The 94241-nt window shown below is 72.5% G+C and carries 81 protein-coding genes, 5 tRNA genes and 1 pseudogene (1 of these 87 running past the window's edge); 40 read left to right on the forward strand and 47 right to left on the reverse strand.

The window, feature by feature from the left end:
* From ACIGZJ_RS26510 to ACIGZJ_RS26570, 13 genes are all read right to left on the reverse strand, one after another.
* Positions 1–1067 carry the 5' portion of a pyruvate dehydrogenase gene (locus ACIGZJ_RS26510; protein ID WP_396459641.1) on the reverse strand. The gene continues 646 nt to the left of window position 1, outside the view, so 1067 of the gene's 1713 nt are visible here — the first part of the coding sequence; its start codon is at positions 1065–1067; the stop codon falls past the left edge of the window.
* A gap of 140 nt (positions 1068–1207) precedes the next feature.
* Complete coding sequence (locus ACIGZJ_RS26515; RefSeq protein WP_396459564.1) at positions 1208–3616, reverse strand: glycoside hydrolase family 65 protein; 2409 nt, start codon at positions 3614–3616, stop codon at positions 1208–1210.
* Positions 3613–4365: an HAD family hydrolase gene (locus tag ACIGZJ_RS26520; RefSeq protein ID WP_396459565.1), complete on the reverse strand. Its 753-nt coding sequence runs from the start codon at positions 4363–4365 to the stop codon at positions 3613–3615. Before ACIGZJ_RS26520 ends, ACIGZJ_RS26515 begins: the two co-directional genes overlap by 4 nt.
* 102 nt (positions 4366–4467) lie before the next feature.
* The gene (locus ACIGZJ_RS26525) at positions 4468–5253 is read right to left on the reverse strand and encodes a VOC family protein (protein ID WP_396459566.1); all 786 of its coding nucleotides are present in this window, start codon (positions 5251–5253) and stop codon (positions 4468–4470) included.
* A 260-nt stretch (positions 5254–5513) separates the two neighbouring features.
* The gene (locus tag ACIGZJ_RS26530) at positions 5514–7280 is read right to left on the reverse strand and encodes an LCP family protein (RefSeq protein ID WP_396459567.1); all 1767 of its coding nucleotides are present in this window, start codon (positions 7278–7280) and stop codon (positions 5514–5516) included.
* Positions 7281–7553: 273 nt separating this feature from the next.
* A complete protein-coding gene (locus ACIGZJ_RS26535; protein ID WP_396459568.1) occupies positions 7554–8870 on the reverse strand; it encodes a PLP-dependent aminotransferase family protein in 1317 nt (438 codons plus the stop codon).
* Positions 8864–9991: an alpha-hydroxy acid oxidase gene (locus ACIGZJ_RS26540; RefSeq protein ID WP_396459569.1), complete on the reverse strand. Its 1128-nt coding sequence runs from the start codon at positions 9989–9991 to the stop codon at positions 8864–8866. The genes ACIGZJ_RS26535 and ACIGZJ_RS26540 overlap by 7 nt, the downstream gene beginning before the upstream one ends.
* The gene (gene hppD, locus ACIGZJ_RS26545; RefSeq protein WP_396459570.1) at positions 9988–11100 is read right to left on the reverse strand and encodes a 4-hydroxyphenylpyruvate dioxygenase; all 1113 of its coding nucleotides are present in this window, start codon (positions 11098–11100) and stop codon (positions 9988–9990) included. Before hppD ends, ACIGZJ_RS26540 begins: the two co-directional genes overlap by 4 nt.
* 44 nt (positions 11101–11144) lie before the next feature.
* Positions 11145–14303 (reverse strand): amino acid adenylation domain-containing protein, encoded by a 3159-nt coding sequence (locus ACIGZJ_RS26550; RefSeq protein WP_396459571.1) that lies wholly within the window; start codon positions 14301–14303, stop codon positions 11145–11147.
* 107 nt (positions 14304–14410) lie between these two features.
* Positions 14411–15667 carry a cytochrome P450 gene (locus tag ACIGZJ_RS26555; RefSeq protein ID WP_396459572.1) on the reverse strand — a complete coding sequence of 419 codons (1257 nt, stop codon included), beginning with the start codon at positions 15665–15667 and terminating at the stop codon, positions 14411–14413.
* Entirely contained in the window at positions 15664–17520 is a 1857-nt protein-coding gene (locus ACIGZJ_RS26560; protein WP_396459573.1) for an amino acid adenylation domain-containing protein, read from the reverse strand. Before ACIGZJ_RS26560 ends, ACIGZJ_RS26555 begins: the two co-directional genes overlap by 4 nt.
* Before the next feature lie 46 nt (positions 17521–17566).
* The gene (locus ACIGZJ_RS26565; protein ID WP_396459574.1) at positions 17567–17716 is read right to left on the reverse strand and encodes a hypothetical protein; all 150 of its coding nucleotides are present in this window, start codon (positions 17714–17716) and stop codon (positions 17567–17569) included.
* A gap of 212 nt (positions 17717–17928) precedes the next feature.
* On the reverse strand, positions 17929–18213 hold the full coding sequence (locus ACIGZJ_RS26570) for a hypothetical protein (RefSeq protein WP_396459575.1): 285 nt from the start codon (positions 18211–18213) through the stop codon (positions 17929–17931).
* 255 nt (positions 18214–18468) lie between these two features.
* On the opposite strand from ACIGZJ_RS26570, the gene ACIGZJ_RS26575 reads away from it, so the two are divergent.
* On the forward strand, positions 18469–19452 hold the full coding sequence (locus tag ACIGZJ_RS26575; protein WP_396459576.1) for a LuxR C-terminal-related transcriptional regulator: 984 nt from the start codon (positions 18469–18471) through the stop codon (positions 19450–19452).
* A gap of 40 nt (positions 19453–19492) precedes the next feature.
* Here the strand turns inward: ACIGZJ_RS26575 and ACIGZJ_RS26580 are convergent, their stop codons facing one another.
* Both ACIGZJ_RS26580 and ACIGZJ_RS26585 read right to left on the reverse strand, forming a co-directional pair.
* Positions 19493–20878 (reverse strand): tryptophan 7-halogenase, encoded by a 1386-nt coding sequence (locus ACIGZJ_RS26580; RefSeq protein WP_396459577.1) that lies wholly within the window; start codon positions 20876–20878, stop codon positions 19493–19495.
* A gap of 60 nt (positions 20879–20938) precedes the next feature.
* Entirely contained in the window at positions 20939–22291 is a 1353-nt protein-coding gene (locus ACIGZJ_RS26585) for a cation:proton antiporter (RefSeq protein ID WP_396459578.1), read from the reverse strand.
* A gap of 634 nt (positions 22292–22925) precedes the next feature.
* Between ACIGZJ_RS26585 and ACIGZJ_RS26590 the strand changes: the two genes are divergently transcribed.
* The 7 genes from ACIGZJ_RS26590 (at position 22926) to aspS (ending at position 32522) form a co-directional block, all read left to right on the forward strand.
* On the forward strand, positions 22926–23939 hold the full coding sequence (locus ACIGZJ_RS26590) for an amino acid--tRNA ligase-related protein (RefSeq protein WP_396459579.1): 1014 nt from the start codon (positions 22926–22928) through the stop codon (positions 23937–23939).
* Positions 23940–24039: 100 nt separating this feature from the next.
* Positions 24040–26133: a hypothetical protein gene (locus tag ACIGZJ_RS26595; protein WP_396459580.1), complete on the forward strand. Its 2094-nt coding sequence runs from the start codon at positions 24040–24042 to the stop codon at positions 26131–26133.
* Between the two features lie 61 nt (positions 26134–26194).
* A complete protein-coding gene (locus ACIGZJ_RS26600; RefSeq protein WP_396459581.1) occupies positions 26195–27457 on the forward strand; it encodes an MFS transporter in 1263 nt (420 codons plus the stop codon).
* A 45-nt stretch (positions 27458–27502) separates the two neighbouring features.
* Positions 27503–28570, forward strand: a complete 1068-nt coding sequence (locus tag ACIGZJ_RS26605; protein ID WP_396459582.1) for an LD-carboxypeptidase — start codon at positions 27503–27505, stop codon at positions 28568–28570.
* Positions 28571–28641: 71 nt separating this feature from the next.
* Positions 28642–29490 (forward strand): class I SAM-dependent methyltransferase, encoded by an 849-nt coding sequence (locus ACIGZJ_RS26610; RefSeq protein WP_396459583.1) that lies wholly within the window; start codon positions 28642–28644, stop codon positions 29488–29490.
* Positions 29491–29682: 192 nt separating this feature from the next.
* The gene (locus ACIGZJ_RS26615) at positions 29683–30891 is read left to right on the forward strand and encodes an amino acid--tRNA ligase-related protein (protein WP_396459584.1); all 1209 of its coding nucleotides are present in this window, start codon (positions 29683–29685) and stop codon (positions 30889–30891) included.
* 314 nt (positions 30892–31205) lie between these two features.
* Positions 31206–32522: an aspartate--tRNA(Asn) ligase gene (aspS, locus tag ACIGZJ_RS26620; protein ID WP_396459585.1), complete on the forward strand. Its 1317-nt coding sequence runs from the start codon at positions 31206–31208 to the stop codon at positions 32520–32522.
* A gap of 46 nt (positions 32523–32568) precedes the next feature.
* On the opposite strand, the gene ACIGZJ_RS26625 is transcribed toward aspS, so the two are convergent.
* Together ACIGZJ_RS26625 and ACIGZJ_RS26630 are read right to left on the reverse strand one after the other, a co-directional pair.
* Positions 32569–32641: transfer RNA gene (locus tag ACIGZJ_RS26625), tRNA-Lys, on the reverse strand.
* A gap of 88 nt (positions 32642–32729) precedes the next feature.
* The gene (locus ACIGZJ_RS26630) at positions 32730–33461 is read right to left on the reverse strand and encodes a DNA polymerase beta superfamily protein (RefSeq protein ID WP_396459586.1); all 732 of its coding nucleotides are present in this window, start codon (positions 33459–33461) and stop codon (positions 32730–32732) included.
* A 214-nt stretch (positions 33462–33675) separates the two neighbouring features.
* Here ACIGZJ_RS26630 and ACIGZJ_RS26635 point away from each other — a divergent pair, with 214 nt between their 5' ends.
* Positions 33676–34401 carry a tyrosine-protein phosphatase gene (locus ACIGZJ_RS26635; protein ID WP_396459587.1) on the forward strand — a complete coding sequence of 242 codons (726 nt, stop codon included), beginning with the start codon at positions 33676–33678 and terminating at the stop codon, positions 34399–34401.
* 34 nt (positions 34402–34435) lie between these two features.
* Here ACIGZJ_RS26635 and ACIGZJ_RS26640 read toward each other — a convergent pair whose 3' ends face one another.
* On the reverse strand, positions 34436–34894 hold the full coding sequence (locus ACIGZJ_RS26640; protein WP_396459588.1) for an RICIN domain-containing protein: 459 nt from the start codon (positions 34892–34894) through the stop codon (positions 34436–34438).
* Positions 34895–35033: 139 nt separating this feature from the next.
* Here ACIGZJ_RS26640 and ACIGZJ_RS26645 point away from each other — a divergent pair, with 139 nt between their 5' ends.
* Positions 35034–36176: a hypothetical protein gene (locus ACIGZJ_RS26645; RefSeq protein ID WP_396459589.1), complete on the forward strand. Its 1143-nt coding sequence runs from the start codon at positions 35034–35036 to the stop codon at positions 36174–36176.
* A gap of 84 nt (positions 36177–36260) precedes the next feature.
* Here the strand turns inward: ACIGZJ_RS26645 and ACIGZJ_RS26650 are convergent, their stop codons facing one another.
* The 7 genes from ACIGZJ_RS26650 to crcB (ACIGZJ_RS26680) form a co-directional block, all read right to left on the reverse strand.
* Positions 36261–37109, reverse strand: coding sequence for a TIGR02452 family protein (locus ACIGZJ_RS26650; RefSeq protein WP_396459590.1), 849 nt, complete (start codon positions 37107–37109; stop codon positions 36261–36263).
* Positions 37110–37299: 190 nt separating this feature from the next.
* Complete coding sequence (locus ACIGZJ_RS26655; protein ID WP_396459591.1) at positions 37300–41349, reverse strand: hypothetical protein; 4050 nt, start codon at positions 41347–41349, stop codon at positions 37300–37302.
* A 306-nt stretch (positions 41350–41655) separates the two neighbouring features.
* Complete coding sequence (locus ACIGZJ_RS26660; RefSeq protein ID WP_396459592.1) at positions 41656–43956, reverse strand: DEAD/DEAH box helicase; 2301 nt, start codon at positions 43954–43956, stop codon at positions 41656–41658.
* Between the two features lie 195 nt (positions 43957–44151).
* On the reverse strand, positions 44152–44904 hold the full coding sequence (locus tag ACIGZJ_RS26665) for a hypothetical protein (RefSeq protein WP_396459593.1): 753 nt from the start codon (positions 44902–44904) through the stop codon (positions 44152–44154).
* A 378-nt stretch (positions 44905–45282) separates the two neighbouring features.
* Positions 45283–45657, reverse strand: coding sequence for a fluoride efflux transporter CrcB (gene crcB, locus ACIGZJ_RS26670; protein ID WP_396459594.1), 375 nt, complete (start codon positions 45655–45657; stop codon positions 45283–45285).
* The gene (locus ACIGZJ_RS26675; RefSeq protein ID WP_396459595.1) at positions 45654–46028 is read right to left on the reverse strand and encodes a DUF190 domain-containing protein; all 375 of its coding nucleotides are present in this window, start codon (positions 46026–46028) and stop codon (positions 45654–45656) included. Before ACIGZJ_RS26675 ends, crcB (ACIGZJ_RS26670) begins: the two co-directional genes overlap by 4 nt.
* Positions 46025–46516 carry a fluoride efflux transporter CrcB gene (gene crcB / locus ACIGZJ_RS26680; RefSeq protein ID WP_396459596.1) on the reverse strand — a complete coding sequence of 164 codons (492 nt, stop codon included), beginning with the start codon at positions 46514–46516 and terminating at the stop codon, positions 46025–46027. The genes ACIGZJ_RS26675 and crcB (ACIGZJ_RS26680) overlap by 4 nt, the downstream gene beginning before the upstream one ends.
* 70 nt (positions 46517–46586) lie before the next feature.
* Between crcB (ACIGZJ_RS26680) and ACIGZJ_RS26685 the strand changes: the two genes are divergently transcribed.
* From ACIGZJ_RS26685 to ACIGZJ_RS26710, 6 genes are all read left to right on the forward strand, one after another.
* Positions 46587–46928 (forward strand): metallopeptidase family protein, encoded by a 342-nt coding sequence (locus tag ACIGZJ_RS26685; RefSeq protein WP_396459597.1) that lies wholly within the window; start codon positions 46587–46589, stop codon positions 46926–46928.
* Positions 46929–47043: 115 nt separating this feature from the next.
* A tRNA-Glu gene (locus tag ACIGZJ_RS26690) sits at positions 47044–47116 on the forward strand.
* 54 nt (positions 47117–47170) lie between these two features.
* A tRNA-Asp gene (locus ACIGZJ_RS26695) sits at positions 47171–47244 on the forward strand.
* Positions 47245–47277: 33 nt separating this feature from the next.
* Positions 47278–47354, forward strand: a tRNA-Phe gene (locus ACIGZJ_RS26700).
* 213 nt (positions 47355–47567) lie between these two features.
* Positions 47568–48755: an NADAR family protein gene (locus ACIGZJ_RS26705; protein WP_396459598.1), complete on the forward strand. Its 1188-nt coding sequence runs from the start codon at positions 47568–47570 to the stop codon at positions 48753–48755.
* A gap of 65 nt (positions 48756–48820) precedes the next feature.
* Positions 48821–49681 (forward strand): hypothetical protein, encoded by an 861-nt coding sequence (locus tag ACIGZJ_RS26710; RefSeq protein WP_396459599.1) that lies wholly within the window; start codon positions 48821–48823, stop codon positions 49679–49681.
* Positions 49682–50714: 1033 nt separating this feature from the next.
* Here ACIGZJ_RS26710 and ACIGZJ_RS26715 read toward each other — a convergent pair.
* Positions 50715–50933, reverse strand: coding sequence for a hypothetical protein (locus ACIGZJ_RS26715; RefSeq protein WP_396459600.1), 219 nt, complete (start codon positions 50931–50933; stop codon positions 50715–50717).
* Between the two features lie 186 nt (positions 50934–51119).
* Between ACIGZJ_RS26715 and ACIGZJ_RS26720 the strand changes: the two genes are divergently transcribed.
* The 3 genes from ACIGZJ_RS26720 to ACIGZJ_RS26730 are packed head-to-tail and all read left to right on the forward strand — an operon-like array spanning position 51120 to position 53673.
* Positions 51120–51536 carry a hypothetical protein gene (locus tag ACIGZJ_RS26720; RefSeq protein WP_396459601.1) on the forward strand — a complete coding sequence of 139 codons (417 nt, stop codon included), beginning with the start codon at positions 51120–51122 and terminating at the stop codon, positions 51534–51536.
* Between the two features lie 2 nt (positions 51537–51538).
* Positions 51539–53167 carry an alpha/beta hydrolase gene (locus ACIGZJ_RS26725; RefSeq protein ID WP_396459602.1) on the forward strand — a complete coding sequence of 543 codons (1629 nt, stop codon included), beginning with the start codon at positions 51539–51541 and terminating at the stop codon, positions 53165–53167.
* Positions 53164–53673: a hypothetical protein gene (locus ACIGZJ_RS26730; RefSeq protein WP_396459603.1), complete on the forward strand. Its 510-nt coding sequence runs from the start codon at positions 53164–53166 to the stop codon at positions 53671–53673. The genes ACIGZJ_RS26725 and ACIGZJ_RS26730 overlap by 4 nt, the downstream gene beginning before the upstream one ends.
* Positions 53674–53676: 3 nt before the next feature.
* On the opposite strand, the gene ACIGZJ_RS26735 is transcribed toward ACIGZJ_RS26730, so the two are convergent.
* Both ACIGZJ_RS26735 and ACIGZJ_RS26740 read right to left on the reverse strand, forming a co-directional pair.
* Entirely contained in the window at positions 53677–54810 is a 1134-nt protein-coding gene (locus tag ACIGZJ_RS26735; RefSeq protein WP_396459604.1) for an alpha/beta hydrolase family protein, read from the reverse strand.
* Positions 54811–54891: 81 nt separating this feature from the next.
* Positions 54892–55908: a zinc-binding dehydrogenase gene (locus tag ACIGZJ_RS26740; protein WP_396459605.1), complete on the reverse strand. Its 1017-nt coding sequence runs from the start codon at positions 55906–55908 to the stop codon at positions 54892–54894.
* A gap of 136 nt (positions 55909–56044) precedes the next feature.
* Here ACIGZJ_RS26740 and ACIGZJ_RS26745 point away from each other — a divergent pair, with 136 nt between their 5' ends.
* From ACIGZJ_RS26745 to ACIGZJ_RS26755, 3 genes are all read left to right on the forward strand, one after another.
* A complete protein-coding gene (locus ACIGZJ_RS26745) occupies positions 56045–57070 on the forward strand; it encodes a LysR family transcriptional regulator (protein ID WP_396459606.1) in 1026 nt (341 codons plus the stop codon).
* A gap of 103 nt (positions 57071–57173) precedes the next feature.
* On the forward strand, positions 57174–57947 hold the full coding sequence (locus tag ACIGZJ_RS26750) for a copper homeostasis protein CutC (protein ID WP_396459607.1): 774 nt from the start codon (positions 57174–57176) through the stop codon (positions 57945–57947).
* 50 nt (positions 57948–57997) lie between these two features.
* Positions 57998–58675: a response regulator transcription factor gene (locus ACIGZJ_RS26755; RefSeq protein ID WP_396459608.1), complete on the forward strand. Its 678-nt coding sequence runs from the start codon at positions 57998–58000 to the stop codon at positions 58673–58675.
* Here the strand turns inward: ACIGZJ_RS26755 and ACIGZJ_RS26760 are convergent.
* The 5 genes from ACIGZJ_RS26760 to ACIGZJ_RS26780 all read right to left on the reverse strand — a co-directional run bounded on the left by ACIGZJ_RS26760 (position 58627) and on the right by ACIGZJ_RS26780 (position 64977).
* Positions 58627–59529, reverse strand: a complete 903-nt coding sequence (locus ACIGZJ_RS26760; protein ID WP_396459609.1) for an NAD-dependent epimerase/dehydratase family protein — start codon at positions 59527–59529, stop codon at positions 58627–58629. The genes ACIGZJ_RS26755 and ACIGZJ_RS26760 overlap by 49 nt on opposite strands.
* Entirely contained in the window at positions 59530–60924 is a 1395-nt protein-coding gene (locus ACIGZJ_RS26765) for a UDP-glucose dehydrogenase family protein (RefSeq protein ID WP_396459610.1), read from the reverse strand. It abuts the gene before it with no gap.
* Positions 60925–61055: 131 nt separating this feature from the next.
* Positions 61056–62174 (reverse strand): Gfo/Idh/MocA family protein, encoded by a 1119-nt coding sequence (locus ACIGZJ_RS26770; protein WP_396459642.1) that lies wholly within the window; start codon positions 62172–62174, stop codon positions 61056–61058.
* Positions 62175–62179: 5 nt separating this feature from the next.
* On the reverse strand, positions 62180–62965 hold the full coding sequence (locus ACIGZJ_RS26775) for a protein phosphatase 2C domain-containing protein (RefSeq protein ID WP_396459611.1): 786 nt from the start codon (positions 62963–62965) through the stop codon (positions 62180–62182).
* Positions 62962–64977, reverse strand: coding sequence for an NAD-dependent epimerase/dehydratase family protein (locus ACIGZJ_RS26780; RefSeq protein WP_396459612.1), 2016 nt, complete (start codon positions 64975–64977; stop codon positions 62962–62964). The genes ACIGZJ_RS26775 and ACIGZJ_RS26780 overlap by 4 nt, the downstream gene beginning before the upstream one ends.
* Positions 64978–65139: 162 nt before the next feature.
* On the opposite strand from ACIGZJ_RS26780, the gene ACIGZJ_RS26785 reads away from it, so the two are divergent.
* Together ACIGZJ_RS26785 and ACIGZJ_RS26790 are read left to right on the forward strand one after the other, a co-directional pair.
* Positions 65140–66432, forward strand: coding sequence for an MFS transporter (locus ACIGZJ_RS26785; RefSeq protein ID WP_396459613.1), 1293 nt, complete (start codon positions 65140–65142; stop codon positions 66430–66432).
* A complete protein-coding gene (locus tag ACIGZJ_RS26790; RefSeq protein WP_396459614.1) occupies positions 66429–66965 on the forward strand; it encodes a VOC family protein in 537 nt (178 codons plus the stop codon). The genes ACIGZJ_RS26785 and ACIGZJ_RS26790 overlap by 4 nt, the downstream gene beginning before the upstream one ends.
* A gap of 75 nt (positions 66966–67040) precedes the next feature.
* Here ACIGZJ_RS26790 and ACIGZJ_RS26795 read toward each other — a convergent pair whose 3' ends face one another.
* Both ACIGZJ_RS26795 and ACIGZJ_RS26800 read right to left on the reverse strand, forming a co-directional pair.
* Complete coding sequence (locus tag ACIGZJ_RS26795) at positions 67041–67961, reverse strand: hypothetical protein (protein WP_396459615.1); 921 nt, start codon at positions 67959–67961, stop codon at positions 67041–67043.
* A complete protein-coding gene (locus ACIGZJ_RS26800; RefSeq protein ID WP_396459616.1) occupies positions 67958–68506 on the reverse strand; it encodes a SigE family RNA polymerase sigma factor in 549 nt (182 codons plus the stop codon). The genes ACIGZJ_RS26795 and ACIGZJ_RS26800 overlap by 4 nt, the downstream gene beginning before the upstream one ends.
* 164 nt (positions 68507–68670) lie before the next feature.
* Here ACIGZJ_RS26800 and hrpA point away from each other — a divergent pair, with 164 nt between their 5' ends.
* Together hrpA and ACIGZJ_RS26810 are read left to right on the forward strand one after the other, a co-directional pair.
* Positions 68671–72666 carry an ATP-dependent RNA helicase HrpA gene (hrpA, locus tag ACIGZJ_RS26805; protein WP_396459617.1) on the forward strand — a complete coding sequence of 1332 codons (3996 nt, stop codon included), beginning with the start codon at positions 68671–68673 and terminating at the stop codon, positions 72664–72666.
* Positions 72667–72780: 114 nt separating this feature from the next.
* A tRNA-Asp gene (locus ACIGZJ_RS26810) sits at positions 72781–72854 on the forward strand.
* Between the two features lie 378 nt (positions 72855–73232).
* Here the strand turns inward: ACIGZJ_RS26810 and bldC are convergent.
* Both bldC and ACIGZJ_RS26820 read right to left on the reverse strand, forming a co-directional pair.
* A complete protein-coding gene (gene bldC, locus ACIGZJ_RS26815; protein ID WP_014137253.1) occupies positions 73233–73439 on the reverse strand; it encodes a developmental transcriptional regulator BldC in 207 nt (68 codons plus the stop codon).
* A 608-nt stretch (positions 73440–74047) separates the two neighbouring features.
* Complete coding sequence (locus ACIGZJ_RS26820) at positions 74048–74944, reverse strand: hypothetical protein (protein ID WP_396459618.1); 897 nt, start codon at positions 74942–74944, stop codon at positions 74048–74050.
* A 210-nt stretch (positions 74945–75154) separates the two neighbouring features.
* Here ACIGZJ_RS26820 and ACIGZJ_RS26825 point away from each other — a divergent pair, with 210 nt between their 5' ends.
* Both ACIGZJ_RS26825 and ACIGZJ_RS26830 read left to right on the forward strand, forming a co-directional pair.
* The gene (locus ACIGZJ_RS26825; RefSeq protein ID WP_396459619.1) at positions 75155–76315 is read left to right on the forward strand and encodes a Glu/Leu/Phe/Val dehydrogenase dimerization domain-containing protein; all 1161 of its coding nucleotides are present in this window, start codon (positions 75155–75157) and stop codon (positions 76313–76315) included.
* A 404-nt stretch (positions 76316–76719) separates the two neighbouring features.
* Positions 76720–76977, forward strand: a complete 258-nt coding sequence (locus ACIGZJ_RS26830; RefSeq protein ID WP_387940959.1) for a DUF3073 domain-containing protein — start codon at positions 76720–76722, stop codon at positions 76975–76977.
* 176 nt (positions 76978–77153) lie between these two features.
* Here ACIGZJ_RS26830 and purM read toward each other — a convergent pair whose 3' ends face one another.
* The 3 genes from purM to ACIGZJ_RS26845 form a co-directional block, all read right to left on the reverse strand.
* Positions 77154–78239, reverse strand: a complete 1086-nt coding sequence (gene purM / locus ACIGZJ_RS26835) for a phosphoribosylformylglycinamidine cyclo-ligase (RefSeq protein ID WP_396459620.1) — start codon at positions 78237–78239, stop codon at positions 77154–77156.
* A 76-nt stretch (positions 78240–78315) separates the two neighbouring features.
* Complete coding sequence (purF, locus tag ACIGZJ_RS26840) at positions 78316–79896, reverse strand: amidophosphoribosyltransferase (protein WP_392929934.1); 1581 nt, start codon at positions 79894–79896, stop codon at positions 78316–78318.
* Between the two features lie 307 nt (positions 79897–80203).
* Complete coding sequence (locus ACIGZJ_RS26845) at positions 80204–81076, reverse strand: diacylglycerol kinase (RefSeq protein ID WP_396459621.1); 873 nt, start codon at positions 81074–81076, stop codon at positions 80204–80206.
* A 126-nt stretch (positions 81077–81202) separates the two neighbouring features.
* Here ACIGZJ_RS26845 and ACIGZJ_RS26850 point away from each other — a divergent pair, with 126 nt between their 5' ends.
* Entirely contained in the window at positions 81203–82486 is a 1284-nt protein-coding gene (locus ACIGZJ_RS26850; RefSeq protein ID WP_387940967.1) for an adenylosuccinate synthase, read from the forward strand.
* Positions 82487–82630: 144 nt separating this feature from the next.
* Positions 82631–83233, forward strand: coding sequence for a GNAT family N-acetyltransferase (locus tag ACIGZJ_RS26855; RefSeq protein WP_396459622.1), 603 nt, complete (start codon positions 82631–82633; stop codon positions 83231–83233).
* Between the two features lie 76 nt (positions 83234–83309).
* On the opposite strand, the gene ACIGZJ_RS26860 is transcribed toward ACIGZJ_RS26855, so the two are convergent.
* Complete coding sequence (locus ACIGZJ_RS26860; protein WP_396459623.1) at positions 83310–83726, reverse strand: ATP-binding protein; 417 nt, start codon at positions 83724–83726, stop codon at positions 83310–83312.
* A 282-nt stretch (positions 83727–84008) separates the two neighbouring features.
* Here ACIGZJ_RS26860 and ACIGZJ_RS26865 point away from each other — a divergent pair, with 282 nt between their 5' ends.
* Entirely contained in the window at positions 84009–84863 is an 855-nt protein-coding gene (locus ACIGZJ_RS26865; protein ID WP_396459624.1) for a helix-turn-helix domain-containing protein, read from the forward strand.
* Positions 84864–84869: 6 nt separating this feature from the next.
* The gene (locus ACIGZJ_RS26870; protein ID WP_396459625.1) at positions 84870–85061 is read left to right on the forward strand and encodes a DUF397 domain-containing protein; all 192 of its coding nucleotides are present in this window, start codon (positions 84870–84872) and stop codon (positions 85059–85061) included.
* A 59-nt stretch (positions 85062–85120) separates the two neighbouring features.
* Here ACIGZJ_RS26870 and ACIGZJ_RS26875 read toward each other — a convergent pair whose 3' ends face one another.
* The 3 genes and pseudogenes from ACIGZJ_RS26875 to ACIGZJ_RS26885 form a co-directional block, all read right to left on the reverse strand.
* Entirely contained in the window at positions 85121–85477 is a 357-nt protein-coding gene (locus tag ACIGZJ_RS26875; RefSeq protein WP_396459626.1) for a hypothetical protein, read from the reverse strand.
* A gap of 16 nt (positions 85478–85493) precedes the next feature.
* A complete protein-coding gene (locus ACIGZJ_RS26880) occupies positions 85494–86477 on the reverse strand; it encodes a transcriptional regulator (protein WP_396459643.1) in 984 nt (327 codons plus the stop codon).
* 87 nt (positions 86478–86564) lie between these two features.
* Positions 86565–86747, reverse strand: a pseudogene (locus tag ACIGZJ_RS26885) (multiprotein-bridging factor 1 family protein); the annotation flags it as partial.
* Between the two features lie 227 nt (positions 86748–86974).
* Between ACIGZJ_RS26885 and ACIGZJ_RS26890 the strand changes: the two are divergent.
* The 4 genes from ACIGZJ_RS26890 to ACIGZJ_RS26905 all read left to right on the forward strand — a co-directional run bounded on the left by ACIGZJ_RS26890 (position 86975) and on the right by ACIGZJ_RS26905 (position 89302).
* Complete coding sequence (locus ACIGZJ_RS26890; RefSeq protein WP_396459627.1) at positions 86975–87388, forward strand: hypothetical protein; 414 nt, start codon at positions 86975–86977, stop codon at positions 87386–87388.
* 89 nt (positions 87389–87477) lie between these two features.
* Positions 87478–88041: a hypothetical protein gene (locus ACIGZJ_RS26895; RefSeq protein WP_396459628.1), complete on the forward strand. Its 564-nt coding sequence runs from the start codon at positions 87478–87480 to the stop codon at positions 88039–88041.
* Positions 88005–88847: a hypothetical protein gene (locus ACIGZJ_RS26900; RefSeq protein WP_396459629.1), complete on the forward strand. Its 843-nt coding sequence runs from the start codon at positions 88005–88007 to the stop codon at positions 88845–88847. Before ACIGZJ_RS26895 ends, ACIGZJ_RS26900 begins: the two co-directional genes overlap by 37 nt.
* Positions 88844–89302, forward strand: coding sequence for a GNAT family N-acetyltransferase (locus ACIGZJ_RS26905; protein WP_396459630.1), 459 nt, complete (start codon positions 88844–88846; stop codon positions 89300–89302). The genes ACIGZJ_RS26900 and ACIGZJ_RS26905 overlap by 4 nt, the downstream gene beginning before the upstream one ends.
* 80 nt (positions 89303–89382) lie before the next feature.
* On the opposite strand, the gene ACIGZJ_RS26910 is transcribed toward ACIGZJ_RS26905, so the two are convergent.
* A complete protein-coding gene (locus ACIGZJ_RS26910) occupies positions 89383–89535 on the reverse strand; it encodes a hypothetical protein (RefSeq protein WP_396459631.1) in 153 nt (50 codons plus the stop codon).
* Between ACIGZJ_RS26910 and ACIGZJ_RS26915 the strand changes: the two genes are divergently transcribed.
* Positions 89534–89998: a MarR family transcriptional regulator gene (locus tag ACIGZJ_RS26915; RefSeq protein WP_396459644.1), complete on the forward strand. Its 465-nt coding sequence runs from the start codon at positions 89534–89536 to the stop codon at positions 89996–89998. The genes ACIGZJ_RS26910 and ACIGZJ_RS26915 overlap by 2 nt on opposite strands.
* 108 nt (positions 89999–90106) lie before the next feature.
* On the opposite strand, the gene metG is transcribed toward ACIGZJ_RS26915, so the two are convergent.
* Together metG and ACIGZJ_RS26925 are read right to left on the reverse strand one after the other, a co-directional pair.
* Positions 90107–91822: a methionine--tRNA ligase gene (metG, locus tag ACIGZJ_RS26920; RefSeq protein ID WP_396459632.1), complete on the reverse strand. Its 1716-nt coding sequence runs from the start codon at positions 91820–91822 to the stop codon at positions 90107–90109.
* 292 nt (positions 91823–92114) lie between these two features.
* Entirely contained in the window at positions 92115–92606 is a 492-nt protein-coding gene (locus tag ACIGZJ_RS26925; protein WP_396459633.1) for a MarR family winged helix-turn-helix transcriptional regulator, read from the reverse strand.
* Between the two features lie 117 nt (positions 92607–92723).
* Here ACIGZJ_RS26925 and ACIGZJ_RS26930 point away from each other — a divergent pair, with 117 nt between their 5' ends.
* The 3 genes from ACIGZJ_RS26930 (at position 92724) to ACIGZJ_RS26940 (ending at position 94150) form a co-directional block, all read left to right on the forward strand.
* On the forward strand, positions 92724–93068 hold the full coding sequence (locus ACIGZJ_RS26930; RefSeq protein WP_396459634.1) for a DMT family transporter: 345 nt from the start codon (positions 92724–92726) through the stop codon (positions 93066–93068).
* A gap of 84 nt (positions 93069–93152) precedes the next feature.
* Positions 93153–93473, forward strand: a complete 321-nt coding sequence (locus tag ACIGZJ_RS26935) for a DMT family transporter (RefSeq protein ID WP_396459635.1) — start codon at positions 93153–93155, stop codon at positions 93471–93473.
* Positions 93474–93838: 365 nt separating this feature from the next.
* Complete coding sequence (locus ACIGZJ_RS26940) at positions 93839–94150, forward strand: DUF6087 family protein (protein ID WP_396459636.1); 312 nt, start codon at positions 93839–93841, stop codon at positions 94148–94150.
* Positions 94151–94241: the final 91 nt, after the last annotated feature.

Genomic DNA, 94241 nt, shown 5'->3' on the forward strand with positions numbered 1-94241 from the left:
ACGTACTCGGGGTGGATCGGCAGGTGCCGCTCGATGTCCCGGGTGTACGCGCCGACCACGTCCTCCAGCGCGCGGACGTGCCGGTCCAGCATCCCGTCCAGGAAGCGGCGGTCGTCCTTGGCCTCCAGGAGGGGCAGCACGGCCCGCAGGGTGGCCGAGACATCGCCGTGGACGGCGAGTTCCAGCGGCGTGCGGCGGCCGAGCCGGGTGGCGTCGTGGTCCACCTGGACGGTGCGGGCCTGCGGGAGGAAGGAGTCGTAGGGGAAGTCGGTACCGAGCAGCAGCACCAGGTCGGCGGAGTGCAACGCCTCGTGGCAGGCGCCGTAGCCGAGCAGACCGCTCATCCCGACGTCGTACGGATTGTCGTACTGGATCCACTCCTTGCCGCGCAGGGAGTGCCCGACCGGCGCGTTCAGGGCCTGCGCGACCGCCATCACCTCGGCGTGCGCCCCGCGCACCCCCGCGCCGCAGAACAGGGCCACCGTACCGGCGGAGTTGAGCGCCCGGGCGAGGGCCTGCACCTGGGACCAGGGCGGGGCGGCCACCGCCTGCTCGGTCAGGAAGCGGCTCGACCCGGTCGGCCCGGCGGCGGGCTCGGCCGCGACGTCCCCGGGGAAGGAGAGCACCGAGACGCCGGGGGAGCCGAGCGCGTGCTGCACCGCGATCCGCAGCAGCCGGGGCAGTTGGGCGGGCGTGGAGACCAGCTCGCACCAGCTGCTGCAGTCGGTGAACACCCGGTCGGGGTGGGTCTCCTGGAAGAAGCCGGTGCCGATCTGGCCGGACGGGATGTGCGAGGCGAGCGCCAGCACCGGCAGGCCGCTGCGCTGGGCGTCGTAGAGGCCCTGGATCAGATGGGTGTTGCCGGGCCCGCAGGAGCCGGCGCAGACCGCGAGCCGGCCGCTCAGCTCGGCCTCGGCGGCGGCTGCGAAGGCCCCGGCCTCCTCGTTGCGCACGTGCACCCAGCGGATGCCCTCGGCACGGCGGATGGCGTCCACCACGGGGTTGAGGCTGTCACCGACCACGCCGTACACCCGCTCGACCCCGGCCTGCCGGAGCACCTCCACCATCTGCTCGGCCACACTCACCACGAGGGCTCTCCTTCACCGGCCGCCGGTTGCCACAGGTCACCAGCACCCTCCGGCGTCCGGCACCCCCGCGCAGCCGGACAGCGGCCGAACGGGTGAACCGGCCCGGCCCGCGCGGGCCCCTACTCGGCCGCCAGGTGGTCCGGCCCCGGGCCGACCATGCCGGTGACCACGCCGGCCTGCGGCTGGCGGCGGGCCGGCTCCCGGCCGGGGGGCTGGGTGCAGCGCTCCTGGGCGGGCGGTACGGCGGTCGGCCGGGTGACCGGGGAGCCGGCCTTCACCTGCACCTGCTCGCCGTCGTGCCGCAGGTGGATCACCTCGCCGCGCCGCAGCGTGTACGTCGTCCCCTCGTGGGTGATCCGCACCCCGAGCAGGCGTCCGCGCACCATCAGCGAGAAGCTCAGCCGCATCAGCCCGGCCGGCAGCCGGGGGCGGAAGGAGAGCGCCTCGCCGTGGTCCCGCAGCCCGCCGAAGCCCGCCACCAGGGCGATGCAGGCCCCGGCCAGCGAGGCCATGTGCAGGCCGTCCCGGGTGTTGCCGCCGAGGTCGTGCAGGTCCATCAGGGCGGCCTCGGCGGTGTAGTCGTACGCGAGGTCCAGCTGGCCCACCTCGGCGGCGATCACCGCCTGGGTGCAGGCCGAGAGCGAGGAGTCCCGCACGGTCAGCCGCTCGTAGTAGGCGAAGTTGCGGGCCTTCTGCTCCTCGGTGAAGGCGTCCCCGCGGACCTGCATGGCGAGTACCAGGTCGGCCTGCTTGACCACCTGCTTGCGGTACAGGTCGAAGTACGGGTAGTGCAGCAGCAGCGGGTAGTTCTCCGGCGGGGTGCGCTCGAAGTCCCAGACCTGGTGGTCGGTGAAGCCGTCGGCCTGCGGGTGCACGCCGAGGTTCTCGTCGTACGGGATGAACATCGCGGCGGCGGCGTCCCGCCAGGCGGCGGTCTCCTCGGTGTCCACGCCGAGCACGGCGGCCTCCCGCGGGTGCCGCCCGGCGGCCTCGGCGGCGGCGCGCAGGTTGGACTGCGCCATCAGGTTGGTGAAGACGTTGTTGTCGGCGACGGCGCTGTACTCGTCCGGGCCGGTGACGCCCTCGATCCGGAACCGGCCGGCGGCGTCGTGGTGGCCGAGCGAGCGCCACATCCGGGCCGTCTCCACCAGCAGTTCGAGCCCGTACTCGCGCTCGAACCCGGTGTCCGCGGTGGCCCGGACGTACCGGGCGACGGCGGCCGCGATGTCCGCGCCGATGTGGAACGCCGCCGTGCCGGCCGGCCAGTAGCCCGAGCACTCCTCGCCGCGGATCGTGCGCCAGGGGAACACCGCACCGGACAGGCCCAGTTGGGCCGCCCGCTCGCGGGCCAGCGGCAGCGTGGTGTGCCGCCAGCGCAGGGCCTGGTTGACGGCGCTCGGCAGACAGTAGGTGAGCACCGGCAGGACGAAGGTCTCGGTGTCCCAGAAGCTGTGCCCGTCGTAGCCCGGGCCGGTCAACCCCTTGGCGGGGATGGCCCGTTCCTCGCTGCGCGCACCCGCCTGCAGCACGTGGAACACCGCGAACCGGACGGCCTGCTGGAGCTCGACGTCGCCCTCGATCTCGACGTCGCTGGTCTCCCAGAACTCCTCCAGGTACTGCTTCTGCTCGCCCACCAGCCCCTCCCAGCCGGTGTACCGGGCGGCGGTCAGCGCCGCCTCCACCTGGTCCCGGACGGCCGGCAGCGAACGGGTCGCCGACCAGCCGTAGGACATGAACTTGACCAGCCGCAGCCGCTGCCCGGGCGCCAGCACCGTGGTGACGCTGATCCGGCCGTGGTCCGCCTCGCTCTCGGCGACGGTGTCCAGCCGCTCCGGGCCCTCGATCACGTGGTCCATCCCGGCCGCGACCCGGATGCCGCTGTAGCGGGTCCGGTGCACCAGGACGGCCTTGGTGGCGCTCGCGTGGTTCACCTCGGGGAGCAGCGGCGCCTCCAGCACGGCGGCCGCGCGCGGGTCGCCCTCGGCGCCGCCCGGCAGCTGCTCGTTGGCCACCAGTTCGGACTGCAGAACGATCCGCACCGGGCCGTCCACCGCCTCCACCGTGTACTCCACGGCGGCGATGGCCCGCTGGGTGAGCGAGACCAGCCGGGTGGACTTGACCCGGATGGTCCGCCCGGCCGGGGAGGTCCACTCCGCCTCGCGGTGCAGCATCCCCTCGCGGAAGTCCAACCAGCGGCGGTGGCTTCGCAGTTCGCCGTAGCGGAGATCGAAGGGCTCGTCGTCCACCAGCAGTCGGATGATCTTGCCGTTGGTCACGTTGATGACGCTCTGGCTGGACTCCGGGTAGCCGTAGCCGCCCTCGCCGTACGGCAGCGGGCGCAGTTCGAAGACGCCGTTCAGATAGGTGCCGGGCAGGCCGTGCGGCTCGCCCTCGTCCAGGTTGGCGCGCAGGCCGATATGGCCGTTGGAGAGCGCGAAGACCGACTCGGCCCGGGCCATCGAGGCCAGGTCCAGGCCCGGTTCGACGATCTGCCAGGGGTCGACGACGAAGGGCTGCTCGGCGCTCATGCGCCCTCCTCCCCGGGGATCAGCTCGGCGAGGTCCGTGACGACCACGGTGGCACCGTCGCGGCGCAGTTCGTCGGCCTGGCCGGTGCGGTCCACCCCGACCACGGCGCCGAAGCCGCCGGCCCGGCCGGAGGCGACGCCGGCCAGGGCGTCCTCGAAGACGGCGGCGTGCGCGGGCTCGACGCCCAGCGCCCGGGCGGCGGCCAGGTAGGTGTCGGGGGCCGGCTTGCCCGGCAGGCCCTCGCGCTTGGCCACGATGCCGTCGACGACCACGTCGAACAGCTCCTCGATCCCGGCGGCGCGCAGCACGTCACGGCAGTTGGCGCTGGAGGAGACCACCGCGGCGGGCAGCCCCAGTGCGCGCAGCCGCCGCACGTAGGCCACCGAGCCGTCGTACGGCAGGACGCCCTGCTCGCGGATCATCGCCAGCACCGTGTCGTTCTTGGCGCTGCTGATCCCGTGCACGGTACGGGCGCCGGGCGGGTCGGCGTCGGTGCCCTCGGGCAGGTCGAAGCCCCTGCTTCGCAGGAACGCCCGGGTGCCGTCCAGGCGCGGGCGGCCGTCGACGTGGGTGTCGTAGTCGACGACCGGGTCGAAGGGCACGAACTGCCCTCCGGTGCGGTCGGATTCGGACCGCAGGAAGGCGTCGAAGGCGCTCTTCCAGGCCGCGGCGTGCACCTTGGCGGTCTGGGTGAGCACCCCGTCGAGGTCGAAGAGGAAAGCGCGGATGTCGTCCGAGAGCCCCAGCATGGGTGCAGTCTTACGCGCCGACGCGCCGGATGCCGCCCATTCCCGGCGGCGCGTCGCGGGAACGGGCGGCGTCCGGCGGCCTCGCGGTCGGCGGCGCGGCGGCTACGGGGAGTCGGGCGAGGCGATCACGGCGAAGACGGCGCCCTGCGGGTCCTGGACGACGGCCATCCGGCCGGACTGCATGTCGAACGGCGGCTGGATCACCGAGCCGCCCGCCTTCACCAGGGCGTCCACCGTGGAGTCGGTGTCGTCCACCGAGAAGTACGTCATCCAGTGCGGGGGCGTGCCGGGCGCCAGGTACGAGGCGGTCGGCTGCATGCCGCCCACCGTGCGGTCGCCGACGTTGAGGGAGTAGTAGCCCTCCATGCCCTGGATGGTGGCCGGGCGCAGGCCGACGGCCTGGTGGTAGAAGCGGCCGGCCGCGTCGGTGTCCGTGGTGTTGAGTTCGTTCCAGACCAGCGCGCCGGGCTCGTTGACGATGCCGGCGCCGATGAAGTCGACCTTCTGCCAGACGCCGAACACCGCGCCGGTCGGGTCGGCGGCGACCAGCATCCGGCCGACCGTCCCGACGTCCATCACCGGGTACAGGATCGTGCCGCCGCTGTCGGCGATGGACCGGGCGGCGGCGTCGGCGTCGTCGGCGGCCAGGTAGGTGGTCCAGGAGACCGGCGGGACGGGCTGGCCCTCGGGGGCCGTCTGCGCCATGATCCCGGCGACCGGCTTGCCGTTCAGCGAGCACACGGCGTAGCCGCCGAACTCGGGCGGGCCGACCTCGCCCTGCCAGCCGAACAGGTCGCGGTAGAAGTCGATTGCGGCCTGCTGGTCGCTCGCCATCAGGTCGACCCAGCACGGGGTGCCGGGCTTGTACGGGGACGTGACTACGGGCATTGCGGTGCCTCCAAGCGGTGGTCCTCCGCCGCGGTCGGCGGGCGCCGGGTGGTCGGGGCGCCGGGATCGGTCGCCCGGGCCGTGGCCGTCGCACGGCCGGATGGCGGGTACACCGCCCACGATCGCCGGGCCGCCGCGATCCCGCCACCGGACGGCGCCCCGGAGGGGTACCCCGGCACCCGCCCGGGCCGCACGGGCGGCCCCTGGACGCGCCCGTGCCGGGCCCTGCTCCGGCCGCTCCGCCTGCCGGCGGACCAGCCTTAGGAGACGTCCTCGCAGACGTCCTCGTCCGCCGAGCGGGTCGCACCGGTGACGCTGGACGGCAGCGGCTCGGGCACGGCCGGCGCGGCGGCGCCCGGGGTGGTCGCGCCGGCCGCGGACGCGGCCGCGCCGCCGTTGGCGGCCGCGAAGTCCTTGCCCACGATCACGAGGATGCCGGCGGAGGAGCCGGCCTTGACGCTCGCCCCGGGGAACAGCGCGGCGACCTTCTCCGCGTTGGCCTTCTGACCGGAGCCGTACTCGATCATCGTGGTGGCGTACTTGGTGCTGGCCGCCGGGCCCATCTTGGTGGCGTTGAACTTCGCCGCCTTCAGCGCCTCGGTCGCCTTGCCGTCCAGCGCGGAGGTGGTGGTGCCGTTGTAGACGCCGACCTTGATGGCCGCGTTGCCCGTGTCGGAGGCCGCGGCGGGGGTGGTGGTCGTGGGCGCGGCGGGGGCCGGAGCCTCCGGCGAGGCGGGCGCGGCCGACTGCTCCCCGGTGGCGTTCTGGCCGTCGATGGTCCGGTCCGCCTTGAGGGTGTCCCAGAGCTTGTTGGCGTCCGGCTGGACGATGTCGATGTTCATGTCCTGGGTGCGGAAACGCCAGGGCAGGGTGACGAACTTGAGGTCGTGCATGTCGATGCTCTTCAGCGACAGGGCGAACGACATCAGCTTCTCGACCGAGTCGAGTCCGGGGTCGACGGTCATCGACTTGGTGGCGGCGTCGGCGAGCGGCAGCAGGGTGGTCGGGTTCAGGCCCTGGCTCTTGATCTTCGTCGCGAGCGAGCCGAGGAACGCCTGCTGGCGCTTCATCCGGCCGATGTCGGAGTTGTCGCCGATGCCGTGGCGCAGGCGCACGAAGTTGAGCGCCTGCTGGCCCTCGACCTTCTGCTTGCCCTGCGGCAGGACGACGTTGCCCTTCTTGGGCAGCTTGGGGTTGATGTCCCCCTCGTAGATCGGCTTCGGCAGGCAGACGTCCACCCCGTTGACGGCCTTGGTCATCGCGGAGAACCCCTGGAAGTCGACCACGATGGTGTGGTCGACCCGGATGCCGGTGAGCTTCTCGACGGTGTTCTGGGTGCAGGCCGGGTTGCCGTCGTCCGTCTCGCCCTTCGAGAACGCCGCGTTGAACAGGTCGCTGGTGACCGCCTTGGACCACTTGCCGTTCGGCAGCTTGCAGGACGGGATCGCCACCATGGCGTTGCGCGGGATGGAGATGCCGACGGCGTGCTTGTGGTCGGCGTAGACGTGCAGCAGGATCGTGGTGTCCGAACGGGCGCCGCCGTCCTCGCCGCCGCCGAGGTCGGAGTTGTTCTTGCCGCGGCTGTCCGAGCCGATCAGCAGCACGTTGACCGGCTTGTTGCCGTCCGCGTCGGCCTGCGCCTCCGGCGGGCGGTCGGTGGCGATGGCGTCCGCGTCGAAGGACTTGATGTTGCCGTTGAGCTTCAGGTAGATCGCGCCGCCGGCGCCGGCTATCAGGACCAGGACGCCCGCCGCGGACCAGGCGACGATCTTCTTGACGTTCTTCTTGGGCTTGCGGCTGTTGCGCGCCGCCGCCCGGCCGCCGGCCGCGCCCGCGGTGCCCGTGGCCGGCTCCCCGCCGTCCGGTCCGCCCCGGCCCGCTCCGCCCCTGCCCTGCGCCGCCCGCCGTGCCTCGGCCCGGCCGCCGGCCCGTGGCTGCGGCACGCCGGCCCCGCCGGTGCCCTCGGTCGTGAGCGCACCGGGCGCGTCCTCGCCACGACCCGGGCCCTCGCCCCACTGACCTGACATCCGTGTGTACCTTTCACCGGCTGACGCGGCGCCCTCAGGAGTGGGCGCACTGCACACAGAGAGACGGGTGAAACCGCCCCCGGGTTGCACATACGAACGTCGTAATGACCGACGAGCACACCCCCACGGCTGTCCCCAGCCCCCCTGTCGGGCCTCTGCGGTCGCAGCAGGCCCTCTCGGAGCATACAAGCCGGTCATATTTTTACTGGGGCCCCATCAGGTCGCCCCGGTGGATGGACACCTGGCGCGACCTGCCGCGCGGCGGGGGGCGGTTCAGCGGCCGCGCTCCTCGACCAGTGCCGCCAACCGGTCCAGGCCGGCGTTGATCTCCTCCGGTCGGAGCCCGCTGAACGAGAGCCTGATCTGGCGGCGGCCGCCGGCGCCGCCGTAGAAGTAGGACATCGGGGTCCAGAGCAGTCCGTACGCGCGGGCCGAGTGCTCCAGGAGGGCGTCGTCCACGTCGAAGGGCACCGTGAGGGCCAGGAAGAAACCGCCGGCCGGGCTGTTCCAGGCGAGGTCGGACCGGTCGGCGAAGCGGTCCGACAGACCCTGCAGCAGCAGCCGCCGGTTCCGCTCGTAGAGCGCGATCTCGCGGTGGTTGCCCGCCCGCAGGCTCAGCCCGTGGGCGAGCAGGCCGCCGCCCACGACGGCCTGGGCCAGCGGCGAGGTGTTCACGCTGAGCATGCTCTTCAGCACGGAGATCCGGTCGGCCAGCAGACCGGCCGAGCCGTCGGCCCCGGCCACCGTCTGGTCCGCCACCAGGTACCCGATCCGGGCGCCCGGGACGGAGGTCTTCGCGAAGGACCCGAGGTGGACGACCCTGCGGCCGGTGTCGAGGGCCTTGAGCGACGGGGGCCGCCCGGCACCGGCGAACACCCCGTACGGGTTGTCCTCCAGCAGCAGCAGGCCCTCCTCGGCGGCCGCCGCGAGCAGCGCCCGCCTGGTCTCCAGGTCCATGCTCACCCCGGTCGGGTTCGCCACGTCCGGGATGACGTAGAGCGCCCGCGGGCGCAGGCCCTCGGCCCGCGCCTCGGCCAGCCGCCGGGCCAGGTCGTCGAGGTCCACGCCCCTCGGCCCGCCGTGCACCGGGCGGACGGGCAGGTCGCAGAGCCGGGCGGCGCCGGCGAACCCCACGTAGGTGGGCGAGACGGCCAGCACGACGTCCCGCGGGCCGCGCCCGAGCGCGCGCAGGACCAGGTACATCGCCTCCTGGCAGCCGTTGGTCACCACGACGGACTCCGGATCCGCCGTGATGCCCTCGTCCACCCCGAGGTGGGCGGCGATCAGCTCGTGGATGATCCCCTTCGTCCGGCCGTACTGCATCAGCGTCCGCCGGACCTCCGCCTCGGACAGCCCGCGCTCGGTGCGCAGGTACCCGGTGAACCGGCGCAGGTGGCGGTGGACGTCCTCCAGGTCGAAGAAGTCCTCGGTCGGCCGCCCGGCCGCGAACGAGACGGCCTGCGGGTACCGGGCGGAGATCTCGTTCAGGAAGTTCATCGCGTTCATCGCCGGATCCGCCAGCGAGCCGTGCAGCTCCCCCAGCTGCAGGTCCGCGGGGGGCCGCGCGGTCGGGGGCGGGCCGCTCACCATGGCCGGCCCCCGCAGGAGCAGGCGTCGGCGGCGGTCCGCAGCCCGGCGACGGCCGCCAGGTCGGGGCAGCCCGCGAGGGCCATCGCATGCCGGAACTCCTCGCCGAGCAGGCGCAGGACGTCGGCGCAGCCGGCCTCCCCGTCGGCGGCCAGCCCCCAGACCAGCGGCCGGCCGAGGAGCACCCCGGAGGCGCCCAGGGCGAGCATGGCCAGGACGTCCGACCCGCTGCGGACCCCGCTGTCGGCGAACACCTGGCAGTGCTCCGACCCCGCCGCGCGCAGCCGCCGGACCACCGCGGGGAGTGCGGCAGCGCTCGGCACGGCCCCGTCCAGCTGGCGGCCGCCGTGGTTGGAGACCACGACCGCGGCCGCCCCCGCCTCGGCGGCCCGGACGGCGTCGCCCGGGTCCAGCACCCCCTTGACCACTAGGGGCAGGTCGGTGACCCGCCGCAGCCGGGCGAGGTCCGACCAGCCGACCGAGGCGGAGAACACCTCGGCCGTGTGCGCGGCCACCGCCGAGGCGTGCGCCGTCCGGCGGTGCGCCGCGCCCGCGCCGGGGTCGTCGAGCAGCGCGGCCCGCACGCCCTGCGGCAGGGCGAAGCCGTGCCGGACGTCCCGCAGCCGGCGGCCCATGAACGGCACGTCGACGGTGAGGACGAGGGCCTTGCAGCCGGCCTCCTCGGCCCCCCGGACCAGCCGCAGCAGCAGGGCCTCGTCCTTCGGCCAGTAGAGCTGGAACCAGAGCTCGGCCCCCGTCGCCGCGAGCTCGGCCAGCGGCGTACTGGTCAGCGTGCTGACCACGAACGGGATGCCCGCTGCCGCCGCCGCCCGGGCGGCGGCCGACTCCCCGTCGGGGTGGAACAGCCGCTGGTAGGCGACCGGGGCGACCGCAACGGGCAGCCGGGCCGGGCGGCCGAGCAGCAGTGCGCCGCTGTCGCAGGACGCCACGTCGGCCAGCACCCGGGGCACCACCGAGACCCGGTCCAGGGCGGCGCGGTTCGCCGCCAACGTGCGCTCCTGCCCTGCCCCGCCCTCCAGCCAGTCCCACGCCTCGCGCCCGAGCACGGCGCGGGCGCGGTCCGCGTAGTCGGTGACGGACAGCGCCGCGGGCCGCGCGCTCACCGCCCGACCCCCGTGGCGGACCGCTGCAGTTCGACGGCCTCGTACAGCGCCCGGATGTTGTTGCTGCCGAAGCCGCGCGCCCGGATCCGCTCGATCACCTCGAAGAACAGCGTCCGCCGGGGGTGCTCGGAGCGGGTGAAGATCTGGAACAGCTGGCCGTGGTGGTCCTCGTCCACCAGGATGTCGCCCTCCCTGAGCCGGTCCGCGCCGTGCCGGCGGGGCGTCAGCCGCTCGCCCAGCAGGTCGTAGTACGCGGACGGCGCCCGCAGGAACGGGGTGCCGAGCCGGCGCATCGTCGCGACGGTGGCGACGATGTCCTCGGAGGAGAAGGCGACGTGCTGGACGCCGGCGCCGCCGTGGTCGGCGAGGAACGACTCGATCTGGCCCGCCTCGGCCTGGGAGGCCGGCTCGATCAGGGTCAGGGTGACCTCGCCCGCGTCGTTCTGGACCACGGTGGAGTTCATGCCCAGCGGGCCGACCGCGATGTTCTCCTCGAAGATCACCCGCATCCCGAACACCTCGGTGTAGAAGCGCACGGCGGGCTCCAGTCCACCGGTCGGCAGGCAGACCGCGAAGTGGTCCACCGCGCGCAGGCCGACCGCACCGGAGCCGGGCCGCCGCGCGTCGGGCGCCTCCGCCCCGCGCTGGACGAGGTGGTGGACGACGTCGCCGAAGGCAGCCACGGTGGCCCGGGCCCGGCCGTCCCGCACCGTCGGCGGCTCCACGGTGACCGCGCCGCGGGCCACCAGCCGGGCGTGCACCGCGACCGGGTCGGCCACCCCGAGGGCGATCCCGGCGACGCCGTCCCCGTGCCGCTCGACGAACGCCCGGGCCGGGTGGTCCGCGTCGAGGGCCTGGACCACGAGCAGCCGGATCCGGCCCTGGCCCAGCAGCACCGAGAGGTGCTCGCCGCCCCGGTCGTCGCGGGTGACCGGGGTGAGCGGCTCGAAGCCGTAGGAGGTGGTCAGCCGGGCCGTGGTGGCGGCCAGGTCGGCCACCTGGAGCTCGACGTGGTCGATCACCGCGTCGGCGACCGGGGACCGGTCCGGGACGGCGGGCGGGTCGGTGCACGGGTCGGCGGACCGGTCGGGCGAGGGGGTTGTCAGCACGGGGGACTCACTTGCTCGTCGGAGGGGTGGGAGCGTCGGCCGGGTTACCGCCGCCGGACCGGCGGGCCGTCGCGCAGGGCCGTCAGCATCAGGTCGCGGAACAGCGGGGCGAACCCGGGCGCGACCAGGTCGGCCCGGTAGGTGACGTCGACCAGCAGCGTGCCGTCGGCGCGCGGCCAGACCTCCGTCACCACCTCGCAGACGCCCTCCGCCGCGGGCAGCCGCACCGGGACGGCCACGGCCGGGCCGAGGTCGAGCGGCGTCGGCGGGGCGTCCTGGTAGACGAAGAGGAACTGGTAGAGCGGGTCCCGGTCGGTCCGGGCCGGGCGCACCAGGCGGACCACCTCGGCGAAGGAGACGTCCTGGTTCGACAGGGCCGCCGTCACCGCCCGCCGGGTGCCGTCGACCAGCTCGGCCCAGCCCTCCCGGCCGCCGTCCAGCCGGACGCAGACGGTGTCCACCAGGCAGCCGACGGCGGCGGCGAGCAGCGGGGAGGCCCGGCGCGAGACCGGCACCCCGATCGCGAGGTCGCGCTGCCCGGTGACGGCCGCCAGCACGGCCGAGGCGGTGGCGAGCAGCACCGTGAACGCGGTCGTCCCGTGCTCGGCGGCGAGCCGCTCGACGGTCGCCGCCTCCGGGCGCTCCAGGACGAAGCCCAGCACTCCGGCGGACCGGTCCGCCGGGGCCCGCTCCCCGGGCGTCGGCAGCGGCAGGCGCAGCTCCGGGGTGCCCTGCAGCGCGTCGCGCCAGAACGACCGCTGGGCCTTGAGGTCGACCAGCCCGGCGAGTGCGGCCGTCTCCCGCTCCACCTGGCGCAGGCCCGGGGCCGGCCCGGCGAAGACCGGGCGCTCCCCGCGGGCCCGCGCCGTGTAGGCGAGGGACAGCTCGGCGGTGAACACCGGCTCGGAGTGCCCGTCGAAGGCGATGTGGTGGAACACCAGGCCGAACAGGGTCTGCGCACCGTCCTCCAGCGGGAGCAGGACGGCCCGCCAGACCAGGCCGGCCTCCGGGTCCAGCGGCCGGGCCAGCGCGCGCTGCACGGCGGCGACCGCGGTCGGCAGGCCGTCCGCGGGCGGCAGCCGGCGCAGCAGGGCTCGGCCGGCACCGGCGGGAGCCGGGCGCGGGACGGCCACCGGGACGGGGTCGTAGGCGTCCTCGTCCAGCGTGTAGACGGAGCGGAGCGCCTCGTGGCGGTCGGCCAGGTCGCCCAGCGCCGCCTCCAGCGCGTCGGCGTCCACCGGTCCCTGGAGGCGCCAGAGCAGCGGGCAGAGGCCGGAGAGGTCCTCGGGATCGGCGGCCTGGCGGGCCCAGAAGACGCTCTGGGCGTCGCGCAGCGGCACCGCGGGGCCGGGCCGGTCCGGCAGCGGGTCCCCAGACGGGCCGGGCTCGGACGGCTCGGGCTCGGACGGGCCCCGCTCGGCGGTGCGCAGGCCGATCCACGCGGCGAGCTCCCGTACGTTCGGGCGCCTGACCACCTCCGAGACCGGCAGCGGGAGGCCGAGCGAGGCGGTGAGCCGGGTGCAGACGACGCCCAGCCCCAGGGAGGTGCCGCCGAGGTCGAAGAAGCCCGCGTCGACGGGCACCCGGTCGACGCCCAGCACCGAGGCGAAGACCGCCGCCACGGTGCGCTCCAGCTCGTCGGCCGGCCCGTCGCCGGGCAGGCCGTCCAGCCGCTGCTCCTCGACCAGGCGCAGCAGCCCGGCCGCATCGGCCTTCCCGTTCGGGTTGAGCGGCAGGGCGTCCAGCCGGAGCACCGTGTGCGGCACCAGGTAGGCGGGCAGCCGGGCGGCCAGCCGGGCCGTCAGTTCGGCCTCGGTCGGGTGCTGCGCCCGGCCGGTGGTGAAGGCCAGCGCGAGGCCGCGGCAGCCGCCGGCGCCGTCGGGCAGCGGGACCACCGCGCACTGGTGGACGCCCGGGAGCGCGAGGGCGGCCCGCTCCACCTCGTCCGGCTCGACCCGGTGCCCGCGGATCTTGACCTGCCGGTCGGCCCGGCCGTCGAAGTGCAGCCGGCCGTCCGCCGTCCGGTGCACCAGGTCGCCGGTGCGGTAGACCCGGGTGGCGACCCCGTCGATCTCCACCGTGGGGAAGGCCCGTGCGGTCCGCTCCGGGGCGCCCAGGTAGCCGGTCGCGAGGCCGTCGCCGGAGATCAGCAGCTCGCCGGTCTCGCCGGGGCCGCAGAACCGTTCGCCGTCGTGGACGTACAGGCCGGTCCGCGGGACGGCCGTGCCGAGCGGCACCCCCTCGGGCAGCGCGCAGTCCCCGGGGCGGACCGGGTGCACGGTGGCGAACAGGGTGGTCTCGACCGGTCCGTAGCAGTGCAGCAGGCGCAGACCGGGGAAGCGCTCCAGCAGGGCGGCCAGATGGCGGGGGGAGACCTTCTCCCCGCCGACGAAGACCTGGTCGACGCCGGCGAACGCCTCAAGGTCCTCGTCCACGAAGACGTTGAACAGCGTCGAGGTGAGCGAGAGGCAGTTGACCCCGTGGTCGGCGACCAGCCCCCGCAGTGCGGCCGGGAGCAGGTAGGGCTCGTCCACCACCACCGAGCAGCCCCCGTTCAGCAGCACGCTCCAGAGTTCGAGCGTCAGGGCGTCCCAGGGGACGGCCGAGGTGAGCGGCATGACGGTCCGCGGGCCCAGCTCGGCGAAGGGGCAGTCCTCGAACAGCCGGACCGTCCCAGCGTGCGGGGACAGCGCGCCCTTGGGCTCGCCGGTGCTGCCCGAGGTGAAGAAGACCGCGGCCGGGCTGTCCGGGCCGATCTCCACCACCGGTACCGGGCGGCCGGGGGTTTGGCGGCCCGGCGCGACGGCCCGGGTGCCGGCGGGCGGCGGGCCGTCGGTGACCGTCAGACCCGCGCCCATCAGCCGGACCAGCCGGTCCACCCGCCCGCCCGGCCAGCGGGGGTCGAGCGCGGCGTACGCGGCCCCGCACTTGAGGATCCCCAGGAAGGCCACCACCAGCCGGATCGACCGGGGCATCAGCACCGGGACGAGGTCGCCCGGGGCGACGCCGGCCGCGGCCAGGTCGGCGGCGAACGCATCTGAGGCATCGGCCAGTTGACGGTAGGTCAGCACCGTGGCGCCCTGGACCAGGGCGCGGGCGTCCGGGGTCTCCTCCGCGCGCCGGGTGAAGAGCGTGTGGATCAGGCCGCCGTGCCGGTCCGGCTCGCGGTGCGTGGCGCCGGCCGCGGAGGGTGTCGGGATCATCGGTGCTTGCTCCTTGTGCTGCTCCCGGTCCGGGGAGGCCGTGCGGGTCTGCGGTGCGCCGGGCGCTGGTCCTTTACGGGCGCTGGTCCTTTACGGCGGGACTGGCCCTAAGCGATGTCGAGCGGGAGGCGGGTGATGCCGAGGATGAAGTTGGACCGCAGCCGCCGGGGCTCGCCGGCGGGCCTGAACCGCAGGCCGGAGGCGGTGATCCGCTCGAAGAGCAGCGACAGCTCGGACTGGGCGATCGGCGCACCGATACAGCGGTGGATGCCCGCGCCGTAGGTCAGGTGCCGGTTGGGCCGGCGCTCGATGTCGAACCTGTCGGCGTTCTCGAACTGCGCCTCGTCGCGGTTGGCCGAGACGTTCCACAGGGTGACGGAGTCGCCCTCCCTGATCTCCACACCGCCGCGCTCGACGTCGCGCTTGGCGACCCGCTGGACGTACGCGTTGGTCGAGCTCCAGCGGAGGATCTCCTCCACCGCGCCGCCGAGCAGTCCGGGGTGCTCGACCAGCCGCCGGTACTGCTCGGGGTGGTCCATCAGGGCCATCAGGCCGGTGCAGGCGGTGTACGAGGAGGTCTCGTTGCCGCCGACCGCCACGTTCATGCAGTTGTAGAAGATCTCCTCCTCGGTGAACGGGCGCCCGTTGATCTCGGCCCGCAGCAGCAGGCTGACCAGGTCGTCGCCCGGCGACCGGCGCCGCCGCGCGACCAGGTCCGCGAAGAACTCGAAGATCTCCGCCTGGACCCAGGCCAGCCGCAGCCGCTCGTCGCCCCCGGTGTCGACGAACACCTCGTCGCGGAACCCGATCATCCGGCGGGTGAGGCCGATCAGCTCGTGCGCCTCCCGGTGGCCGATGCCCATCACCACCATGAGCGCGCCGGCGGGCAGTTCGGTCGCCACCTCCTCCGCGAAGTCGCAGCCCCCGGCGCTGCGGGCGCGCTCCAGCGCCCGGTCGACCAGCAGCCGGACCTGGACCGCGACCCGGTCGACGACCGCGCTGGACATCGCCGGGTGGATCCGCTGCTTCAGCATCCGGTGGCGGGGCAGGTCGGCGGCCACCAGCATCCGGCCGCCGGCCGAGTCCTCCTCGCTGCGGAACGACCCGCCGAGCACGGCGCCGCGGGCGGAGCCGAAGGCGGCGTGGTTGCCGTAGGCCCAGAGCACGTCGTCGTAGCCGGTGAGGGCCCAGAAGCGGTTGCCGTCGGCGCCCTCGTTCCAGTGGATCGGCCGGTTCCGGCGCAGCCGGGAGAACACCTCGTGGTGCTCGCCGCGCAGGAAGAGGTCGACGTCGGTCAGGTCGACACCGGCCAGTTCGGCGGCCGTCGTGGCGTTCGTGGTGGCGGTGGTCGCCGGCCCGGTCACTGGTCGCCGTCCTGGGTCGCGGAGTCGATCGCGGAGTCGATCGCGGAGTCGATCGCGGAGTCGATCGCGGCGGCGAGGTCCCTGAGGACCGGGCTCCGCATGATCGTGAAGAAGTCCAGCCGGACACCGCGGTCCCGGCGGATCCGGGTCTGCATGCGGAACGCGAGGATCGAGTGGCCGCCCAGCGCGAAGAAGTCGTCGTCGCGGCCGATGTCCTCCACGGCGAGCAGCCCGCCCCACAGCTCGGCCAGGTAGCGCTCGGTCTCCGAGTCGGGGGCCAGGTAGGACTCCTGGCGCCGGTGGTGCTGGTCGAGCAGCTCGTGCAGCGCCTCCAGATCCCGCTTGCCGTGCTCGTTCGCCGGGATCTCGGCCAGCGCGACGAAGCCGCTGGGGACCATGAAGTCCGGCAGCTCGGCCTCGGCGTAGGCGCGCAGCGACCGGAGCGCGCGGGGGTCGTCGAGGACGACGAAGGCGACCAGCCGGCGGTCGTCGCCCTGCCCGGCGGGCAGCACCACGACCTCGTGCACCCCCTCGTGCCGCCGCAGACCGCGCTCCACCTCGCCGGGCTCGACCCGGTAGCCGCGGATCTTGACCTGGTTGTCGGCGCGGCCCACGAACTCCAGCACGCCGTCCTCACGCGGCCGCGCGAGGTCGCCGGTGCGGTAGAGCCGCTCCGGCCCCTCCGGAGTGGGGTTGGCGACGAACCGCTCGGCGGTGAGGTCGGGGCGCTCCAGGTAGCCGCGGGCGAGGCCCGGGCCGCCGACGTACAGCTCGCCGGTCTCCCCCGGCGCCACCGGGGTGCCGTCGGCGCCGAGCACCAGCACGGTGACCCCGGCAAGCGGGCGGCCGATGGGCACGGAGTCCGCCTCGGCGTCCGCCGCGGTGACCCGGTGCGCGGTGCAGGCGGTGGTGATCTCGGCCGGTCCGTAGAGGTTGTGGAGCTCGCCGCGGAACCGGCCGGCGAGGAGGTCCCGGCAGGCGGAGGGCAGCAGCACGTCGCCGCCGGCCTGCAGGATGCGCAGCGACGCGAAGGCGTCCCGGTCCTCCCGCACCACGTGGTTGACGACCATCGTCGGCACCAGCATCGCGGAGATCCGGCGCCGCTTCATCTCCCGCTGGAAGTCGGCCGCGAGCAGGTCCGGTACGGGCGGCAGCACCACGATCTCGGCACCGGACGCGAGCGTGCTCCACATCTCGAAGTGGAAGGCGTCGAAGGAGAGGCTGGAGATCTGGCCGACCCGGTCCTCGGGCACCAGTGCGGGCAGGCTCGGGTTGCAGGCGAAGGAGACGATGTTCCGGTGCTCCAGGACGATCGCCTTCGGCGTGCCGGAGGACCCGGAGGTGAAGAGCACGCTCGCGGCGTCCGAGGCGCCGACCGTCGCCGGCCGCACGGCCCCCTCGGACCCCTCCGGGCCCGGTACGTCGACACCGGGCGCGTCCGCACCGAGCGCGTCCACGTCGAGCACGTCGACGCCGAGGTGCGCGAGCCGCTGCGCCAGCGCGCCGTGGCTGAGGACCACCTTGGCGCCGGAGGCGGTGAGCATCAGGTCGCGCCGGGCGTCCGGGTAGCGGGTGTCCACGGCGACGTAGGCCGCGCCGGCCTTGAGGATGCCGAGGATGGCGGCGACGACGTCCACCCCGCGGGCGAGGTACAGGCCGACGCGGTCGTCGGTGCCCACCCCGCGCTCGCGCAGCACGGCCGCGATCGCGTCCGACCGCCCGGCGAGCCCGGCGTAGCTGAGCGACGCGGTGTCGTCGCTGACCGCGGGGCGGTCGGCGAACTGCTCGGCGCTGTGCTCGAAGAGCTGGACCAGCGTGGCCGCAGCCCGCTTCGAGTCTGACCTCGTGGCCAATTTAATCTCCACTCAGGAAACGGGTATCCGAGTACTGCCCGGGTTTTCAGCCCCAGTAGAGGCTGTCCAGGACGACGACGGTGTTGGCGGTGTCGGTCGCCGCGGCCTCGGCCGGGGCGGCGTTCGCGGTGGCGGCCGTGCCGGCCAGCGAAAGGGCGGCGACGGCGAGGGCGACAATACGGACGAGCTTGGACATGGGAGTGCTCCTGAAGATTCTCTGAAACGGCCCGAAAGGCTTCGGAATGCGCACGCCGAAGGCGCTTCGCATTTCGTTCGGTGATGCGCTCCGGACTTGAATCCGCCGGGCGTCTGGAGAAATCATGCAGGCTGTCGGAGTTCCTGTCAGCCATCCGACCTGGCAGTTTGCAGCACTGGCACCTTGGTGCCCGACCGGCCGTACGACGGGGGTCAGGCGGGCGCGGCGGCCGCTCCGGACGGGTGCCGGACGGTGGCGCCGGGGAGGGCGGCGACCAGCCCGTGCACCTCACTCAGCGCATGGAACTCGGCCTGCGCCCGGGAGTCGGCCCTGATGAACAGGGCCAGGTCGACGCCGGCCGGGGCGGCCCGGGCCCGGACGTGCTGAAGCGGATCCGCCGCCGTCCGGCCCGCCATCAGTACGGCCGCGATCGAGTCCGCGTTCAGGGCCGTCGGCCCGGCGGCGGAAGATCCGATCCCCACAATGATCACGTACACAAAGGAACCTTCCTCGGCTGAATGTCACTGCGCGTGACGATAAGGGGGGGCGAACCGGGTTCGGGTAGCATGGCTCGGCAGGTCGTCGAACCAGCGGTGCCCCAATCACCGCGAGGTCGTCGCCCGAATTCGACTGAGCGCCTCCCGACCGACCGACCCGCCCGATGATCGGCTCACCATGATTCACCCGTCGAACCGTGCCGCGGAATGCATTTCGCCGTTATCCGCGCCATTTCCTGGAATGCCTGAGTAGTCATGCTGGAATGTCTGGGCCTGAGCTCCCACGCCGAGTCGGTCTATCGCACGATGCTCCTCCACCCCCGCTGGGGGGTTCAGGAGCTGGCCGTCCATCTCGCACACGACGAACAGCGGGTGCGGAAGAGCCTGGACGAGCTGGCCGACCTGGCCCTGGTCCGCCCGTCCCGGCTGAACTCCGAATCGGTGTTCGCGGTCAGCCCCCGGGTCGGGCTGTCGGCCCTGCTCTCCGAGCGGGAGTCGCAACTGCTCGAACAGCAGCGGGCCGTCACCCAGGGGCGCTCGGCCGCCGCCCGGCTGATCGACGAGTTCTCCGAGCACCGCAGCGCGATGAACTCGGTGAGCATCGAGCGCCTCACCGACCTGGTGGAGGTGCGGGAGCGGATCGAGGAGCTCTCGCACAACATCCAGCGCGAGGTGCTCAGCATCATCCCGTTCACCCCGCTCGACCCGGCCGGCCTGGAGGCCAGCCGCGAGCTGGACAGCGACCTGCTGGACCGCGGCATCAAGATGCAGACCGTCTACCTGGACAGCATCCGCAACGACCCGACGACCCGCCGGTACGCGGCCTGGCTGACCAGCATCGGCGGCGCGGTCCGCACCGCGCCCACCCTGCCGCTGCACATGATCGTCATCGACCGGGCCTTCGGCGTCCTCCCGATCGATCCGGAGAACAGTGCCGCGGGCGCCCTGGTGGTGCAGGAGAAGAGCATCCTCACCGGCTTGACCGGCCTCTTCGAGAGCCTCTGGGAGGCGGCGACCCCGTTCGGGGTGCCCGAGGAGCGCGACGACCGCAGCCTCACCCCGCAGGAGCAGGCCCTGCTCAACCTGCTCGCCACCGGCATCACCGACGAGGCCGCGAGCAAGCGGCTCGGGCTGTCGCTGCGCAGCGTCCGGCGCCTGATGTCCGACCTGATGAGCCGGCTCGGTGCGAGCAGCCGGTTCGAGGCCGGGCTGCGCGCGGCGGAGAAGGGCTGGCTGTGACCGCCGCCCGCCCCGCCGCCCGCTGGTGCACGGCACCGGCTCAGCCGGCCGGGTGGGCCCAGCCCAGGCCGTCGGGCGAGGGGACCAGCCCGCCCGGGCGGATCGGCTCGTCGTCGATGCTCTCCCCGATGGCCGCCTGGACCTGAAGCCTGGCCCCCTCCTCCAGCACCGACTGGATGACGGAGGAGTCCAGCAGCGCCCGCTCGTCCCAGGCGCCGCCGCCGACCAGTTCGACGAAGGCCTCCAGTTCGGGGCCGCTGCCGGCGGTGATCTCCCGGGCCGACCAGAAGTACGAGTCCTCGTCCCGGTGCATGTCGTAGAAGGACAGCACGAAGTCGTGGAAGTGCCCGAACTCCTTGCGGTAGCGCGCCTCGTACTCCTCGAAGCAGCGGGTCTCGTCGACCTCTCCCCGCAGCACCGTGTTGATGGACCGGGCCGCCAACAGGGCGCTGTACGTGGCGAGGTGCACCCCCGAGGAGAACACCGGGTCGATGAAGCAGGCGGCGTCGCCCACCAGCACCAGGCCCGGGCGCCAGAACCGCTCGTGGCTGTACGAGTAGTCCTTGCGGACCCGGATCTCCCCGTAGGGACCGCTCTCCACCCGGTGGGCGTCGGCCAGGTGCTCCGCGATGAGCGGGCACTCGGCGATCAGGGAGGCCAGCGCCTGCTCCCGGTCGCCCTGCACCCTGTCCAGCGCCTCCCGCCGCAACACGGCGCCCACGCTGGTCAGTTGGTCGGTCAGCGGGATGTACCAGAACCACCCGGAGTCGAAGGCCACGCTCAGGATGTTCCCGCTGTTCGGCGCGGGGAGCCGCTTGCCGCCCTCGAAGTAGCCGAAGAGGGCGATGTTCTTGAAGTGCTCCGAGTAGACCCGTCGGCCGCCGACCCTGGAGTGGATCCGGCTGCGGTTGCCCGAGGCGTCCACCACGAAGCGGGCGCCGGCCTCCCGCCGCACCCCGTCGGCGTCGTCGAAGCGCACCCCGCAGACCCGGCCGTCCCGCTCCAGGACGTCGACCACCGAGCACCGCTCGCGGACCTCGACCCCCTTGCTCCGGGCGTTGTCCAGCAGGATCTGGTCGAACTTCATCCGCTCGACCTGGTAGGCCTTCGAGGTCGGCCCGGGGAACTTCGAGGAGACCCCGAAGGAGAACGACCACGGCTCGGGGTTGCTGCCCCAGCGGAAGGTGCCGCCGCGCTTGGGCATGAACGAGGCCTTCTCCAACTCCTCGGACACGCCCAGCAGTCGGCAGATGCCGTGGACCGTCGAGGGCAGCAGCGACTCGCCGATCTGGTAGCGCGGGAACTCCTCCTTCTCCAGCAGCAGGACCCGGTTGCCCTGCATGGCGACCAGGGTGGCCACCGTGGACCCGCCGGGCCCACCGCCGACCACGATGACGTCGAACTCTTCTTCCATGGTGATGCTCATGTTCGTGCTCCGGGAGACGGCGGACGGCAGCGGGCCGTCCGAGCGGAAAAGCGGGGGGGGTCAGCCGCCTGGCGCGGCGGCGGGTGAGGCGGGTACGGCGGGCGCGGAGGGCGCGGCCGTCTGCCGGGCGTACCGGGCGGCCTCCTCCGCGGTCTCCGGCAGCCGGGCCATCGCCCGGCGCAGCAGCGGCGGAGCCATCACCGAGGTGGCCACCGCGACCAGCAGGATCACGGTGTACATCGGGGTGCTCAGGATGCCCAGCCGCAGGCCGACCATCGCGATGACCACCTCGACGACGCCGCGCGCGTTCATCCCGGCCCCCAGCGCGATCCCCTCCCAGGGCGCCAGCCCGCTGCTCCGCGCACCGATGTAGGCGCCCGCGAACTTGCCGAGGACGGCGACGCCCAGGACGGCCAGCGCACCGGCGAGGACCAGTGGACCGCCGAGCGCCATGAGGTCCATCCGCAGGCCCGCGGTGGCGAAGAAGAGCGGAGCGAGCACGGAGGTCGTCACGCTGCGCAGCGGTGCCAGCCGGGCCGGGTCCGGCCTGCCGTAGGCGTTGACCAGCACCCCGCAGACGAAGGCCCCGAACACCGCCTCCAGGTGCAGCGCCTGGGAGCCGGCCGCGCCCAGCAGGACGAGGGTCACGAAGGCGCCCGTGGTGGCCTTCCGGTCGCCGGAGCGGTCGAGCCGGCGGAACAGCGGCCGGATCAGCACCCGGCCGAGCAGCAGCGCGCCGGCCACCAGGACGGCGAGCGAGAGGACCGCGCCCGTGACGGCCGCGCCGGTGAGCCCGGCACCCGCCATCGCCGAGATCAGCGAGAGCATCGTCCAGCCGAAGACGTCGTCGACCAGGCCCGCCATGAGCGTCAGCTGGCCGACGTCGCGGTGCAGCAGGTCCATGTCGATGAGCGTCTTGGCGATCACCGGGATGGCCGTGACGCACATGGCCACACCGAGGAACAGGGCGAACACCGTCGGCTGCGCGTCGCTCCGGGTCAGCGCCGCGGGGAGCCGGAACGCCGTCACGACGCCGAGGGCGAACGGGACGAGCAGCCCCCACGCGCTGACCCTGGCCGCGGTCCGCCCCTTGCGGCGGGCCAGGCCCAGATCGAGCTCCAGACCGGTGAGGCCGACCAGCAGCAGTACGCCGAGCTGGCCGACCGCGTCCAGCAGGTGCAACTGCTCCGCCCGGTGCGGGAAGAGCCACTGCGACACCGCCGGAAGCACCTGCTGGAGCAGGGACGGCCCGAGCAGGACGCCCGCGCACAGCTCGCCCACGAGCGAGGGCAGGGCGCACCTGACCGCCAGCCGTCCGAGCAGGTGCGCGGACCCGAGGAGGACGCCGGCCTGCAGCAGGAGGACCAGCAGCTCCGAGGATCCGAGCGGGGGTAGGGGTGCCGACGCCAGCAAGGCGGCAGCCTCCTTCCGAGCGGGGGGGTTAAAGGGGGGGTTAGAAACATCTGACATCCTCCCCGGAGCACACTGAACGACGGCCCGGGGGAAGACGGGAAAGGAATACGGGCCGTCCGACCTGAATCGTCCGGGGCCAATGGCCGGGAATCAGCGCGGAGCGCCCGATCGGTTATCCAGGAAGGGCTCTGAATGCCCGGGGCGGCAGCCTACCCCGCCGGTGTCCCGATGAGGCAAGACCCTACCGCCGGAAAAGCACGACACTCCTGCGGCAACGGCCCGCCGGGCGCCCCGACGCCGGGCCGCACCGGGCCGGAAGGTGCAAACGCCCAGCTCAGAGCGGTCTTTCCGACAGTCAGAGCCACCCCCGGCGGCCCCCGGGCGTGAAGCTGCCCATGCACCTTGGTGCCAGCGGAATCCGGTGACACGCCCCCGGCCGCGTGCAAATATCGGTCCAGGCAGTCGGACCGCCGAACGAAAGGGCGTCGCAGCCCGGAATTCCCCTCCGACCCCTTTCCGGAAGTCTCTCGACCGCGCCGGCGGTTGCCCCCGTTCGCGTCGAACGCGACCCGGGCCATGCACAGAGCTACCGAATCCTCGGACGACCTCGGACGACCAGAAAGTCACCAAGACCATGAAGACCGATTTCTCGCACGGCGGCTGGCGCCCCTCCCCGGACCGGTTCCTCGACATCCTCGACGACCCGATGTACCGCACCCTGGTGGACCTCCAGGACCTGGTCACCACCGCCACCAGCGGCTTCTGGGCCGAACGCGGCGTCAAGTCGCTCCACCTGCCGATCACCACCGGCACCATCTCCAGCCCGATGGGCCGCGGCAGCGACTCGCTGCCGGTCCTGATCGACCTGTTCGGCCAGCCCACCTACCTCGCCGACTCGATGCAGTTCATGCTGGAGTACGGCTGCCGGCTCAGCCCCTCGGGCGCCTGGTACCTGATGCCCAGCTTCCGCGGCGAGGACTGCGACGAGACGCACCTCAACCAGTTCTTCCACAGCGAGGCGGAGCTCCCCGGAGACCTCGACGCGTGCATGGAGGTCGTCGAGGCCTACATGCGCCACCTGGCCGCCGGCGTCCTCGACCGGCACCGCGACGCGGTCCTCTCGGTGGCCGGCAGCGTCGCGCACATCGAGCAGATGCTCGCCCTGGACGCCTTCCCCCGGATGACCTTCGACGAGGCGGTGGCCCACCTGGGCGACGACCCGTACTCGGTCACCGACCACGGCGACTGGCGCACGCTCACCCGGCGCGGCGAGCAGCGGCTGCTCGAAGAGGTCAGCCCGGTGCTCTGGGTCACGCACTACGACCACCTGTCGGTGCCCTTCTACCAGGCGTACGGCGACGAGGGCCGGCGCACCGCCCGCAACGCGGACCTGCTCTTCGGGCTCGGCGAGATCGTCGGCTGCGGCGAGCGCCACCTGGACGGCGCCGGGACCCGGGCCGCGCTGGCGCACCACGAGGTCGAGGAGGCCGACTACGAGTGGTACGTGCGGATGAAGCAGGAACGGCCGCTGCACACCTCCGGCTTCGGCCTCGGGGTGGAGCGCTGGCTGATGTGGGTGCTCGGGCACAAGGACATCCGCGACCTCCAGCTCGCCCCCCGCCTGAACGGCGTCACCACGGCCCCGTAACGGCCTCCGGCCGCCGCCCGCACGGCGGCCCACCCAACCCCCACCCGGCCCCGACGACCGCCGGCAGCGCGGGACCTCACGGCAGATAGAGAAAGCGATCATGGCACTCAGCACCCCGGACCGACTCTCCCTCGCGGGCCGGACCGTCGTAGCGGTGGCCGACGCCGCCCAGTACGCCGAGTACGCCTCGGGAGTCGAGGGCCCGTCCTCACCGCTCCCCGTCCTCGCCGACGCCTGGGAGCGCTTCACCGCCTCGTGCGGCTCGCTCCCCACCGCGGCCGCGGACGCCCCCGGCCCGGCCGGGCCCTCCTGGCAGGGCGCGGTGTTCGTCTGCGACCCGCAGTACGCGGCGGTCGGCCGGGTGCTCGCCGGGGCCACCGGCCGGCCGCTGCTCGACGGCGCCTTCGCCGAGGCGGTGGAGCTCGCCCGCAGCACCCCGGTCACCGTCGTCGCGGGGCCGTCCGTCATCGGCCCGGAGGAGCTCGCGGCCGTCCCGGTCGACGCGCAGCTCGGCTTCTTCACGGCCCGCAGCGCGGGCGCCGCGAGCGCCCTCGCCGTCCGCACCCTGCTCAACGGCCCGGCGGCGGCCGCGCTGGGCGACGTGTTCGTCGACGCGCTCTCCCCGCAGGAGTCCGCGCCCGGGCGGCTGTTCGGCCCGGACGCCTCGCCGCGCCGGCTGCGCAGCGTCATCGGCGAGGGGGTCGCCGTCCTGGCCGGCCGCGGGCACGCCCGGGACTGCGTGATGCATCTCAACGGCGGTGGCATCTGCGGCCGTTCCGAGGAGCAGCCGCTGCTGGCCGTGCTCCCGCGGATCGGTGCCGAATGGTCGGAGCACGTGACGGCCTGTCAGCAGGGCGAGGGCTGCTGGCGCGCGGACGTCCCGATGGAGAAGCACCTGCGGGCGTCCCAGGTCCGGGCCGCCTTCGTGGTGCTGGACAGCTGCCGGACGGCCGTGGCGGGCCGGGGGTCCGTCCGCACCGACGTTTCGGTGCCGCTGAACATGCTGGAGGGGTCCGCCCTCGCGGTGGCGGTCGCGGCCGGCACCCGGGGCGGGGCCGAGTACGCGGCGCCGCTCTTCCAGGCCCTGGTCCGCAGCGGGTCGACGCTCGGCGCGGCGCTGCGCGAGACCAACGGCGCGATCGACGCGGACCCTGAGGGGGTCGGCAAGCTCGTCCTGTTCGGCGACGCCGGACTGGTCCCCGCCCCGGTCGCCCCGGGCCCGGCCGCCCGGGAGCCGCTCCCGCTGGTGGACGGGGCGCTTGACGTCGCCGAGGGCCCGGGCGCCCTGCTGGTGGCCGCGCCGGACCTGCTCGCGGACGACGAGGACGGCCCGCTCGCGGTGACCCGGCCCGACGGCGCCTCCAGCTGGGTGCTCACCTCGGCGGCCGGCCGCGGTGCCGGGCGCCTGCACACCGCCCCGCCCCGGCTCGACGCCGCCTGGACGCAGCGCGCCCTGCCCTGGCTGGACCGGCTCTGCGCGCTGGACGGCATGGGCCTCAAGCCCAACCGCGCGCAGCTCGACAACCTCCGGCACCAGGCCGCCACCGCCGTGCGCAACCGCGCCGAGGCGGTCGGGGTGCGGGCCGCCCGGGAGGCGGTCGGCGCGTTCGCCGAGGTGCTGGAGGGGCTGTCCCGGCTCCAGGAGCGGCTGCTGGCGGACGAGACCCGGTGGGTCGCCACCTCCTTCTACTCCGCCACCGACGGCTGGCCCCGGCCGTGGCTGGCCCGGACCAGGCCCGGTCTCGGCAACTGCCCGCAGTGCGGCGCCGAGGCCCTCGTCCGACACGACATCAGGACCGGGGCGGGCGTCGGCCTGCCGCTGCACAGCCTGGTGTGCGTGCGCTGCGGCGAGGTCGAGGCCGGCGCGGCGCGGTTCGCGGCGCAGGTCGCGGTGCAGAGCCCGCCGGAGGCCCGCCGGGGCGAGCCGTTCGCCGTCCGGGTCACCGTCACCGCCCCGGCGGACCGCCCGGTGGCGGTGGCGCTCGGTGCGGCCGTCGTCAACGAGCAGCTCCTGCACTGCACGCTCGCCCGGACCACGTCCGTCGAGCTCGCCCCGGGGGAGTCCCGGACGGTCGAGTTCGCCGGGAGCAGCGACGGTGCACGGGCCAAGACCGACCTGCAGCCGGTGAAGATCCTGGTCGCCGCCGACGGCGCGGTGCGCTGCCTCACCCGGAACGTGTGGCTGCGGGTCTGAGCCCGCAGGGCCCGTCTTCAAACCCCCGAGCGACGCCCCACGACAGGAGAGAGCGGCCCGCATGCTGCTGATCAAGGACATTCAGGCCCTGCCCGCGCGCAGCAGACGGCTGCTGCTGCTCACCATGGTCAACAACCTCGGTGCGGGCCTCGTCACACCGTTCCTGGTGGTCTACGTGCACCAGGTGAACGGGCTGCCGCTCACGGTGGCGACCGCCGCGATGGCCACCGTCTCGGTGGGCGTCATGCTCGGCAGCCTGCTGGCCGGGCGGCTGACCGACCGGCACGGCGCCGAGTTCGTCGTCACGCTGTACATGGCGGTCCAGGCGCTCGGGCTGGCCGGGTACGCGGCCGCGGGCCAGGGGTGGCACTTCATCACCGCCGCGGCGGTGGTCGGACTGGGCCTCGGCGGCTCGGCCGCCTGGAACACCATGCTCGCCGGGTCGGCGCCCAGCGCGCAGCACCCCACGGTGTTCAGCCTGAGCTTCACCGGCGCCAACGTCTCGCTCGGGGTAGGCGGCCTGCTGGGCGCCGCCGTGGCGGCCGGTTCGAGCCACCTCGCCTTCCGGGGGCTCTATCTGGCGGACGCGCTCAGCTGCCTGCTCGTGGGGGCGGCCTTCCTCCGTCCGGCCCTGCTGCGCGCGGCCGGTCCGGCGGGCGGGCGCCCCGCGGCGAAGGCCGACGGGACGTCCTACGCGGTGGTCCTGCGGCAGCCGAGGTTCCTGCTGCTGCTGGTGCTGGGCGGGCTGCTGTTCTGCGTCAGCTACGCGCAGCTGGAGTCCGGGCTCCCGGCCCGGCTCACCTCGGGCCTCGGGATCGGCCCCGCCGCCCTGGCCGTGCTGTTCGCGGTGAACACCGGCGGCGTGCTGCTCGGGCAGGTCTTCCTGCACCGACAGCTGAGCGCGGTGCGCCCCGCCCGGCTGGTCGCGGCCGCGGCCGCGCTCTGGGCGGTCAGCTGGGCCGCGATCCAGGCGGCCGGATCGGTGGCCGGCGGCACCGCCAGGTTCGCCGTCCTGCTCGCCGCCCTCGCCGTCTTCGCCGTGGGCGAGACCTGCTTCGCGGCCGGGATGCCGACCCTGGTCAACGCGCTCGCCCCGGCCGAGGCCCGCGGCCGCTTCAACGCCGCCTACAGCATGGCGATCTCGGCCGGGTTCATCCTCGGCCCGCTGACCGCGGGCGCCGTGATCGGCAGTGGCGGCGGCAGCGGGTTCATCGCCGGGCTCAGTGCGACCTGCCTCGCCCTCGCCCTCGTCGTGCGGTCCGCCGAGCGGTACCTCACCGCCCCGGAGCAAGCCCTTCCGACGCCGGTCGGATCCCCCGCCTGACCAGGCCACCCCTCCCCAAGTCCCCTACCCCCACCAGGAGTCGACGTGCCAGAATCCCCGGCAACCGTCCGGCCGCCGGCCCTGCGGCCCGGCGACACCATCGCGGTGGTCTCACCGGCCTGCCCCGCCACCGCCTTCCTGGTGGAGGAGGTGCGGCGCGGCACCGAGGCCCTGGAGCGGATGGGCTTCACCGTCCGGATGATGCCCCACGCGAAGGGGGTGCGCGGCTGGACCTCCGGCACGGTGCAGGAGCGGCTGGACGACCTGCACCAGGCGTTCGCCGACCCGACCGTGCACGCGGTGCTCTACAGCATCGGCGGGCTGCACTCCGCGCAGCTGCTCTCCGGCCTCGACATGGCACTGATCGCGGCCAACCCCAAGGTCTTCTGCGGCTACTCGGACGCCACCTCGCTGCTGAGTGCCGTGCACACCGCGACGGGGCTGGTCACCTTCTACGGCCCGGCGCTCATCCCGCAGTTCGGGGAGCTGGCGGAGCCGTACCCGGAGACCGCCGAGCACTTCCTGCGGGTCGTGGGCGAGCCGGCGCCGGCCGGTCCGCTCCCCCGGATCCCGTACCAGGTCGTCGACCTGGACTACGCCCGGCGGGAGCGCGAGCAGCGGCCGCGCGACCGGACGCCGGCCCCGGCCCGCGGGCTGCTGCACCCGGGCGCGGGCTCCGACTCCGGCTCCGGCCCTGGCCCTGGCTCCGGCTCCGGCTCCGCGCGCGGTCCCGTCCTGGCGGTCTGCCTGCCGTCCGTCCGCGACCTGATCGGCACCCCGTGGCAGCCGGACACCGCGGGCCGGGTCCTCTTCATCGAGACCCCCGAACCGCCCTACTCCCCGGCGACCGCCGACGCCGACCTGTGGCACCTGCGCAACGCGGGCCTGCTGGACGACGTGGCGGCGGTCGTCCTCGGCCGCCCGCTCGGCTGGGACGCCACCGAGGTCGAGGCGTTCACCGAGGCGGTGGCGGAGTGCCTGGCCGACCTGGCCGTCCCGGTGCTGACCGACGTCGAGTTCGGCCACACCAACCCGATCCTCACCCTGCCCAACGGCGTGCACGTCGCCGTCGACGGCACCGAACTCACCCTGCTGGACCCGGCGGTCCGCTGAGTCCTGCCTCATCTCAGCACCCGCCCAACATTCCTGACCCTTCATCAGAACACCCACGTCGAGGAGACGCCATGACCCAGAACTACCAGGCCGAGGTCACCCAGTACTTCCGGAAGAAGGCCGACGGGTACGACCGCACCGACGAGCAGGTCTACTGGCGGCTCTCCGACGAGCTGCTCTGGGAGGCCCTGGAGCGCTACGTCCTGCCGTCCGTCCCCGAGGGCGCCAAGCTGCTCGACGCCGGCGGCGGCACCGGGCGGTGGAGCGACCGGCTGCTGCGCCACCGCAAGGACATGTCGGGCGTGCTGTTCGACCTCTCCCCGGACATGACCCGGCACGCCGTCGCCAAGTCCGTCGAGCACGGCTACGCGGACCGCTTCCAGGTGCTGCAGGGCGACCTCGGCGAGCTGGGCGGACAGGTCGAGGACGAGCAGTTCGACCTCGCGATCAGCTTCCACAACGTGCTGGGCTTCGTCGACGACGTCCCCTCGGTGCTGCGCCAGATCACGGCCGCGCTGAAGCCGGGCGGCCAGGCCGTCCTGGTCGTCCCCAACCGCTACCACGCGGTCTTCTTCAACATCTTCACCGGCAACCTGGACGAGGCCGAGAGCGCGGCGTTCGAGCGCCGCGGCCGGTTCACCCCGGACATGCCGGCCATGCACCTGTTCACGCCCACCGAGCTCACCGGCACGCTCAACGAGATCGGCCTGCCGGTGTCCCTCGTCACCGGCTACCCGGTCGCCGTGTACCCCGGCTTCCAGGAGACCCAGCTCGACGGCACCAGCGCGACCGTGCAGCAGACGCTGTCCGACGAGGCCGCGTACGACCGGATCAAGGGCATCGAGCTGCGGCTGCTCGGCGAGCCCGGCCTGGCCGAGCGCGGCAACAACCTCTTCGTCGTCGCGCGCAAGCCGAAGTAACCCCGGCTCCCTGAGCCCTGAGCACTGGTCCCTGCGGCGCGGGGCCCGGTCCCGTCACCCCGGTGACCGGCCCCGCGCGCCGCAGGACCAGCGGTCCTCCGGCAGCCCAGCAGCCCGCCTGCCCGCGCCCGCCCGTGCCCGTCCATGCCCGCCCGCGCCCGCCCGTCAGCCCGATTCCAAGGGGGCCCCACCATGTCCCAGATCGTCCTCACCGGACGGATCTTCTCCATCCGGCCGATGGGCAAGCGGCTGGCCTTCGCCACGCTGCGCTGCCCCGACCGGGAGTACCTCTGCGTCTTCCCCGGCCGCCCGGCCATCGCCGAGGAGAGCGTCGTCCGCGTCGTCGGCACCGCGAAGCTGAGCGAGAAGTCCCGGAAGTTCTCCGAAGAGGTCCACGTCGAATCCTTCGAGGTGGTCGCGGAGAACCGGTCGATCGCCTCGTCCCGCCTCCGGCAGATGCCCTACGGCAAGGAGATCCTCCCCGACCAGCACGTCTACATGCGCCTCCCGGAGGTCCGGGACCGGCTGCTGAAGAAGTGGACGGCGATCAAGGCGATCCGCGACCTGATGGCGGCCGAGCAGTACGTCGAGGTGCAGTCCCCGCGGCTGGTCGGGCGGATGACCGACGGCCCGACCATGAAGTTCAAGGTCGACTTCTTCGGCCAGGAGGCCTACCTCTCGCTCAGCAACCTGCTGTTCCACACCGCCTTCGCCGCGGGCGACTTCGCCTCGGTCTTCGAGATCTCGCCGCTGTTCCGGGCGGACATCAACCACAGTTCGCAGCACCTGAGCGAGTTCCTCATCCTGGAGGCGACCTCCGCCTACCGGAACCGGGCCGACATGATGGACCTGTCCAACCGGATCGTGCGCTCGGTCTGCGCCCACACCGAGGCCCGGCTCCCGGAGAGCCACCTGGCCGACATCCCCGTCGTCACCTACGACGAGATCTGCGCCATCACCGCCAAAAGCGATTGCGCGCCCCTGGTGCGCGGCGGAAAGATCAAGCGCTACCACGCGAACGCCGTCGCCCGGCACCTGGACCGGACGCTGTTCTGGGCGGTCGACCTGCCCGCCGAGCACAAGGCGTTCTTCTCGTCGACCCGCTACGAACCGGCGGTCGGCGCACAGGTGGCGAACGACTTCCGGCTCTACTGGAACGAGGTGGACATCGTCGACGGAGGAGAGCGCGTCATCGAGCCCGCCCGCCTGCGGGAGCGCATGTCGGAGCAGAACCTCGACCCCGAGCACTTCTCCTACTACCTCAACGTCCTGGAGGGCGGGGTCCCCCCGCTCACCGGGTTCGGGCTGGGCATCGAACGGCTCCTGACGAAGTGTCTGGATCTCGGGAACATCCGCCAGGTCGTCCCGTTCCCCCGGTTCGTCGGACACCTCGAACCGTAACCAGTCCTGATCAGCCGCGACCAGCGCTGATCACACCTCAGCAAAGCGTTGACGGAGACAAGTAGGCACGGACCGCACGAGCCGAGAGAGCCGCCGGAAGCTGGGAAGGCGGCCTCGTGTCCGCTGCCCAAGACCCTCCCGAGCGCGGGGAGGAACGGCCCCTCCCGGGCCCAATGCCCCGCCGGCCGCCCCCGTCACGGGCGTCAATGAGACTGCCCCGCCCCGGCGGCGGCAGTGAAGCGTGGTGGCACCGCGAGTACCCTTCTCGCCCACGCTCCCAAGGGATCATGACGATGTCCGTGTGGAGGACAACAATGATCCAGTCGAACGAACGAGTCCTCGTCGGCGACCTGGCCCGGCACATCGGCCGGACGGTATCGGTCTCCGGCTGGGTGAACACCCTGCGCCTGCAGCGCACCATGCAGTTCGTCCTGGTCCGCGACCACACCGGTACCGCACAGGTGACCCACCGGCGCGACCAGAGCGCGCTGGAGGCCGGGTTGGAGGAGCTGACCACCGAGTCCGCCGTCCGGATCACCGGCCGGGTGGTCGAGAACCCCGTGGTGAAGCTCGGCGGGGTCGAGATCATCCCCGAGTCGGTCGAGCTGCTGAACCGCGCCGAGGCCCTGCTGCCGATCGACGAGAAGACCGGCGTCGAACAGCGCCTGGACTGGCGTTTCCTGGACGTGCGCAGGCGCCCGGCCGCACAGCTGCTGTTCGCCGTGCAGACCACCCTCGAAGCGGGCCTGCGCGAGTACGCCTACACGCAGGGCTGCACCGAGATGCACACGCCCAAACTGATGGGCGCCGCCTCGGAGTCGGGGGCCGAGGTGTTCAAGCTCGGCTACTTCGACCGCAGCGCCTACCTGGCCCAGTCGCCGCAGTTCTTCAAGCAGATGGCGATCGCGGCCGGCATCGACCGGGTCTTCGAGATCGGCCCGGTCTTCCGCGCCGAGCGGTCCTACACCTCCCGCCACGCCACCGAGTTCACCGGCGTCGACGTGGAACTGGCCTGGATCGACGACGTCGAGGACGTGATGGCCTTCGAGGAGCGGATGCTCGCGCACGCCCTCGCCAAGGTGGCCGAGGTGCACGGCGAGGAGATCCGGGAGCAGTTCGCCACCGAGGTGACCGTCCCCGCCACCCCCTTCCCCCGGGTCACCATGGCCGAGGCCCAGGCGATCCTGCGCGCCAAGGGCTGGGACCCGCAGGGCGAGAAGGAGGACCTCGACCCGGAGGGCGAGCGGGCCCTCGCCGCGCACTTCAAGGAGCTGACCGGGCACGAGTTCGTGTTCGTGACCCACTACCCCAGCAGCATCCGGCCGTTCTACCACAAGCGCCCGGCCGACCGCCCCGACCTCACCCTCAGCTTCGACCTGCTGTGGAAGGGCCTGGAGATCACCACCGGCGCCCAGCGCGAGCACCGCTACGACGTCCTGCTCGACCAGGCCGCCGACAAGGGCATGAACACCGACCCGATGCAGGACTACCTCAACTGCTTCCGCTTCGGCTGCCCGCCGCACGGCGGCCTCGGCATGGGCCTCGGCCGGGTCCTGATGGTGCTGCTCGGCCTCGACTCGATCCGGGAGGCGACCTTCCTCTTCCGCGGACCGAACCGCCTCACCCCCTGACAGCACGGAAGCCAGGTCGGATGCCCTCCGACCTGGCTTCTCCACGTGGGCCGCCAGGGGCTCGAACCCTGAACCTACGGATTAAAAGTCCGCAGCTCTGCCAATTGAGCTAGCGGCCCGTGACCCGTCCCCGTGCGGGGCGGGCCACGGTGATCCTACCCGGTAGGGCCCAGGGCTCCGCCAGTGGATTGCAGGGGCGCGCCGGGGTCACCGGGCGGACGGGGCGGGCGGGGTGCAGTGGGCGGGCGGGGTGTAGTGGGCGGCGCGGACCCGGCGGAGCCAGGCCTCGGCGGGGCGCGGGTCGGCGGAGGACGGGAGGACGCCGGGGCCGGTGAGGCGCTCGTCGGCGTCGGCGAGCAGGCGTTCGGCGGTGGCGGGGCGGTCGGCGATGCGTTCGCCGAGGTCGCGGACGCGCTCGGGGTCGGACAGCCGGACCACGTTCTCACCGGTCGCGTGGAGCCGGACGCCCTGCTCGACCAGCCGGACCAGGTGCCGGGCGTGCTTGGCCGCCCGGCGGCGGGTGGCCGGGTCGGCGGTGTCGCGGGCCAGCAGCTTGCGGAACTGCTGGTCCGCGTAGCCGAGATAGGAGCTCCGCACCGCGCGGGCGCTCAGGAAGGTGTCGCGGATCGCGATCAACTCCTCGCCGAGCGGGGTCCGCACCTCGTACAGGTCGTCCGGCAGCCAGACGAGTTCGGAGGCGGTCGGGTTGCAGGTCAGCGCGAGGCGGCACCACTTGGCCGCCTCGTGCAGCGTGAGGTCGGGCCCGGTGGTGACGTGCGACTCGGCCGGACGGTGCAGGCCGTGGAACTCCTCGGTCGGGGCGGCGAACAGGCCGAGGCGGTCGATGTCCGAACCGGCGTGCGCGAAGCCGTACGCGGTCGAGCCGACGACGCCCGAGAGCAGGACGGTGCCGGAGAACAGGACGGTGCCGGTGGCCATGGGTCGCCTTCCTCGGGCCTGGTGGTGGTCACGCGCGGTGGTCAGTGGAGTCTGCCCGCCGGGGACCTCGGCGGGCCAGCGAATTCCGGCGGCGGCCCGGCGGCGGCCGGGGCGGTACGCGCCTGCGGCGTGGTCAACGGCCCGCCCCCGACCGGTCGGACCACCCCGCCCGATTCCTTCCCCCGGCCCTCCCCGCCCCCGTACGGTGGAGGCCATGACCGACCTGCCGGGCCGTGAACCCGACCTGCCGTCCGCCTTCCTCGACATTCCCGGCGTGCGCAACCTCCGCGACGCCGGCGGCGTGGGCTCCCTGCGCCGGGGTGTGCTCTACCGTTCCGGGTCCTTCCACACCCTCACCCCGGAGGGCGCCCAGCGCCTCAAGACGCTGGGCCTGCGCACCGTCATCGACCTGCGCAGCACGGCCGAGCTCGAACTCTGGCCAGACCTGCGGCACGGACTGGACCACGAGACGCTCCACCTACCGACCCTCCCCGCGGACCGGGAGAGCATCGACCGCCCCTGGCCCGAGGACCAGGTCTCGCTCTACCCCTTCATGGCCGAGACCGCCGGGCCCTCGCTGGCCGCCGTCGTCCGCCGCCTCGCCGACCCGGGGGCGCTGCCGGCGCTCGTCCACTGCGCCGTCGGCAAGGACCGCACCGGTCTGACCATCGCCGTCCTGCAGTCCCTGCTCGGCGCCTCCCAGACCGAGATCGTCGAGGACTTCCTGCTCTCCAACGCCGGACTCGGCCTCCTCGACGGCCCCACCCCCTACCTCGACGAGACCGGGACCGAGCGCATCTCCCGGCCGATCTCCGCCGAGCTGCTGGCCTCCTCGCTCGCCTGGATCGACACCCACCACGGCTCCATCCCCGCCTACCTGGCCGCGCACGGCACCGCCGAGGACGAGCTCACCGCCCTGCGCGCCAAGCTGTCGGCCTGACGGGCCTGGAACGGCCCGGCGGTACCGGACGGAGCTACGGGCGGCGCTCCAACCGCCACCACTGGGACGGGGAGTCGGTGTCCTCCCACTGGTGGACGGGGGCGCCCGGGGTGGTGGCCGCATCGGCGACGGTCAGCGGCTTGCCGCTGATGAAGCTGGTCAGCGTGTAGGTGCCGGGGTCGTCGGGGTGGTGTTCGAGCAGCCACTCCTGGGCGCCGAAGGCGTTGGCGGACCACTGCTGGATGAGCACGCCGTCGTCCGGGGAGGCCCCGGTGACGTCGAGGCGCTTGCCGCTGCCCGCGTTCTCGACGTGGTACAGCGCGCCGCCCCGGTGGACGGCGGTGAGCCGCCAGAGCTGGGCGTCGGAGCCGTCCTCCGCGCCCTGGCGGACCTTGGCGCCGCTGCGGCGGCTGCCGTCGGCGACCTCCAGCAGCAGCCCGCTGCCCACGTTGCGGATCCGGTAGAGGCCGTCGGTGATGCGGTGGTCGGTCACGGGGGGAGTCTCTCACCGGGGACCGACACCGCCCGGCGGCCGCGGCGGGCACGGGCGCGGGCCCACGCCCCAGCGCCGGGAGCGGTACAGCGGGCACCCGGCGCCGGGGCGGTCCGGCCGGGCGCCTATGCTGCGGCGAATGGTGTCCGACCTTAACTCCACGCCCGACCCGCGGAGCGCCTACGCGTACCCGTCGGTCCGTCAGGAACCCACCCTCGCCAGCCCGCTGGCCGATGCGCTGGCCGACCTGGAGGCGGCTCTCGAAGCCGCGGACGGCGAGCGCCTCAGCACCGCGCTCCAACAGTTCGGCAGCCGGCTCGGGCCCGCCGGACCGCAGGAGTCGGCGGCCGTCGGCCCGGCACTGGCCGCCCTGCTGCCCGCCGTCCCGCCGTTCCCGCGCGCGCACCTGGCGATGATGGTGGGCGCCTGCGTCGAGCGCGGCGCCGACCCGGTGGCCTGCTCGGGCCCCGTCCTGGCGGGCCTGCGCGAGGCGCTCACCGGCGCCCTGCGGCTGCTCGACCGGTGGAAGGAGACCGGCGGAGGCCGGCTGCCCGACCCCGACGAGGAGAGTCCGGCCCAGGCCCACCAGCGGATCGAGGACCCGGAGCAGCTCGACGAGTGGAACGCCCACCGGGCCGTGGCCGGCTGGTGGACGCTGCACCTGTGGCAGATGGCCTCGTTCGCGGTGTACTCGCACGCGGCCGTCCGCACCTCGGCCCGGGCGTCCGGGGTGACCGACGTCCTGCTGGAGCTGGTCGGCCGGTACCGCGCGGAGCAGCACGACCTGAAGGGCCTGGCCTACCTGGCCCAGACCCTCGACGACGAGCCGCTGCTGGTGCTGGACCGCCCGACCGGCACCGGCTACCGGCTGCGGATGGACGGCCTGGCGGACAACTTCCAGCTGCACACCCTGCTCGCCGACCTGCTGATCGGCGGCGGCCACCTGCCGGGCACCGCACCCGACCCGGAGGTCGTCGCGCTCAGCCGCACCGAACAGGTGGACGGGCACCGCCGACTGATCGCCCAGGGTTCGTTCAACCTGGTCGCGCCGGACGGCTCCTGGATCTGGAACGAGGGCACCCCCGGCGACATCCCCGTGGTGGACGGGATCCGCACCCTGGTGCTCGACCCGCAGCCGTACGAGCGGAGCTGGTCGGCCGGGCGGTTCATCCAGGAGATCCCCGGCGACCTGCGCCTGGAGCGGGTGCTCACCCCGGCCGAGGCCGCGACGGCGCTGGCCGGGGTCGCGGCGGCCCAGCCGTCCGAACAGGCCTTCCGCTAGGTCCTGCTCCGGGCCTGGCCGATCGATCGGCCGGGCCCGGGCTCTGGATCTGACTCTGGATCTGGCTCAGGCTCAGGCTCAGGCTCAGGCGGCCCCGGTGAACCGGGCCTCGAAGGCGGCCCGGTTCGCCGAGACCGGCGTGCGGTCCCAGACCGCGAACACCACCCGCTCGAAGGCCGCGCCGTACTGCGCCAGCGCACCCTCGAAGGCCTCCGCGACCTGGGCCGGGTCGTTGCCGAACACCCCGCAGCCCCACGCCCCCAGCACCAGCGCCCGGACTTCGTGCTCGGCCGCCGCCGCGAGCACCCGTACCGCCCGCTCGGCGAGCACGCCCCGGACGTCGACCTGCTCCGAGCGCCGCCTCAGCTGGCCGGCGTTCGGCGCGGGCGAGGTCAGGAACGTCACCGGGAAGGGCTGAGCCAGCAACTCGCCCTTCCCGCCGCGGATCACCGGCACCTCGGGCGAGACGATCACCCGGTGGCTGTACGTCAGGTCATCCGACGCCCGGTGCGCCTCGTAGTAGTCCGGCGCCTCCCGCAGGCAGGTGTACAGCAGGGCGCTGCGGCACAGGTCCTCCTCCTGGGCCCGGGCGCCGCGCAGGTAGCCGCCGCCCGGGTTCCGCGCGGAGGCGAAGTTGAGCACCCCGACCCGGCCGGCCCCGGCCTCGACCAGCCGCCGCGCGGCCTGCACGCTGCCCTCGGCCGTCACCTCGACGGCCCCCGCCGCCGAACCCGCCGCCGAACCCGCCAGCGGCCCGGGGCCCCCGCCCCGCAGCAGGCCGTCCAGCGCCTCGGGCGGGTACGAGACCGTCCCGGCCCGGGCCGCCGCCAGCCGCTCCCCCAGCTCCACGAGCTCGCCCCCGGCCGCCCGGTAGCTCCCCCGCTCCGCGATCTCCTCGTTCACCGCTGCCACGTGATGCAGTCTGCTGCTCATGTCCGAGACCGTAGGGGACGCCCCCTCCCCCGCGCCACAGGTTATTCTCACCAGCAGAACAACACCGTGTCGCCAGGCGCCCGGAACGCCGACGGGCCCGCCCCACCGAAGTGGAGCGGGCCCGCCGTGTCAGCAGTCTGACGTCACGTCCGGTACCGGATCCGGCACCGAACCAGGGTCAGGGTCAGGGTCAGGAGTAGTACCCGAACACGTCCGCGATCACATGGGCCGAGTCCCAGGCGCCGTTGAACAGGTTGACCCTGCCGTCCGCACCCACCGGGACCACCACCAGGTTCGGAGTCGTCTGACCCGCCACCCAGTTCAGGTTCGAAGAGTCCGGCCGCACCGCACCCGAGGCCCACGCCGTCAGGTGCCCCGCACCCGCGGGGTCGGTCACCGTCACGTTCAGCACGACCGCCTTCACCCCGGACGCCAGCACCCCGGCCAGACCGGCCACCTGCACCGGAACCGTGCCCTGCGCCGCCACCGGCAGCACACCGGAACGACCGATGCCCTGCCGGGTGTCCAGCAGGCGCTGCGGCGCCACCGCGGAGAACGTCGAACCCGAGGCCGCGTCCGAGTAGTACCCGAACACGTCCGCGATCACATGGGCCGGATCCCAGGCGCCGTTGAACAGGTTGACCCTGCCGTCCGCACCCACCGGGACCACCACCAGGTTCGGAGTCGTCTGACCCGCCACCCAGTTCAGGTTCGAGGACTCCGGCCGCACCGCACCCGAAGCCCACGCCGTCAGATGCCCCGCACTCGCCGGATCGGTCACCGTCACGTTCAGCACGACCGCCTTCACCCCGGCGGGAACGCCCGCCCGGCCGGCCACCGCCAGGGACACCGTGTCCCTGGCCGCCACCTTGGCGGTCCCGGGGCGGCCGACGCCCTGCCGGGTGTCCAGCAGGCGCTCCGGCGCCACCGCGGAGAACGTCGAACCCGAGGCCGCGTCCGAGTAGTACCCGAACACGTCCGCGATCACATGGGTCGAGTCCCAGGCGCCGTTGAACAGGTTGACCCTGCCGTCCGCACCCACCGGGACCACCACCAGGTTCGGAGTCGTCTGACCCGCCACCCAGTTCAGGTTCGAGGACTCCGGCCGCACCGCACCCGAAGCCCACGCCGTCAGATGCCCCGCACCCGCGGGGTCGGTCACCGTCACGTTCAGCACGACCGCCTTCACCCCGGACGCCGGCACCCCGGCCAGACCGGCCACCCGCACCGCAACCGTGCCCTGCGCCGCCACCGGCAGCACACCGGAACGACCGATGCCCTGCCGGGTGTCCAGCACCCGGACCGGGCCGGCGGCGGTGAAGCGCCCCTGCCCCGGCGAGACCGGATCGACCACGGAGTAGGACTGCCGCAGCGTCAGGGAGGTGCTCCGCTGGTAGACGTCCGGCGAGACACTGATGCCCGCCAGGTTCGGCGCGACCCCGGTGAGGTCGATCTCGGCGGTGAGGGAGGACCCGTCCGCGGCCGCGCTCTTGACGGTCGCCGACCGCGACGACGCGTTGTAGAACTGCACCGAGACGAAGTCCTTGGCCGTCAGCCCGGTGCCCTTGAGGGTGAAGGTCGCCGGTCCGCCGGTGAACCCGGCCGAGGGCGAGACCGACTCCAGTGAGGCCTTGGCCCCGCCGCAGTTGCGGGAGTCACAGGTGGCCTGGACGTTGTAGTCGATCGCGGCCGAGCCGGGCTGCAGCGTCAGCAGCATCACGGCCTTGGCCTCGGGCGACTGGAAGCCGATCCGGCAGGCCGCCTTGGTCTCGCCCCAGTTGGTCGAGCAGTAGTCGGACTGGTAGGTCCCCTGGGAGTGGGGGTCGGGTGCCATCAGGCTCACCCGGGGGTAACCGGGGGTGGCGGTGGAGCCCACACCGGTCACCGTGAACTGGTCGTTGGCCTTGACCGGCACGGTGGCGCAGACCGCCCGGTGGTCCGGGGTCAGCCGGCCGGCGAGCGGGCCGAAGGCGACCCGGGAGTCGACCGTCGGGCACTCCGCGGGGAAGCCGGAGTCGGTCGCGAAGCGCCAGACGTCCAGCCGGGAGTCGATCGGGGTGCCGTCGTAGTTGGCCGCCTCGACGATCATCCGGTACTCGATCGAGCCGGTCACATCGCAGTAGTTGGTGAACCGGCCGGCCGTGCAGACCTGCTTGCCCTCGGCATCCAGCACGGTGACGATCGTCTTGCGACCGTCCGCCTCGGTCGAGATCCGCAGCTGGTCGGCCGGGGCCGCCGCGACGCGGGTGCAGCGGGCGTCCAGGTCCGAGGCGATCCGCCCCGGGGTCGGCGCGCCGCCCACCGTGCTGGAGACGGCGTTCTGGCAGTCGCCGCTGCGGGAGACGTCCCGCCGCAGCAGCCGGAAGTCGTTCGGCGTACCGTCGCCGACCAGCAGGGCGGCGTAGTCCTTGGCCGGGTCCAGCGTGCAGAACGCCTCGCTGGAGCCGTAGTTGTACGTCCGGCAGGCCTGCGCACCGGACGGGTCCAGCAGGAAGAGCTCGCCGGCCAGGGAGGCCGGCGGCGTCCCGTTGAGCGAGCTGTAGGAGAAGGCGAACATCTCGCTCGCCGCGTGCCCGCCGGCCGGCACCTGGAAGCAGGTCACCCGGTGGTCGGCGTCCAGCGCGGCGGTGGCGCCCGGCGCCCCCGGGAACCCGCTCTGCGTGAACGGCGCGCAGCCGCTCAGGCCGGCGGTCCGGAACACCGTCACCTCGTACCCGCCGGGGCTGCCCGCGGCCACCAGCAGCCGGTACGGCGCGGTGCCCTTGAGCTCGCAGAACTGCAGGCCCGCACCGCTGCACTGGGTCGCGTTGGTGGCATCGACCACGGTGACGTCGGGGTTGGCGACGAAGCCGTCCCGGTGGCCCGGCAGTACGGCGATCCGGGTGCCGGTGGCGCTGGGCAGCAGGTGGCAGTTGACCTGCGAGGGGTCCGTTAGGCTGCCCGTGAGCGGCCCGGAGACGAGACCGGTGTCGTTGCCGGCCACGCAGCCCGCGGTCTCGCCGGGCTGCCGGAAGACCAGCGAGGCGGGCCGCTGCCGGAGCAGCGCCGTGTACGTTCCCGCGGCGGGGAAGGGGCAGGGGTTGCCCCCGAGGCCGCAGAGGCTGGTGCCGTCCGGCCGGAACAGCGTGAGGATCGCGCCGTAGGCCGGCGACTGGACGACGTAGCCGCCGGCCTTCGGCGCCTGCAGCGTGAAGCACGCGGTCGGCGAGGCGGCGGCCGGGAGCCCGTACGCCTGCGGGGAGAGCGGCGTGCAGCCGACCGGGTTGGAGATCCGGTTGATCGGGAACGAGTACGGGCCGGGCTCGCCGCTGCCCAGGTGGAACAGCACCCGGTACGGGCCGCTGCCGGGCAGCACACAGCCCGGGTTCTCGAAGTCCTGGACGCACAGCTCGGCACCGCTGGCGTCGGTGAGCCAGCGGCCCCCGGCGTCGGCGCCGAGGATCCGCTCACCGGGCTTGGCGTCGATCGAGCGGCAGTCGAGCTGGACGGGCGAGACGGTGCTGCCGGTGATCTCCGGCCGGTCGAAGCCGGTGCCGAGCGGGGTGCCGCAGCCGGCCGTGGCACCCAGCGGGTAGACCGCGACCTGGTGGTCGGTCGGGCCCCACACCCCGGACGGGACGACCACCAGGGAGTAGGTGCCGGCGGTCTTGACGTCGCAGCCGGCCATCGGCGCGTACAGCCACGGGCCGCAGACCGCGGTGCCGGCCGCGTCGTACACGGTGGCCGCGGTGGTGGTCATCCGGATGCCGAGCCGGCCGGGGCCCGCGACGGTGACGGCGTAACAGGCGGAGCCGTCCACCGGGAGGTTGCCGCGGCCGACCGCGGTGCCCGGGTCGCCGAAAGCGGCGAGCGGGAGCGGGGTGCAGTCCTGCTGGCGCACCGGGGGCGCGGCCTGGGTCTTCGGCGGGACGGGCTGGGCGGCGGCCTGCTGCTCCGGCGCACCGGAGGCGGGGGCCGCGCCGGGAGCGGCCTTGGCCGGCCCCTGCGCCGGGCCGGCGGCGGGCGCCGGAGTGGTGGGCGTGGGCAAGGCGGTGGCGGGCGACGCGGGCGCGGGCGAGGCGGTGGCGGCGGGCCCCGGGGTGGTGGTGATGCCCACCGCGCCGGAACCGCCCGTCGACAGCAGCACCGAGGCCGTGGTGGCCAGGGCGACCACCGCACCGGCCAGGGCCCTGCGCAGCTGTGCCGGTCTCGCCGTCCCTCCTCTCCCGGTGTCGGGTACGACGGTTCTGCGACTTGGCACGAGACCCCCCTGGTCCGCGGGCGACTGCACCGGCCCGGGCCGGGCCGGTGACACGGGCAGCGGCGCTCGACACGACGGCGGCCGGCCCGGTCACCTGCGGGGGCGGGAGTGGGGCCGGACAACGGGCGGCGCTCGCTGCGACGACCTTCAGCAATTGTGAAGATCACTCAAATGCGCGCGGATCCTACCACCGGCCGTCCGAGCCCGGAAGGGCCGACGGGACCGGCCTCCGTCGGCGCCCGGAAAGGCCGAAGGGCCCGGCCACCGAAGTGGTCCGGGCCCCAGGGCCTTCACTGTCCCGAAGGGTCAGTTCTTCCAGCGCGGCTTGCGGTCGTCGCGGTTGAAGCCACCGGAGTTGAAGCCACCGGAGCGGCCACCGCGGTCGTCGCCGCGGTCACGGTTGAAGCCACCGGAGGCCTGCGGGCGGCCACCGGAGCGGTGGTCGTCACGACGGGAGAACGGACGGCTCGCGCTGCTGCCGGCGCCACGCTCGTCGCGGTCGCGGCCGAAGGACGGGCGGTCGCCGAAGGTGCGGGCCGGACGGTCGCCGAAGGAGCGGCCGCCGCGGTCGTCACGGTCACGGTTGAAGCCGCCACCGCGGTTGTCACGGTCACCGAAGGAACGGCTGCCGCGGTCGTCGCGGTTGAAGCCGCCGCGCTCGCCACCGCGGTCGTCACGGTTGAAGCCACCGGTACGGCCGCCACGGTCGTCACGGTTGAAGCCACCGGTACGGCCACCGCGGTCATCGCGGTTGAAGCCACCGGTACGGCCGCCGCGGTCGTCACGGTCACGGTTGAAGCCGCCACCGCGGTTGTCACGGTCGCCGAAGGAACGGCTGCCGCGGTCGTCGCGGTTGAAGCCACCGGAGCGGCCGCCGCGGTCGTCACGGTCACGGCTGCCACGGTCGTCACGGTTGAAGCCACCGGAGCGGCCGCCGCGGTCGTCACGGTCACGGCTGCCACGGTCGTAGGCCGGACGCTCGGTGCGCGCCTCGCGGTAGGAGGGGGTGCGCTCCTCCGCCGCCGGGGCGGCGGGATCGGTGGCCGCGGCCTCCGGGGTCTCGGCGGTCGCATCGCCCTCGGCGGCCGGCTCCTCGTCCACGATGCCCAGGTCGGCACGCTCGCGCGCCGCACGGGCGGCGAGGCGGTCGGCCTCCTCGCGCAGCTCGTTGGCGCGGCGCTGCGCGCGCTCCAGCTGGCGGGTCATGTCGGCGAGCTCACGCTCGGCGGCACCGGCGATGCCGGCCGCGCTCTCGGCCTGGACCTCGATCAGCGAGCGGGCGCCGGTGATCTTGGCGACCTCGGCGTCGAAGGCGTGGTCGAGGATGTGGCGCGAGGCGTCGACGCCCGCGTCCTCCATCAGGCGGAAGACGCCGCGGCGCTGGTGCGGCAGCACCAGGGTGACGACGGCGCCGGAGCGGCCGGCGCGGGCGGTGCGGCCCGAGCGGTGCAGGTAGTCCTTGTGGTCGCCGGCCGGGTCCACGTTCAGGACGAGGTCGATGCCGTCGACGTGGATGCCGCGGGCGGCGACGTCGGTCGCGACGACGACGTTGACGTAGCCGTCCTTGAAGTCGCCGAGGACGCGGGTACGGGCGCCCTGGGTCATCCCGCCGTGCAGCGCGTCGGCCTTCACGCCGGCCTCGATGAGCTGCTCGGCGACGCGGTCGGCGCCCATCTGGGTGCGGACGAAGATGATCGTGCGGCCCTTGCGGGCGGCGATCGCGTTGGTGATCGGCGCCTTGTCCTTGGGCTTCACCACGAGGATGTGGTGGGTCATGGTGGTGACCGCGCCGGCCGACGGGTCGACCTCGTGGGTGACCGGGTTCTTCAGGTAGCGCTTGACCAGGGTGTCGATCTCGTTCTCCAGGGTGGCGGAGAACAGCAGGCGCTGGCCGCCGGCCGGGACCTGGTCGAGGATCTCGGTGACCTCGGGCAGGAAGCCCATGTCGGCCATCTGGTCGGCCTCGTCGAGCACGACGGTGCGGACGTCGCCGAGCTTGGCGCTGCCGCGGTTCAGCAGGTCGCGCAGACGGCCGGGGGTGGCGACGAGGACGTCGACGCCGCGCTCCAGCGCGTAGATCTGGTTCGACATCGAGGTGCCGCCGCAGACGACCTTGAGCTTGAGGCCGAGCACCGAGCCGAACGGCTCCAGGGCGTCGGCCACCTGCATGGCCAGCTCGCGGGTCGGGACGAGGATCAGGCCGCGCGGGTGCTTGGGCTTGGTGCGCTCGCCGTCGGCGAGGCGGGTCAGCAGCGGGAGGCCGAAGCTGAGGGTCTTGCCGGAGCCGGTGCGGCCGCGGCCCAGCACGTCCTTGCCGGCCAGGGCGTCCGGGATGGTCGCGGCCTGGATCGGGAACGGGGTGGTGACGCCGCGCTTGGCGAGGGCGCGCACGACGTCGTCGTGCAGGCCCAGGTCGCCGAAGGTGATGGTCGGCTCGGCGGGCTCGGTGGCCTCGTCGGCCTCGACCTCGTCGGCGTCCAGGTCGGCGTTTCGGTCGATGTCCTGCTCGATGTCGACCAGGTCGACCTCGGGGGCATCGGTGGTGGTGACATCGGCGGCGGACTCGCTCGCGGGCATGGCGAAGCGGGCGTCGTCAACGAGAGACATGCAAAACCTTCCGGAAGTGGCACGCGCCAAAGTCCGGGTTCTGTTTCACAACCGCCTCTATGCGGTCAGCCACGGATCGCCGGAACGCGCCAAGGGCGCCAGATGGGAATTAGGGCGCCAATCAAATGAATCAAACGAACGATCTACCACCATAGGCGAACTTGGGGATCAGAGGCAAATGCGCTGGCCAGGGCACTAATGTCCGCCCGCGGCCGGGCTCGGCGCCGACGATCCGGAGTTGCCGCCGGAACCACCGCCGGAGTTGCCGCCCGGGCCGGTGGCGGAGGGCTCCGGGAGCGACGGGACGGTCGGAGCGGCCGAGGTGTGCTCGGGCTCGGGGGAGGCCGGGGGCCGGGTGGTGGGGCCGCCGGCCGGGGTGCTGGCCGAACCGCCGCCGGTGCCGCCCGCCGCGCCGCCCGCAGGCCCGCCCGCCGACCCGCCCGGGCCGCCGGTCGCCCCGCCGGAGGAGGTACCGGTGGCCGGATGGGGTGCGGGGCTGGCACTCACGCCCCCGGCCCCGCCGTTCGCGCCCGGCGCGGTCTCCTCGGGGGGAGCGCCCGGCACGGGCACCGCGCCCGCGACCGCGGCGTTCACCCCGGGGCTCGCCTCACCCGGTACCGGGGTCGCGCCCGCCGCGGGCGCGTTCTCGGCCTGCACGCCCCCGGGCCGCTCCGAGCGCCCGGCACCGACCTGGTGGGCGCCCGGCGAGGCGGAGGCCCCGCCGACGGCCTTGGCCGGGGTCCCGGCCTGTCCGACCGGGACCACGCCGTGCTTCTCGTCCGCCGCCGGCCCCACCGACATGCACCCGGTGAGCCCGAGCCCGGCCACCGCCAGCACCGCCGCCGCCCGCACCACGCCCGTCCGCACCGCCGCGGCGCGCGGATCCGGCACCCGGACGGGCACCTCGCGCACGGGCACCTCGCGGACCGGCACCTCTCGGACCGGCACCTCTCGGACCGGCACCTCTCGGACGGGCGCCTCTCGGACGGGCGCCTCGTGGACCCCTGCCCTCCGCCGATCAGCCGCGCCGTCGCGGTCACCCGCCATCCGGTCACCCACAACCCGAGCACCCGCATCCCGAACCGCACGCATCGCACGCACCGCCGCCACCGAGCTCCCTCTCGTACCGCCCCACCCGGGCCGCCCGCCGTGCGCGGCCACTTTCGGTGCCCAACGCGCGCCCGCCCGAAGGGGACACGGGCAGCGCCGCAGGAAGGCGCCGACCGCCATCCAGCCGGCCCAACCGCCGCGGTTCAAACCTCCCCGGACCGGGCGGCCCCGTCGGGACGGGCCGGCGCCTCGGCCCCGTCGGGACGGGCCGGCGCCTCAGCCCCAGAGCGCCGAGGCGAGCCCCGCCCCCGCGTACACGGCCGCCAGGCCCACCGCCAGGCTCCCCGCCACGTTGGCCAGCGCATAGCGCCCGGCGCCGCTCTCGGCCAGCCGCAGTGTCTCGTACGAGAAGGTCGAGTACGTGGTCAGCGCCCCGCAGAAGCCCGTCCCGACCAGCAGCCGGACCTGCGAGGACGCGGCGCCGGCCGCCACCGCACCGGTCAGCAGGCCGAGCACCAGGCAGCCGACCGCGTTCACCGCGAAGGTGCCCCACGGGAACACCGAATCGTGCCGCGCCTGCACCGCCCGGTCGCTCAGGTACCGCAGCGGCGCGCCCACCATCGCCCCGGCGACCACCAACAGCCAGTTCACTCCCCCGCCCCCTCCCGCGGCTGCGCCGCCGTCCCGCCCCGGCCGACGTACCGCACGACCTCGCACGGGTCGAGCACCACCAGCCCCTCCGCCACCAGGCCGTCCAGCTGCGGCAGGAAGCCCCGCACCCGCTCCTCGGTGTCCACGATCACCACCGCCACCGGCAGGTCCTCGCTCAGCGACAGCAGCCGCGCCGTGTGCACCAGCGACGAGGCCCCGAACCCCTCGATCCCCCGGAACACGCTCGCCCCGGCCAGCCCGGCGGCCCGCGCCCGGTGCACGATCTCGCTGTACAGCGGGCGGTGGTGCCAGCGGTCGTTCTCGCCGACCAGCACGGTCAGCCGCAGCGCCGGCCCGGACAACCCGGTCATCGCGAACCCCCGGCCCCGCGCCGGACCAGACGGCGCGTCAGCGCGACCGCCGCCCACACCGCCCCCAGCGCCGCCAGCAGCGTCAGCCCCAGGTACGCCAGGCCCGCGCCGGGCCGGCCCTCCTCCAGCAGCTGCCGGGCGTCCACCGCGTACGTGGAGAAGGTGGTGAACCCGCCGAGCACCCCCGTCCCGAAGAACGGCCGCAGCAGCGGGTGCGCGGGCCGCCCCTCCGTGATCACCACCAGGAAGACCCCGATCACCGCACAGCCCGCCACGTTCACCAGCAGCGTCGTCCACGGGAACCCGGCCGGCCCGGTCGGCCAGAGCAGCCCGGCCCCGTACCGGGCCGACGCCCCGATCGCCCCGCCCAGCGCCACGACCGCCACCGCCGGCCCCTGCCCGCGCAGCACCGAAGGCCGCCGCGGGGCCGCGCCCGGGCCGGCCCCCGTCCGCACCGCGCCGCCCACCGCACCGTCCGAGGTCGCCATACGCCCATGAAACACCTGCCCCGACCGCCTGGCACACCGTCACCCCAGACCCGACAATGATCCGGTGGAGATGACCCGGGAAGAGTTCGAGACGCTGGTCGGCGACGCCCTCGACCAGATTCCCCCGCAGCTCGCGGCCATGATGGACAACGTCGCGGTGTTCGTCGAGGACGAACCCGACGCCACCGACCCGGAACTCCTCGGCCTCTACGAGGGCACCCCCCTCACCGAGCGCGGCGAGTGGTACGCCGGCGTCCTGCCCGACCGCATCATCGTCTACCGCGGTCCGACCCTGCGGCAGTGCGAGACCCGCGAGCAGGTGGTCGAGGAGGTCCGCACCACGGTGATCCACGAGGTCGCCCACCACTTCGGCTTCGACGACCACGAGCTCGACGAACTCGGCTGGTCCTGACCCCGCCCCCGACGGCCCCGCCCCCACCCGGCCGAAACCCGTTTTGGCGTTCCGCCCGAGATCCCATATGCTTCTCGACGTCCCCGAACGCTGGAAACAGCGGGACAGGCCGCAAGCCCTCATCGTCTAGTGGCCCAGGACGCCGCCCTTTCAAGGCGGTAGCACGGGTTCGAATCCCGTTGGGGGCACGCAGTACCGTAGTAAAGTCAGTGCCGCAAGACCTAGTGGTTCACGCCACACAAGGTCCCGTGGAGCAGTTGGTTAGCTCGCCACCCTGTCAAGGTGGAGGTCGCGGGTTCAAGTCCCGTCGGGATCGCTCGTCTCGCAGGAGACGGTGCAAATGCAGTACGGCCAGGTAGCTCAGTTGGTACGAGCGTCCGCCTGAAAAGCGGAAGGTCGCCGGTTCGACCCCGGCCCTGGCCACCAGTCTTGACCAGGCACGATGCCCTCGAAGCAGATCGCTTCGGGGGCATTTTCGTGTCGGTTGACGCCAACGCTGAGGCCAACGGGTCCGAATCGCGGCGAACCCGGGCAGCCGCGGCGGTCACTCCGGCAATGGGCACCATACGACGTCGATCACATGGGATCGGCGCCTGTCCACTCCGTCTCCTCCCGAGGCCGAGCGAATAACGCGCACCGGTGCGCCACCAACGCAGTAGCGTGCACCCCATGACATGGCGGGGACCGACGTATCGGATGGTGGACGGAGAGAGGGTCGACGGGGTCTGGTGCCACGTCTGGCAGCAGAGCCGATGGGATGGGGAGTACTTCCTCGACGATCTGGTCGTCTTCGCGGACGGCGCGGTCAGGTGTCAGGAACGGACCGACCTGCCCGGCCTGGAGAAGCTCCTGACCTCGGGCCGAATCGCCGTGACACGTCCCGGGGCTCCCGATCTTCCTGACGAACCCTCGAAGTGGCGCTCCCGCCGCGGTGAACCGTTGACCCCGGAAGGGTTCCTGAGCGAGGTCGCCGACAAAATCGAGGAGCTCAACGGCCGACCGACCGCCGGACAGCGCTGCTGGGAGGCGATCCAGCGCTACCAGCAGGAACCCGGCGAGCCGTACCGCGGGCTGCTGCGGGAAGCCTACCGGGCCGTCCCGCCGCACCGCCGGATCTACGTCCTCGGCGACATGGACCGCCAGGATCGCCCCCTGCGGATCCTGCTCACCGATGTGGGTGAGGCCGTGGACGGCGACGGTCCGGTGGTGACGGCGGACATGCACCGGGAGGTGCTGAACTACTTCCACCGCGTTTACGACGGTGTCGCCCGCGAACAGGAGCGGCGCGCTGTCCAGTACGCCGATGATCCGACCGGGCCCGGCCGAGCGGCCGTGATCTCCCACCAGACGGTCTACCCGCAGGGCTGGCCCGAGGTGCTGGACCTGTTCGTGCTGCGCAACGACTACCCAGTACAGATCGTCTTCGTCGGCGAGACCTACCCCTCTGTACTCCACGGCTACTGGGCCCTGTCGGCAGCCGACGACGCCGATCGCCTGCGGATCCGGGAGGCGCCGTCCGGTCGGGAAGCACACGATCTAGGTGGCCGGGCGGCCCAGCGGGCAGATTGGCCCACCCTGCGGCTCGCGGTCATGGCCGGGCTGCTGCGCGCGAAGTTCACCCAGCACCCCGAGCTCGCCGACATCCTTCGCTCCACCGGAGACGCGAGGATCAGCTACACCGGCTTCTCGGACTCCCCCTTCTGGCGGGACGCCCCCGACAGCCGCGGGCGGAACTGGATGGGGCGCCTGCTCGAACTGGTCCGATCCGAACTCGTCGCCGGGCAATCGCTCAGCGGCCACCGTGATCCCGAGCTGTCACAACAATGATCAGAAAGCCCACAAGCTCACCCGCAACCGGGCGTACCCGTTCAGGGGAGGTCGACGACCGAGACTTGGCCGCGCACCTGGCCATCCAGGCATTCATCGAGATCCGGTCCCTGGCCGGCCGCGCTCAGCGGCCCCCGGAAGAGGTCTCGTCCGCCGAGACCCTCGACCGCATCAGACTCCTGGCCGACCTGGGCCACAACCTGCCCGTGGGCGACGCGCCGCGCGCTCGGCGTCCCACCCGCGGGAAGCCCGACAGTAGGCGAGAGCGGGCGATGAGGGAACGGCCGATGAGCTGGCTCTGGAACACAGCCAGCCCGGAGAAACGAACCTGGGTCCTTTCGCACGTCGTGGAGATCGGGCTCCAGTGGACTCCCCCGCCTCCGCTCCCGACCCCGCGCAAGGGAGTCCCCCCGCTCAGCACCCGCCAGCGCATAGGTTTGCTGGCAGGCTGGCCGGTGAAGACCCCCTCCGGTCGTCAGCCGCTCCCCCGCGAGGCGCGAGTCCTGAAGGCTCTGGACAGCGACGCGATCTTCGCCCTCCACGAGGAAGCCGGACGCCTGCGGCTGGGCCTGGGCGGGAGCAGTCCCTGGCTGCAAGCTCACCTCGACCCCAGCGGTCCCCACTACCTTCTTCCTGATCCGGCGGAGTACTACTGGCCGAACCCCGAGGCGGGACGACCTTGGTGGCAGTGCCGCGTGCTCCTGACGATGATCGACGGCGAACAGGTCAGCAGCATGCTGGCCGTACTTCCCGAGACCTTCGCCGCCCTGCCCTCGACCGTGCCGCGCTTCAGACAGCACCGTCTCGCCAACGTCGCCCGCGCCACCGAACGTGACACCGGTCTCTGGGGCCGTGATCACAAGCCACACTGCGGCCCGAAGCAGTGCGGATACATCCGCGCCGACGGGGAGACCACCTCGACCTGACCGCTCCGCCCGACCGGTCACGGTCAGCGGAGGAACATGTCGGTTGGGTTGGGCCCCTGTAGCGGGGTCCAGCTCCGCCTTCCGGTTGGTCACCGTCCCGGGAAGGGGTTGCAAAGTGACGACTTCACTGGTGTCGGTGCCATCGCCGTACCGGGCCCTGAAGGCCATGTAGTCGCTGAGGAGACGGGTGCTCCTGAGGGCCTCGGCCCTGATCCAGTCGACCTGGGACGACGACGTGGCGGGCAGCGGTCGGCGAGCCAGCCGCCCACCCCCCCCCCTGGCGCAATCGGCGCCAAGCGGCTGGGCGGCGTCAAGAACATGACCGCCGGCCTCCGCCGCAACGCACACAACGCCTGCCGACCCCTTGCGTTCCTCGGCCCCTGATCACAAACCGGACGTCATCCAGTCTTTGCCGAAGCCCTGGGTCCGACGGCTGAGGTTCATCTACTCTGTCGTCATGGCATGCAGGGTATGTGGACTCGGTGGGCACAACAGTCGCACATGTCCGGGTGAACACCCCACGTGTCCGAACTGTGGTAAGCCGACAGCCAACATGAGTGACTACTCCGAGCGACACGACAGCGATTACTGCTCTCCGTTTACGTCCTCCGACTGCTGGGGTGACGCGCGGTGACATCGCTTGTCTGTACAGGGTGTGATGATCCCGTCGAGAACGATACTGACTGGGACGACGAGTCTCAGATGTGCAACGCTTGTTATGAAGTCAGCGGCGGCCCCGCGTACTGCTGCGGCGTTTTGTACGACGATGGCGAAGACACCTGTAGGAGTTGCGGCGACCCGCTTTAAGTGGCTGTTGTGCTCCAACGTTTGGATCGCGGGCCTGCGACGCAACGCCCGCGATCCCCGATGACCCCTCGCACTCCTCGGCCTGGAATGATCACAAACCGGCTCTCGTCCTCGCTGCACAGGTCCAGAACGAGGTGAGTCCTGGTCGTCCATGCCTCGACGCACTCGTCGAAGCAGTACGGCTCCAGCGCCCGCAGCGGGAGCTGCCCCTTGGGCAAGCGCAGGGTCACCTGATGGGTGCCCAGTTGGTCAGGTAGAGGTGGGCGTCGTAGTACCGCTCCACCATCAGCCGAGGGTCGCCGCGGAAGCCGCCCCACTGATATTCGTTGGTGAAGCTGGTCGCGGTGATCCGGGCTCGGGTGGACAGCCACCTCAGCTGCTCCTGCTCGTCGCTGGTGAGCGGCCGATCGATCGCCAGGAACTCGTAGTACCGGTACTCACTCATCGCTGCGACCCTAGCGGGAATGCCGGTGCTCCAGCCGTTAGGGCGGCGGGGGCCACCGGCGCTCGGTCTCGGCCGCGCGCCGTAGGGGGCTTGTTTCCCCGCAATAACACCATGCGCACACGCACGACCGTCTAAGGTGAGGCCCAAGCGGGCGATGGGCCCGTCTGGACGCGCCCGGGGGGACGCATGCCAAATCCTGATCTGGCCTCACAGTTCACGGTGAATCCGGCCGCGCTGGAGGGCTGCGGGCAGAGTGCCCAGCACATCGCGCAGCAGGTACCCGGCGAGACCACGAAGATCGTCGGCCCGAGCGACCAGGCGTCAGCGGCGCTGAAGGGCTGGCGTACCGCCGGAGCCCTGCACGACTGCTCCGCGAACTGGAAGACCCTGCTCGACAAGCTCTCCGTCGAGATGGCCGGCTGCGGGACGAGGCTGGTCCAGACCGCCGCCGGCTACCGGCAGGGCGAGCAGAGCGTCTACGCGCACCTGCAGGGCGGCAATCCGACCGCAGGCTCGGGGTCGAAGGCCGCAGCCGTACCGGACCCCTGGGGGACGGTGGTTGCGGGCGAGGCGCATTCCACCGCCGAGCGAAAGGCCCGGTAGCCGTGGACATCGCCACCCTGCAGAACGCCAACATCAACAACCTCACCAGCGCCAAGACCGCCTACGACTCCCTGTCCACCGCCTTCGGCCGGCACATCGAGGACTGGCAGCGCGAGGTCACCGACCGCCTGGGCGGCTCGCACTGGACCGGGGCCACGTCCGACAAGGCCCAGACGGAGATCAAGGCCCTGGGCGCCAAGCTCCAGGCCGCCCGCCAGGAGCTCGCCTTCGTCGGCCGCGCCCTCGCCGACGCCGCCGAGGGCTTCGCGGCAGCCCAGGCCCACCTGATCAGCGCCCTCGACGACGCCAAGGCGAAGAGGTTCGCCGTGGCCCCCGACGGCCGCATCAGCTGGGACAACGAACCCTCCTCCGCCGGCTACGCCGGAACCGACGCCGAGGCGAACGCCCGCGAGATCGGCAAGCGGATCACCGCCGCCCTGAACGAGGCCGCCCACGCCGACCAGGAGATCGAACAGCGACTCAGCCACCTCTCCTACAACGCGAGCAGCGGCACCGGTCTGGACAGCGCCACCGTGCAGGCGGACCAGGCCGCCGTGGCGGCCCGCGACCAGGTCCCCGCGACCGGCACGAACCCCGACGACGTCAAGCGCTGGTGGGACGGCCTCACCGAGGCGCAGCAGCAGCGCTTCGTCCTCAACCACCCCGACCAGGTCGGCAACCTCGACGGCATCCCGGCCGTCGCCCGGGACCAGGCCAACCGCATCGCCCTGAAGCACAGCCAGGAGGACCTCAAGCTCCAGCTCCTCCAGCTGGGCCCCCAGCCGCCCGAGAAGATCGCGGGGGTGAACGGCGCCGTCACCAACCCCGACTTCATGGCGTGGGACGCCAAGAACCACGACCTGCGGGAGAAGCTCAAGTCGCTCGACGCCATCGAGAGCCGGCTGACCGGGGACAAGCTGAAACTCCGTGACGGTGCCCCGGCCTTCCTGCTCGGCCTGGACACCAAGGGCCGTGGGCGGGCGATCGTGTCGGTCAACAACCCCGACACCGCGGACAACGTGCTCACCTTCGTCCCCGGCACCTCGGCCCGGCTCGCCACGGCCCCCGGGGACGTGGACAAGGCCGACGAGATGGTGAAGGCCGCGAAGCTGGCGGACGGCTCCAAGACCACGGCGGCCCTCGCCTGGGTGGGCTACGACGCGCCGCAGAACCTCTTCCCCGACGCGGTGCGGGACGAGTTCGCCGAGAACGCGGAGAAGGACCTGGCCCGGTTCCAGACCGGACTGCGCACCACCCACGAGGGCGCACCGTCGCACAACACCCTCATGGGCCACAGCTACGGCAGCACCACCGTCGGCTTCACCATGCGGGACCACAAGGTCCCGGTCGACGACGTCATCCTCGTGGGCAGCCCGGGCGTCGGCGTCGACCACGCCAAGGACCTGAACATCGACCCGTCCCACGTCTACGTGGCACGCGGGAGCGAGGACACCATGATCAAGAACGCGGCGGGCACCAGCCTCCTGTTCGGGATGGATCCGATGGACACCCGGTTCGGCGCACAGCACCTCAACGCCGGGGACACCGACCACTCGCACTACTGGCGGGAGAACTCGCCGTCGGTAACGGCGTTCGGCGAAGTCGCGGCCGGAACAAGGAAGGCCGGATGAGTGCCGTGCACCGCAACCGAAGGCTCGGTCCGGCCGTCGTCGTCGTGCTGGCGCTGGTGCTGGCGGGGTGCAGTGTCGAGTCCAATCGGCCGACGATGACGCGGGCCGAGGCGAAGGCGCAGACCGAGGAGTACGTCGCTCAGGCCGTGGGCGCGTTTCCGCAGCCCGTCACCCCCGTCGCGGAGCGGGACAACGACGGCGTGTGCTTCAAGAACGACGCCCCCTCCGAGTACGACGGCAAGGTCACCGCCGTCACCGCACGGAACCTGACCGGGGTGCCGGTGGACCGGCATCCGGAGTACTTCGCGGCCTTCCGCGCCCAGGTCGAGGCCATGGGCTTCAAGCTGAACGACGCGTCCGCCGACTTCGACCACGCCCTCTTCTTCACCAACCACGCGAACGGGTTCACCGCGTCCTTGATCGAGATCGGCGACGGCCAACGCACCCTGAACGTCGGCTTCGCCTCCCCCTGCGTCTGGCCGGAGGGGACGAGGCCGGCCGAGTAGGGCCTACTCCAACGGGGCGGGTCGGTCGGCGGTGAGGTGTGCGGTGAGCCAGTCGGCGGTCTCGGGGAGCCAGTCGGCGGTGGCGTTGCCGAGGAGGTGGTTGCCGTGCGGGACGAGGAGGTACTCGGCGTGCGGGGCGTGGCGGGCCAGCGGTTCGCCGTCGGTGGCGCCGGGGATGCCGTCCTCGCCGCCGTCGACGACCAGCAGGGGGCCGGGGATCAGCGGGGCGGTGGCGGTCAGGTCGACCCGGTCGGCGAAGGCGCGGGCCGCGGCGGTGTCGCCGCCGCAGCGCTGGGCGAGGGTGGCGGTGACGAAGGGGACCAGTGCGGGCCAGTCGAGCCGGTAGGGGCCGCTGACGGTCGCGGTGGCGCGGACGCGGGGCTCGTGGGCGGCGGCCATCGCGGCGTAGTAGCCGCCGAGGCTGAGGCCGATCACACCGATGCGGGTGGCGTCGACGTCCTCGCGGGCGGCCAGCGCGTCGATGACCCGGGCGACCACGCGGTGGTAGTCCGGTTCGACCGGTGTGGTGGCGGCGAGGACGCCCTGGCCGGGGCCGTCGATGGCGAGCGCCGCGACCCCGCGGGCGAGCAGTGCCTCGGTGACGCCGTGGAACTCCTCCTTCCCGGAGTCCATGCCGGGGACGACGATCACCACCGCGGGGCGGGCCGCCCCGGCCGGGCGGCGGAGCCAGCCGGCGTAGGTGTCGCCCTCGATCCGTTCGGCCGCCTGGTCCAGCCGGGCCAGCGCGCGGCGCATCGCCTCGTCCGCCTCGGTGGCGGCCTCGGCCGCCGCGGCGCGGTCGGGGTGCGGGATGAGGGCGGCGAAGTGGAACCAGCGGGCGGCCCTGCGGTAGGCCTCGCCGGCGGTCACCGTCCGGCCCTCGGCGTCGGCCAGGTCGGCGGCGGCGAGGTGCCGCCGACCTGCGCGGCGGCAGGCCTCCGGCCAGTCCGTCGCGGAGGCGAGCGGCGCGGTGACCCGGCTGTACTCGTGCGGGTCCAGGCCGGCGCCGGTGGCCCGGGGGCGGGTCTCCTCGACGAAGGCCTGGAGGAATCCGGGGAGGTCGAGGAAGGAGAGGTCGGGCCGGGAGAGGTCGGGCCGGGAGAGGTCAGGCGGGGAGAGGTCGGGCGGGGTGGTCATCGGGGGAGGCCTTCGTCGTGGTGTGCGGACAGGGGTTGCGGACAGCGGTTCAGGAGGGTCGAGGAGCCGGAGGCCACATGCTCACGCGCTCACCGTCAGGACGGCCTTGCCGCGGATCCGGCGCTCCCTCAGGTCGGTGAGGACTGCGGCGGTCTCCGCCCAGGGGGCGATCCGGCCGATCTCCGGGGTCAGCCGCCCCTCCCCCACCAGGCGGACCAGGGTGGCGAGGTCCGCCCCGAAGCCAACCCCGTGGCCAACCCCGTGGCCGGCCCCGTCGCCCGCCCGGCGGCCCGCCTCGGAGTCCGTGTAGTGGAAGTGCCGCAGGGTGGCCGACTCCGGGCCGTTGAAGAAGTCGAAGAAGTCCAGCGTCGCGGGCGTCCGGGAGGCCTGCCCGAACCAGATCAGCGTGCCGCGCCGGGCCAGCCGGGACAGCGCCGCCGGCAGGCCGGCGCCGCCCGTCGACTCCAGCACCAGGTCGTACGGGCCGCGGGCCGCGCCGATCTCGTGGACGACCGCGGCCGCGCCCAGCTCGGTCAGCCGCCGACCGCGCTCCGCCGAGGCGGTGACGGCGGTGACCTCGGCGCCCGCGGCCGCCGCCAGCTCGGTGACGTAGTGGCCGACACCGCCGGAGGCCCCGGTCAGCAGCACCCGTCGGCCGGCCAGCGCGCCGGCCGTCCGCAGCAGCCGCAGCGCGGTGAGCCCGGCCAACGGGAGCGCGGCCGCCCGGACGCTGTCGAGCGAGTCGGGGAGCTCGGCCAGCGAGTCGGTGGGGACGCACACGTACTCGGCCCAGCCCCCGGCCGGCGGGTGACCGACCACCCGCCGGCAGACCGCCGGGCCGGAGCCGTCCGCCGCGGCCTGGACGACCAGTCCGGCGATGTCCTTGCCGGGCCGCCAGCCCGGCTTCGGCGCCTCCAGCTGGAAGGTCTCGCCGCGGTTCACCGAGAACGCCTCGACCTTCACCAGGGCCTCGCCCGGCCCGGGCCGGGGCTGGTCGACCTCCGCGAACCCGACCTCGGCGGGCCCGGCCGCCCCGAACCCGACCGCACCGAACCCGACCGCCGCAGCGGGCCGACCCGTCGGCACCAGCGCCTTCATACCCGCTCCCTGCTCCGTCGTCTGCCGGGGCCCACAAACCCCGCCCGGCGCCCAGCACACCCCGCCCCGCCTGCGGCGGTCCAACAACCCCCGTTCCGCTGCGACAACCGGGGGTTGTCGCCTATGGTGAACGGCCATGGATCTTGATCTCGCCCAGGTCCGGGCCTTCGCCGTGGCCGCCGAGGAGCTGCACTTCGGGCACGCCGCAAGAAGGCTGTCGATCAGCCAGCAGGCGCTGTCCAAGCGGATCGCCCGCCTGGAGGCGGTGCTCGGCGCCCGGCTGCTGGACCGCGACGGTCGCGGCACCGGTCTGACCGAGGCCGGACGCCGCTTCCTGGAGCCGGCCCTGCGGCTGCTCGCCCAGGGCGAGGCCGCGGTGGCGGCGGTGGCCTGCGTGCGGCGCCCGCTGCGCATCGACGTCTGGGGGCACCTGTACGCACCGATGCGGACCGTCGCGCAGGCCGTCGAGGGCGCCCCCGGGCTGGAGGTGGAGCCGGTCCCCGGCCGGGACCTCCCCTCGGTGGCCGCCGCCCTGCTGCGCGGCGGGACGGACGCCGGGTTCGGCCGGGTCCACCCGCTGCCCGGCGGCCTCGGCGAGGGGCTGACCCACCGCCTGGTCCGGCTGGAGCCGGTCGACGCGCTGCTGAGCACCGACCACCCGCTGGCGGACCGCCCGTCGCTGCGCCCGGCGGACCTGCGCGAGGGCGGCGGCGCGCTGCGGTATCCGGCCGCGGTGGACCGGCTGGACTTCCTGACCCGGTTCGCCGACCAGTTCGGGATCGCGGACCGGGTGGGCTCGGTCAACCTGGGGCTGGAGCACTTCGTGGAGCGGGTGCGGGCGGACCAGGGCTGCTTCTCCCTCGTCCCCGCGGACTGCCCGCTGCCGGACCTGCCCGGGGTGCGGACCGTCCCGCTGGTCGGCCCGACCCCGCTCTACGCCTGGTCCCTGCTCTGGCGCGAGGAACCCCCGACAGCGGGCGGCCACCCGCCGACGAACCCCCGCCTGCCCGACGACCACCGCCGGCCCGAGGAGCGCCACCACCCGCTGCTGGACCAGCTGTTGCAGGCCTTCGGCGAGGAGGCCCGGCGCAACCGCTGGCTGGAGTACGACCCGGCGCGCGACTGGCTGCCGGAGGCCGACCAGGCGGCCCTGGAGGCCTGAACCCGAACGCGGCCGTCCGGATGTCGTTCGCGCGCGTCCGGCGCACACGGACTTCTCGTGTGAACACGTCAGTTCCTTTCAGGGGCTGTGCAATGCTCTTCTCATGTCTAGACCAATGCTCGAAGTGATCGCGTTGGACGCGCTGGACGCCCGGGCAGCAGCGCTCGGGGGTGCCGACCGGATCGAACTGGTGCAGGACATGGCGAAGTGGGGGCTGACACCGTCGCCGGAGGCGGTGCGGGAGGTGCGCGCGGCGGTGGACCTGCCGGTCCGGGTCATGCTGCGCGAGGCGGCCGGATTCGCCGCGGGGGACGTGGAGTTGCTCCGGGCGCAGGCCCGCGCGCTGCTCCGGGCGGGCGCCGAGGAGTTCGTCCTCGGCTTCCTCACCCCGGACGGCGCGGTCGACCTGCCCGCCGTCGAGGCCGTCCTGGAGGTGCTGGACGGCCGCCCGTGGACCTTCCACAAGGCCATCGACTTCACCGCCGACCGCACCGCGGCCTGGGCCACCGTCTCCGGCCTGCCCGGACTCGACTCGGTGCTCAGCTCCGGCGGCCCGCAGGGCGTCGAGGAGGGTCTCGCCACCCTGCTCGCCGAGAACCGAAGACTCGGCGCCCAGCGACGAGCGGGCGACGCCCCGAACCCGGGCGAGGGCCCCAGCGCAGGCGACGACCCGAACGCAGGCGACGCCCCGAGAGCCCCCGCCCCCCGCCTGATCGCCGGCGGGACCCTGCGCGAGCCGCACGTCGTACCGCTGCGCGCGGGCGGCCTGGACGCCTTCCACGTCGGCACCCGGGCCCGCCCGCACGGCAGTTGGGACCACCCCGTCGACCAGGCCGCGGTGCGGCACTGGCGGGAGCTGCTGGCGGGCGTGTCGTGAACGATCCGGGGGGACAGCACGCGAAGGACCGGCCGAGGGACCGCCTCTCGGTGACGGTCGTCGCCGAGAGCGAGCTGCACCGGCACGGCATCGCCGGCATGCTCGGCGGGCTACCGCTGGTGGCCGAGGCCTCGACCAGACCACCGGAGCGGATCGGGGCGCCCGCCGAGCTGTGGAGCGCGGACGTGGTCGCGCTGGTCTGCGTCGACGAGGTCGCACCGTGGACCAGGTCGGTGCTGGCCGCCCCGCGCGGCGACGGCCGGCTCCTGGTCCTGCTCGACGCCGCCGCCGCGCGCAGCCCGCACATCTGGGACACCGCCCGGGTGGACGGCTTCCTGCCCCTGGAGCAGGTCACCACCCCGCTGCTGGAGGACTCGCTGCGCCGCCTGGTGCTGCGCCGCGCCCCCGCGCCGGCGAAGGGGCGGCCCGGCCCCAGGGTCCCGTACCAGCGCGGCAGCCTGCCGGGGGTGGCCGGCGGGGCGCTGACCGAACGGGAGCGGCAGACCCTCGGACTGCTGGTGGAGGGCCTGAGCAACAAGGAGATCGCCACCCGGCTCGGCATCTCGGTCCACGGCGCGAAGCGCCATGTGACCATGGTGCTGGCCAAACTCAACTGCCCCAACCGGACGTTGGCGGTGGCGATCGCCCTGCGCTACGGGATCGTGGACCCGGTCGGGGCTCAGGACACCGAGACCGGCCTGCGGGTCGCGACGAACTCCGCGATGTAGTCGCGCAGCGAGATCTTCGGCTCCCAGCCGAGCTCCCTGGAGCGGGAGTTGTCCGCCCGACCACTGGCACGCTCACCCCGGCGGGACGGGATCATGGCGATCTCCCCGCCGAACATCCCTGCCACCTCAACCAGTTGGAACTCCTCTCCCCGGCCCAGCAGGTAACCGTCCCCGGAGCCGCGCTCCGCGCACAGCAACAGGCCCTCGACGATGTCGTCGATGTGGGTGAAGTCGCGGCTCTGGGTGCCCGGTTCGACCACGGTCAGGGGCAGACCGGCCCGGTACTGCTGCTCGAAGATGCCGATCACGGTGGCGTACGAGCCGGTGGCGATCTGGCCGGGCCCGTACACGTTGTAGAAGTACGTGATGACGTGGTCCAGGCCGAACCAGTCCGCGGTGTTGCGGATGTACTCGATGTTCTTGGCCTTGGTCCAGGCGTACGGGTTGAGGTGCTCGTCCCGGCCGTCGTTGCCGAACTTCGAACTGGAGCCCGCGTACACCAGTTTGGCGCCGTGCAGCCGGCAGAACCGGACCACCTCCTTGGTGCCGTGCAGGTTGAACTCCCAGACCCGGTCCGGCTCCTCGAAGGACTGCGGGATCCGCGAGTACTCGCCCAGGTGGTACACCACCGCGGGCGCCGGCAGACCGCGCTCCGACCAGAGGGCGACCACATCGACGGTGTCGCCGTACAGGTAGCGCACCCGGGGGTGGTCGACGTGCCGATCGGCCGAGCCGGTGAAGTAGTTGTCCACCGAGACGATCTCCGCGTGCGGCTCGGCCGCCACCAGGCTGCGGATCAGCCGGCCGCCGACGAAGCCGGCCCCTCCGGTCACCAGGATCAGTTTCTCGGCCACTCAGGCCACCTCCTTCCAGCCGAGGCCGCGGTACGTCCAGCCGGCCGCGCCCCAGGCGCTCCGGTCCAGGCAGTTGCGGCCGTCGATCACGATCCGTCCATTGACCAGGCGCGCCAGCGCGGCCGGGTCGGCCTCCCGGAACTCCTGCCACTCGGTCAGCACGCAGACCAGGTCGGCGCCCGCGCAGGCCTGCTCCAGGCGTTCGGCATGGCCGAGTTCGGGGTGGCTGCGCCGGGCGTTGGCCCCGCCGAGCGGGTCGTACACCCGCACCTGGGCGCCGGCGCCGTGCAGCAGCCGGGCGACCGCCAGCGCCGGGGCGTCCCGGACGTCGTCCGAGTCCGGCTTGAAGGTGGCGCCGAGAACGGCGATCCGGGTACCGGTCAGCTCCGGCCCCGCCGGGCCGGCCACGCAGTCCAACAGCTCCCCCGCCAGCTGCAGAACGCGCTCCCGGCGCCGCTGGTTGATCAGGTCCACCTCGTGCAGGAAGCGCACGGCCGCCCCGGCGCCCAACTGCTCGGCCCGGGACTGCAGGGCCCGGATGTCCTTGGGCAGGCAGCCGCCGCCGAAGCCGACCCCGGCCCGCAGGAAGTGCGGGCCGATCCGCTCGTCGTGGCCGAGCGCCTCGGCCAGCCGGGCGACGTCCGCGCCGGCCGCCTCGCACAGTTCGGCCATCGCGTTGATGAACGAGATCTTGGTGGCGAGGAAGGCGTTGGCGGCCGTCTTGACCAGCTCGGCGGTGGCGAAGTCGGTTTCCAGGACCGGGATTTCGCGCCCCTCGCGGGCGGCCAGCTCGTGCACCCCGCGGTGCACCCGGTCGAGTGTCCGGCGGGCCCATTCGCCGCGCGCGCCGACCACGATCCGGTCCGGGCGCAGCACGTCGTCCACGGCGTGCCCCTCCTGGAGGAACTCCGGGCACCAGGCGACCTCGGCGTCCGCGTCGTCCGGGACGTGCTTGCGCAGCAGCCGCTCGATCCACTCCGCAGTGCCCACCGGGACGGTCGACTTGCCGACCAGCAGCGTCCGCCCGTGCAGGTGCGGGGCGAGGGCCTGGACGGCGGCGGCGACCTGGCCGAGGTCGGCGCCGCCGTCGGGGCGCTGCGGGGTGCCGACGCAGAGGAAGTGCACGTCGGCCCCGGCCGCGGCGACCGCCGGGTCGGTGGTGAACCGCAGCCGCCCGGAGTCCAGCCCGCGCCGGACGAGTTCGGCGAGACCCGGTTCGTGGAACGGCAGTTGGCCGGCGGCGAGCGCGGCGACCTTCACCGGGTCGACGTCCAGGCCGATCACCTGGTGGCCGAGTTCGGCGTAGCAGGCCGCGTAGGTGGTGCCGAGGTAGCCGGTGCCGAGGAAGGACAGCCTCGGCGGCTCCCGGTCGGCGGCCGCCGCCGGGCCCGGCACGCCGGACTCCGATACCGGGGACTCCGGTCCCCGGGCCCCCGGTACACGGGCGTCCGGTCCACCGGGCACCGACGGTTCGGGCGTCCGGGGACGGGACGCCGTTGTCTCAGGCGGTGACATCTCTTCTCTCCTCACTGCTGCTCTCCCCCGGCCCACGGCATCGGTGGCACGGGCGCGAAGGTGGTGGTGGGTCTGATGACGGCTCCCGGGCCCGCCGCGGAGATCGCCAGGGTGAGCTCCAGGACGTGCAGGGCGTGGTCCAGCGGCAGCCGGGAGGGCCGACCGCCCTCGGCCGCGGCGGCGAGTTCGGCGACGCCGCGGGCGAAGTCCATGTCGTGCGTGCCGGGGTAGCGGTGCGGCCGCTCCGGGCCGGGCACCGGCGGGACCGGCCGCGGTTCGCCGTCCGGGTGCCGGCTCACGGTGACGGGTGAGTCGTACTGCCAGGAGTCGGCGACGTGCAGGACGCCCTCGTCGCCGATCACCCGCAGCGAGTAGTCCTTGGGCGCGTGGATGCTGGTGGTCAGCCGGGCGGTGACGCCCTGCTCGAAGCCCAGCACGGCCAGCGAGAAGTCCGGCGCGAGCACGGTGCCCGCCGGGACGTGCGGGTTGGGCGCCACCAGGGCGGAGTAGGCGACCAGTTCGCGGACCGGGCCGAAGAACGCGGTCAGCCAGGTCAGCCAGTACCCGGCGTGCTCGACGGTGCAGCCGGTCTCGAACTCGTCCTGGTACGGCCAGGGCGCCCCGGACGGGCTGATCCACTCGTGGAACGGCATCCGCAGGATCGGGCCGTCGTCCAGTTCGGCGTAGACCAGCCGGGGGGTGCCGATCCGGCCCTCGCGCAGCGCCCGCCAGGCGGTCTGGGCGGCGCCGCCGAGCAGTCCGCAGGGTGCGGAGGCGAGTTGGAGGCCTCGCTCGGCGGCGAGCGCGGCCAGCTCGCGGGCCCGGTCGAGGTCGGTCGCCAGCGGCTTCTCGACGTAGACGTGCTTGCCGGCCAGCAGGGCGGCCCGGGTGACCTCGTAGTGGCTCTCCGGGTTGGTCAGGTTGACCACGGCCCGGACGGCGGGGTCGGCGAGCAGCTCGGCGGCCGTCCGGTAGCCGGGGACGCCGTGGCAGGCGGTGAAGGCGGCGGTCCGGGCCGGGTCGCGGTCGTACACCCCGGTCAGCCGCAGGGACGGGTGGTTGGGCAGGGTCGCCGCGTACAGGTCGGCGACGTAGCCGCAGCCGATGACGGCGATGCCGAAGGGGACCATGGCGTTCACGGCCTCTCGTGGCTCTCGAAGCGGCAGAGCACGGCGGTGGCGTCGTCCTGGTGCTTGCCGGGGTAGCGGCCGGGGGCGGTGCGCAGCTCGGCGGCGCGGACCCGCTCGACCAGCTGCACCGGGCCCTCCCGCTCCAGCAGCTCCAGCAGGTCGGGCCAGCCGCAGCCGTACCGTTCGGCCAGCCGGGCGGCGCCGTCGGTGAGCAGCGCGGCGGTGCCGAGCCCGGCCACCGGGAGGCTGCCGGCCAGGGCGTGCCGGGCGGCCTCCGGCCTGGGGCCGGCCACCCAGAAGCCGCCGGGCCGGTTGCGGTGGCGGCGCAGCTCCGCCCAGGGCAGGTGGATCAGGCGTTCCAGGCGGTCGTCGGTGACGACCTGGACGGCCCCGGAGCGGTCCCGCAGCGCCACGGTGGAGTCGCCGAGGACGAGGTGCTCGACGGTGTCCCCTGCGAGCCTCAGCAGGGCGAGGGTGGCGGTGGGGCTGCACGGGTTGTCCAGGTCGCAGGTGCGGCCGTGGTCGGCGGCCAGCTCGGACAGCGCGTCGTGGAGCAGTTCGCGCAGCGGTACCCGGGCCTCGGGGTCGTGCAGCAGGGCGCGGGCGAGGCGGGTGCCGACCTCGGCGACCAGCCAGCGGACGTCGTGGCCGCAGCCGGTGCTGGCGCCGGGTTCGGCGGTCGCGCCGTCCAGGACGAGGGCGAACTGCGGTCCGGTCAGCGCCAGGTCCTCGTTGGCCCCGCCGGGGGTGGCGATGCTGGCGGCCTCGGTGGAGAGCGGGGTGGTGGTCACTCGGCGCCCCCGGCGGGGCGCGGCTCGGCCTCGTAGGCCAGCCACTGGGACCAGGCGCGCAGGCCGTCGACCAGCCGGGTGCTCGGCTGCCAGCCGAGCACCGCCGCGGCGGCCTCGGTCGAGCGGACCGGGTCCTCCTCGACCTGCCTGTCGGCGGCGTCCTGACCGCCGGGCGGGGCCGCCTCCACGGGCACCGGTCGGACGGCCGCGGAGGCGGCCTCGGCGAGCTCGACGGCGTTCAGCGCCCGCGTCCCGCAGACGTCCAACAGCCCCGGCAGAGCGGCCTCAGGCGCCCCCGCCAAAGCGTCCAACGCCCCCGGCACGGCGGGCAGCCGCAGCGCGCGGTCCACCGCCTCGGCGAGGTCGTCCACGAAGACCGGCTGCCAGCGCCGCCCCGGCCGGGCGTCCGGGCGGATCGGCCGGGCGAGCAACGACTGGCGCACGGCCTGCTCCAGCACCGAGCCGTCCTGGATGCCGGGCCCGTAGACCAGACCGGGCCTCAGCACGGTCGTCCCCGCGAGTACGGTCGTCCCCGCGACCTCGGCCGGGCCGACCAGCACCGATCCGGCGACACCGGCCGCGGCCGCGGCGTCCGCCGTGGCCCGGACGCCCGCCGCGAGCGCACCCTCATCAAGCGAGGCCGCCGCGAACCCCGCCGACCCACCGCCCGCCACCTGCAGCAGGGCCGTGGCCCCCGCGAGGCCCGTTCCGGGCTCGGCCGCCGTCACCCCCGGGTAGTCGGACACGTCCGGGTGGTCGGACCGGTCCGCACCCCACAGCGTGACGTCCCAGTCCCCGTCCGCGAGGATCCGGGCCAGCGCCCCGGCCAACTCCCGCCCGTCCTGGCCACCTTGGCCGGTGATCACGACCCGCCGGTCCCGGGCCGGCCGCACCGGCCCGCCGCCGCCCGCGTCCGGCGCGCACTCGGCGCCGACCGCCAGCCCCTCGGCATAGGCGCTCCGGGCCAGTTCCAGCAGCCCCGGCCGCAGCCGCGCCAGCCCGTCGTCGCCGAACCGGGTGCAGAGCCCCCCGGCACCGACCGTCGCGAGCGCCGACTCGGCGAGCTCCCCGTCCGGTTCGGCGGCGGCCCGGCGGCGGGTGGCGGTGACCACCCCCATCAGCAGGGCGGTCTGCCAGTGCGCCTCCACCGTGGGCCGGTCGAGCTCGGCGAGCAGCCGGGCGGTGTGCGGCGTCGGCGCGGCGATCGACTCGCCGAGCCGCTTGCGCGACTCCTCCGGGTCGAGCCCGATCCGCCGCAGGTAGCGGTGCGCCTCGATGCTGGCCCACCGGCCGCCCGCCAGCCGGGTGGCGACCTGCGCCCGGCCGTACTTGAAGAACGGAATCGCGTCCAACTCCGCGAGACCGCCGTCGAGTTCCCAGTCGGCTCCGGCGGCCAGGGCGGCGAAGCAGGCCGAACGGCGCGGCCCGTGGCCGCCGTTGGCGTGCATGCTCGGCACGTCGGCGTGGTCGGCCAGGTTGGGCGCGGCCAGATAGGTCGGCACCCCGGCCGCGCGCAGGTAGCGGCTCATCACCACGTCGTCGGCCCAGGTCGCGCCGAACTCCCGGGCGTAGTCGGCGAATCCGGCGGCGACCGCCGCGGGCAGCAGCAGCACCACGGTCGGGGTGTACTCCGCGGTGGCCGGCGCCCAGCGGTGGCCGGACAGCACCGCCAGCCGGACGGCGGCGGCGTTGCGGGACTGCCAGTGGGTGTAGAAGGCGAGCGCGGCGCCGGGCACCGCCTGCGCCGCGGCCCGGACGTGGTCGAAGAAACCGGGGGTGAGCACGGCATCGTCCTGGAGCACCAGCCGGTGGGTGGCCCCGGCCGGCACCGAGGACCAGGCCCGGACAGCCGTGCGCAGCCCGGTCGGCGGGCCGTCCGGCTCCGGATCGAGCACCAGCTCCAGCTCCTCCGGCCGGCAGCGCCCGATCAGCTCCCGCGCCAGGTCGGCACGGCGCGGATGCGTCATCACCGCCCCGCTCACCCGCACCGAGTCCAGCCGTGCCGCGTCCATTCGGGCTCCCCTCCGCCAGTACCTGCCGCTCGGTCAGGAGGGCGATGCTGACACGGTGGAAGCGGGCCGCGGCACGGCCGAAGCGGCGGTCGGCCGGGGTACCCGGTCGGGTACCACAGGCGTGTACAGACAGCCCCTACCGGCGCCGGTTAGCTTCGGCCAATGCCTCGACTGACCAGGGACGCCACCACGTGGCTGCTCTACGCCCAGATCGCCGCGTACGGGTACTTCGTCTTCGGATTCGGCCCGCTCGTACCGCTGTTGCGCGACGAGCAGCACACCAGCCGCTTTGTCGCCAGCCTGCACGGCACGGCGTTCTCGGTGGCGATGCTGCTCTGCGCGCCGCTGTTCCCGCCGCTCGTCGCCCGGTTCGGCCGCGGCCGCACGCTGTGGGGGGCGATGGGCGGGGTGGCCGTCGGCTCGCTCTGCCTGGCGCTCGCCCACGGCACCGCCCAGACGCTCGGCGCGACCCTGGTGACGGCCTTCTTCGGCTGCCTCACCCTGACCGCGATCTGGCCCTCGCTGAGCGATCACCACGGCGCGGCGGGACCGGCCGCGATCAGCGAGGCCAACGCCGCGATGTCCGGCATGGGCCTGCTGGCACCCCTGGTCATCGGCGCCTCGGTGAACGCGGACCTCGGCTGGCGGCCGGGCATCGCGCTGACCGCCGTCCTGGTCGGCGCCGTGTTCCTGCTCGGCCGCCTGCTGAGCGCGGCGCTGCCCTCGGCGCCCGCGCCGGCCGACGCCCCGAGCGGCCCGGCCGACGCCGAGGAGCGGGCACCGGCCGGCCGCAGCCCCCGGCTCTTCCTCGCCGCCCTCGGGGTGATCGTCGCCGTGGCCGGGGTGGAGGTCTGCCTCACCCAGTGGCAGTCCGACTATCTGCGCGAACACGCCGGGGTGAGCGCCGCCGGGGCCACCGCGGCGGGCTCGGCGCTCGTGGTCGGCATCTTCGTCGGCCGGCTGTTCGGCGCCCGCTTCACCCTGCGGTTCCCGGCGCCCACCGTCCTGTTGGGCTCGCTGGGCGTCTCGGCGGTCGGCTTCGCGCTGTTCTGGGCCTCGACGAACCCCGCCATCGCGGTGACCGGCCTGGTGGTCTGCGGCCTCGGCATGGCGCTGCAGTTCCCGCTGGCCATCGTGCTGGTGCTGGCCACCGCCACCAACGGCGTCGACGCCGCGTCCTCCCGGATGGGCTACGCCTCCGGGACGGCCTTCGGGGTGGCCCCGATGCTGCTGGCCGCCGTCTCCGACCGGGTCAACCCCGGCGTGGGCTACCTGCTGATCCCGCTGCTGCTCGCCCTGGCGGCCGTCCTGACCGCCGCCATCCGCCGGGCCGAACCGCCCGCCACCGACGCCGCCGCCGCCAAGACCGTCACCGAGACCGCCACCAAGCCTGCCGCCAAGCCCGGGTCCGCCCCGGAGCCGGCCACGGACCCGACCCCGGAGCTGCAGTCATGACCGACCCGGCCGCAACCTCGACCACCACTCAGCCCGCCGAGCCTGCCAAGCCCACCGAGCCCGGCCTGCCCGGCCTGCTGGGCGCCCACCACGCCGCCTACACGGTGCCCGACCTGGACCAGGCCGTCGCCTTCTTCACCGCGGTGATCGGCGGCGAGGAGGTCTACCGGGCCGGACCGGTGGAGGACCAGGAGGGGGACTGGATGGCCCGGCACCTCGGCGTCCACCCGCGGGCCACCGCCGAGGTGGCGGTGGTCCGCCTCCCCGACGGCCTGGAGCTGGAGCTGTTCGAGTACCGGGCCCCCGACCAGCGCCGCGTCCTGCCGGCCAACAGCGACTGGGGCGGCCACCACCTGGCCCTGCGGGTCGCCGACGTGGACGCGGCCGCCGGACACCTGCGGGCGCTCGGCGTCCGGGTCCTCGGCGAACCCCAGACCATCGGCCCCGGCCACCCCGTCGCCGGCACCCGCTGGGTCTACTTCCTCGCCCCGTGGGGCATGCAGCTGGAGCTCTACGCCCCGCCCGCGCCGTGACCACCGGCCGGTTGCGCACCGTCACGGACGCGGTGCCGACCCGCTGCGCGACACGGCGCCGACGACCGGGGAGGCTCAGCCCAGCCAGCCGGTGTCGGTGGCCAGCAGCGCGCCGTCCGCGCCGTAGACCCTGATCTTCCCACCGGGCCGGTCGGCCTGGCGTGGGATCGCGGCCCAGCGGACCGGCGAATCCCCGACGGTGACCAGCGGCGGCTCGAAGGTGGTGCCGTCCGGCCAGGACGCGACCAGCCTGGCGGTGCTCGCGCGCACCTTCACCAGCACCACGTCCGGCGCACCGAGCATCGGCCCGTCCGTCCCGCCCTTGTTCCGGGGGCCGATCGCGGAGCCCGTCAGGGTGCCGTACCGGTCGGCGACGGCGCCGAGCTGCCCCTGCGGGGAGGGCGTGGTGTGGGTCGCGTCGACGGGCAGCCGGCGGCCGTCCAGCGTGAGATAGAGGTTCACCACGTCCTCACCCTCCTGCCAGTACTGCCGCACGAAGTCCTGGGTGGGCTCGGGCAGGTCCGAGCCGGCCGCGTGCTGGTCCTGCCAGATCAGCTGCGCCTGCCGCAGCGCCTGCTCCTTCGCCGCGGCGGGCCAGAGCGCCGCCCAGGCCGTCCACGCCCGCCCGTTCGAACTGCCCTGGGCGAGCGCGACCCGGACCGGGGTGAACGGGTCCCGGGCGGCCGCCGTCACGGTGGCCGTGGCGGTCGGACCGGCCCCCGGCGCCACCCCGGACGGCGCACCCGCCGCCGTCACCGCGGTGACCCGCCCGGACCCGTTCGGACCGAGCGCGGCCACGCCGCCGGCCACCGCCACCACGGCCAGCGCCAGCGCGCCCACCGCGGCCGACCGGCGCCGCAGCCGCCGACGACGGCCCCCCGCCACCACCCGGTCGTAGGGCACCGGCCCGATCTCCAGCCCCTCCGCCAACCCGGTCAGCCCCCGGGCCACCGCCTCGTCGCCGTCCGCCGCGCCGTATCCGCCCTGCTCGGTCATGCCGTGCCTCCGATCGTCGTCATCCTGGTGGTCCCGGTGATCCCGGTGATCCCGGTGAGCGAGGTGGCGGAACGGAGCTTGGCGATCCCCTTGGAGGCCTGGCTCTTCACCGTCCCGACCGAGCAGCCCATGGCGGCCGCCACCTGGCTCTCGCTGAGGTCCTCCCAGTACCGCAGCACCACCGCCTGCCGCTGCCGCGCGGGCAGCGAGGCGAGCGCGGCCAGCAGCGCCGCCCGGTCGTCCAGCGCCCCGAACCCGTCCGGTCCGGCCTGCTCCGGCACCGCCGTGACCAGCTGTTCCGGTGCGCGGCGGCGGAACCGCCGGGCGTGTTCGTTGACCACGATCCGGCGCACGTAGGCGTGCGGATCATCGGCCCGGCGGACCCGTCCCCAGGCCGCGTAGGCCCGTTCCAGGGCCTGCTGGACCAGGTCCTCCGCCGAGTACCGGTCCCCCGCCAGCAGGTAGGCCGTGCGCAGCAGCCGTGGCCACGCGGTGCCGGTGAACGCGCGAAACTCCTCGTCCCGCTCGGTCTTCTGGGCTCCCATGAGCACCTCCTCTCCCCCTCAGAGCCCAGCGGCCCGCCGAACCGTTGCCCCGCCGGACGACAGGCCCCCGGACGGCGTTCGCACATCCCCTCCCCCGGCTGTGACACTGGAGGGGCTCAAAAACCGAGGTGCACACCACCCCACCTCCTTGCGAACCTAGAGGGATGCCCGCAGTGAGTTCTCCCGCAGTCCAGTCCGCCGACGCCACCGGCAAGGACCCGGCCCAGGGTCCCGGCATCGGCGAGCTGGCCGCCCGCCTGCCCGAGCTGACCCTGCGCGACCAGGTCCGGATCGGCCGCCGGCTGGAGGGGGCCCGCCGGGTCCGCAAGCCCGAGGCCTGGCAGAAGGTCGCCACCGAGATCGCCGCCGACATCGAGCGCGCCGAGCTGTTGGTCGAGCAGCGCCGGGCCGCCGTCCCCGCGATCACCTATCCCGCCGAGCTGCCGGTCAGCCAGAAGAAGGACGACATCCTCGCCGCCATCCGCGACCACCAGGTGGTGATCGTGGCGGGCGAGACCGGCTCCGGCAAGACCACCCAGATCCCGAAGATCTGTCTGGAGCTCGGCCGCGGCATCCGCGGCCTGGTCGGCCACACCCAGCCCCGCCGGATCGCCGCCCGCACCGTCGCCGAGCGCGTCGCCGAGGAGATGAACACCCCGCTCGGCGAGGCCGTCGGCTGGAAGGTCCGGTTCACCGACCAGGTCGGCCCGGACACCCTGGTCAAGCTGATGACGGACGGCATCCTGCTCGCCGAGATCCAGACCGACCGCGAGCTGCGCCAGTACGACACCCTGATCATCGACGAGGCGCACGAGCGCAGCCTCAACATCGACTTCATCCTCGGCTACGTCAAGCAGCTGCTGCCCCGCCGCCCGGACCTCAAGGTCGTCATCACCTCGGCGACCATCGACCCCGAGCGCTTCGCCCGCCACTTCGGCGACGCCCCGATCATCGAGGTCTCCGGCCGCACCTACCCGGTCGAGGTCCGCTACCGCCCGATCGTCGACGACGCCGAGGACGAGGAGTCCACGGACGTCGACCGGGACCGCGACCAGATCCAGGCGATCTGCGACGCCGCCGAGGAGCTGCAGGCCGAGGGCCCCGGCGACATCCTGGTGTTCCTCTCCGGCGAGCGCGAGATCCGCGACACCGCCGACGCGCTCGACAAGCTGAAACTGAAGTTCACCGAGGTCCTCCCGCTCTACGCCCGGCTCTCCTCCGCCGAGCAGCACAAGGTCTTCCAGCGCTCCGGCAGCCGCCGGATCGTGCTGGCCACCAACGTCGCCGAGACCTCCCTGACCGTCCCCGGCATCAAGTACGTGATCGACCCGGGCACCGCCCGGATCTCCCGCTACAGCCACCGCACCAAGGTCCAGCGCCTCCCGATCGAGGCGATCAGCCAGGCCAGCGCCAACCAGCGCAAGGGCCGCTGCGGCCGCACCTCGGACGGCATCTGCATCCGGCTGTACTCGGAGGAGGACTTCCTCTCCCGCCCCGAGTTCACCGACGCCGAGATCCTGCGCACCAACCTGGCCTCGGTCATCCTCCAGATGACCGCCGCCGGGCTCGGCGACATCGCCGCCTTCCCGTTCCTGGACCCGCCGGACTCCCGCAACATCAAGGACGGTGTCAGCCTGCTCCACGAGCTCGGGGCCCTCGACCCCGACGAGAAGGACGTCCGCAAGCGCCTCACCCCGCTCGGCCGCCAGCTGGCCCAGCTCCCGGTGGACCCCCGGATGGCCCGGATGGTCCTGGAGGCCGACCGCAACGGCTGCGTCCGCGACGTCATGGTGATCGCCGCCGCGCTGTCCATCCAGGACCCGCGCGAGCGCCCCACCGAGAAGCGCCAGGCCGCCGACGACCGGCACCGCCGCTTCCAGTCGGAGACCTCCGACTTCCTCTCCTACCTCGCCATGTGGCGCTACGTCAGGGAGCAGCAGAAGGAGCTCTCCTCCTCGGCGTTCCGCCGGATGTGCAAGGCCGAGTTCCTGAACTACCTGCGGATACGGGAGTGGCAGGACATCTACTCCCAGCTGCGCACGGTGGCCAAGCAGCTCGGGGTCACCATCGAGGAGCCGCACCCGGACGCGGAGCCGGACGCGGACCGGATCCACCAGTCGCTGCTGGCCGGCCTGCTCTCGCACATCGGCCTGTTCGACGTGGAGAAGCGCGAGTACGGCGGTGCGCGCGGCGCCCGCTTCGCCGTCTTCCCCGGCTCGGGCCTGTTCAAGAAGCCCCCGCGTTGGGTGATGTCCGCCGAGCTGGTGGAGACCTCCCGGCTCTGGGCCCGGATCAACGCCAAGATCGAGCCCGAGTGGGTCGAGCCGCTGGCCGGCCACCTGATCAAGCGCAGCTACAGCGAGCCGCACTGGGAGAAGAAGGCCGGCGCGGTGCTGGCCTACGAGAAGGTCACCCTCTACGGGATGCCGATCGTCGCCCAGCGCAAGATCAACTACGGCCGGATCGACCAGGAGCTCTGCCGCGAGCTGTTCATCCGCAACGCGCTGGTCGAGGGCGACTGGGAGACCCACCACCGCTTCTTCGCCGAGAACCGCAAGCTGCTCTCCGAGGTGGAGGAGCTGGAGAACCGGGCCCGGCGCCGCGACATCCTGGTCGACGACCAGACCCTGTTCGACTTCTACGACTCCCGGCTGCCCGAGGAGATCGTCTCCACCCGGCACTTCGACTCCTGGTGGAAGAAGGCCCGGCACGACCAGCCGGACCTGCTGAACTTCGAGAAGTCGATGCTGATCAACGACTCGGCGGACGGCGTCACCGAGGCGGACTACCCGGACTACTGGCAGCAGGGCAAGCTCCGCTTCAAGCTCACGTACCAGTTCGAACCGGGCAGCGACGCGGACGGCGTGACCGTCCACATCCCGCTCCCGGTCCTCAACCAGGTCACCGCCGAGGGCTTCGACTGGCAGATCCCGGGCCTGCGCGAGGAGCTGGTCACCGCCTACATCCGGGCCCTGCCCAAGGCGATCCGGCGCAACTTCGTCCCGGCCCCGGACTTCGCCCGGGCCGCGCTGCGCCAGGTGAAGGACCGCCAGGAGCCCCTGCTGCCGACCCTGGAGCACATCCTCAAGCGGATGACGGCGATCACCATCCCGCCGGAGGCCTGGGACGACGAGCGGGTACCGGACCACCTGCGGGTGACGTTCCGGGTGGTCGACGGACGCAAGAAGCTCGCCGAGTCCAAGGACCTGGAGGACCTCCGGCTCCAGTTGAAGCCCAAGCTGAAGGAGACGCTCTCCTCGGCGGCCTCCGGCCAGGGCATCGAGCAGTCCGGGCTGACCGCCTGGCCGGCCGGCCTGCCGGTGCTCCAGCGCACCTTCGAGCAGCGCTCGCGGGGCCACTCGCTGCGCGCCTACCCGGCGCTGGTGGACGAGCGGGAGTCGGTGGGCATCCGGCTGTTCGACACCCCGCAGGCGCAGGCCCAGGCGATGTGGGAGGGCACCCGGCGGCTGCTGATGCTGAGCACCAACTCGCCGGCCAAGTCGATCCAGGGCCGACTGGGCAACCAGGCCAAGCTGGCGCTCTCCTACAACCCGCACGGCTCGATCCCGGCCCTGTTCGAGGACGTGGTGGCCTGCGCCACCGACCGGCTGATGGCCTCGGCCGGCGGGCCCGCCTGGGACGAGGCGGCCTTCGGCAAGCTGCACGACAAGGTCCGGGCCGATCTGTACGAGCTCTCGGCGGACACCACGCTGAAGACGGCGACGGCTCTGATCGCCTTCCACAAGGCCTCGACCCGGCTCAAGGCGGTGAGCAGCCCGGTGCTGCTGAACGCCGTGAACGACATCCGGCTGCACCTGGCCTCGCTGGTGCACCCGGGCTTCGTCACCGAGAGCGGCTGGCAGCGGCTGCCGGACCTGAAGCGCTACCTGCTGGCGGTGGACCGCCGGCTGGAGGCGCTGCCGAACCACCCGCAGCGCGACACCCAGCAGCTGCTGAAGGTCCAGCAGGTCCAGCAGGCGTACGGCGAGCTGCTGGCGGAGGTGCCGGCCGGTCGGCAGCCCTCCCCGGAGGTCCTGGCGATCCGCTGGATGATCGAGGAGTTGCGGGTCAGCTTCTTCGCCCAGGGGCTGGGCACGCCGACCCCGGTCTCCGAGAAGCGGATCATGAAGGCGATGGAAGCGGCCCGGGCCGCGCTCTGAGCTGCGCGGGCGGTGCACGGGGCCCTCAGGAGCCGGTTCGACCTGGGGGCCCACCATGGGCTACGATCTGTCTTGTTCGCAGCGCACAGCAAAGCGAACGGATCGAAAATCTCTGGTCCTGTGGAGCAGTTGGTTAGCTCGCCACCCTGTCAAGGTGGAGGTCGCGGGTTCAAGTCCCGTCAGGATCGCCGTTGCCGAGAGGCCCGGAACCGTCTGGTTCCGGGCCTCTCTGCTTTTGGCCGGGTGCGCACTACCCCTGCATAGGTCTAGACCACAAGTGACCGTCCGTGTGACCGTCGTCACTTGTCTTTTCCTGAGAGCGACCGTCCGGCGCCCCCTCGCGACCCGTGCCAATTTAATATATAAAATTGCACTGCCATTCACAGTAAATCCCCCCCACCCCACAACCATCAAATCGTTATCCGGAGTTCAACATTCCGACCGACCGGCATGGAACGGGCGGTGAACCGGGCGATCTCCGGAGCCGTCCCGGGGCATGCAAAAGGGGCCGCTTACCGGACCCGGCGGAGTCCGGTAAGCAGCCCCTTTAAAGAGCCTCTGGCCTATCAGGCCTCGGTGCGCTGAGCCGGAATACCGGCCAGCAGAGCGCGAACCTCCGCCTCGCGATAGCGGCGGTGTCCACCAAGTGTGCGGATCGATGTGAGCTTGCCCGCCTTGGCCCAGCGGGTGACCGTCTTCGGGTCCACGCGGAACATGGTGGCGACCTCTGCCGGCGTCAGCAGCGGCTCAGCATCAGGGGTACGAGCGGTCATGAGCGGCCTCCTCGGGAGAACCGAACCAGGGCGGTTCTATCCTTCAAATTCTGCACCTTGGCCCGCGATGCCCGAAATGGCATAGACGGGCCGAGTCGGTTATAGGACGAACGGCTTGTCCTGGTGTCTACAACTACACCATCCGTCCAGCCCTATCGACCAAACCGCCAAAATTGACCCCTCACGGGTTCAAGGCCGACGGATGGCGATGGACCACCCCATAACGGGCAGTCACCTTATAGTGACATCTAGTTACGAGGGGACCAGACCCGCCGTTTCCCCGCAAAGCGCTCATCGAGTCCAGAACCACCCAAAAGTGGGCACGCTCATGTGAAGTTGGGCTGGTTGTCCCATTTTTGCACATAGGGGTAAGTTCGCGTCAACGGTGAGTAGTGTCACGTTCGATAGGTATTGACCCGAACCGGGACCTTGGTCATGAGGGTCGGGCCCAACGACCCTTCCAGTCTTACAAGTACCACCGACACCGGCTCCGGCCAGTGCTGACAGGGCCTCAGCGGCCCCCGGCGGACCTCCTGGCAACCCCGGCGACCCCCCGGCGACCCCCAGCAACCCCCCGGCAGACCTCCCCGCCAGCCTCCCAGCCGCCGTCAGTTCGCCTGCCGCAGCGCCTGCACCCGCCGCCAGCGCCCCGTCAGCTCCTCGTACGCCTGCACCGCGCCCGCCGAGTCCCCCGCCCGCAGCGCCTGCAGCCCCGCCTCCAGATCCCCCGCCGAGCGGTCCTCCGCCAACAGCCCCGGCCCCAGCAGGTGCACCAGGCCCCCGTAGTCCAGTTCCACCAGCGAGCGCGGATGGAACTCCTCCAGCCACCGCCCGACCTGCTCCGCCCCGCGCACCAGCTCACCCTGCGGCAGGCGCTCGCGCAACACCCGGTAGCCGCGCGCCACCCGCCGGCGCGCCTGCGCCATCGGGGTCAGATAGAACAGCGCCGCCGCCGTCTCCCCCTTCTCCGCCCCGCCGGCCGGCACGAAGCAGCGGTCCTCCTCCCCGAACGGCAGGAACCACCGCACCGGCACCTCCCACCGGCTGGTCAGGATCCACGGCCGGGCGTCCGGGTGCTCCGCCCGCCAGCGCTCCCGGTCGGCCTCCGCGGCCGCCCGGGTGGCCGGCGGCAGCGCGGTGTCCACCAGCGCCACCGGCGCCCCCGCCCGCAGCTCCTCCAGCGCCTGCCAGCTGCGCAGCCTGGTCGCCCACGGGCAGACGTACAGCACCCCGTCCACGGCCCGGACGAAGGCCCGCTCGCTCTCCCGCTCCGGCAGCGCCCGCGGCGTCCGCCCGACCAGCTCCGCCAGGGCCGCCCGCTGCTCCTCCAGCCCCGCCGCGGCCACCGGCTGCCCGGCCGCCCCCGCGTCCGGGCCGCGCTCCGCCGCGTACGCCTGCCAGCGCACCCGCTCGGGCTCCGGGTAGGCGGCCAGCGGCTCGTAGACCCGCAGGTGGGCGGCGTAGGGCGGCAGTACGGAGGTGCGCACGACGGTCACGTTCTGCATCGTCGCACGCACCACCGGTCCACCGGGAGGGCGCGGGCCCGGAACGGTTCGCGGGCGCACCCCCACGGCCCTCGCGCCGCCACCCGTCTCACACTTCGGACAACCCGTACAAGCTCGTACAAGAGGGCAGATCGGCGACGCCCTCGCGACTACTCTTCGCCTTAGGCGCCCGCACCACAGCAGCGGGCCTCGGATACTGGAGTCACCACAGTGACCGACGTACAGACCGCATCCGCCACGCACGCCGCACCCGGAGTGCTCAGCAGGATCTTCCGTACCGAACAGGACGGCGTCCCCGGCGACGGCCACGAGCAGGTCGTCCTCTGCCACGACCGCAGCTCCGGCCTCAAGGCCGTCATCGCCATCCACTCGACCGCCCTGGGCCCGGCCCTCGGCGGCACCCGCTTCTTCCCGTACGCCTCCGAGGAGGCGGCGCTGGAGGACGCGCTCAACCTGTCGCGCGGCATGAGCTACAAGAACGCGCTGGCCGGGCTCGACCTCGGTGGCGGCAAGGCCGTCATCATCGGCGACCCGAACAAGGACAAGAACGAGGCGATGCTCCGCGCCTACGGCCGCTTCGTGGAGTCCCTGCGCGGCCGGTACATCACCGCCTGCGACGTGGGCACCTACGTCCAGGACATGGACGTCATCGCGCGCGAGACCGAGTTCGTGACCGGCCGCTCCCCGGAGAACGGCGGCGCCGGCGACTCCTCGATCCTGACCGCCTTCGGCGTGTTCCAGGGCATGCGCGCCAGCGCCCAGGCCCGCTGGGGCCAGCCGACCCTGCGCGGCAAGCGGGTCGGCGTGGCCGGCGTCGGCAAGGTCGGCCACTACCTGGTCGGCCACCTCGTCGCGGACGGCGCCACCGTCGTCATCACCGACGTCTCCGAGGCCGCCGTGAACCGCGTGCGCGCGGCCCACCCGGAGGTGGAGGTCGTCGCCGACACCGCCGCCCTGCTCCAGGCCAAGCTGGACGTCTACGCCCCCTGCGCGCTCGGCGGCGCGCTCACCGACGACACGGTGGCCGCCCTCGGCGAGTTCGGCACCTCCCTCGTCTGCGGCGCGGCCAACAACCAGCTGGCCCACCCCGGCGTCGAGAAGGACCTGGCCGGCCGCGGGATCCTCTACGCCCCGGACTACCTGGTGAACTCCGGCGGCGTGATCCAGGTCGCCGACGAGATCGAGGGCTTCAACTTCGAGCGGGCCAAGAACAAGGCCACCAGGATCTTCGACACCACGCTGGAGATCTTCACCCGGGCCGCCTCGGACGGCGTCCCGCCGGCCGTCGCCGCGGACCGCCTGGCCGAGAAGCGGATGCGCGAGATCAGCGCGCTGCGCTCGGTCCTGCTGCCGGGTGCCCGCCGCGCCTGAGCACCGCCGTAGGACCCTGCTGCGCGGGGGGCGGTCGCCGGGGCGGTCCCGAGCCGTCCACCTTCCGCCTCCCGCGCATCACAATGTGGAACCGGATTCTCACTTCTGCACCCGATCGGGTGATCCAAAGTCCCCCTTGGGGGGATAATCGATCCGGGAACGACGGACCTGAACTACCTCCGGACAGCGTGCAAATGGCCGCAAAACCTCCCCTGACCTGGGAAGACCTGGTCTCGGGTGCGGCCGGTGCGCGCCACGTCACACCGACGACGTACCGTCCAGCGGCAGAAACAGGTACCGTTAATGCTCCAAGGGACGGTCCTCCCCATTCGGGCAGGCCGCTCTTGATCATGAACACGTGTCAGACTCGGGGCCGTGAGCCCCATCGTTGAGGGGGTCGACCCATGGGGCGCGGCCGGGCCAAGGCCAAGCAGACGAAGGTCGCCCGCGAGCTGAAGTACAACAGCGGCGGGTTCGACGCCAATCGTCTGTCCAACGAGCTGGGCGTATCGCCCTCCACCACCCCGATCGAGCCTGAGCCGATCGAGGAAGAAGAGGACGACGACCCCTACGCGGAATACGCGGCTCGTTACGCCGACGATGACGAGGACGACGACGTCGAGTCGGGCTCCGGGCAATCCCAGGCCCGCCGCCGGGCGTAGTCGCAGTCTGGCCTGACCGGTCCGAGCGCCCAGTGCGCCGGGCCGGTTTTCGGCGTTCCCGCGCACGGGCCACCACCGCGGACGTCTTCAGGACGTGGAGGGCTGCGGGACGGGTGTGAAGAAAGGCCCCTCCGGCATCTCGCCGCAGGGGCCCTCTCCGTGCCTCAGGGGGCTGCTCAGCCCGCCGTGAAGCCCTCGTACGCGTTGTAGAGCGCCGCGCCGCCCTCGTGCTCGCCGTCGCGCTCGACGATGTCGCCGAGCAGCCAGGCCTCGACGCCCCGGTCCTCCAGGATCGAGAGCACCACGTCCACCGAGTGCGGCGGAACGACGGCGACCATGCCGACGCCCATGTTGAGCGTCTTCTCGATCTCCAGGGTGGCCACCTTGCCGACCTGGGCGACGGTCTGGAAGACCGGCAGCGGGGTCCAGGTGCCGCGGTCCAGGCGGGCGTGCAGGCCGTCCGGGATCACCCGGGCCAGGTTGGCCGCCAGGCCGCCGCCGGTGACGTGCGAGAAGGCGTGGACCTCGGTCGCCCGGGTCAGCGCCAGGCAGTCCAGCGAGTAGATCCGGGTCGGCTCCAGCAGCTCCTCGCCGAGCGTGCGGCCGAACTCCTCGACCTTGCGGTCCAGCTTCCAGCCGGCCTCGTTCAGCAGCACGTGGCGCACCAGCGAGTAGCCGTTGGAGTGCAGACCGGAGGCGGCCATCGCGATCACCACGTCGCCGGCCCGGACGCGCTCGGCGCCCAGCAGCGCGTCCGCCTCCACCACACCGGTGCCGGCGCCCGCGACGTCGTACTCGTCCGGGCCCAGCAGGCCCGGGTGCTCGGCGGTCTCCCCGCCGACCAGGGCGCAGCCGGCCAGCGCGCAGCCCTCGGCGATGCCCTTGACGATCGCGGCGACCCGCTCCGGCACGACCTTGCCGACGCAGATGTAGTCGGTCATGAACAGCGGCTCGGCGCCGCACACCACCAGGTCGTCCACGACCATGCCGACCAGGTCGTGGCCGATCGTGTCGTGCTTGTCCATGGCGGCGGCGATGGCGACCTTGGTGCCCACGCCGTCGGTGGCCGAGGCCAGCAGCGGCCGCTCGTAGCGCTTGAAGGCGGACGCGTCGAAGAGCCCGGCGAAGCCGCCGATGCCGCCGACGACCTCGGGGCGGCTGGCCTTCTTGACCCACTGCTTCATGAGCTCGACGGCGCGGTCGCCCGCCTCGATGTCGACGCCGGCGGCGGCGTAGGTGGCGCCGTTCTGGTTCGTGGTCACTGCGGTGCGGCCCTTTCGGGTCAGTGGGGGATGGAACAGCGGTGGGGCCCCGGGTTCCGGGACCCCACCTTGAGTACTACGGGCGGCGCAGGGCGTCGGCCGCGCCCGCTCCGCCGAGCAGGGACTGGACACCGTCCGGGTCGCTGCCCGTCGGCTTGCCGCGGACGGCCGGCGGCTGCTGGCCGCCCTTGATCTCGGCCTCCAGCAGGAGCTTGCCGAGCAGCGCCGGGTCGGGCAGCTCCATCGGGTACTCCCCGTCGAAGCAGGCCCGGCAGAGCCGGTCCTTCGGCTGCTTGGTGGCCTCGATCATGCCGTCGATCGAGATGTAGGAGAGCGAGTCCGCGCCGAGGGTGCGGCCGATCTCCTCGATGGTCATGCCGTTGGCGATCAGCTCCGCGCGGGTGGCGAAGTCGATGCCGAAGAAGCAGGGCCACTTCACCGGCGGCGAGGAGATCCGGATGTGGACCTCGGCGGCGCCCGCCTCGCGCAGCATCTTGACCAGCGCGCGCTGGGTGTTGCCGCGCACGATCGAGTCGTCGACGACCACCAGGCGCTTGCCCTGGATGACCTCGCGCAGCGGGTTGAGCTTCAGCCGGATGCCGAGCTGGCGGATGGTCTGGCTGGGCTGGATGAAGGTGCGGCCCACGTAGGCGTTCTTCACCAGGCCGGAGCCGTACGGGATCCCGCTGGCCTCGGCGTAGCCGATGGCGGCCGGGGTGCCGGACTCCGGAGTGGCTATCACCAGGTCGGCCTCGGCGGGCGCCTCGGCGGCCAGCCGGCGGCCCATCTCCACGCGGGAGAGGTGCACGTTGCGGCCGGCGATGGAGGTGTCCGGGCGGGCCAGGTAGACGTACTCGAAGACGCAGCCCTTGGGCTTCGCCTCGGCGAAGCGGGAGGTCCGCATGCCGTTCTCGTCGATGGCGATGAGCTCGCCGGGTTCGACCTCGCGGATGAAGGAGGCGCCGCAGATGTCCAGCGCCGCCGTCTCGGAGGCGACCACCCAGCCGCGCTCCAGCCGGCCGAGCACCAGCGGGCGGATGCCCTGCGGGTCGCGGGCGGCGTAGAGCGTGTGCTCGTCCATGAAGACGAGTGAGAACGCGCCCTTGACCTTGGGCAGGACCAGCTTGGCCGTCTCCTCGATGGAGAGGTCCGGATGGCCTGCGAGCAGGGCGGTCACCAGGTCGGTGTCGTTGGTCGCGGCCGACCGGCCCGAGCGGGAGACGTGCTCCTCACCGGGCAGTTCGGCGACCATGGCCGCCAGTTCGGCGGTGTTCACCAGGTTTCCGTTGTGCCCGAGGGCGAGCGAACCGTGAACGGTCGCACGGAAGGTCGGCTGGGCGTTCTCCCAGACCGAGGAACCGGTGGTCGAGTAGCGGGCGTGTCCGACGGCGATATGCCCGTGCAACGACCCCAGGGAGGCCTCGTCGAAGACCTGGGAGACGAGCCCCATGTCCTTGAAGACGAGAATCTGGGAGCCGTTGCTCACTGCGATGCCCGCGGATTCCTGACCGCGGTGCTGCAGGGCGTAAAGGCCGAAGAACGTGAGCTTGGCGACCTCCTCGCCGGGAGCCCAGACACCGAAGACGCCGCAAGCGTCCTGGGGGCCTTTCTCACCGGGAAGAAGATCGTGGTTGAGTCTTCCGTCACCACGTGGCACGCCTTCGAGTCTAGGGCAGTTGGCACAGGCTTCCGGAACCGGGGAGGCCGGGATTGTTGGGCGATCGATCAGTAACGCGCGTAGACAAAACCCCTTACGCGGCGTGGAATTCGGGGCGCGGCAATTCGCCGGAGGGGCGCTTGGCCTTGCGGCTCGCGCCCGTTGGCGCGATGTGTGCGCGGGCGGCCCTTCGCCGGGCGTTCGCCGGGGGTTCGCCCAACGTGAGCCTGCTCACCCGGGGCCGGAGGGGGTCGAGTGGGGCCGGACGGGGGGGTGGGGCCGCGTCGTCGGCTGCCGGCCGTGGGTGTCAGACCGCGGGATGGGCCGCCGGGAGCAGGAGGCCCCAGGCGCCCGGGTGCACCGTCCAGGTCCGCGCCCGGACCGGGCCGACCGGATGGCCGTCCGCCTCGTAGCCGAATCCGCGCCCGACCACCGAGACGGTCGCCGCGCGGGCCCGCACCAGTTCACCGGGGGCCCGGACGACGATCTCCACCACGCCCTCGCCCGCCGCCTCGCCGACCGGCAGGGTCACCTCGACCACCCGGACCGGCCGGTCGACGTCTGCGAGCAGCCGCCCGTCCGCCTCGACCCGGAGCCGGGAGCTGTGCTCGCTCTTGGTGGTGTCCGATGCGCTCTTCGTGAGTACGGTCCCCTGCTCGGCCGCAGCCAGTTTCGCCCATAGCGAACGCCAGCCACCCGTGCGGCCCACCAGCCGGCGCGCCCCGCTGCCCGAGATCCGCACCCCGCCGAGCGCCACCCCGCCGCCGTCGTCCACCAGCAGGTCCAGCTTGCGCGGCGCGCCCGAGAGCACCGCCCGCGCGGCCGGCACCGGCTCGCCCGGCACACCGAGCGCACGGGCCGCGGCCAGCTCGTTCGGCCGACCGACCGGGACCATGCCCACCGCGTCCGCTCCCAGCTCACGCTGGCGGTGCAGGGCCTGGAGCACCCTCTGCAGGGCGAGATCGGAACCGATCACGACCGGTCGGCGGCGGCCCCGGTGCGAAAGCACCCGGTCGAGCTCGGACGGGCTCTCCGGGTACGCCACCTTGACGTCCGCGCCTCCGCAGAGGACGTCCTTCGCGATCCGCACCGACTCGCCGTCGGTCTGCCGGGCCGCCGGGTCGAGGAGCAGGAGGAGCGGCTCGGGGCCGCCGGTTGCGGGCGTGGACAGGGACGACACGACCGGTCCTTCCTCAGGTAATCTCTCGGTGCAAGAGCCCCTTGCGCTATTGCGCCAGGGGCTTCGTCTATCTCGGGGCAGACTGCGGCCTACGCAGGATGCCCCAACCGGAAGGGGTGTACGCCTGTGCCGGCACTCGTGCTCGTTGGCGCTCAGTGGGGAGACGAGGGCAAGGGGAAGGCGACCGACCTCCTCGGTGGCTCCGTCGACTACGTCGTTCGCTACCAGGGCGGCAACAACGCCGGTCACACGGTGGTCATCGGCGACCAGAAGTATGCACTTCACCTGCTGCCTTCCGGAATCCTCAGCCCGAATGTGACGCCGGTGATCGGCAACGGCGTCGTCATCGACCCGGGCGTGCTGCTCTCCGAGCTCAGCGGTCTGAACGAGCGCGGCATCGACACCTCCAAGCTGCTGATCTCGGGCAACGCCCACCTGATCACGCCGTACCACCGCACCCTGGACAAGGTCACCGAGCGCTTCCTCGGCAAGCGCCGGATCGGCACCACCGGCCGCGGCATCGGCCCGACCTACGCGGACAAGATCAACCGCGTCGGCATCCGCGTGCAGGACCTCTTCGACGAGTCGATCCTGCAGCAGAAGATCGAAGCCGCGCTGCACGACAAGAACCAGCTGCTGGTCAAGCTCTACAACCGCCGCGCCATCCCGGCCGAGCTGGTGCTGGAGGAGTACCTCGGCTACGCGGACAAGATCAAGCCGTTCCTGGCCGACACCACCCTGGTGCTGGACGAGGCGCTGAAGGCGAACAAGGTCGTCCTGCTGGAGGGCGGCCAGGGCACCCTGCTCGACGTCGACCACGGCACGTACCCCTTCGTCACCTCCAGCAACCCGACCGCCGGCGGCGCCTGCACCGGTGCGGGCATCGGCCCGACGAAGATCGACCGCGTCATCGGCATCCTGAAGGCGTACACCACCCGCGTCGGCTCGGGCCCGTTCCCGACCGAGCTGCTGGACGCCGACGGCGAGGCGCTCCGCCGGATCGGTGGCGAGCGCGGTGTGACCACCGGCCGCGACCGCCGCTGCGGCTGGTTCGACGCGGTGATCGCGCGCTACGCGACCCGGGTCAACGGCCTGACCGACTTCTTCCTGACCAAGCTCGACGTGCTCACCGGCTGGGAGCAGATCCCGGTCTGCGTCGCCTACGAGATCGACGGCAAGCGGGTCGAGGAGCTGCCGTACAACCAGTCGGACTTCCACCACGCCAAGCCGATCTACGAGACGCTGCCGGGCTGGACCGAGGACATCAGCAAGGCGAAGACCTTCGCCGACCTGCCGAAGAACGCCCAGGCGTACGTGAAGGCCCTGGAGGAGATGTCGGGCGCCCCGATCTCCGCCATCGGCGTCGGCCCGGGCCGCACCGAGACGATCGAGATCAACTCGTTCATCTGAGCCGCCCGGCCCGGTAGGCACGCGGGCAGCTGAGAAGGCCCTGTGGGACGCACCGTCCCACAGGGCCTTCTTCGCGCCTCGAGGCTTTTGAACTAGTTCAATAAGGCATTGCCTCTAGTGCAGAGTGGCGCTACCTTCGGGATCATGACTGCGAAGCTCCCCGTGCCGGCGACCCTCGTCGGACGCCACGTCCGCCTCGAACCCCTCGGCCGCCACCACCTGCCCGACCTGTTTGCCGCCGGCGGCGGCGACGAGGAGGTCTGGCGCTGGGTGCCCTCCGGCACGCCGCACACCGAGGCGGAGTTCGCCGCCGTCATCGACAAGCGGCTCGCCGAGATCGAGGGCGGGACGGCGGTCGTGTTCGCGGTGATCGACCTGGCGGGCGAGCGGGCGATCGGCATGACCGGGTACTACGACTTCGACGCCGTCAACGAACTCGTCGAGATCGGCGGCACCTGGTACGCAAGGACCGCCTGGCGGACGGCGGTGAACACCGAGTCCAAGCTGCTGCTGCTCACGCATGCCTTTGAGGACCTGGGGATGGGTCGCGTCTTCTGGAAGACCGACAGCCTCAACGAGCGCTCCCGCAAAGCCATTTCACGTCTGGGCGCGACCTACGAGGGCATCCACCGCCGGGACAGGCTTCGCGCGGACGGCAGTTGGCGCGACAGCGCCTACTTCTCCATGCTGGCCGACGAGTGGCCGGCGGCCAAGTCCCGCTTGACGGAAAGCCTTTCACTCGGCTGACGGGCAGCGGCGATCTGCGCGACGACCCCGACGAAGAGCACCGAGACGAACAGCCCGGCCAGCAGGACGACACCCATCAGCCACCGACCGCCGCAACCGCCCACACCGCTTTCCCGTACGACCCGATGAGTTCCACACCCCACTCATCGGCAAGCGAGTCGACAAGGTCAAGCCCCCGTCCGCTTGTTCGCGTGTCATCGGGGACCGGTCGGACGATCGGTGCGGCCGAGGCGTCGGAGACGGTGATGTAGAGCTTGCGGGCGCGGAGTTCGAGCACCACGGTCGGGGCGCCGTCGCCGTGCACGAGGGCGTTGGTGACCAACTCGGAGAGCAGGAGGCACGGGACGTCCGCGTCCAGGCCGATGATCTGCAGCGTTTCGCGGAGGAGCCGCCGCAGGGTGCCGACGATCTCCGGCACGGCCGGCGGGAAGAGGTCCAGCCGGAACCCGCCGGCCGGGTCGGCGTCGAGCGGGCGCAGGGGAGGAAGCAACATCGACTGTCTCCAGTCCAGTTGAGGGAGGGGCGCGCACACAGGGCCGTCGCGCCCGTGGCCTACCCCTGCGACCGCGCGTCCGGGGTGCACTTCGAGCGCCCTGCCGATACGTCAGCAGGCCCTGTGAGAACGACGGTAGGGTCCTCAGTAGAAGAATTGCTACTGAGCCAGGTGCACTTCACCCCATCGAGGGACCCTCCCGCCTCGGGAATCCCCATTGGTGGACCTGGTGCCACCCGGGCGGCAGACTGCACCGGAGGCACCGATCGAGGGGAGACATCCATGCCACCCCGCCTGTCGCCAACCGTGCGCCAGCAGCGGCTCGGCATCGAGCTGCGCACCATGCGCGAGCACGCGGGCATGACTCCCAAGGCGATGGCCGCGGCGTTGGGCACGGATGCCGCCAAGATCTCCCAGATGGAGAACGGGAAGTCGGGCATAGGCGCCGGCCGACTCAAGTCCTGGGCAGCAGCGGCCAAGTGCACCAACGCCTCGCTTGTCGAGGCACTCGGCCTAATGACGCACGATCGCGAGAAGCACTGGTGGCACAGCTACCGAGGTCGGGTCCCGCAGGGAATGCTCGACATCGCGGAGCTGGAACACCACGCCGAGTCGATGCTCGTGCTGAACACGGTCTCGATCCCGGGCCTGCTCCAGACCGGCCGCTACGCCTCCGCCATGTTCGCCCGGCTCCGGCCGCCGATCCCCCGACACGATGCCGACGTGCGGACGGCCTTCCGGATCCAACGCCAGCACACCCTCGCCGACGGCCGCGTGCCATTCACCGCCTTCGTCCACGAGGCGGCCCTCCGCATGCAGTTCGGCGGGCCTGACGTCCTCCACGACCAGCTTGCCAGCCTGCTCTCCGACGCCGACCGCCCGTGGATCACCGTGCGTGCGATCCCCTTCGGCGTCGACACCTACCCCGGGTCCGGCGAGGACCTCTTCTTCGCCCACGGCCCGGTCCCCGAGCTGGACACCGTACAGATCGATCTCACCCAGGGCCCGTACTTCCTCCACACGGAGGCCGAGTTGGACTCGTACCGCGCCATCATCGCGGAGTCCGAGGCCACCGCACTCAGCCCGGAGACCTCTCGCGACTTCATCCAGCACATCATGACGGACCTGAAAGGCTAGCGAGGTATGGGTAACTGGCAGAAGTCATCGATAAGCGGGAACAGCAACCAGTGCATCGAAGTCCGAACCTCCGACGGCCTGGTCGAGATCCGCGAGTCCGACGCTCCCGACGCCGTCGTCGTCACGACCCCGAAGAAGTTCGCCCTCTGGCTCGAAGGCGTCAAGCGCGGCGAGTTCGACCACTTCGGCACCGCCTAGCCGAATCGTTCCGGCGGCCCCTTGCTCCCGCAAGGGGCCGCCGAAGGCGGGCCCGCCGGTCAGCCGGCCGCCTCGATGTGCTCGAAGATGTCCGCGTCCGTCTCCTGCTGCCAGGCGGGCAGCGCGTCCCAGTCGGCGACGTAGCCCGGCTTCGGGTTCTCGATGTGCTTGTGGATCTGGGCGATCCAGCAGAGAGCGACAAACCGGCCCTTCTGCTCGCGGGTGAGCTTCCCCGTGTTGCCCGCACTCACCCGGACGAAGTCGCGCACCTGTCCGTACACGGCGGCCGCACACTGCCGCTCCCACTCCGGTGTGTCCTCCCAAGGAGCGACGTAGCCCGGCTTCGCCTCACCCGGGTAGTGCTTGATCACGCCGGCGATCCACGCCTCACGGAAGATCCGGCCGTCGTTCGTCATGCGGTCATCCTTGTCGTCAGACGGCGCGGGAGAGCGCCGAGATCCGATGATGCAGATCCGAGACTCGGCCATCGGCCATGAGCGGGGCAAGACGGGACTGGAGCCCCTCCAACTTCCTTCCGAGGAACCCGGAGCCGGTCCGGCCCGCCAGCTCCATGGCCGCTCCGCTGAAATGCAGCACCTGGTCCAGGTCACCACGGTGCGCACCGAGTATCGCAAGTTCGGCCAGTACCGCCCCACGGCGACGTGGGGACAGCTCCTGCTCAAGAGCGACCATCAGGGCATCCTCGGCAAGGTCAGGACGCCCAAGCTCCAGATAACAGGTGCCGCGCTCCTCCGCGAGACGAGAGCCGTCGAAACGCAACCATCCACCATTGTGGATCTGGCCGCTCAGGACATGGACCTGGTCGGCCAGATCGAGAGCGCGGTTGCAAGCACTCAGGTCACCGAGGTCGGCATAGACCTCGGCTTGGACAGCCGCGACCCAGTAACGGGTGGAGAGTTGGCTGTCACCGCGCTGGGCGATCCGAGAGGCCGCCGACAGTATCCGCAACGCCACTGCGGGCCTCCCCTCGTACAACTCGACGAAGGCGTGTCGGGTCATGGCGCATGCCCAGAGATCGAAGTCCCCGGCCTCCGGCGCGGCGCGCGCGGCGAGCGAATAGCAGTACGCCGCGTCGGTGTACCGGTTTCCGTCGAAGAAGATCTCCCCGGCGAGCTGGTAGAGGTCCCCCGTCAAAGCACACAGCCGCTTCCGATCCACTTCACTCCGTACATCGCCCAGCTCTCGGGCAAGAATCCCGAGCTGATGGTGTACCAGGGGGTAGACAGCCTGCTTTGCCGTGGCCAGGGCGAATACCTGCCACAGAGGGGAGCCGAGCGTTCCTGTCTGCTCAGCGGTCGGATCAGACAGGCTGGATTCCAAGGTCACGTCAGCACGCGGCAACGCCACCAACGCTCCGGTTAGAGCAAGCAGGCTCAGGACGTCGCGGCGTTTCATGTCGTCAGCATCACCAGTGTCGAATGGGGTTTCTGGACACGAAGGTCCGGTGCATGTTGCCGACTGAGGTGTCAGCAGGGCGTCCAGCTCCGAGGTGGTGATATCCAGGAGCTGCGCAAGCCTGGGTCGCTGATGGGGCCTGGGCGTGGCCTGGCCACCCTCCCAGCGCACGACTGTGGATACGGCGACCCCGAGCCTGTCGGCGAGATCTTCCTGACTGTAGCCCAGCACCACACGTCGCCTGGCAAGGCCGTCCCGTTTGGCCCACATACCGCCCCGTCCTGTCCCTGAGGTACGCCGAGGCAGCGCCCCAACGCCTGGAGAACGCTTGGGGGCCGCCTTGGCTTCGCTCTGGGAGACCGTAACTGATCGTTGTTCACTGGTCACCTACCGCGTTGAAGGACGAGTCGGTTCCGGCCCTCGGCACTTCGAAGCGGCCCGCCGAGGTCTGGCTCGGCCCAGTCGCGCCGAGACCACAGAGCTGTTGGAGGAACACAATGCACACCACCATCGAAACCGGTTCCGAGCTCGTCGAGCTCGGAAGGTTCTTCACCATCGCCGGCCGCCGACTGGCGGCCGGCGACACCTTTCCGGAGATGTTCAGCGGTGCGGTCGACGCCGTGTGGCACACACTCGCCGATGACCACGCCGCGCACGCCACATTCACCACAGCCCACGCAGGTCAGCCCCTCACTCATGTGAAGGGCGTCGGATCCGGGTGCATCGGGTGGATCGCCTCCTACGAAGAGGCCTATGGCCCCCTCCCGAAGATCTGGTTCACGAGCGCCGATGGCAGCGTGGACACCGAAGCCTTGGCCCGCTACCGCGAGACCGGAACGGTGGTCGCGGAGTGGAATTGCTCCCCGGCCCCGGGCGACGGCGACGTGGTCCCGATGAAGAGCAACCGGTGACAGGCGGACAATTCGACGGAGCGCCCCGGCCCATCGCCGGGGCGCTCCGCCTCATTGAGCCCCTCACCACGAGGCCGACCTCTGTAGACGTGTCCGGCTACGTCACCGCGCTGTACGAACACTGTCCGTTCCTTCAACAGTCCGTGACTCGTGACGCGACGGGCTGGACGGTCTACGAAATCGCACCAGGCACGCACCGATACCAGGTCGAGGCGGAGTTGTTCCGCGCTGGCGTTCAGGCCGCCGAGCGGATCCGACTCGTGAAGAATCGACCTGATGGCACCTTCGTCTGCGAGAACATCGTGATTCTGGGGGCGGTCGCCGACACCGGGCACTCCGAGCTGATGGCCTGGCCGCACTGGGCTCTCAAGCATCTGTACGGACCAGTCGGCGTGATGTTCGGGAAGTTCGCCCAGGGTGTCCAGGAGTTCGACAGGTCTGGCCGGAGAATCCCTGCTCCACCGTGCTCGTTTCTCCCGGTACGGGCTTCCGTACGGCTCCGCGACCCCCGGCTCCTCAGGGACACACCCGACCTGGCGCAGGCCTTGGCCATCGCCGACGATGACGGCCGAAACGTCTTCGAGAGCATCCCTTGCGAGTGGAAGGCAGTACGAGAATGGGCGAGTTCGCTACCTGTCCCCTGGAGGCGGTGAAGGCCGCAGAGGCTATCTGTGGCCCGGTCGAGCTGAAGGAAATCACCGACCGGCGCGGCTCAGCGGTATGGAAGGCGGTCGGCGCCGGCACCACGGTGGCTATCAAGGCCGGGTACGGGGACGGTGAGGAGATCACGGCTCGTGAGGCCGCCGTGCTCGACCAACTCCCCGACTACACCGTGACATCCGGTCGGCACAGTCACGGCGTCTGGTACGTCACGGCATGGCTCGACGGACCTTCCACATGGGAGCTGTTCAAGCCCTTCCGGCAGGGATCCGACCTGCGCACCGAGGCTCTCTCCGGAGCGGTGGACCTCTGCCGTGCCGTCGCCGACCTCCACGCGCTTGGCTGGGTGCACAGCGACCTTCAACCCCTACACGGTGTCCACACTGACATGGGTGCCAGGCTGCTGGACTTCGCATGGTCCTGGCACACCGACTTCCCGCAGCACCCCGCCTTCATGGGCGGCATCACGCACCTCGTCGCGCCTGAGTTGGCCGTATCGATCCACGACGGTGAGCGGCCTGCAACGCCGACCCAGGCCGCCGACGTCTACGCCCTCGCCGGGAGCCTGTGGACCTGCACCACGGGGACATGGCCGCTGGACTACGCCGCAGTTGGCATCAACCCGAAGGACAGCACCCCGGACAGCCTCCGCGCGGCCATCGCCACCGGCACCGTTCCGCTGGATCCAGTGGAACCCTGGCCGGATCTCCAGCGCACTCTTCGCCTGGCCCTGGATGCACTGCCGGAGAGGCGCCCGACGGCCTCCGCCCTCGCCGGCCTTCTGGCAGCCCTGGAATGAGGCTTCGGGAACTCAACCTGGACGATGCCGAGGCCGTACAGCGGATCTACAGTGGCTCCTCGGTGAGACACCTCGACCGCCCAACCATGAACCGGGCGGAGGCCAACACGTATGTAGCGCAAGCCGTGGCCCTGGCGGCGGAGCAACCACCAAGACTGCTCATCTTCGGCATTGACCTGGACTCCGACCTGATCGGCGTTATCAAGCTCGACACCATCGACAACACCGGCCGGCTGAGCTACATCCTCCGCGAGGACACATGGAACCGCGGATACGCCACCAGGGCCGTGGCCGATCTGCTCGCTCACGCATTCGGCGTTCTCCAGCTCCCCAGCATCCGCGCCAGGCATCGAGTGGACAACCTAGCCTCCGGCAAGGTGCTGGTCAGAGCCGGATTCATCTACACCTACACCGTGGACGGGCTAGTGAACTACCTTGTAAGACAACCGTCCTGATGCACTGCTCGACCCTCTGATCAGGAGGCTGCGTAGGAAGGCGGCGGGTCCGACTTCCTACGCAGCTCAGGGTTGGACACTCAGGCCGCGCCGCCGGCGAACTGGGCGGTCCAGCTCTCCAGCTGCTCGTCGGTGATCCTGACGATGGGCAGGACGTGCGAACCCGCCTTGACCTCAAGCGAACTTGAAGTCCTACCGTGATCGCGTTCCAGTGGTCGTTGAAGGGGGCGCATCAGCGTGGCTATCAAGGAGTACTCGCACGAGGAACTGGCGGCTCAGCCCATCGGCGCGTGGAGTGGCGCGGCCTACCGCCAGGTGGTCGGAGCTCTCCGGGCCCAGCTGGCGGTGGAGGATCTCACCCAGCCGCACTGGTGGACGCTCAACCATGTCGCCGGGGCACCGGCCACCTGGAGCCGCGCCACCCTGACGGAGCGGCTGGCAGCGTACGAGGACCTCGGGATCGACTTCGACGGTGTCTTCGATGACCTGCTTGCTCGCGGCTGGATCACCGAGGAGGCGGGGGTCATGACATTGACGAAGGCCGGAGAGGACGGCCGCCTGCGGGCCAGGGAGCGCAATCTGCGCGTTCACGAGCAGATGCACGAAGGCATCGACACGGCCGACTTCGTGACCACGATCAACGTGCTGCGACGAATGGTCGCGAACCTGGGCGGCAACAGCGATCTGCCCGCCTGACGGATACCGGGAGACGGTCTACAACAACCCGAACTCCCCCGGCTGCCCCGTCGCAGCTGCGTAGGAAGTCGGACCCGCCGACTTCCTACGCAGCTCAAGGTTGAACGCTCAGGCCGTGCCGCCGCCGAACCGGGTGGTCCAGCTTTCCAACTGCTCCTCGGTGATCTTGGCGAAGAGCACCGGCGGCACCGTGAACGGCGTGCCGGCCGGGACGAGGGTGAGCGCCTCGTCGGCGGCGACCCAGGTGCGGGTGTCGTCGGCCAGGGTGAAGGAGTCGCGGATGGCCTTGGCCGCGGTCGGGATGAAGGGCTCGGAGACCACCGAGTACAGGTGGATGAGGTTCATCGCGGTGCGCAGCGTCAGGGCGGCGGCGTCCAGATCCGTCTTGGCCTGCAGCCAGGGGGCCTTCTCGTCCAGGTAGGAGTTGCCGGCGCTCCACAGGGCACGCAGACTCTGCGCGGCCTTGCGGAAGTTGAGCGCGTCGAGGTGGCCCTCGTACTCGGCGAGCAGTTCGGCGATCTGGGTGCCGAGGCGCTGCTCGGCCTCGCCCGCCTCGTGGCCGGCCGGGACCTCGTCGCCGAAGCGCTTGCGGCTGAAGGACAGCACGCGGTTGACGAAGTTGCCGAGGGTGTCGGCGAGATCCTTGTTGACGACGGAGGCGAAGAGGTCCCAGGTGAAGCTGGAGTCGTCCGACTCGGGGGCCTGCGCCATCAGGAAGTAGCGCCAGTAGTCGGCCGGCAGCAGCTCCAGCGCGACGTCGGTGAAGATGCCCAGCTTCTGGCTGGTGGAGAACTTGCCGCCGTAGTACGTCAGCCAGTTGAAGGCCTTGACGTAGTCGACCTTCTTCCACGGCCGACGCGAGCCGAGGATCGTGGCGGGGAACATCACCGTGTGGAACGGGACGTTGTCCTTGGCCATGAACTCCGTGTACCGGACGGTGGAGTCGGCCTCGTACCACCAGGACTTCCAGTCCCGGACCTCGCCGGCGGGGGCGGCGTCCGCCCACTCCTTGGTGGCGCCGATGTACTCGATCGGGGCGTCGAACCAGACGTAGAAGACCTTGCCGGAGGCCGCCAACTCCGGCCAGACGTCGGCCGGGACGGGAACGCCCCACTCCAGGTCGCGGGTGATCGCGCGGTCCTGGAGGCCCTCGGTCAGCCACTTGCGGGCGATCGAGGAGGCGAGGACGGGCCAGCTGTCACCGTTGGCCGCGATCCACGCCTCGACCTCGTCCGTCAGCTTCGACTGGAGGAGGAAGAGGTGCTTGGTCTCGCGGACCTCCAGGTCGGAGCTGCCGCTGATGGCCGAGCGCGGCTCCACCAGGTCCGTCGGGTCGAGGACGCGGGTGCAGTTCTCGCACTGGTCGCCGCGGGCCTTGTCGTAGCCGCAGTGCGGGCAGGTGCCGACGATGTACCGGTCCGGGAGGAAGCGGCCGTCGGTGTTGGAGTACACCTGGCGGACCGAGCGCTCCTCGATGAAGCCGTTCGCGTGCAGCTCGCGGGCGATCTCCTGGGTGATCTCCCGGTTCTGCGGGGAGGAGCTGCGGCCGAAGAAGTCGAAGGACAGCTGGAAGCCGTCGTAGATGGCCTTCTGCTGGTCGTGGGCCTGCGCGCAGAACTCGGCGACCGGCAGGCCCGCCTCCTGGGCGGCCAGCTCGGCGGGGGTGCCGTGCTCGTCGGTGGCACAGATGTACAGGACCTCGTGGCCGCGCTGGCGCAGGTAGCGGGAGTAGACGTCCGCCGGGAGCATCGACCCGACCATGTTGCCCAGGTGCTTGATCCCGTTGATGTAGGGAAGCGCGCTGGTGATCAACTGCCGAGTCATCCTGGGATGCTCCAATGTCTCCGGCGAACACCGGTGGGGGTGCCCGCGGGTGGATGGTGTCGATGTCCTGTGCGCCGGGCGTCGGGTACAGGCCGCCAAGCGAGCCCGGACGGCCGGAGGCGACCTGGACGCGGTGCGTCCCGGGTGCGGCTGAGTTTAGTGGCTCCCGGCACGTCCCCGAGCGGCACCGGGCTCGGGCGCGGACGAGGGCGCGGACGAGGGCGCGGACGACGGCGCCGGTACGGACGCCTGTACGGGACGCCTGAGCGGACGCGGGCTCAAGCTCGGGCGATCAGCCGGTGGCGGCCACGGGCGGGGACCCGGGGACGGGGGTACCGAGCGAGCGCCGGGCGGTGGTGAGCAGCGGGGCGAGGTCGGCAGCGGCCTCGCCCGCCTCGTCGATCGCGGCGGTGAGGGTGGACTCGTAGGTGCTGCGAGCCTCCTCCCGGCGGGCGCGGCCGAGGTCGGTGATGACGGTGTAGACGCCGCGCTTGTCGTCCGGGCAGCTGTCCCGGTAGGTGAACTCGGCCGTGTGCAGCCGGGCGACCAGGCGGGTGACCGAGCTCTGGTTGAGCCCGAGGCTGGTGGCGAGGTCCTGCATGCGCAGCTCGCCCTTGGGGGCCTCGGCGAGGAAGCCGAGGGCGCGGTACTCGGAGAGACCGAGACCGTGGCGGCGCTGGAGGGCGGTGGCCAGGCGGCCCTCGACCTGGGTGTGCAGCGCGGTGAGGCGGGCCCACATCCGGGCATCCGCATCGCCGCTGGTGGGGGTGGGTCGAGAGGTCATGGGTGACTCCCTGGCCGTGCGGGGTGGGTTGACACAGGTTACTTGTACATGCATGCTCTTGCCCAGTCTCCATGAACTTGCACATACATGCAATTACTAGGAACCCGGGGGGTTCTCATGGCCTGGATCTACCTGCTCATCGCCTCGGCCTTCGAAGTGGTCTTCGCCCTCGCCACCAACGCGACCCACGGCTTCACCGTCCTGGGGCCCTCGCTGCTCACCGCGGCGGCGGCCGCCGGCGGGATCTTCTTCCTCAGCCTCGCCCTCAAGACCCTCGACGTGGGCGTCGGCTACACCGTCTGGACCGGGATCGGCTCGATCGGCACCGTCACCCTCGGCTCGGCGGTCTTCCACGAGTCGATGAACGCCGGGAAGGCCGTCGCCTTCGTCCTGATCATCGGCGGCGTCCTCGGCCTCAAGCTCGCCGACCGGCTCGGCGGCGAACAGCAGCCGGCCGCCTGACCCCGCCTCCCCGACCCCCTCCGCTCCGGCGGACCCGCGACCCTCTGATCCCGAACAACCGCACCCACAAAGGAGCAGCACGTCATGGCCTGGGTCTTCCTCGCAATCGCCGTCGTCTTCGAGATCGGCTTCGCCCTCGGCACCAACGCCACCAACGGTTTCACCCGGCTCTGGCCGTCCGTCTTCACCCTGGTCGTGGCCGCGGCCGGCATCTTCACCCTGAGCCTCGCCCTGCGGACCATCGACCTCAGCGTCGGGTACACGATCTGGACCGGGCTCGGCTCGATCGGCACGGTGCTCTTCGGTGCCCTGGTCTACAAGGAGCGGATCACCCTGCCCAAGCTGCTCTCCTTCGCCTCGATCATCGCCGGGGCGATCACCCTGAAGCTCGCCGCCGGGATCTGAACCGGGCATGGGGCTCTCCCACCTGCGCTTTCGCACCCTGCCCCGCTTCTTCTGCACTTTGCAAAGTCACACTTTGCAAAGTGCAGCCGGGGTGGATGGCCCTGGGCGACGCCCCGGGATGGCCACCTCGGCGGGCGCCCGGGGAGCGCTCGACGGGCCCCCGGGGAACGCCGGCCCGGAACGGCCACCCCCGGGCGGGAAGCGCAGCCGGGCGGCCCGGAATCACCCGGAGCCCGGAGCGCGCCAGGCCCAGAGTCGGACATCTGACGGTCGGACAACAGCACTACCGTTTCACCCGTTCGTGGAATCGCCCCGCCCTCCCGCCATCGGCAAGACTGGCCCCGCCGGACGTGAGGGAGGTGGCGATGGACGCCGAGGACGAACCGCTGGCCGACTGGTACGCCGCCCGCGCGAAGCGGCGCCGCCCGCCCGGGGCGCGGGACGCGATCGCCCTGGTGGCCGGGCCGCGGCGCGGGGCGCACCTCTTCCAGGACGCGCCACGGCTGGTGGTCGAGTGGGACGGCTTCGCCTGGCAGCCGGTCGCCGTCGCGGAGAACTACGCCGAGGCGTACGGGCTCATCGCCCGGGCGGAGCCGCTCCGGGCCTTCCCGCAGTCGGACACCCCCGTACCGCTCCTGCGCAAGGGCACCGGCCGCCACCGGAAGCCGGACGCCTGAGCTTGTTGTTTAACCTCGCTGGTCACCTGACCTGCTGATCTGCGGTTCTTTCCGGGACAGCGGAGGCGGCCGTTCTTCACGCTTCGAGATG

Origin of the sequence: Kitasatospora sp. NPDC052868, assembly GCF_044547105.1 — a bacterium.
Taxonomy (GTDB): domain Bacteria; phylum Actinomycetota; class Actinomycetes; order Streptomycetales; family Streptomycetaceae; genus Kitasatospora.

Bases quoted from the DNA above. Each gene is read 5' to 3' on its own strand.
- ACIGZJ_RS26615 (WP_396459584.1), top strand. From the start codon at position 29,683: ATGTCCCAGATCGTCCTCACCGGACGGATCTTCTCCATCCGGCCGATG.
- ACIGZJ_RS26740 (WP_396459605.1), bottom strand. From the start codon at position 55,908: ATGAAGGCGCTGGTGCCGACGGGTCGGCCCGCTGCGGCGGTCGGGTTC.
- ACIGZJ_RS26855 (WP_396459622.1), top strand. From the start codon at position 82,631: ATGACTGCGAAGCTCCCCGTGCCGGCGACCCTCGTCGGACGCCACGTC.
- ACIGZJ_RS26940 (WP_396459636.1), top strand. From the start codon at position 93,839: ATGGACGCCGAGGACGAACCGCTGGCCGACTGGTACGCCGCCCGCGCG.
- crcB (WP_396459596.1), bottom strand. From the start codon at position 46,516: ATGGCGACCTCGGACGGTGCGGTGGGCGGCGCGGTGCGGACGGGGGCC.
- ACIGZJ_RS26890 (WP_396459627.1), top strand. From the start codon at position 86,975: ATGCACACCACCATCGAAACCGGTTCCGAGCTCGTCGAGCTCGGAAGG.
- ACIGZJ_RS26745 (WP_396459606.1), top strand. From the start codon at position 56,045: ATGGATCTTGATCTCGCCCAGGTCCGGGCCTTCGCCGTGGCCGCCGAG.
- ACIGZJ_RS26900 (WP_396459629.1), top strand. From the start codon at position 88,005: ATGGGCGAGTTCGCTACCTGTCCCCTGGAGGCGGTGAAGGCCGCAGAG.
- ACIGZJ_RS26600 (WP_396459581.1), top strand. From the start codon at position 26,195: ATGCTGCTGATCAAGGACATTCAGGCCCTGCCCGCGCGCAGCAGACGG.
- ACIGZJ_RS26675 (WP_396459595.1), bottom strand. From the start codon at position 46,028: ATGACCGGGTTGTCCGGGCCGGCGCTGCGGCTGACCGTGCTGGTCGGC.
- ACIGZJ_RS26860 (WP_396459623.1), bottom strand. From the start codon at position 83,726: ATGTTGCTTCCTCCCCTGCGCCCGCTCGACGCCGACCCGGCCGGCGGG.
- bldC (WP_014137253.1), bottom strand. From the start codon at position 73,439: ATGACCGCTCGTACCCCTGATGCTGAGCCGCTGCTGACGCCGGCAGAG.
- aspS (WP_396459585.1), top strand. From the start codon at position 31,206: ATGATCCAGTCGAACGAACGAGTCCTCGTCGGCGACCTGGCCCGGCAC.
- ACIGZJ_RS26635 (WP_396459587.1), top strand. From the start codon at position 33,676: ATGACCGACCTGCCGGGCCGTGAACCCGACCTGCCGTCCGCCTTCCTC.
- ACIGZJ_RS26830 (WP_387940959.1), top strand. From the start codon at position 76,720: ATGGGGCGCGGCCGGGCCAAGGCCAAGCAGACGAAGGTCGCCCGCGAG.
- ACIGZJ_RS26785 (WP_396459613.1), top strand. From the start codon at position 65,140: ATGCCTCGACTGACCAGGGACGCCACCACGTGGCTGCTCTACGCCCAG.
- ACIGZJ_RS26685 (WP_396459597.1), top strand. From the start codon at position 46,587: ATGACCCGGGAAGAGTTCGAGACGCTGGTCGGCGACGCCCTCGACCAG.
- ACIGZJ_RS26880 (WP_396459643.1), bottom strand. From the start codon at position 86,477: ATGAAACGCCGCGACGTCCTGAGCCTGCTTGCTCTAACCGGAGCGTTG.
- ACIGZJ_RS26770 (WP_396459642.1), bottom strand. From the start codon at position 62,174: ATGGTCCCCTTCGGCATCGCCGTCATCGGCTGCGGCTACGTCGCCGAC.
- ACIGZJ_RS26780 (WP_396459612.1), bottom strand. From the start codon at position 64,977: ATGGACGCGGCACGGCTGGACTCGGTGCGGGTGAGCGGGGCGGTGATG.
- ACIGZJ_RS26530 (WP_396459567.1), bottom strand. From the start codon at position 7,280: ATGTCAGGTCAGTGGGGCGAGGGCCCGGGTCGTGGCGAGGACGCGCCC.
- ACIGZJ_RS26660 (WP_396459592.1), bottom strand. From the start codon at position 43,956: ATGTCTCTCGTTGACGACGCCCGCTTCGCCATGCCCGCGAGCGAGTCC.
- ACIGZJ_RS26790 (WP_396459614.1), top strand. From the start codon at position 66,429: ATGACCGACCCGGCCGCAACCTCGACCACCACTCAGCCCGCCGAGCCT.
- ACIGZJ_RS26715 (WP_396459600.1), bottom strand. From the start codon at position 50,933: ATGAGTGAGTACCGGTACTACGAGTTCCTGGCGATCGATCGGCCGCTC.
- ACIGZJ_RS26515 (WP_396459564.1), bottom strand. From the start codon at position 3,616: ATGAGCGCCGAGCAGCCCTTCGTCGTCGACCCCTGGCAGATCGTCGAA.
- ACIGZJ_RS26870 (WP_396459625.1), top strand. From the start codon at position 84,870: ATGGGTAACTGGCAGAAGTCATCGATAAGCGGGAACAGCAACCAGTGC.
- ACIGZJ_RS26795 (WP_396459615.1), bottom strand. From the start codon at position 67,961: ATGACCGAGCAGGGCGGATACGGCGCGGCGGACGGCGACGAGGCGGTG.
- ACIGZJ_RS26925 (WP_396459633.1), bottom strand. From the start codon at position 92,606: ATGACCTCTCGACCCACCCCCACCAGCGGCGATGCGGATGCCCGGATG.
- ACIGZJ_RS26930 (WP_396459634.1), top strand. From the start codon at position 92,724: ATGGCCTGGATCTACCTGCTCATCGCCTCGGCCTTCGAAGTGGTCTTC.
- ACIGZJ_RS26580 (WP_396459577.1), bottom strand. From the start codon at position 20,878: ATGAGCATCACCATGGAAGAAGAGTTCGACGTCATCGTGGTCGGCGGT.
- ACIGZJ_RS26730 (WP_396459603.1), top strand. From the start codon at position 53,164: ATGAGTGCCGTGCACCGCAACCGAAGGCTCGGTCCGGCCGTCGTCGTC.
- ACIGZJ_RS26650 (WP_396459590.1), bottom strand. From the start codon at position 37,109: ATGAGCAGCAGACTGCATCACGTGGCAGCGGTGAACGAGGAGATCGCG.
- ACIGZJ_RS26905 (WP_396459630.1), top strand. From the start codon at position 88,844: ATGAGGCTTCGGGAACTCAACCTGGACGATGCCGAGGCCGTACAGCGG.
- hrpA (WP_396459617.1), top strand. From the start codon at position 68,671: ATGCCCGCAGTGAGTTCTCCCGCAGTCCAGTCCGCCGACGCCACCGGC.
- ACIGZJ_RS26645 (WP_396459589.1), top strand. From the start codon at position 35,034: ATGGTGTCCGACCTTAACTCCACGCCCGACCCGCGGAGCGCCTACGCG.
- ACIGZJ_RS26550 (WP_396459571.1), bottom strand. From the start codon at position 14,303: ATGATCCCGACACCCTCCGCGGCCGGCGCCACGCACCGCGAGCCGGAC.
- ACIGZJ_RS26610 (WP_396459583.1), top strand. From the start codon at position 28,642: ATGACCCAGAACTACCAGGCCGAGGTCACCCAGTACTTCCGGAAGAAG.
- ACIGZJ_RS26910 (WP_396459631.1), bottom strand. From the start codon at position 89,535: ATGCGCCCCCTTCAACGACCACTGGAACGCGATCACGGTAGGACTTCA.
- ACIGZJ_RS26535 (WP_396459568.1), bottom strand. From the start codon at position 8,870: ATGGTGAGCGGCCCGCCCCCGACCGCGCGGCCCCCCGCGGACCTGCAG.
- metG (WP_396459632.1), bottom strand. From the start codon at position 91,822: ATGACTCGGCAGTTGATCACCAGCGCGCTTCCCTACATCAACGGGATC.
- ACIGZJ_RS26565 (WP_396459574.1), bottom strand. From the start codon at position 17,716: ATGTCCAAGCTCGTCCGTATTGTCGCCCTCGCCGTCGCCGCCCTTTCG.
- ACIGZJ_RS26750 (WP_396459607.1), top strand. From the start codon at position 57,174: ATGTCTAGACCAATGCTCGAAGTGATCGCGTTGGACGCGCTGGACGCC.
- ACIGZJ_RS26590 (WP_396459579.1), top strand. From the start codon at position 22,926: ATGAAGACCGATTTCTCGCACGGCGGCTGGCGCCCCTCCCCGGACCGG.
- ACIGZJ_RS26935 (WP_396459635.1), top strand. From the start codon at position 93,153: ATGGCCTGGGTCTTCCTCGCAATCGCCGTCGTCTTCGAGATCGGCTTC.
- ACIGZJ_RS26800 (WP_396459616.1), bottom strand. From the start codon at position 68,506: ATGGGAGCCCAGAAGACCGAGCGGGACGAGGAGTTTCGCGCGTTCACC.
- ACIGZJ_RS26875 (WP_396459626.1), bottom strand. From the start codon at position 85,477: ATGACGAACGACGGCCGGATCTTCCGTGAGGCGTGGATCGCCGGCGTG.
- ACIGZJ_RS26735 (WP_396459604.1), bottom strand. From the start codon at position 54,810: ATGACCACCCCGCCCGACCTCTCCCCGCCTGACCTCTCCCGGCCCGAC.
- ACIGZJ_RS26720 (WP_396459601.1), top strand. From the start codon at position 51,120: ATGCCAAATCCTGATCTGGCCTCACAGTTCACGGTGAATCCGGCCGCG.
- ACIGZJ_RS26865 (WP_396459624.1), top strand. From the start codon at position 84,009: ATGCCACCCCGCCTGTCGCCAACCGTGCGCCAGCAGCGGCTCGGCATC.
- ACIGZJ_RS26520 (WP_396459565.1), bottom strand. From the start codon at position 4,365: ATGCTGGGGCTCTCGGACGACATCCGCGCTTTCCTCTTCGACCTCGAC.
- ACIGZJ_RS26630 (WP_396459586.1), bottom strand. From the start codon at position 33,461: ATGGCCACCGGCACCGTCCTGTTCTCCGGCACCGTCCTGCTCTCGGGC.
- ACIGZJ_RS26525 (WP_396459566.1), bottom strand. From the start codon at position 5,253: ATGCCCGTAGTCACGTCCCCGTACAAGCCCGGCACCCCGTGCTGGGTC.
- ACIGZJ_RS26575 (WP_396459576.1), top strand. From the start codon at position 18,469: ATGCTGGAATGTCTGGGCCTGAGCTCCCACGCCGAGTCGGTCTATCGC.
- ACIGZJ_RS26595 (WP_396459580.1), top strand. From the start codon at position 24,040: ATGGCACTCAGCACCCCGGACCGACTCTCCCTCGCGGGCCGGACCGTC.
- ACIGZJ_RS26820 (WP_396459618.1), bottom strand. From the start codon at position 74,944: ATGCAGAACGTGACCGTCGTGCGCACCTCCGTACTGCCGCCCTACGCC.